The organism is Shewanella sp. NKUCC05_KAH, assembly GCF_019345585.1.
Taxonomy (GTDB): domain Bacteria; phylum Pseudomonadota; class Gammaproteobacteria; order Enterobacterales; family Shewanellaceae; genus Shewanella; species Shewanella oncorhynchi.
In genome coordinates this window covers 1-115343 of the sequence record NZ_JAHKQZ010000012.1, presented here as the reverse complement: position 1 = coordinate 115343, position 115343 = coordinate 1, and the positions used below count along the sequence as shown (strand labels likewise).

Genomic DNA, 115343 nt, shown 5'->3' with positions numbered 1-115343 from the left:
GGTTTTTAAACGTTTTTCGGTTGAGACAGAATAATCGCGGTCCACAATAGCTGGCACATCTTAAATTTTCTACGTGACAAGTTAGATGCCTATTAACGTATGACTCGGCGTGGGAATGAAAAGACGACTAGGGTGAAGCCTTGTCATAGGCTGTTCGTTAGATCTTTATAGGCAGATATAGCATGAAACTCTTAGATCTCGAAGGCGTTAGCTTCAACTATGGCAGCCAGTTACCGACGGTATTGCAGGAAGTTAACTTGGCTATTGGCACTGGCCAATGTCATTGCGTGAGCGGTCCTACGGGCTCAGGAAAATCGAGTCTGCTAAACCTACTGGCGGGCGTGTTAAATCGCCCGCATGAAGGTGACATCTGGCGTTATCCTCAATTGGTTACGGGTCTGGTAATGCAAGACCCACAAACTCAGCTACTAAGGCAAACTGTTGGTGCCGAGGTGGCTTTCGCCTTAGAAAACCTCGGTATTCCCGCCGAGCAAATACTACCTAAAGTACAATTAGCACTGCGGCGCGTGGGCTTGTATCTGCGCCTCGATACCCAAGTCAGCACGCTTTCCCTCGGTCAAAAATATCGCTTAATGATCGCCGCCCAACTAGTATCAGAGCCGCATTTACTGCTGCTCGATGAACCTTGGGCACAACTCGATGATCACGGTGTGAGTGAGCTGCTGGTCGTGCTTCGCAATCTTATCCAAGATGGTATGGCGCTAGTATTGGTTGAGCATAACGCTTCGGCATTCGCCGAGATTATTCAGCATTATTGGCAGTTAGAGGCTGGCAAGTTGTCCGAAGGCATCTATACCGTGAGCGATGCGCCGCAAATTGAAGCGCCTGCGTGGCGAAATCAGGCTAAGTTTGAGCATTTAGGTAAAGTCTTAGTCAGTGCCGAAGCCTTTGATTTTGGGTTCGATGCTTGTCCCACGTTATTTGCGTGTCCACAAGGATTCCAATTGCAGGCGGGGGAGATAGTGACCTTAGTGGGCGACAACGGCTCTGGTAAAACGAGTCTATTGAAAACCATAGCGGGTGTGCACAGTTTAAGGCAGCGTCTTCCCCTTAAAGTGCTAGGGCGAAGGCCTAAATTGGGGATTTATGGCGCGGAATTGGGACTGTTGATGCAAAGGCCGAGTCGACAATTATTCGAGTCTAACGTGCTAGCCGAAATGCAGTTTAGCCTTAGGCGCTTTGAACTCCCCAAAGAGCGAGCGGTGCAAATGTTGGACGAGTTGGATTTATTTAGCTTAGCCCATCTGTCGCCCCACAAATTATCTTACGGCCAACAGCACTTGATTGGCTTAGCGTCACTTGCCTGTCTACGCCCTAAGGTGCTGCTTTTGGACGATCCATTGGCAGGGATGGATAAGCATTACTACGGCAAAGTGTGGTACTTGCTAAAGCGGTTAAGCTCCCAAGGTTGCGCTATTTTGCTCAGCACTCACAGAAGCATTGAACACAGTGCTGTGTCACGGCAACTGAGTTTACGTAATGGTTTATTGGTGGAAGAGTCAACTGAAATGGCTGAGCGTTATGTGGGGTAGTTGTGAGCTTTTCGCGCGTGAGGGTCGCAGGTTTTGAATGCCTAGCCCTTAGGCATTTGTTGAAATAATGAGAGATTGAAATGGGTCTAATCGACACCTTAAGCTCTGATTTCATCGTATCTTGTTTAAGCCCCTTTATTTACCAAGAAAGTCTATGGTGATTTTCTAATCCTCGTCTTAGAATGCCCCTCACGTCTGTTCTATAATAATCAAAAATAACAACAGAACATTTGAGCGTAAGTCGCTTTAATGTCGTATGGTTAAGTTGATATTTTATTCAGGCACATCATCCTTGGGGTTGTAGATATGAGTGAGTCGGCAGAATCAGTTGAACTTATCAAATTACCAGTGTCACAGCTGACATTGGGTATGTTTGTCAGTGCCATAGACAAAAATGATAAAGGTCAACTTGCTATTGCAAATGCAGGACAAATTAAACACAAGGATGCGATTTTAAAGTTAGCTAAAAGTGGTATTAAATTTGTTTGGGTAGACGCTGATCGTTCGGCTGAACATTGTGGGTTAAAGAAAAAAATCACTAACGATAATCAAACTGACAATAAAAAAGCGCTCATTAGCCGCGATAAGCAACAAGCTCAAGCTAAAGTCATGCTTACCGAAGCGAAAGACCTCATTCGTAAAGTCTTATCTGAGACCTTCGAAGGTAAAGCCATCGAAGTTGCCCCCTTCGAAGCGTTGGCCGATACCATGATAGAGTCAGTGATGTTGGATGCTGATGCGCTTAAATGTATGTCTGCACTCCGTTCAAAAGATGCCTATCTACTTGAACATTCAGTGAATGTCGCCTTTCTACTGGTTACCTTTGGTAAATACTTAAAGCTAGATCGCGTCATGTTACGGGAAATGGCGGTCGGCGGGATTTTGCACGATATTGGCAAGATTAAAGTCGACAATAAAGTGCTGCATAAGCCGGGCAAACTGACGCCGGAAGAGTTCGAACATATGAAGCTGCATCAAGTGTATGCGCTTGAAATTATGAACGAAACTACTGGTCTGTCGCAGATCAGTAAAGATATCTGCTTAATGCACCACGAAAAATTAGATGGCAGAGGTTATCCAAGGGGTTTGAAGGGTGATGAAATCCCCCGCCATGGCCGTATGAGTTGTATCGTTGATATCTTCGATGCTTTGACAGCGACGCGATGTTATAAAGAGGCGATGAGCCCTGCCGCGGCCTTTAAAATTTTACTCAGTCTAACGCCATTCCATTTGGATCAAGAATTGGTCTATGAGTTTATTCGTTGTATTGGTGTTTACCCTGTGGGTTCCTTAGTTGAATTGTCGGATGGTCGTGTTGGTATTGTTTGGGCCTCGAAAGATAGGGATGCGCTACATCCAATCGTAAAGTGTTTTTATTCTTTAAAAGTAAAACGTTACACTGATGTCGCTATGGTGGATTTATTAAAATCTGAACTTTATATTGAACGCGGTGTGTCACCGAGTACATTAGATATCGATCCGACGCCTTTCTATTAATCTTCAAATCCTACCTTAAATGCCGGTCATCTGAGTCGATGGCTGGTGTGAATGATTGCAGAGCCTGCGCTAAAAACCGTAAACTGAAAGTATTTATCTGGTCGAGCAATGCTATGAACAGTGCTATGAAATCTCTATTTCCTATTTTTATCATTATCTTATCCTTGGCTTTGTTAATCCCTGGGGTGACTCAACCTATTTTGAGTATCAGCGGCAGTATCGATAAGGCCAAGCTGGCGGAACAAGGCATAGAGCAAGTTGCCCAAAGATTTGATGAGGACTCTGGGCGTGACAGTGCCCGCGGCATGTTAAGCATGGTCAGTGGGTTGCTTGGGTTTAATAGCCTTAAGGGCGAAGTCGAAGTGTTGCAGAAAACCCGCAGTATTTGGGGAACGGTAACCGAACTTTATCACTCTGGGAATGAGCTCGTCGCGGGATTAGTCATGTTATTCAGCGTGGTGGTGCCTGCCTTAAAGTTGAGTTTAATGCTGGCACAGCAATGTGTTAGCTCGATTGGCCTGAAGCTGAGGATTAATGCCGTCGTCAATGCACTCGCCAAGTGGTCGATGGCCGATGTGTTTGTGGTAGCGCTGATCATCACCTTTATGGCGGGGAACGCCTCAGGTGGCATGGGGGAAATGTTAAAAACACAGGCGCAATTTGAAAACGGTTTTTACTTCTTTACTGCTTACTGCATTTTATCGATTCTGAGTGGTTTTTTAGTGCGGCGTCCAACGCCAATTTTGTAGCTATTTTATAAGGCATCCCGACCTTAGCGATAAGGTCGGGATGCCGAGATTTAACCGCTCAGCGAGTTAGGACAGAGTACCATTTTGATAAATGGGCATAATCCAATAGCGACAGGGATTATGTTTGCAGACCAAAGCCAGCGCCGCGAGTAGCGCCGCTTGTTGTGCAGCGGGGTGCATGATTTCGAATTTGCAAAACTCCCGATAACCTTCCACTTGTTCCTTGATATTAAAATGGCTGTGTTCACGGCTAAAACCACAAATATTCCCTAGGCTAAAACCCGATAGAAACTCCAACTCTATCAAGGTATCGACTATGTCGTCCTTAATATCATTTTGGGCGATCAGTACTAACAGTTGTTCTGTGCTCATTTACGTTTCTCCAGCCAAAAATACAGAATTGGCAGTAAATACAGTGTGGTAATGGTTGAAGTGAGCAGGCCGCCAATCACCACAATCGCTAAAGGTTTTTGAATTTCAGCCCCAGGACCTGAGGCAAACACTAGCGGCATAAGACCAAACATGGCCGTTGTCGCCGTCATCAAAATGGGGCGTAAACGCCGCGCCGCACCTTGTTCTACCCGTTCGCGCAGATTACTGAACATGTGCTTGGTTTGTTCGTAATAGCTGACCATCACCACGCCATTGAGCACAGCAACCCCAAGTAGGGCGATAAAGCCAACCGAGGCGGGCACGGACAAATATTCCCCCGATAAATACAGGCTAACTATGCCGCCCATCATAGCGAAGGGAACGTTGGCGAGGATTAAGCCCGCTTTGGCAAGCGAGCCAAATGTCGTAAATAAAATCAGGGTGATCAGTGCGATAGCAATGGGGATCACTAGTAGTAAATTGCTGGTGGCCCGCTGTTGGTTTTCAAATTCGCCACCAAAACTCACGCTATAACCGCTCGGGAGTTTGATTTCCTGCGCAATTTTAGCGTTGAGCTCTTCTACAAAACTCACGATATCGCGACCTTGCACGTTGGTGGTTATCACTGAAAAGCGATTCCCTTGCTCACGCTCGATAAGGATGGGGCCTTGCTTATAGCTTAAGGTGGCGACATCACTTAGGCGTTTTAAGGAGTGATCTGGCATCACCAGTAACTGATTTTTAAGCTCATTGATGCTGCTTAAGTGGCTCTGATTGTTAGCAATCAGCACGGGGGTGCGCTTTTTACCTTGTAGCACTTCGGTCACGATTACGCCTTCGAGCTGGCTTTTCAGGTAGCGGGCAAACTCCATGGTGCTCATGCCAAAGCCACGGGCGAGCTCGTTATCTAAGGTGAGGTTGATAAAAGGGCTGCCTTCGATCATCGCCATTTTCACATCGACGCTGCCGCTGGTGGCATTAACCAGCTGTTGGATTTGGCTCGTGAGCTGACCTAAGGTGTCGATATCATTACCAAAGACCTTAATCGCCACGTCGCCAATGCTACCGGTGAGCATTTCGGACACGCGCATTTGTATCGGTTGAGTGAAGTTAAAATTAACGCCGGGATAGTCCAATAACACAGTGCGGATCGCATCGATAAGCGCTTCTTTATTTGCAAAGCGCCATTCGCTGCGGGGCAGAAGTTCTAAGAATACATCGGTTTCATTGAGCCCCATGGGATCTAAGCCGATTTCATCCGCGCCAGTACGCGCCACCATTTGTTTGATTTCAGGAACTTTAGCCAGCAAGGTTTGCTGAATTTGCTTGTCGATGGCAATCGAAGCTTCGAGTGAAATCGATGGGGATTTCTCCAGCTGCAGGATAATGTCGCCTTCATCTAAGGTTGGCATAAAGGTTTTTCCCACTAACCCGAACAGCCCTAGGCTGACGATAAGCAAGCTAAAGGCGATCACTATAAAGCGTTTTTGATGGCTAAACGTGCCCTTGAGACTGGCCAGATAAAGCTGTTTAAGCTTTTCAATCGCCTTAGGTTCCTTGGCGGCTTTTTCGTTGACGAGATAAGAAGCGATAACCGGAATGACAGTTAACGACAACACTAGCGCCGACAGCATGGCAAACACGATAGTGACCGCAACTGGGGTAAAGAGTTTGCCTTCGAGCCCGCTCAAGGTCAGCAAGGGCGAGAACACTATCATGACGATCACTGTGCCCGACACCACGGGAATGGCAACGTCTTTAGTCGCGCGAAAAATCAAATGCAGCCGCGGCAATCTCTGCTTAGTAGCGATGAGATTCACCATGTTTTCGACTACGACCACAGATGAATCCACTAACATGCCGATGGCGATAACTAGCCCGCCTAGGCTCATTAAGTTTGCAGAAAGATTAAAGTAATCCATCATCAAAAACGTCATCAACGCGGCAAGAGGCAGCGAGAGTGACACGACCAATGCGGCGCGCACGTTGCCTAAAAATAGCGCCAGCAAGATGATCACGAATACTACGGCTTCGAACAAGGCATTGGAGATGGTCTCAATCGCGGTATTGATCAGATTCGCGCGGTCGTAAAAGGTGTTGATCTGGCTGCCTTCTGGCAAGGTTAGGCTGATTTGATCGAGTTTCTCTTTAATGTTTTTGACTACTTGTGCGGTATTGGCGTCTTTCAGGGCGATGATCAAGGCTTCGGCAGTTTCGTTGCCATCTTTAGTGACTGCGCCATAGCGGGCTAAGTGGCCAATTTGAATATCGGCTAAATCCTGCAGTCGATACACTCTGGCATCATCGGCCTTGATCACCAATTGTTTGAGCTCGTCGATATCATCGATGCGACCTTCGGCGCGTACTATGATGGTATCTGTACCAATCGTGAGCTTGCCCGCACCTTCGTTGTGATTATTCTCCACTATCGCCTGTTGCAGCGCCGCAAAACTTACGCCTGCGGCCGCCATAGCCGCAGGTTTGGGGGTCACACTAAAGCTTTTGGCATAGCCACCGAGGATATTCACATCGGCGACACCTGCAACGGTGCGTAGTAGCGGACGGATTTCCCATTCGAGTAATTGACGCCTTTCCATCAGTGATAGATTGGGATTTTCGAGTGAAAACATAAAGATTTCGCTGAGTGGCGTACTCATAGGCGCTACGCCGCCCGTCACACCTTCAGGGAAACTGTCCCACACGGCGGCGATGCGTTCACTCACCTGCTGGCGCGCCCAATAGATATCTGTGCCTTCGTCAAAATCTAGGGTGATATCGCTGATGGCGTATTTAGTGGTTGAGCGCAGAATCGATTGATGGGGAATACCTAACAGTTCGGTTTCAATCGGCACGGTAATTTGCGCTTCGATTTCCTCCGGCGTCATGCCGGGCGCCTTGAGGATAATCTTCACTTGGGTGGGCGAAATATCGGGAAAGGCATCCAAGGGAATGGAAAACCAGGCTCGCGCTCCCGCTAACATGATGATCAGCGCCACAATCAGCACAAATAAGCGCTGCGTAAGCGAAAAGCGGATGACTGAGGTCAACATCTTATTCGCCTCCTAAGCCAAGCATTATGCCTTTGACTGCAGCAACTGACTGGGATAACACTTGGATTTGGCTGAGTTCTTGATCGCTTTCAACGATATATTGCTCTGGGGTTGAGCCAAGAATATTGATTGTAATCGAGGTGAGCGTGTCGGCGGTTTTAGTGAAGACTTGGCTGTCTTGCTCCCAACTAAAAACACTATTTTTAGGCAATAAATACACCGCCTTTTGATACTCGGGTATCACAGTGATCTGTTGTCCTAACAGTAAGTTACACTCCTGCGGTACGGGTGATGACCAAGCGGTCACAAACGCACCTTCGGCGATGGCCGACACGGACTCAATGGCGATATGACACTGATTGATATTCACCGCCGAGAGCGAATGTGACTGACTCATTGGCACACTGACCTTGACGCGAATGCTGTCGCTGGGCACCAGTGAGAATAGCTGTGAACCCGCCATATAAGGTCCATTCACTTGGTTGAGTTTAACGATCCCCGCCACTGGCGTGCCTACCACTAGGGAGTCTGTGGTGGCATCTGTGCTTTTGACTATCTCCATAAAATGCTGCATGTGCTCGTATTCGAGGTGAGTGCTGAAGTAGTCTTGGCTGATCTCTTGCCATTTTTCTGCGCTGATACTGCCATTGTTTAATAAGGGTTTATTGCGCTCATAACGGCTTTTGGCCAGTTGATATAAGCTGCTGGCGGCTTCGACTTGGGCGAGGTAGTGGAACACTTCTGACCCTGTCAGTTTGACAATCGCTTGGCCTTTAGTGACGAGCTGGCCTTGGCCGACGAGGAAGCTGATCTGCTGGATATTCTCCGGCGTGCTGATCCAATAATCGTTACCGGGGAGGATTTCAACCTGCGCGGGCAATGGGCTGCCCTCATAACTGGCGACTTTCTGTGGTTGTACGTAGCTCAGGTCTAAATTACCGAGGGAGCTTATCGTTAAGGATTCAGCCTGCACTAAAGTGGCAACACTGGCGGATAAACAGAAAAGGCATGCGCCGTACTTGGCCATCATAATGAAATTCCTAAGGCTTGCAGTTGTTGGGAGTGCAGTTGTTGCTGCGCGACTTGGTTCAGTGCTAAGCGGGATTCGGTATCGAGGGCATCCATATAGCGGCGTAGCCAGACTTCGTAGCTAACTTGATTTTGGTCTTTGACCTTGGCCAGCTCTTCAGTGATGGTGCGGCTAAGGTGTAAGGCTTGAGTTAGCAATGTCTGTTGGTCGAGTAAGTTTTGTTGCTGTTGTTCTAGCTTTTTAAGCTGAGTTTTCAGTTCGATATAGGTACGGTCGAGGTTGAGCGTGTGCTCGGTATTGGCTTGTTGCCATTGGGATAATTCGGTTTGTGATAGGGCAGAACCTAAGGTCAGTGGTACAGAAACGGCGATGCCAAGCTGTTGATCATCGACTTGATTATCGGCGGTATTTTTGGCCGTGAGTGAGACTGCCCAAGGATCGTTATTCCCCGCTTGCTGACTCTGGATGATCAACAGCTGTTGCTGTTTCTGCAGGCTCAATAATTGCCATAATGGATGTTGCGCGAGCATGTCATTGGATTGGTTGTTGGCAGAAAGTGGCCGCGCGGTTTCGGCTATGTTCTGCGGTATTTGCTCTTGTCCGGTGAGTTGTTGATAGAGGGCAAGCGCCTCAGCCTGTTGCTGGTTAAGGTCGACCCGCTCCAGTGCAATATCCACCAGTTCGCGCTCTAACAAGAGAATGTGGGCAATCGGCAGTTCGCCCGTATCTGTGAGTTGCTTTTGCTGACTATGAAGCTTGTCGAGTAATTGGCTCTTGCGATCTAATTGGGCCAGTTTCACTGCAGCAAGACGATGTTCCCACAGGCTTTGTCGCAATAATCCCGATAAATACAGGCCTTGCAGCGCGGCTTGTTGCACCTGAATGCCTTGGGTGAGTTGTTTAATTTGCTTATCGCTGCTGTGCAAAGCAGGGGATTTTATTGGCAAATTGAGTGAGAGTTCCTGCTCGTAGCTGTTACCATTATCTAGGCTACCTAAGTGACTCAAGCTAATGCTCGGCAGGCCATTGAGCCAAGATGAACTGCTTAAGCTTATTTGTGATTGCGGTAACTGGCCGCCCGATTGAGATAGAGAATGTAATCTTGCTTGGCTGGTGGTGAGTGCTTGAGATAGCTCGGAATGCGCGGCGTGGCACAGGAAACTGCTGCTGACTAAGGTCGCCAACAGACATAACTTGATACAAGACGTACTGACAGACATAGGACGATTCTATGGTAATAAAGTGTGCTGTCAGTGTAGGGATTGGTGGGCGAAAGTCGTGGGGGACATGTATCATAAAACCGTCTATGGTACATATGTCCCATAAATTAATGGGTTGATTTTGCTTTTATTTAGGAGTTTTTCGATGAAGGATCTTGTCATTATTGGTCTGTTGGCCTTGATCATATGCTTTAAGCTTTTTGACATCACTTCCGACATTCAATTGGGCATTCCCCAATGGCATATTGTGCAGGAAGCCATGTTATTAGTGCTCACTGTGATTGGTGCCATGTACTTAAGTTATGACCTTATTCGTCGCTCCCGCGAAGTGAAAGCGTTGGCTAAACGGTTGGAGCATGCGGATAAAAAAATCGACAATATGTCGACGCAAATGCGCTCTGCCAGACAAGAATATAGCCAAGCGGTGTCGCAGCAATTCGAGACTTGGGGCTTTACTAAGAGTGAGCAGCAAGTGGCATTTTTATTACTTAAGGGCTTAAGCTTTAAAGAAATTGCCGAAGTGCGCCAGACTAAAGAAAAAACCGTCAGACAACAGGCATCGACCATTTACAGTAAAGCGGCAGTCGATGGACGCCATACTTTTTGCGCTTGGTTTATGGAAGATTTTATTCAAGAACATAATCAAGATCTTGCTGCGAATGAAGCAGCATCAAGCCCTAAGGCGGCTTAATCAACGCAGGATTGGCTTAGCTGTTATAGCTATTTGTTATTGAAAATCGATATTTGCTGAGTTTTTAGTTCTAAACAATAATGAGCATCCCCTAAGTTTGCAGGAAGATGCAATTGAAAAACTGGTTGATTATCGTGTTTTGCCTGATTGCCTTGGTCGCTTCGACGCAAACCACAGGACTCGTGCGCTCACTTATCGAATTCTCCGCCTTTGTTGGTGTTCTCTACTGGGCTTGGCGAATGAAGCTGACGGCAGAGTAGATTGGTTTTGAGTTAAATCTTAGCTATTGAAAATAAAGAATATACACTAAAGACGTGATACCAATCGCTGCCCACAGCATCACCCCAAGCAACAAAGGTTTGGGGCCACTCGCCCGCATTTTCTGCACTGTAATTCCTGCACCAATCAAAAACAAACACAGGACTAATGCCCGTTTCGACACCATAAATAAGGTGTCATAAACAGCGTGGAATTGTGGCAACCAATGGGCCACGGCAATGGCTAAACAATAAAAACCGATAAAATACGGCAGGTTAAGCTTGCGCTTATCGCCACCAAACAACATAGCGCTGACCAATGCGATCGGGATAATCCACAGGGCGCGGGCGAGTTTTATAGTGGTTGCGGTTTTTAAGGCTTCATCGCCGTAGGCCGAAGCCGCGCCGACAACCGACGAAGTATCGTGGATGGCGATGGCACTCCACACGCCAAAATCGTATTGGCTCATATTGAGCAAGTGGCCGAGTGCAGGGAATAAAAATAGCGCGACTGAATTGAGCACAAATACGCAGGCTAACGCAGTGGCGGTTTGATCGTTACGCGCATTGATGGCCGGAGCGACTGCGGCAATGGCGCTGCCACCGCAAATAGCGGTACCAGAGGCGATTAAGTGGCCCGTGACATGATCAAATTTCAGGGCGCGGGTGAGCACAAACCCTAAGCTGAGGGTGAAAAAGATTGAGCCAACAATCAGGCCGAAGTTGTGGGTGCTCGCCTCGATCGCCGCGTTTAAGTTAATCCCAAACCCTAAGCCAATGATCGAATAAGACAGGAGTTTTTTGGTAAGTGCAGCGATATTCCATTGCACTGGCACCCAACCAAGGCTGGCTAAGGTAAAACCGAGCACTAGCGCCATAGGCGATGAGATAAAAGGCGCGAGGCATAACAAACCCGCACAGATGAAAACGATGCGATGAGTCTTATTATCTTGCTGTGATGTCGATGAAGAATTCATAACGCCTTAGGCTCGAGCGATTCGGTTTATCGTTCCAACCACAGATCTTCACATTAAGCGACGGATACAAAATGGCGGTCAATTGGATTGATCATGGAGACAGATGCAAGAGGGCATTATAACTGTGTGTATGAGCCTCAATAAAATCAATTAAACTTATCTAGTCAGTCAGTTTTATTGACTATCAGAGGATTGTGCAAAGCAGGAGGGTAAATTGAAGAAGATGAACTGAGCTCAGTTCATCTCCTTGGCGAAATTGTAAATGGCTAGATTATAAAGAGTGAAATTATAAATTTACGATACTTTTCAAGTTGTAATCGCTGCCATCCTTTGCGGTAAACAACTTATCTTGGGTGTCGTTGGCGCTGGACATTCCCGCATGTAATAGGCTGAGCCAATGGCGCGATGCGGCAGAACGTGACTCTGGTGTTCCGACTACCATGTTTAATGACGTTCCGATTTGGATATCTTCCAGATTGGCAACGTCTCTCGCACCTATCATGCCACTGCGGTCGAAACTGAGTTCAACGTGGCAACCTAGGTCCTGTAACACTATGGCGCAAGGCGCATCTTTAGTGCCGTTAAAGGCCACAAACTGTTTTGGCTGACGTAAACCACTGTGGCTGCCGTCGGCAAAAAAGGCCAACAGGTGTTGATAGTAAACCACATAGCTGCTCACATCTTGGTGTGAACCAGAGTTAAGTGGAAAGAGGCGGTCGAGGAATTGTTTCGCATTAGCGATCTTCTCGTGCTCGGCGACATTCACTTGGGCCACGGCTAGCACTTCTTCTGCGATGAGGCTGTTTAGATTCGGTTGGATCTGGTTGCTCTTGATAATTGACATATTCATCGCTTGTTCCTCTCACTCTTTCAATTTAAAAAAATTCAGGGTTTTGATTTAACTTTTGGCTTATCAAAGTTTGTCTTCAATTTGGTTTGTCCGCTTTGAGTGCTTAGCCACTTTTAGTGGGAGTGGTTAAGCATTTCTTGTACTGGAATGGCTTAGCTTGTTCGCATTAGCCTTTCCTTGATTGCTTGATTTGTAGTCTAGTCTTTTTTTGACTACAATTTCACAATAAAAATTTTACACTGTGAATTTTACAAAATGCGCAATGACCAGAGCTTGATGAGAAAATCACATTTCCTAGGCACAAAAATACGTAACCTACGGAAACGTAATAATTTAACGATGGAAGATTTGTCGGCACGATGCATTCGAGTCGACGCGGGAAGTGCGCCCTCTGTGTCATATTTGTCGATGATCGAACGTGGCAAGCGTGTGCCGAGTGCAGGAATGCTGGCAGTGATCGCCGCGGTTTTTCAAAAAGACGCCGAATGGTTCTTAGACGATGTGCCTGAAGAAAACGCCATTACGCCAGACAAGGGCCGACGTGGCGGCATAAGCGGTATGGCGCTCGAACCCAGCTTTTTGTTTTCCAATGATATTTTACAAATAGCGATACCTGAGATGCTGTCGCAAACAGGGATCTCAGGTCGGCAGTTTGCCCATTTATTGATCCGCGCCCATCAAGAACATCATCAAAATCATTTCCCTGATCTTGAACGTGCCGCCGAAGAAGTCGGCCTCAAACGTATGCCCTTATCTCTGGACGATATGCTGGATATCGCTAAGGGAATGGGATTAAAAATCAAGTGGATAGACAGTACGCCGCAGGAAGTTATCGATGAAATGGGCGTGAGTTCGCGTCAGTTGGTCACCTCATTTATTGAGCCGCCGAGCACGATTTATGTAAATAAAATCCTCAAAAATCGCCCCAACAGACTCAAATATGATTTAGCCGTGCACATAGGTCATTGCGTGTTGCACAACAAGGACGGCCTCAAGAGTGTGATGATCTCAGGCCGCAAATTAGAAGTGGATGAAGAGGCGGGTATGCAGTCCAATACCTTGAACGCGCAGGATATCTTGCATGCGTGGCGCGATTTTGAATCGAGCTTCTTCGCCGGTGCGCTGCTGTGCCCTAAAGTGCCTTATCGCCAATTACTCGACCGCCACGGTTATGAGATTGAAGTACACAAGCAACTGCAAGTGTCAGCCTCAGTCGCCATGCGGCGCATGACAGTGGTCTCTCCTTATCCCCATTGGCATTATTTCGACGCTTACGCGCCGGGCAAACTCAAAGCCGTTTACCGTGGTAACGGTATTCCACTGCCTTGGGGCAATATGCGACTAGTGGAAGACCCTTGTCAGCATTGGGCCGTCTTTAGGATGATCAGCGAGCCGACGGTCGGCACTTCGGCACAGATTTCGATTTTAAACGTCGGCAACGAACCCCGCATTTACTGCTGTGAGTCAATTAAAGTCGAAGACTCGGCTGGCAACCCGCATGTGCTCTGCGCTGGTATCGATTTGAATCCAGCGATTGAAGCCCAAGGTAAAGATGCCCTGTCTATCGCCCACGATTTGAAGAATGCCTGTGTCGCCAGCGGCGGTTCAGTCACTATTCCCAAACACATTAAAAGCGATCTGGTGAGCGTCGCAAAAATCCTCAATATCAACTGGATAGAGCGCGGGATCAAAAATGACGCCCGCCTTATTTGCTCTCGCGGCGCCGTATGCCCACGTCAACCCAGTTGCTATCAAGCAGGTAAGTCACAGTGCGATGGTACTGAATAAAGTATCGCAGATGGGATTGATGTTAAGCACTCTCACTTCAGTGACTCGCCATAAACTCGTCCCTGAGGGCTCGATGGCGGCATCCATGCCGCCAACGGTCACTGCCATGAGAGTGCTTAATTTAGTTGATCGCTTAACACTGTTGATGTTTCTTAAGGTTAAGTTTTAGCTTTGAAATTTCCATTTATTGTCTTTTGTTAACTATGGAGTTATTAATATATTCTATTTTTCTAGTTAAATAATTAATGAAATTATTCTGATTTTTATTAATAAATCAAGAGTATATAATGTAAGTTACTATTTTTAGAACCTATGCACATGGAGGTATAAAATGCTAAATTTTCCAGTGTACCAAGGTAAAGCTGTTGCTTACCTTGACCAGAATATCCTCGATGTGTTTGTAAAGTACGGCATGATAGATTTCGCATATATGCTAAAAGAAAACTATCAGATTGTTTATTCGGATGAGACACTAAATGAGATAAAACGGTCTGGAGATTATGCAAATAAATTTCTGGATGTGTTAAACGAATTAAATGTATGCCACCTCAAACAAATGGTGATAAATTCATTTGAACTAACTGATAAAGTTACTATTTCTATAAAAGATTCATATTTAGCTTACAAGGAATATTGTGATCAATTACCTTTGTACCAGGAATTGCTTGGTTCAATGATGCAAACAGTTTTCAAAATATATGGTGGTCGAAAAGGTGATAACTTTGAAGAGATTAATAGTGAGTTGCTAGGAGCTTTTACTAATCTCATGGTTCATCTTCATGAGCAAGTTGATACTCTCAAGGATATTGGCCCTAATTTAGCCTATATAATTAAAGATACTGCAAAAGTATCCATGGAACATATGGAGATTGTTCTTAAAAAATCAGCATCTTTGATGTCATCAAATGTGAACGATGAGGAGAACTGGTCCGGAGTAAGAGACTTCAGAAACGCCATGAATATTGGTCCAGTGGAGTTAAATAATATATCGCCTCCAAATGTTCTTGAAAAAATATGGGATTTATACAAGGACAAAGAAGAGTATAAAAATTTAAATTGGACTGTAGATGATTTCTTTTTCATCAAAGCAAACCTTATTTACCCTGAAAAATCATATTTTGATTTTCAGAAGGTTACCTGCATATACAATCATCTCAATGTTATTGGTTATCATCCAGATTCTAAAACTTATAAAGAGCGCCGCTTTACCGCTGCACTTAGTGATCAAGGGCATGCATCCATAGCTTCATTCACAGACATAATTTTCTCAAGAGATGAAAGCTTTGTTAAAAAAACAAGAGCTGCATATGAGTACCTTGGAATTAAAACAGAGGTAATATTGGTTACTTTAGATTTAAGAAATGAACCGTAAACTATTTAAGAGTAATTTTTAATGCGTGACACTTTGTCTTAATTGATCTAGTTGCTTAAGATCATTGTGCAAGTTTATAAATGTTGTTACTCATAAAGGGCTTTTGAGCGATGACCATTATAACTTCATTGAGAATCACCCGTCACTATGTATAGGGTTGAGTTAGAAATCGTTAGTAACAGGAATACACTGAAATTAACGAGATTAAGCACTCGCGTGTAAGTGACCGTTGGCGGCATGGATGCCGCCGTCGAGCCTATAGGGATATATTCACGGCGAGTCACTGGAATGAGAGTGCTTAATCATTTCAGCGTCGCTTATTAATATGTTAGGTCTAGAATTTAACGGTGCGATTGGCTTCAATCAGAACCATTATCTAGCTAATGGTTAGCGGATAGCAGCATCAATTCCAGTAGTAAAAATTCCCTAAATCTTGTCTGTATTGAGCCTGATTGACGTCATTTGGTTTTTAAAATCATGGATTAATACAACAATCCGAGCAAACACACTACGGTGCTGGCGGGTAATATGGGCTGTAACCAGCGGGGCTTGTAGCTGAGTAAAATCACTAGGATTATTGAACTTAAACACACCCAGCCGAGCAGTAATACGCTGGCGTACGCTGGGCCGTAATGACGACAGGCAAGCCAATAGCACAGGACGAGCGTTGCAGTACCGGCGGTGCGAAATCCGCGTGCCTGTGCATCGGTTAACGGGCGGTTACGCACGGCGCGGTGGTGGCTAAAATAAGACAAGGCCAACAGCCCCATGGCGATAAAACAGGTTAATAATTCGACTGTGGCTGTCATGATTCAACTCCTAATTCTGCCGTCGCTTTGGTTACCCGTGTAGCCAGCACTTTTTTAGGGCTACGCAAGCGTTTGGCTGCCATGTAAAACAGCGCTGCAAGTGCGAGCATCATGAGATCAAATCCTGCGAGAACATAGGCTTGGCGCTGTAGATTGCTTATCAGCTGATACTGCGAAGTCATGGCATTGAGCAGGGGTAGCAGGCCATAAAGCAAGGCTGTGAGTAAAAAAAGTCGTTGCCATGTTTGTTTATCTCGTTTGAAACAAGCGAGCAGTGCGACTAACGCCCAACTGATAAAGAAACAATGGATTTCCCAGTTCTCTCTATCTGCAAAGGTGACGGGTAAGAGTCGATTGGCATAAAAATAACAGGCTAGCGCAATGGGCAGGCCAGCAAAGGTGGCGAGATTCAACATGTTCACTAGCGTGAGCCCGCTATGATTCTTATCTTTTTTAAGCTGCTTTTGTGCCAGTTTATCGGCCCACATAATCGCGCCGCTGGCGATCATCACGCAGCCCGTTAATCCCGCCAGTAAATACAGTAAACGTAGGCCTTGGCCAGCAAAGCGACCACTGTGCAGGGCTATCATGGCACTTTGGGTTTGATTCGCTCCCGAAGTCACAGCCGACTGCGCCAACACAGCACCTGTCACAGTAGACAAGTGATACCAAGGCGCTTGCTGATTTAAGCTGTGCTCAGGGGCGATTTTGACTGTTACGCTGGCATTGCTGTCGTTGAGATTATCAAACTGTAAGCCTTCAAGTGGCGACTCACCGACGACACTGTGAATCGCACTGAGTAAACTCTGACTATCGAGCATAGTGGCTGGCGTGCCAGTGGCGGCGGGAGTTTGGTAAATGGGTTTCCATTGCGAATAAAAGGCTTGAGTTTCATCACCATATTGCGTGCTAAGTCCCCATGGCATATACATAAACATCAGGGTCACTAGGCCGGTATAAGTGATCATAAGATGAAAGGGCAATGCGAGAACAGAGCTGGCGACATGGGCATCTAACCAAGAGCGCGGGCCTTTTCCGGGGCGAAAACTAAAAAAATCCTTAAAAATACGTTTGTGGATCACTATCCCGCTGATGATGGCGACCAACATGAACATAGTGCAAAAACCGACGATCCAACGCGCCGTGAGTACACTCATGTAGTACAAGTCGAAATGCAGTCGATAGAGAAAGTCGCCCCCTCGGCTTTCCCGTGCTTTAGGTAAGGCTTCACCTGTCGCAGGGTTAATAAAGCCTTGATGATAATCACCAAATCGCTGGCCTTCAGCCGCGGGATCGCTCCATGCATAGGTCAGTAATGGCACCCGTTGTGTGGGTAAGTAAATCCACCATGACTCAGCATCAGGCGCTTGTTGTGCCAAGGACGTGAGGCCCTTGAGTATCAATTGTTGATTATCCGCATTGGCATCATATTGGCTGCCGTGGTTTTCGGGTTGCATCCACAGGTTGATTTCAGCACGGTAATAGGCCGCTGTTCCGGCGAAAAAAACCAGAAACAACACCCAGCAGGTGAGCAATCCAACCCAAGTGTGTAGCCAAGTCATTGAACGAAAAAAGGAGTCTTTCATAATCCACTCCCTTGAACACTTGTAACATCAAACGCTTTAGCGGCGAGGTAAGCTAAATACAGCAGACCGCTGAGCGCGAATAAATCCAGCCAGTATCGCCATGTTGATTTAACGCTGAACACCCAAATCACGGCGCAGGTGTACACAGTAAATGACAGCATCATGGCGGTTAACACCCGATCAACCTGAGATAACGGCAGGATTTGTGCGAGCAAAATAGTCGCTACCGCACTTAACAAATAGCCACCAAAGGTTGCTGCGAGGCAGCGATTGCCTATGTGCAGGCTATCGTTCCAGATGGCTGACGTTTTCCAGCGCATCAGTCTTTGTGTTAACGGCGGAGTCATGTTGGTTTTTTCAGTCATTATGGTGTGCCACTTCTGCTGAATTTGTCTTGTGGGTGCGGGATAGCACAGAGATTAACAGGGCGGGTAAAAAGGTTAAGCTGAGTAGCGTTGCCACGATAAGACCTGCCAATACCACTATGCCAACGCCGCGGTAGAGTTCGCTGCCAGCACCGGGGAATAACACCAACGGCAATAAGCCAAACAAGGTCGTCGCGGTAGACATTAGAATCGGTCGTAATCGACTGGTGACGGCAGATTTGACGGCATCAACGACACCAAACTGACCCGATTGCAGGTTTTTACGGCTCTGTTCCACGATCAAAATCGGGTTGTTAACGACAGTGCCGAGTAGGATTAAAAATCCAAGCATAGTAATCATATCAAAGGGTTGGTGCCAACCTTGGCCGCCAAGATACGCAAATAAGCTGCCAGTATAATTAAGCGCTTGTAAGCCGACTAAACCGCCAGCAAGTCCGAGCGGGATAGTGATCAGCACAAATAACGGATAACCCCAGTGATTAAAAATCGCGACTAATAACAAGTAGATGATCAACACGGCGACCAGAAAATTGCTGGAGAGTGCCGCTTTCGTCGCTTCGAGCTGATCGGCTGCGCCTGAAATATCCAAACTGACATCTTTGCCGACAGCACCCTGTTGATAGAGGATGGGGACTAATTCTTCCCGCACCTTAGCCACAGCGGTTTCTAACGCAATGGAACGCGGCGGAATAATGTAAAGAGTCACGGTTCTGCGGCCATCGACGCGGCGTAAACTGTCGCTATCCATCTGCTCGCTAATGTCGGCCAAGGCTTGCAGTGGCAGTACATTGCCCTTAGGCGTGACTATCGGAGCGAGTGCCAATTGCGACAGACTCTGTTGATTGCCTGCCAGACTAAATAGAAAGATATCCACCTTGTTATCATTGAGGAAAAACTCGTCGACATAGGCGCCATCGCTCAGTGCCGAAACCGCATAGCCAAACTCGCTACCGCTAAAATCTTGTTCTACAAGACGTTGCCAGCGAGGGGAGATCTGCCACAGCGGTTGGTCTAGCGACAAGGTCGATGGGTCAGAATACAGCTGCGGCTCGGCAAATACTTTTTCCGCCGCTTGATACGCCGCTTCGGCAGCGCGATAGAGACTGGCTTGATTCGGGCCAGAAATATCCAAGGCGACAGCGCGGGTGCCACCATCGTTGCTGGAAATAATGGAACCCCGCGATGAATAGGCGCGCATGCCCGGATATTGCTCAAACAAGGCGGTGAGTGAACTCATCATGGCATCCATATCTTGGCTGCGAACGGGTTCGCTCATCACCCAAATACTGCCGACACCCACGCTGAGGGTATAGTATTTTAGCGGCGGGATTTTTTGCTCACCACGTTCAAAGGATGCCGCCTCGGCATTGACTCTCGCGGATAGCTGAGTCGTTAATTCTTCAGCAATTTTAGCCATTTCCGATAGGTTGTAACCCGGCGGTGCGACCATAGAAGTAAAGGCTTTTGGTTCTTCGCCTTCGGGTAAATATTCGGCCGGAGGCATAAGCCAAGCCGCAAGCCCGATCGTCGAGACGAGTGACAGCACAATCACAAAGGCGCGGCGTCTTGCCGACAGTACAAGTTGGCTGACTAAGCTCAATATGCGTGATGTTTTGGGCGGCTCACTTTGGTTTGTCTGCGCCGAGTGCATCTTACCGAAACCAAAACGGGCAATAGCGGCGGGTACGATGAACACCGCGACCAGCATAGAAGCGATAATGGATGAAGCGATGGCAATCGCGATATCCGAGTACAGTTGCCCCGCTTCTTGTTTGATAAATAGAATGGGTACAAACACTAGCACTGTGGTGAGCGTCGAGGCTAATACTGCGGGCCAGACATCGTAGATACCACTTATGGCTGCTTCGAGATGCTCTAATCCGCGTCTGCGCGCTTGTTCAATGCTTTCGAGCACCACAATGCTGTTATCGACCGTCATGCCTATGGCAAAGGCAACACCCGCCAATGAAATGACATTAATGGTGCGATCAAATACCAGCAGCCCGACGAAGGCGGCTAAGGTACACAGCGGAATACCGATAACACCAATCAGGGTGGCTCGATTCGAGCGCAAGAAGAGATACATCACTAAGGTTGCCAGTAAGGCACCTAGACCTAAATTGACCCAGACATTTGCAACCGAATCTTGCACATAGCGCACATCATCACTGAATAACTCTAACTGCATGGCGTGCTGGGCGAGTTGATTTTGATTGATCTGCGCAATCACGGGCATCATGGCATCTTTGATGGCGATAACGTTAGAACCGACATCCCGTTTGACCGCTAAGCTGAGGGTGCGTTCTTGTTCGGCAAAGGACAGTTCTCGGATCTCAGCGTGGTCGAGTTTTATCTCGGCAACGTCTTGCAGTAGAATATTCGTATTACCTTGGCGTTTTAAAATCAGTTGCTTAAGTTGATTTAAATCCTCAAAACGGCCAATTACCCGCAGTAAATAACGTTTTTTACCACTGTCGATATCGCCCGCAGAAGTGTCCTTGTTGCGATCTCGAATGGCTTGGCGCACGTCCATAATGCTGATGCCACGTTGGGCGAGTTTGGCGGGATCGAGCCGTATTTGAATTTGCCGTTCAGCGCCGCCTTGAATAGTGACAGAGGAAACGCCTTTGACGCGCTCCATTTGTGGGCGAATAAAGTCGTTAGCGAAATCGCGCATCATGTCTATGTCTAGATTCAGCGGGTTCCCCGCGACAGGCACGAGACGAAAATACATGAAAGCGTTGTCTGAATATGAACTGCTGTAAAGCCTTGGTTGATCGACGTTTTCAGGGTAGGACGATACTTGGCTGAGCGCATTGCTAACACGAATAAGCGCATCGCTTATCTCTGTGCTTTGGGGGAATTCGAGTTCGATCCATGCCGAGCCCGTATCGGCCCAAGAGGTCATGCGTTGTAAGTTGGGCAGGGTGCGCAGGTAGCGTTCTTGCTCAAGTAGAATTTCTTTTTCGACGTCTTGCGGTGTTGCCCCCGGCCAACCTGTAGCCACGCTGATGGTGCGCACATCTAAGTCGGGGATCATTTGGATTGGGATACGCAGTGCGGCAGCCGTGCCCAATACGCAAAATATCAAGACGATGACAGACAGTAAGGTGCCATGTTTAATTCCAAACTTCAGCATCCCACTAACCTCCTACTGCAGAGTTGAGTACAGAGACTGGCTGTTGGTCTTGTAGGCTTTCGTTACCGCGGATCACTACGGGCGCGTCTTTAGGTAATGGGCTAAGGATTTCAATCCCGATGGCGCTCGTGTGGCCCACTTGAACGGTATGCCGTTGGGCTATGTTGTTTTGCACGGTAAAGACACTGAACTGGCCGTCCGGGTGACGGACTAGCGCATCTTGCGGCACGACAACACTGTGTTGCGCCCGCTGTAAGTGGAAGGTGGCGGTGGCCGATGTGCCGGGCATCAAAAGTCCACTCGCATCAGGAATGGTTAAGCGCACCAAGAAGCTGCGAGCATTGTGGTCGCTCACGGGGACGAGTGCATTCACATGGCCGATAAACTGCTGTTCAGGCAGCATATCTGCGGCAATATCGACTTGAGTTGCAGTGGCTATGTTTTGGAACATTTCCTGTGGGACTTGAATATCGAGCCAGAGCTGTTCTTGGGATACTAAGGTGAAGATTTCAGTGCCGACATTGACCCATTCACCAGTTTCAGTTTGTTTGCTTGAAATCACTCCCGCAAACGGCGCGATAAGTTGGTGGCGGACGACCACCTCTTTTTGGTGTGCTAATGCCGCCGTTAAACTCTGCAGATTAGCTTCGGCTTCGGTTAACGCCGCTTGGCGAATCGCGCGCTCAGTTTCGGGGAATAATTGCTGAGAACTGAGTGTTTGCGCTTCGGTGAGGAGTCGCTGCTTTTCTGCCAGCATGGTCTTAGCGGCCATTACATCGGCCTGACGCTGTGCTAATTGGTGTATGGCTAAGGTGTCATCGAGTGCGAGTAGAGGCTGGCCAGCGCGGACTTGCGAGCCCGCATCGACCAGTACTTTGGCAACTAAGCCATCGGTACGTGCAGATAAGCGGGCTACCCGTGCGGATTTAATGGAGCCACTGAGTGGCAAAAGTTCATTGGTACTGCCTGTTTGGGGTAAGGCGACTGTTACAGGTGCTGTGCTTGCGTGGACTGCAGAACACAGCATGTATAAACCTATCATTAAATAACGCACGTTAACTCCATCTCACTATAAGATTATTACTGAGTGATAAAACTCGTGGTGGTGATGTGTAAAACGCTATCAACCTCGTTGCCTGCGAGTGTTTGTTTACCTTCTGTGGTGTGATTACTGACGAGTAAGTAGCGGCCCGCATCTGGGGTATCGAGGGCGAATTTACCTTGGGCATCGGTGGTAAAAGACTTGCTCCAAAAACCGGGGCGATACACTTGCACTGGATGATTAACCAGTGGTGCGCCTTTATAGCTAAGCACAAACTCGGGAACGCCTGACTTTACTGGCGTAAATTCAAAATCTTGCAGCGCTTTTGTGTGATCTTGTCCCGTGCGGGCATAGAGTATTGCGGCCTGCAATCCGGTCTCGGTTTTCCATGGTTGCCACGCGGTATCGGCATAGAAACTGATGTCACTCTTGCTATCTTGGGTTTTGACCAGTAGATGATCGGCTTGTGCTGTGGCGGTTAACGGCGTCTTGGCATTGGCGGCGAAAATACGCGCCGCGCTTAACGATGCTAACTCTTCTGCCGAAGCTTGCTCTGAACCCGGTTCGCCAAATTGCACTTTAACCGAACCATCGGTATTACGCTCAAGCCATACTTCATGTGCTTGAGCCGAAAAAGCGATACCGCCGAGTAAAGTGAGTATTACAAGTGCTTGTTTCATTTGATCATCCTTAATGTTATTTCGGGTTAGGGCTATGTTTTAGAGCGTCCAACGTAGTGACAGTGTGGCATTACGTGGCTCGCCAAAGTCGGCGTAACCCCAGAGTGAACGGTTGTAGTTCTTGTCGAAAATATTGTTAATGTTCAATTGCATAGAAATAGAAGGTGTGATTTGGTAGCCAAACATTAAGTCAACGAGTGAGTAGGCGGATTGTGTTTGGCGGTAAGCCACATTCGGCGCGCCATCGACACCCCAAATAGTGCCTTGATAGAAGGTGCTGCTCTGCCAGCGCCAGCTCGCACCTGCAGTAATGCCCGGAAGAATGTCTTCAAAGTTATATTTAGTGGTGAGTTTGAAGATATCTTCGGGCAGATAAGTTTGACGACGTAGGCCATCTTTATCTTCTGCATTGTTGTGGGTATAACCGCCGCTGATATCCCATAAGTCGGTAAGACGTCCGGCAATTTCTAACTCATAGCCTTTGGTGGTAATCCCATCCACACTTTCGTAGATAGAGTCACCGGAAGGTAGCTGACCTTTACCTGCATACTCGGGTTCGTTGTCTTTATTGGTTTCGTAGATGGCGGCTGACATGTTTAGCGTGTCATCGAACAGCGCGACCTTGACGCCGCCTTCGACGTTTGTGCCTTCTGCAGGTTCGAGCAGTTGGCCATCTTCACCAAAATAGGTGCCAGGTTTGAAGATTTCAGTACGGCTAGCGTAGACAGCGATCTGCTCGGTCACATCGTAGACTAGGCCGTAGTAGGGGATGAAAATACCGGTTTTTTCCATGGTCGCATCTGTGCTGTTACCCACGAGATCATGCTTTTCATAGGACCAGTTACTTACGCGTCCACCGACCATTAATTTCAGTGAATCCAACAGATTGACACGGACTGTGCCGTAAACACCCGATTGGCTTTGCTCATTGGTTTGGCCATTGGTGGGTGAATTAGGAATATTAGGCTTGGGGTAATTGCCCTGATCCGCGACGTTATAGCGACGTTGGCGTCCAGATTCAGTGTTGATGTTATCGAACTCGTTGTCACCGTAGTTAAAACCGATCACAGCGCTATGTTCACGGCCGAGTAAGTCGAAGTTACCCGTTGCATACAGGTTGAAACTGTTGGTATCTGATTCGCGATCATGTTGGGCGGCATAAGTATCGCCCCAAGGGCCAACAAATTCGCCGGTTGATTTGACGATATAATCGCCTGGGTAAAAGGCCAATGCGTCTATGGTGGCGTTAGCAATACGATAGGCACTGACGAGTGACCAGTCGTTATCGAATCTATGTTTAAATTCGGCCATGAGACTTTTTTGGGTCACGTTCCAATGGGTCCAGTCCTGTGAGCTAGAGTAGTTGCGGCCAAAATCGACAGCTGTGCCATCGGTATAAAATGCGGGATTAGAGTTCCAGTTATACACACCGTCGGTTTGTGATTTTTGATAGTCCGCAAACAGCGACAAGCTAGTATCTGTGCCGAGACTCGTTTCAACTACGCCATAGAGCACAGTGGTATCGCGTTGATAGCGATCGATAAAAGAATCGCCTTTCTTCACCGCACTCACGAATCGACCTTTCACATTGCCCGAATCCGTTAGCCAGCCAGAAACATCGGCCTCAAGTCTATAGGTATTCCATGAGCCATAACTTGCACTTGCCGTGGCACGGGTGTCATCCGTTGGACGTTTACGAATAAAATTAACCGTGGCAGAAGGTTCACCTAAACCGCTTAAAATCCCTGCCGCCCCTTTTAATACTTCAACCCGTTCGGCAATCACAGGGTCTAAACCTTGATCAATTGAGCCGCTGTAAACATGGGATGAAGAGGTTGTGATTAAGCCGTCAATTTGGACACCGCTGTCGAGTGCATAGCCGCGCACGAATATCTGACTATTTTCAGAGGCATCGCCCACCATAGTGACGCCAGGAGTGTGATTTAACACTGACTCCATAGTGACCAAACCTTTGTCACTGATCATTTCTTCGGTAATCAAAGTGACGCTTTGTGGGGTTTCTTTGAGTGACATAGACAAACCCGTGGCGCTATTCATTGCCGCGCGGGTGTATGTTCCTACCACGTTCAATCTTTCTATCTGTTCTGTATCTTTTTTCTCATCTTGCTTAGGGTCAGTATTGGCTTGAACCGTCAGAGTAAGTGTGCTGAGAAGTACAGGGATCAATGGCGAGCGCCAAGACGTTAAAACAGATAGGGGAGGCATGGTATTTCAATCCTTTCAGGCGATTTCAGATTAAATAATGATTGGTGATCCTGAGTGCAAATAAAGCATTTAGGTGCAAATGAGAATCGATCGCATGATAGGTTTGTTGAAAATAAATGCAATATGCTCAATGTGTAAATTGTTTAAGCTGGGTTGTAACTTATTGGCGAATAGCTTGTCAGCGAGCTGTGACAAGCCGTCGCAGTAGGATCTGCACTTTTAGCGCATGCCTTACTATAACTCGGTTTCAGGGCATTGACTGGGAACTCAGGCTGTTGTGGTTCGAGTCAATTTAGCCAACAAAAAGGCCACAGTCGTTACTGACTGTGGCCTTTAATCTTTACAATTGAATCGAAATCCAACGGACTTGTTAAGCCTAAAAGTGTGATTTACAGCTTAGGTTTACGCCCGCACTTGGCCTGTGCCTGAGACTAAATACTTCTCAGCGGTCAAGGATTCGAGTCCCATTGGGCCATAGGCATGTAGCTTAGAGGTCGCGATGCCGATTTCTGCTCCAAGGCCGAGTTCGCTGCCGTCGGAGAAGCGCGAAGAGGCATTGACCATTACCACAGAAGCATCGACCGCACGTTGGAAGTGTGCGGCTGTAACTTCGTTTTCGGTGCAAATTACTTCGGTGTGCTGGCTACCAAAACGGGCAATATGTTGGATAGCATGGTCAAAGTGATCGACTTGGCGAATGGCAATTTCGAGATCTAAATACTCTTGGCCGAAATCGTCTTCTTCCATGTAAGTACAGTTTTCAAAATAACCACCGGCTTGAGTACAAGCGTTGATTTTAACCTTATGCTCGGCCAGCGCTTTGGCTACTTTAGGCAGGAATTGCGAGGCAATTTCTTGGTGTACTAATAGGGCTTCGAGGGCATTACATACGCCAGTGCGCTGGGTTTTACCGTTGAGCAGTAAGTCCATAGCAATATCCAGATCGGCATCTTTATCGACGTATAAATGACACACGCCTTTAAAATGCTGGATCACTGGGATTTTACTGTTGTCAGTCACAAAGTTAATCAAGCCTTCACCGCCGCGGGGAATTATCACATCGATATAATCTCGTTGCTGCAGCAGTTCTAGTATGAGGGCGCGATCTGGGTCGGGCACCACAGTGATTAACGCCTCGGGCAAGCCGTATTGTTTCAATACGCTTTGCAAAATAGTGGCGATAATTTTACTGCTGTGTAGCGCCTCTTTACCACCGCGCAAAATCACGGCATTGCCGGATTTAAAGCACAGGGCACCCGCATCGGCGGTGACATTGGGGCGCGCTTCATAAATCATACAAACCACGCCCAATGGAACGCGCATCTTACTGATGGATAAACCATTAGGTCGTTGACCAATATAGCGTTCGTTGCCAATCGGATCGGGCAAGGCGGCAATGGTTTCAATGCCTACCGCCATAGCTTCGATACGCTCTGGCGTTAGCGTTAATCGGTCGAGCATGGCTGGGCCGACGTTATCGGCGGTCGCTCTGTGTAAGTCGATTAAATTTGCGCTTTGGATTTCATAGGACTTTTCGCGTAATGAGCGTGCCATATCGAGGAGTACAGTATTTTTAAGCTGTTCGTCAACTTGGGCGAGGATCAGAGCCGCTTTGGCAGCTTCTTGAGATAAATTTTTGATTAAAGTCATATTTACTCCGCTTAGATGTTTACTCGCTTAGTTTTATTCGGCTGATGCTTATTCGAGAATGGCGATGTTTTTCTCGGAAATAATCGGTCCAGTCTTTTGCTGAAATTCACTGGCAAACTCGCGATCGTCTTGGTCCGTAATAAAGCTAAGCAAACAACTGCTGTAATTGGATTTGGCCTTGGCCAATTTAGTGCCATCGTCTTTGCGTACTAAAATGGTGTCACCGACAGAAAAGTCCCCATTGATGGCAACGACATCGTCACTGGTCAATTGCTCGCTATGGATATCAAGGGCGATATTAAAGTCATTTTCAACAATGACTTCGCCTTGAGCCTGCGAGGTATGTGTCATCCAGTGCAAGTGATCCTGCATTGGCTTCTCATCGGGGGTAAATAAGGTTCCTGGGTTTTGGCCCTTCAACAATTGGTTGAATGAGTCGGCATCAAAACCATTAATAATAAAGGTTTCGATCCCGTGGGAAATCGCCTTCTTGGCGGCTTGTATCTTAGTCCGCATTCCCCCCGTACCGACGGCACTGCTGGCGCCGCCTGCCATGGCGTAGATCTCGGCATTAATCTCGGTCACCTGCTTGATAAGCTGTGCATCGGGATATTCATGGGGGTTTTGCGTGTAAAGCCCATTCACATCAGAACAGATAATCAGCGTATCGGCATCGGCCGCCGCGGCGACCATGGCCGAGAGATTATCGTTATCGCCAACTTTGAGCTTGTCGGCGGTGACGGCATCGTTCTCGTTGATGATAGGCAATAGCCCATGTTCGAGTAGGCTGAAAATCGTGTCTTTAATACTGATGTAACGATCTCGATTGCGTAAATCACCGTGGGTTAACAGTAGCTGTGCGGTTGGGAAATCAAATAACTTGTTCCATGTGGCCATCATATCGGCCTGACCCGCTGCTGCCATGGCTTTCTTCACTGTGACGCTCGGTTTATCAACCTCGCCAAAGTGATGCCATCCTGCAGCGACTGAGCCCGAAGAGACCAAGACAACTTGGATCCCTTGGGCACGACAATAAGTAATAAATTGGGCAATGCCGAGTAAGTAGTGACTGCTGCAACCTTGTTTGTGTGGAGCAATCAGGGCACTACCTACCTTAACGACAATGCGTTTCCAGGGTAAGTCAGTCATACCTGCGCGCCTCATCTGTCTTCGGCTAAAACACGGCCAGCCTTATGGAATAATTTAGTGGTTTTGGCACAGGGATCAGTATCGAGTAACGAGACTATCCAAATCACCACACTGCTCACGGCAAAGCCGGGGATCATCTCATACGCCACTGTGGTTAAAGCTTTACCGTCAGCAAGTACTGGTGCATAAATCCAAAACAGCACTGTGGCTGCGCCTGACACTATGCCGGCAATCGCGGCTTTGTGGGTTAGGTTAGCTTTATACAAGCTAAACAAGACTAACGGACCGAAGGCGGCACCGAATCCTGCCCATGCATTACTCACCAATGACAGCACACTGCTAGAGCGGTCAAGCGCTAGTAGACTTGCGACAATTGCCACGCCAGCTACGCCAAAGCGTCCCATTTTCACCATGTCTTTTTCGCTAGATTCTTTTTTCGACATCACGCGATAGATATCTTCCGTTAGCGAGCTTGATGACACTAATAGTTGCGATGAAATGGTGCTCATGATCGCGGCCAGAATTGCGGCTAATAAGAAGCCACTAATGATCGGATGGAACAATAACTCAGAAAACACGATAAAGATGGTTTCAGGATCGGTCAGCTTCATGCCAAATTTATTGGCGTAAGCGATACCGACAAGACCTGTTGCCAGTGCACCCACAATGGTCACTGTCATCCAGCCCATACCTATGTGTCTGGCGGTTTTAATGTCAGCGACTGAACGAATTGCCATAAAGCGCACAATAATATGCGGTTGGCCAAAGTAACCGAGTCCCCAAGATAAGCTTGAGATAAGCCCTAACATAGTGACGTTTTGCATGGCATCGGTGAAGTGTGGAATCGATTGATACGCAAAGTTCAGCATAGTGTCAGCGCTGGTAAACTCTTGATATGCCACCACGGGCACTAAGATTAAAGCGACAAACATGATACAGCCTTGGACAAAGTCAGTGAGGCTCACTGCTAAGAATCCGCCCAACAAGGTATAAGAAACCACTACGCCGAGGGTGACGACTAAACCTATGTTGTAGTTCAGGCCAAATGCTGACTCAAATAACTTACCGCCAGCCACTAAACCCGCTGAGGTATACAAGGTAAAGAAGATCACAATGATCACGGCCGAGATAATACGGATACTCCCGTTAGCATTGCCGAAGCGTTTAGCAAAAAACTCCGGGATAGTAAGGGCGTTATCCGCGACTTCGGTATAGACCCTTAATTTGGGTGCAACGACCAAGTAATTAATTAGAGCACCAATCAATAGTCCAAGTGCGATGTAAATGGTTTCGAAACCAACCAAAAACATTGCGCCGGGAAGACCCATTAGCATCCAGCCACTCATGTCAGATGCACCCGCTGAGAGTGCGGTGACCTGTGGGCTCACCTTGCGGCCGCCCAAAATATAGCCGGATACATCGCTGGTGGATTTTTTATAGGCGAATAAGCCAATAGCAAGCATGGCGATAAAGTAAATCGCTAAGGAAACGTAAGCCAGGTAATTCATGGATTATTTGTCTCCTAACGCTTTGTTATTTTGAATAATACTCGGTTTCAAAATGACAAAGAGATAGGTGCTTAATATTGCGCATAAACACATAAACTGCATTGTTTCCTTGGCGTGTAATCGGGTAAAGCTTGCTACTTGCGAGATAAGATTTTCCTCTGGTGGGTTCTCCGTAGACATAATTGCTCCTTGGTTGATAATTGAATTTATATCACCAATATAGTTAGTGATCTAATTATATTAAGGCATTTTATCGGCCAAATATCAAGCTTCTATTGGATTTAAATGGTTTTGGCGGCAGTACGAGAGTGGTTTTTTTTGCGGAAAATAGTTTGAGAACTGACTATTTTTCAGCGGTGTTTTTCTGCTCGGCGATACTGTGGGCGGTGCGTTCGAAGGTTAAGGTGATGCGTTCAAACATCCCAGTAATCAGAGTGAATTGTTCGTGGGGTAACGGGCATTGCGCCAGCGCTTGTAATAAGGCTTCGCTGCTGGTGTTAAACTCTTCTGCGACTTGGCCGTGGGCGCAGGCGATAAATGCCTGACCTAAATTGTGTTGCCAGAGGTTGAGTGCATTTTCTAAGTCTGAGTGCGTATCTGAAATCCCCTGCAACATGCGCCGCATTCGAATCGACACATGGCCTAGATTAAGTGCAGTGAACACCAGATCGGTAAATACCCTCGAACTCTTGCCCGAGCCTTTTTCGTAACTGGCTATCCGCAGCAGTCGATCGCCCATGCGGGCGTTAAACCAAGGCTCAGGATCATCATGCTGCGCGATATGCACTAGATCTTTTTGAATGGATTGCAGCAGACGATATTGCATCAAACGCTGGCTAGGTTCGGTAATCAATTTAAATAACCAATACAGCACAGTAACGCCAACAAAAATTGCTAAGGCATTGCTGACGGTGTTTTCTATCGCAAATGAAATGGTATTGCTGGGTTGTACTAATACCGCAAACGGCACGCAAATCCCGAGACCATAGGGCAAGGTCGGTCGATTCGCTAAGGCGAGTAGCCCAATGAAAAAGGGGCCTGCGAGCACTAAAATGAGGATTTCGAAATCGCCGCTACTCTCTGCCAGCAAAGGTAAAGCGTAAAACACTGTGAGGGGCACAGCGATAGTGATACCAACAAGAATACGGCGCAAAATCGTGGTTAGTATCGGCAGTGGCTGGCGCGCCATCATGATGGAAAAGACTACAGGCATCAGGATCATCATGAGTACCGCACTCGATCCTGTGCCGATCCACAGCGAAGCCCCAATGACAAATACCGCCATGCTGCGTAGACCGGTCGTAAACCCTATCAGTGGATCTCGGTGAAATTCCATTGGCGGCGCGTTGAGTTGTACCGCAGAATTGCTTGTCAGCACGTTATAACTTTTGAGCACCATGATCAGATCGGCGCTTAATTCCATCGCAACTTTGAGTAAGCGAGTCTCTAATGGGCTTCGGTCGCGGTATTGCATCAGGTTTTGCTGGAGTTGATACCTCAAGGTGCGCGCCATTTTGTAGCATTCTTGGTCATCACTGGATTGCGCCATCAAGGTAAAACTACTGCGCATATTGGCTAAGGATTTCGCGAGTGGTTCGCTAACAAGATGGGAATGATTACGTTGCAGCCGGCCAAATATTTGGATTGCCGCCAATAGCGAAAGGGTTTTATTGCAGAGAAAGTTCGCCGCATGGCTCTGCCCGCGTCCTTCGGGGCCTTCATAAATCACTGCGCTGGAGTCGTCACTCAGCGCCGATACTGATTCCATAATAGTGTCGATATGTTCATGGCGACTCGCATGTTCCCCCTGTAAATCGAGTTCTAATGCAAGATAGTTAAGCGTATGATTAATGGTGTTTTTAGCATGCAATTGCAGACTATGTTTTACCTTGGTCGGCCAAAGTAGCGAGCTGACCAAGACGGCGCATATCGCCCCGACGACAATCTCGCTGATCCTCGACTGTGCCACATCGAATATTTTTGCACTATCGGCCGTGCTTGGGCTCGCCATCACAATGAGCACTATCAAGCAGGCTGTCATGCCCGCCATAGCAAAGGCATAGACAAAGTTTTGCTGGCGCACCATGGCCGATAACCCAGAATTTAACCCTATCCAGCAGGCGAGTAATCCTAAGGCGAGTTCGGGATAGGGCGTAAACCCGTTGAGTATGGCAATCCCTGCAAGTGCGCCGACTAAGGTGCCGCCAATTTGGCATAAGCCCTTTTCTATCACGAGGCCACTTTCGGGGCGAATTTGCAAAAATACCGCTGACACCAGCGCCCAATATGGCCGTTCTAAATTTAAAAACATGGCCACATATAAGGCGAGCGCCATCGAGATCACGCCTTTAATCGCGAAGATGAGGGTTCGTCGGTCAGGAAAAAATAAACTCTTAAGTAACAGCGTCATAATGACTATTTGTCAGTCTGTAGCTGGATGGAAACTGTCATGCCGACGCTCAGTTCTATGTCCTTAGGAATGCTATCTAGCTGGATATCGACCGGAATACGCTGCGACAACCTCACCCAATTAAAGGTTTGGCCAATTTGCGGTAATAACTGCCCATTAGCGGTGACATTGGTATTGGCAATCGCCTTACCTATGCTGACCACTTTGCCGTGCAAGACATGGCCACCACTCATTAGGCTGACATCGGCGTTTTGACCTATGTGAACCAAGGGGATTTTGGTTTCTTCAAAATAGCCTGTGATATAGAGAGAATCTTGTTTGACCAGCGAAAATACTGAGTTGCCTTTGCTGACATAGTTGCCATTACGCAGGCTTAAATTGATCAGGGTGCCATTTTCGGGAGCGTGAATTTGCGTCCGCGCTAAGTCAATTTTGGCGGTATTCAATTGTGCCTGTGCGAGTTCATAACTGGTTCTTGCCAGTTCGGTATTGATAAAGGCTTCGTCGAAGGTTTCTTTGCTGACCAAGTTGTCATTGGTCAAACCGATACGGCGTTTGTACTTATGCTTTGCCAGTTCCCATGCCAATTTTTGGCTTTCCGCTTTGGCATTCAATTCGGCAATCGTGGCCTTGTAGCGGGTATCGTCCACAGTGAACAACACATCACCCTTATTAACGACTTGATTGTCTTTTACATTCAGTTGGTTCACCCAACCGGACACATCTGGCGCTATGGTAATTATTTCGGCGCGAACTCGGCCGTCGCGGGTCCAAGGAGAATAAAGGTAGTGCGACCATATCCAATGTCCGGCGATACCTGCAATCGTGACCACAATAAGGGTGAGGCTGATACGAAAGATTTTTCCCATGAACAATCAACTCCCAAGCAAGTAAATGACCAAAGCCAGATAGCAGATAAACAGCCCAACTTCGAACCAAGCTGCGCGCCACAGCTTGTGATAGAGCCCAGTTTGATAGAGTACCCCGCGAGTGATGCAGGAAAGCAGAAAAGCTAAGGGGATAAAGATAATTAATGGACTAAATAACAAACCATCGAACGCGAGTTCTTTAAGCATTACGCTATTCATCCCGATGACAGTGGCGCAGCGATAACCGCGCTAAGTGTTTAAAATGCAAAGTACTCAGTCGAGATTATAGGAAAGTCGCGTGAGAGTTAATGGTTTTATACTATCTGTGATCAATTAGGGCCAGCATAAGCTGGCCCTAAATATGATGAAATCAAAGCGAAAATCGCTTCTACCTCATGGTAACAAACTCTTCGGCGCCCGTTGGGTGGATAGCAACGACCGCATCGAAATCGGCCTTAGTTGCACCCATTTTCATGGCGACGCCGAAACCTTGAAGGATTTCGTCCATACCAAAACCAATACCATGAATACCAACGACTTTTTCGTCCTTGCCAGCGCAGACTAACTTCATCTTACAGGCTTGGCGATGGGCCGTAACGGCTGTGTACATGGAGGTAAATGTCGACGTATACACTTTGACGTTATCGTCGCCGTATTGAGTACGGGCTTCTGGTTCGGTCAAGCCCATAGTGCCGATAGGTGGATGGCTGAATACAACGGTTGGGATCAGGCTGTAATCCATTTTGGCATCTGTCATACCGTTAAATAAACGCTCGGACAACAAACGGCCCGCTTTAACCGCAACAGGGGTGAGCTCTACGCCGCCCGCCATAATGTCGCCGACACAGTAAATCCCTTTGTGAGTTGTATTTTGCTGCTCATCAGTGATGACATAGCCTTTGCTATCTAATTGCACTTCGGTATTTTCTAGGCCGATATTGCCTGTTGCAGGTGAGCGGCCAATTGCCCAAATCAAGCAATCGACTGTAATGCTTTCACCGTTTTCTAAGTTTAATGTCAGGCTGTCATCGGCATTTTTAACCACGGCTTTTGGCACGCTATGGGTGTGCAATGTTGGGCCTTCGGTTGCCATCGCATCGACGAGAGCATCGACTAATATAGGGTCAAAGTTACGCAGCGGCGCATGTTTACGCACTAATAAGTGAGTTTCACTGCCCAGAGCGTGTAACACGCCAGCGACTTCAACAGCGATATAACCCGCGCCAACAACGGCAACGCGCTTAGGTTGCTCGCGTAGGGCGAAGAAACCATCGGAATCGATACCGTATTGCGCGCCAGGAATGTTCGGAATAGTCGGTGCGCCGCCAGTGGCGATGAGGATGTGATCGGCGGTGTAATGTTCGCCGTCCACTTCGATGGTGTTGCCATCCACAAAACGGCCGTAGCCATTTAACAGCGTCACTTTATTGTTGGCAAAACCACGGCCATAGGCATCGTGAATGCGACCAATGTAGGCTTCGCGGTTTTCGACCAAGGTATTCCAATCGAATTTATTAACAGTGACGTCGAAACCATAATCTTTGGCGTAAAGGTTCATCGCTTCGGCAACATGGGCGCCATACCACATGACTTTTTTGGGCACACAACCTACGTTTACACAGGTGCCACCCACGTGTTTGGCTTCGATGAGTAGAACCTTAGCACCACGCATTGCCGCTCGGTTTGCTGAGGCGATACCGCCGCTGCCTGCGCCTAGGCAGATATAGTCAAAATGTTGAGCCATGAGTTTCTCCGTCTTACTTCAAGGATGAGATGCTTTACAGCAGAAGGTCATTGTAGGGGGCTTTGCGGTAACAGACCAGCCTATTGCATCACTAACGTATAAGGCATTGCTTTTAATAAAAATACTCCTAAAGTTGCATTCAGTTGTTATCGCGTGGCTGTTTCGCGGCGATATTGGCACTTAGAGTGATCGTTTTGAGCTGGGCCTTCTGCACCACATTTCAAACATTGCCACTCCTTTTGGCGGGCGCTGAGTTCATCGGCTTGATGCTTAGCAGCGTTATCTTGTTTGTCGCCGAGTAGGGACTCTAGCTGATCCATACGTTTATCGAGCCAACGGCAGTTAGGATCATTGGCGACATGTGCACGACTGGCGAGCTGTTGCTTGCGACTGAGTTTTTTACTCTTAGCGGCTTTGTTCGATTGAGTGGCTTTAGTTGATTTAGTGGTTTTGGATGGCTCTGCGGGTGTAACAGTGGGGGGCGAATACTCGAACGCACTTTGCACTTGGTTAGGCACATTAATCGGCTTGCCCTCATTGTCGAGTAAAGTGCCTAGGGGCAAAGGCGCGGTTTGTGTCGGTTGCGCTAAGGATTCTAGACTCGGCTCAGGCTCAGATACCTGCTGCGCATTAGTTGAGCTTGTCACTTGGATAAAAAGCAGGGGCAAGGTAATGACAGCGGTTCGGATAAGATAGAAATGATGCGTTAACATTCCCTGTTCCTCGGCAAAATCGATATGAATAGTGAGTCGCTCCGTCGACATTTTGAGTTTAGTTAGTGAGCTTTGTTTTTGCCAAATGTCGCGGGATAAATTGACAGAGGAAGGTTGCAATACAGCGCTAGAAACACAGAGCTAAAACGACGTTAAAACGTTATTGCAAAGTGGATGCCTGCATAGGTTTGATCCTGTGAACTCATATCGCCATTGGCTGAGGCTTCTTGCTCAATATCACTCTGGGCAATGCTGTGGCTAATGTGCCCGCTAATATTCATGCTTGGGGTCAGTTGATAATTCGCTTCGAGGCCAAACTGCAGGTTATTACTGCCATCGTGTTCTTCTGTGCGGTATTTAAAATCAAACCCTTGAGTGATATAGGGCGTGAGGCTGAACTGGTCTGTGATATTCCAATAACTGTGCAAACTCACTTCAACAAAGTAGCCTGCCGCTTCTGTGGAATAGACATAACTCACCGATGGTACCAACCAAGCTGTGGCGCTGTAGGCGAGTTCTGCAAATAGCTCGTTATCTTGGCAGCGGCTATTGCTATAGCCTTCAATGCGCTGATATCCCAAATTGGCCTCTAGGTTTTCGGCTAAGTTGAACCCATATTCAAGGCCGATATTCCACTCTGTATAGGCTTGGCTATCACCGCGTCCGACTAAGGCATAAGTGGTTAAGTTGCCGTGTTGAACAGCAGCATTGAGCCAATAAATACCCCCATTTTGCAAGTTATTGCGACCCTGTGAGACATATTTGCTGTCCCAACCTAAATCCAGCGTCACCGCCAAAGGTTCTGTTATCTGGCGGGGTAATATGGTGTTTGAAATACTATCGACTTGTTCTAGGCCCTCATTAGCAACTGCGTTGTGACTAAGGCAGTTGATCCCTAATGTGCAGAGGACGCTGACGATAAGTTTCACTGAGTGTGTTGCCATATTTTTGCTGATTTTGGTCGAGGTACGTTAGTTATGCAGATAATACCTTGCCCACATACAAACATTAATGCGAATTGATTCGATTTGCGATCAAGATTGCAACAATGTGTAGGTAAATAAAACGTAAATCCTAAATGCGAACTAGTTCACTTTTTTTCAGGGGAAATAGGGTTAAGTAAGGCGTTCGAAGGGGACAATCGGTTTTCTCGCCTTGATAAATAGGCCATTAGCCCTTATTTATAACAGATACAGATTGTTGAGGAGTCAATATGAGCAACCCTTTGCTTAGCGGCGCAAAATTACCGCTTTTTTCACAGATTAAACCGGAACATATTCAAGTCGCCGTTGAGCATGCCATTGCTCAGTGCCGCACTAAGATTGATGAAGTGCTGCAGAACCAAGGTCCTTTTACGTGGGACAACTTGGTCGCGCCATTAGAACAGGTTGACGATGAGCTAAGCCAAATTTGGTCGCCCGTTTCTCATATGAATTCAGTGATTAGCACAGATGAGTGGCGTGCCGCCCATGATGCTTGTTTACCTCTTTTATCGGAATACGGCACTTACGTTGGCCAACACCAAGGTTTGTATCAAGCCTATAAAGCGCTGCGAGCATCCAATGAATTTGCACAATTGAGCCAAGCGCAGCAGATGGTGATAGAGCACAGCCTGCGCGACTTTGAACTATCGGGTATTGGCTTAGATGACGCGCAAAAAGTGCGTTATGGCGAGATTGTAAAACGTCTTTCTGAACTCACCAGTGGTTTTTCGAATCAATTACTGGATGCGACGCAAGCTTGGACTAAGTTGATCACAGATGAAGCTGAGCTTGCTGGTTTGCCTGAGTCTGCCAAAGCCGCCGCTAAAGCGATGGCGCAGTCGCGTGAGCTAGAAGGCTGGTTATTTACCTTAGATTTTCCATCTTATCTACCCGTCATGACCTACAGCGAAAACCGCAGTCTTAGGGAAGAATGCTACCGTGCGTTTGTCACTCGCGCTTCAGATCAAGGCCCCAATGCCGGAGAGTTTGATAACAGCCCGCTGATGGACGAAATTCTTGCTTTGCGCCACGAACTCGCATTGTTACTCGGTTTTGACAGTTTTGCCGACAAATCCCTAGCGACGAAAATGGCTGAAACACCGGCGCAGGTGATGGCATTTTTAAATGAGTTAGCGCTGCGCTCAAAGGATCAGGCTAAGGCAGAACTGGCTGAGCTGAGAGCGTTTGCCGAGGCCGAATATGGCGTGACTGAAATGGCCTCTTGGGACTTAAGTTTCTATGCTGAGAAGTTGCAGCAGCATAAGTATGAGATTTCACAGGAAATCCTGCGTCCGTATTTCCCCGAAGATAAAGTGCTCTCGGGTTTGTTCTACACAGTATCGCGTTTGTTCGGCCTTAAAATCCTTGAGCAAAAGGATTTTGACCGATGGCATAAGGACGTGCGTTTCTTCGATATTTTCGACGAAACTGACGAACACAGAGGCAGTTTCTACCTCGATTTATATGCCCGCACAGGTAAACGTGGTGGTGCTTGGATGGATGACTGCCGTGTGCGCCGTCAAACCGCCAATGGATTACAAAAGCCAGTGGCTTATTTGACCTGTAACTTTAATGGTCCGGTCGATGGCAAACCTGCGCTGTTTACCCATGATGAAGTGACAACCCTGTTCCACGAATTTGGCCATGGTATCCACCACATGCTGACCAAAATCGATGTTGCAGGCGTGTCGGGTATCAATGGTGTGCCTTGGGATGCGGTCGAGTTACCAAGTCAATTTATGGAAAACTGGTGTTGGCAGGAAGAAGCCTTAGCCGAAATTTCTGGCCACTTTGAAACCGGCGAACCATTACCTAAAGCCTTGTTAGATAAAATGCTGGCAGCGAAAAACTTCCAGTCTGGCATGATGATGCTGCGCCAACTCGAGTTCTCGTTGTTCGATTTTAGAATGCACCACGAATACGACACAGCTAAAGGCGCGCGCATTCAAGAAACCTTAGACGAAGTGCGTCGTCAGGTGGCCGTATTAACGCCGCCGGATTTTAACCGTTTCCAACATGGGTTTGCCCATATTTTTGCGGGCGGTTATGCCGCAGGTTATTACAGCTATAAATGGGCTGAAGTGCTGTCGGCGGATGCGTTTTCCCGCTTCGAAGAGGAAGGTATTTTTAACCCTGAAACGGGTCGTAACTTCCTGCACAATATCCTCGAAATGGGTGGTTCAGCCGAGCCGATGGACTTGTTCAAACAGTTTATGGGGCGCGAACCGAATATCGATGCCCTGTTAAGACATTCAGGCATTGCTGCATAAGCAATTGTGAGTTTTGATAAATCAGCCCCTTTTAATGGGCTGATTATCTGAGGGTATTTAGCTTAATCGAACGATAAAAAGACGCCTTAGGGCGTCTTTTTTGTGAGCTATATCTCGCTTGCCCTGTGGTATGACCTCTGTTAGCCTGTGGCTCTTATTTCAAGGGCGGCGCGTTATGAATCTGTATTTTCGTTTGTTTTGGTTGTTATTCTGGCGCACGCGCCATTGTCGTAAGATCGATTTTCTAGGGACAAGCCGTATCACTTATCGTGCTTTACCGAGCGATTGCGATATCAATTTCCATCTAACTAATTCTCGCTATCCCGCGTTTATGGATCTGGCGCGGACTTATATGTTGGCTGAGATGGGTCTGCTGAAACGTTTCTTAAAGTTGAAGTGGATGCCGATAGTCAACGCCGCCGAATTTACTTATATTCGCGATATTAAGCCGCTGAAAACCTTTGAGATTGAAACCAAAGTCGTCGGTTGGGATGAAAAATATTTCTATATTGAACAACGCTTTGTGAGCGAACGTGGCCTACATTGTATCGTCCATGTGCGCGGTGTGTTTGTGTGCAAAGGTAAGCAAGTGCCGTTAGATGTACTAGTGAAAGAAGCGGGTTATACCGATCCTGCACCTGAGTTGCCGCCAGAAGTCGTGAAGTGGAAAGCGTTTTTGCAGTTGAAGAAAGAACGCAATATGTGATTGTGTTGAGGCATGGCTTACTCGCTAAGGTATGCCTCTTATTCCTGCCGTTTCCTCCATCTCAGCCAGTAACACCTCTTCTTGTACTAACATCCAAGCGCCACGCAGTTGTGCCTGTTGCCAATAGCGCACGATTTCATCTAAATCCAACAGGTTTAGATGTTGGAAGCTATAGCTTAAACAAGGGATGAGTGCACAGTCGGCTAAGGTAAAACTGTCGCCACAGACCCAATGATGTTGTGTGAGTTGCGCGTCTAAGCGTTGAAACTGTGTCAGTAGTTGCTTCTCTAATTGTTTGATTTCGAATTCATTGCTGTCTTCTATGTGCTTTAACTTTTCTAATTGAAATAATGGGTTGTTAATATCATTGTCTATGATGCGATCGAACAAACGTACCTGTAAGTTGCGTTGTGGTTCTTGTGGCAGCAGCTGGGTACTGTTTTCAAAATGCCTATCTAAGTACTCGATAATAATGCTGGATTCGGGTATCAGCTGTTCATTTTGGGCTTTAAGCAGGGGTATTCGCGTTTGCGGATAACGTTGGTGAAATTCCTTGCGAGACAAAGGGTCGCGTAGATCTATGATTCTGGGGTAGAAGTTGGCCTGCTTTTCATAAAGTGCGATGAGCACTTTCTGTGAATAGCGTGATAAAGGGTGATAAAAAAGCTCCATAGGCACTCACTCCAAACCCAGTCTTTTACGGACTTTACGTTTTAACTTTAGTCGTAATTGAAGCGCTTGCTGTAAGAGTTTTCTTAAAAAATGCTGGAATAAACACAATTTTTCTTGGCAAAGCCAAGTGATCCATCAGGGATAAAAATCGGTATTATGAGCCCATATAGGAAGTGTCGGGATTTAATCATTTTAAAGGTAATAATATGAGCCAGTTAGAGCGTTTTTCATCTATTTATGCCAGAGCCAGTGAGCGCAAAGGCGGACCTGCTGGACTCGAAGCCTTATTGTCTGGTTGCCTGTCTGATGATGAAATTCGCCAATATCGGGATGCTGAATTATTGTCGGCGATGAGCCGTCAGGTGTTTCAAAGTGGTTTTGTATGGCGGGTGGTTGTTAACAAATGGCCCGAGTATGAGAAGTCATTCTTTGGGTTCGAACCGCATAAAGTATTAATGTTATCGCCTGAGCAAATTCAAGCGCGGGCAAGTGATGCGACCTTGATTCGCCATCTTAAAAAGACTCAAGCCATTTATGATAATGCTCTGATGATCCACGATGTTGCTCGCGAACATGGCAGTTTGGCGCAACTGATCGCCGCTTGGCCGACACAGGATATTATTGGTTTGTGGGCGTTGTTGAAGAAACGCGGTACTCGATTGGGCGGCAATACGGGTCCTTATTTTCTGCGCGGCATTGGCAAAGATACCTTTTTGTTAACCGATGATGTACAAGGCTATTTTAAAGCACATAAGTTAGTCGATGCGGGCTTTTCATCACAAACGGCGCTTAAGCAAGTGCAAGCCGTATTTAATCAGTGGCAACAGGAGTCGGGTCGTTGTTTGGCTGATATCAGCCGTATTTTGGCTTGCAGCGTGGGCGATAATCGAATTTAGTCCTGTTAAGTTGTGATTGAAGATGAACAAATTAGTTTTAATAGACAAATATTGCTTTGCTAGCAATATTTGTCATTACAGAAGCATTATTTGTGGGAGTCTGAGTTTCATTTAATGGGGTATTAATCTGAATTTCGGGTTTGCTCCGTTTTGGGGTAACCACTAAAATAGCCCGCTAGCTATTATTTGTGACTGTTTAATTGTGTGGCGTTGACTCATAACGCTGGCGCTGCCTTTTAGCCGTGCACAAATAGTAGATGTAATAAACTGCACAGCAATCCGCTATCGGATGTATTCATGTTTTACGCACAAGCAGTCTGAAGCCAGCTCTTTGCTTACTCTCTTTCGGTATTGTCAGTCTTGATAGGGTCGTTTTTAACGACTTGATACTGAGAGTGGCCTGAGTAAAAACAAGCGCGCTGCGTTTTCGTCTCTATGTACAAATTATTGCAACAAGTGACGGTTAAGCTAACGTCATTGAGCTGTGGGCCTTGGCCTGCCGCAAGTCTAGAATATGAACAGATTTGCAACATATTCAATATGGAGTAGGCTTATTGGGTGTTTTACGGCATATCCCCCTAACAATGCCACTCAAAGTTAACCGATTTTTTAAATCGAATAACAATTCGATGAATATAGTAATGCTGAATGAGTGAAAATTTTCATTAGTTTACAATTTAGTTTCGTTATCTTCCTTGTTGATTCATATAGGCTATGAGATAAATAACGGATTTGATTTTAGTTATAATTACGGCTCGTGTCAGCGCAATAAGTGTACTGGTATGTGGGCAGTTAATATTTGAAGGAGTTCTCATGCGGCAGACAATTAAACTTGCCTCAGTTATAAGCGTGGCGTTATGGATGGCAGCTTGCAGCCCTCAAGAAGAGAGCGCTCAGGCGGGTGCTGGTCCACGTAGTATGGAAGTGGGAATCCTTAATGTTGTTGCCCAGCCACAAGTGATTCAGGTGGAATTACCAGGACGCAGTAAAGCTTTCCTCGAGGCTGAAGTTCGTCCACAGGTTAACGGTATTATCACTAAGCGTAGTTTTGTTGAAGGTGGCAATGTGAAACAGGGTGAATCCTTGTATCAGATTGACTCTTCAACTTATAAAGCTGCTTTAGTGAGTGCCAATGCTGATTTAGCCAGAGCGAATGCGGGCTTAGCCTCAGCAAAAGCTAAGGCGGCACGTTATCAGCAATTGGTAAAAACCAACGCCATCAGTAAGCAAGAGTTCGATGAAGCTGAAGCGGCTTATAAAGAAGCATTGGCAAATGTTACCGTGGCTGAAGCTGCGATTAACACCGCTAAAATCAACCTGCAATATACTGAAGTATTAGCGCCTATCTCTGGTCGTATCGGTAAATCGAGTGTGACTGCTGGGGCGTTAGTGACTGCCAACCAAAGCCAAACGCTGGCGACGATTCAACAACTTGATCCTATCAATGTGGATATCGCGCAATCGAGTGCTCAGTTGTTACGTCTTAAAGCTAAGTTGCAGCAAGGTAAGCTACAAGCTTCAGAAAATGCAGACGTGAAATTATTGCTTGAAGATGGTACTCAATATAGTCATCCGGGTAAGTTGCAGTTCGCTGAAGTGAGCGTGGATCCAAACACTGGCTCCGTTATTCTGCGCGCAGAATTCCCTAACCCTGAAGGTATCTTGTTACCTGGCATGTATGTTCGCGCTATGTTAAATGCGGGCACTGATCCACAGGCTATCTTGGTTCCACAAAAAGCGATTACGCGTAACTCTAAGGGTGAAGCTGTGGCTATGGTGGTGAATGACCAAGGTTTAGTCGAAGCGAAAACTGTGACGACCGCAGAAGTGATTAACAACCAATGGCGAGTCACTTCTGGTTTAACTGTGGGCGACAAGTTGATTGTGGAAGGATTACAGAAAGTTCGTCCCGGCGCTCCAGTAACCACCAAAGTTATTTCTGAAACGCAAGCACAATAGGGCATAGCTATGGCACGTTTTTTTATTGATCGCCCCATCTTTGCGTGGGTGATCTCCTTGATTATTATGCTGGCGGGGATCCTTTCGATCCGCTCGCTGCCAGTGTCCCAATATCCTAACATTGCACCACCGACCGTGGTGATCAGTGCTAACTATCCTGGCGCTTCCGCTAAGATTGTTGAAGATTCTGTGACTCAGGTGATTGAGCAACGTATGACGGGTATCGATCACCTCCGTTATATCGCCTCAGCCAGTGACAGTTTTGGTAATGCTGAGATCACTTTAACCTTTAACGCTGAAGCCGATCCGGATATTGCACAGGTTCAAGTACAGAACAAGTTACAGGGTGCTATGACCCTGTTACCGCAAGAGGTGCAGGCGCAAGGGGTTAACGTTAACAAGTCGAGTTCAGGCTTCTTAATGGTATTAGGCTTCGTATCGACCGATGGTTCGTTAGATAAAGGCGATATCGCCGACTATGTTGGTGCGAACATTCAAGATCCTATGAGTCGCGTACCGGGCGTAGGTGAAATTCAGCTGTTTGGTGCCCAATATGCGATGCGTATATGGCTAGATCCGTTGAAATTGACTCAATACAACTTGACCAGTTTAGACGTTATCGCTGCAATTCGCTCTCAAAACGCTCAAGTTTCAGCTGGACAGTTAGGTGGCGCGCCCTCTGTGGCAGGCCAAGAGTTGAACGCAACGGTATCGGCTCAAAGCCGCTTACAAACGGCAGAAGAGTTCCGCAAAATTATCCTTAAATCGGATATTTCAGGCGCAAACGTCTTCCTAAGTGATGTGGCACGGGTTGAATTAGGTTCTGAAAGTTATGCTGTGGTGTCACTGTATAATGGTCAACCTGCGACAGGGTTAGCGATTAAGCTGGCAACGGGTGCTAACGCGCTTGATACTGCTGAAGCCGTTCGTGAAAAAATTGCTGAGATGAAACCTTTCTTCCCGCAAGGGCTAGAAGTTGTTTATCCATACGATACAACGCCTTTCGTTGAAAAATCGATAGAAGGTGTAGTACATACCTTGCTTGAAGCTATTGTACTAGTGTTCATCATCATGTACCTCTTCTTGCAAAATTTCCGCGCAACTTTGATCCCGACTATTGCGGTACCTGTGGTATTGCTGGGAACCTTTGCGATTCTGTCGTTAGCGGGTTTCTCGATTAACACTTTAACCATGTTTGCTATGGTGCTCGCCATTGGTTTGTTGGTGGACGATGCGATTGTGGTGGTGGAAAACGTCGAGCGGGTAATGGCCGAGGAGGGCTTAAGTCCACTGGAAGCGACGCGTAAGTCGATGGATCAAATTACCGGTGCTTTAGTCGGTATCGGTCTAACCCTCTCCGCAGTGTTTGTCCCTATGGCATTTATGTCAGGTTCAACGGGGGTTATTTATCGTCAGTTCTCTATCACTATCGTATCTGCGATGGCGTTGTCTGTTCTAGTTGCTTTGATTTTAACTCCTGCACTTTGTGCGACTATGCTCAAACCGATTAAGAAGGGCCATGCTCATATCGAAACTGGCTTCTTTGGTTGGTTTAACCGTAGTTTCGATAAACTGACTAATCGTTATGAATCGAGCGTTGCTGGGATCATCAAGCGCGGCTTTAGAGTGATGGCGATTTACGTTGTGCTGGTTATTGCAGTCGGTTGGATCTTTATCCGTATGCCTACGGCGTTCTTACCAGATGAAGACCAAGGTATTTTGTTCACGCAAGCCATTTTGCCGACTAACTCAACTCAAGAAAGCACCTTAAAAGTATTGGAGAAAGTGTCTGATCACTTTATGGCTGAGGAGGGCGTGAGATCGGTGTTTAGCGTGGCGGGCTTCAGTTTTGCGGGTCAAGGGCAAAACATGGGTATCGCCTTCGTTGGTTTGAAGGATTGGTCTGAACGTGAAGCGCCTGGTATGGATGTGAAGTCTATTGCTGGTCGCGCTATGGGTGTGTTCGGTCAGATGAAAGATGCCTTAGTATTCGCCTTCGTACCGCCTGCGGTAATCGAGTTGGGGACGGCGAACGGTTTCGACATGTACCTGCAGGATAAGAACGGCCAAGGCCACGAGAAGTTAGTGGCGGCACGTAATCAACTGCTTGGTATGGCGGCACAGAATCCAAATCTGGTGGGTGTGCGTCCAAATGGTCAAGAAGATGCGCCAATTTATCAATTACATGTAGATCACGCTAAGTTGAGTGCGTTAGGCATTGAAATCACTAATGTGAACAATGTGCTTGCAACGGCTTGGGGTGGTTCTTATGTGAATGACTTTATTGACCGTGGCCGCGTGAAGAAAGTATATGTGCAAGGTGATGCCCAGTATCGTATGCAACCGGGAGATTTAGATTCTTGGTACGTGCGCAATAACAAGGGTGACATGGTGCCATTCTCTGCGTTTGCCACTGGTGCATGGGAATACGGTTCTCCACGTTTAGAACGCTTTAACGGCTTACCATCGATGAACATTCAAGGTGCCACGGCTCCTGGATTCAGTACCGGTGCAGCTATGACAATTATGGAAGACTTAGCCAAGCAGCTTCCTCCTGGTTTTGGTGTCGCGTGGAACGGTCTATCGTATGAAGAACGTCTATCGGGTAACCAAGCACCAGCGCTGTATGCTCTGTCAATCTTAGTGGTCTTCTTAGTATTGGCAGCACTCTATGAAAGCTGGTCGGTACCCTTTGCAGTTGTGCTCGTGGTTCCGCTTGGGATCATCGGTGCCTTAATTGCAATGAATGGTCGCGGCTTGCCAAACGACGTGTTCTTCCAAGTGGGGCTGTTAACCACAGTAGGGTTAGCGACTAAGAACGCCATCTTGATTGTGGAATTCGCCAAAGAGTTCTATGAGAAAGGTTCAGGCTTAGTCGAGGCGACCTTGCATGCGGTGCGTGTGCGTCTTCGCCCCATCTTAATGACGTCTCTAGCCTTTGGTCTAGGGGTTGTGCCGTTAGCTATCAGTACCGGTGTAGGCTCTGGTAGTCAAAACGCCATTGGTACAGGTGTACTCGGCGGTATGATGAGCTCGACTTTCCTAGGGATCTTCTTCGTACCATTATTCTTCGTGATAGTGGAGCGTCTCTTCAGTAAGCGCGAGAAGAAAGGTAAAGAACAGAAGCCAAACTCAGCTGAATAAGCTCGATCGTTTCTAAACTTCTAAACTAAAGCCCTGCAATTGCAGGGCTTTTTGTTATTTTAATGCTGTTAGTTATAAAGATGGATAGGCACTGTGCGCGAGTTCTGGCATATTGCGCTTAGGCAGTTAAGAGGACGAAACATGGATGATGCTGCGTTGGAATTGCAAAAACTAGATGCACTCATTGCTAAGGGTAAGTGGTACTTTATTTTGGTCTTTGGCGTACTTTACTGGGGTATGCTGACGTCCCTCGTGGTCGCCTTAATACATTATTTTATCTCGGGCGATCCATTCTGGGCGGAACTGCAAAGAGCGCTCTATATTTATCCCATTGGCGGTATTTTGTTTGGTTGGTTTGTGTGGGTGCAGATTAATCGTAAGCGAGATAAACTGCGCGCCCAATAGTATCAATAGTTCTGGTTAAGCTGAGTGTAGGGGTGACATGGTGTTTTCGTGGGGTAATCTTGCCACTAAGCAACTTATCGTGGGAATGGTATGTCATGGCATAGCGCTGGCATTTTTGGCCTATGGCGTTTATGCATTTTACTTGCAGGAGCTTGTACTACCAGAGTTAACTCGCTGTGTCGGTGCTGCAGTGTTATTTGTGGGCATGGGGCTAGCCCCTCAATTATTTTTTATGTCAGTGAGCCAGATAGTATCGCAAGCTGAGGACTCGACATTAAAATCTACCCTACAGACCTATGTGTTTAATCTAGGTATTTTTTTGATGATCTGCAGTCTGTTAATGGAATGGCTATACGACTAAAGCTATCGAATAAAGAAAGGGCGTCGACTTCACTATCGACGCCTTTTTTATTGCGGTTAAGGCGTGTAGTAAGTCGCGGCTCCCGGCCCAACGGGCAGACCAAAGCCAAATACCCACAGGAAGAAGAACGCTGTCCAACCCACGAAAAACACGAGCGAGTACGGCAGCATAGTGGCGATCAGCGTACCTATCCCTAGGTTTTTCTGGTAACGACAGGCAACCGCTAAGATTAAACCAAAGTAGCTCATCATAGGTGTGATTAAGTTAGTCACCGAATCCCCAATACGGTACGCCGCTTGAATCGTTTCGGGCGCATAACCAACCAGCATCAGCATAGGCACAAAAATCGGGGCGGTAATTGCCCACTGGGCCGAGGCGCTGCCAAGCATCAAGTTGATAATGCCGCAGAGCATAATAAAGAACAAAAATACGATCGGGCCCGTCAAGCCTATGGATTGCAGTGCATCGGCACCTAATACCGCCAATACTGCGCCTAAATTACTCCAGTTGAAGAAGGCGACAAACTGCGCGGCGAAAAAGACGAGGACGATATACATGCCCATAGTGCTCATGCTGTGGGACATGGCATTGATGACATCTTTATCATTTTTGATGCTGCCCACGACTTTGCCGTAAATAAAGCCAGGTATGGCAAAACAGATAAAGATAAAGGCGACTATGCCCTTGAGGAATGGCGAACCTGAGATGAGACCGGTTTCAGGATGGCGCAGCGGTGCGCCTTCTGGTACGACTGAAATCGCTAAAATAACCGCGAGCACTAACATAGATAACCCAGCCCATTTTAAGCCGCGTTTCTCAATAGCACTGATGCTCTCCATCGATTGCAGTACGGTTTTGTCTGCATCATCATCTTGGTATTGACCTAACTTAGGTTCGACGATTTTTTCGGTGACAAAGGCGCCAAGGAAAGTGATCACAAAGGTGGAGACAAACATGAAGTACCAGTTTACTTCTGGGCCGACGTTGTATTGAGGATCTATCATGCGCGCCGCAGCTTCGGTAATGCCCGATAGCAAGGGATCGACAGTACCAAGCAACAAGTTAGCGCTATAACCTCCTGAAACCCCGGCAAAAGCGGCAGCTAAACCTGCAAGTGGATGGCGGCCAAGGGAGTGGAAAATCATCGCCGCCATAGGGATAAGTACCACATAGCCAAGCTCGGCAGCGGTGTTGGACATAATGCCGGCAAATACTATGGTTACAGTGACTAATCGTTTAGAGGCACCCATGACTAAGGCGCGCATAGCCGCAGATAATAAGCCAGAGCGTTCGGCAATCCCGACACCGAGTAGCGCCACGAGCACAGTGCCGAGTGGTGTAAAGCCAGTAAAGTTGGTCACCAGATGCGAGACTATCATCCGCAAACCTTCGGCGTTCATCAGGCTCACCACATGGATTAAACCGTCGGCACTGCGGCCGTGTGAGCCAATAGGTCTAGGATCGACCACGGTTAACCCAAAGTAGCCCGCAATACCTGAAATAATGATCACTGCAACACAGAACAGTGCGAATAAGGTGATTGGATGGGGCAGCAGATTGCCTAAGCGTTCAACAATATTGAGAAAACGTACAAACCAACCACTAGAGCTAATATCGCCCTGTTGTGGATTGGGTTCAGAAGCTTTTTTGGGGGGAATATCGCCGGAATTAAAACTCATCGTCCTTCCTTTATGTCGACCTTTACGCAGCGCAATATTTGGACCCTATAACAGACTCGAGACATTGCCGACGGCCGATTGTGGATGACGTGGCTGAGGGGATAACTCTAGGTGCAAGACTCGGAGTGAAAGCTAAGGTAAAAGTTAAAAAATTAGCGGCAAAGTATGATTGTTAAGTTTTAATTGAAACTTAAATGTTGCTATTGACTGCGTTGAGGCGAGGAGGGCTAAAATTAGGATAAAAAAATGGACTCTCGAGGAGTCCAGTATTCACGAGCAAAATTGGATGCTCTAATGTTGTGCCATATCACTATAGACGTTGTTTGCTGTATCGGAGCTGAATATCGATAAATTTATAGGTTAAATGCTGTTTTTTATGCAGATGATCACTTTTCATCGCTGAATATGGCCAGTTTCGTTGATGATTGCTCGTTAGATAATATCGCCAGCTCTGACCAGCGAGTAATTTCATTGTCTTAATCAGCCCGCAGGTGAAATTTTCACTCATTTATGGTTAGCTGTATCCTATTAACAAGAATAAGAAACCTAAGGATGGAAGATGGAAAAATTGTTATTGGGATTAACGCTGATTTTTATCGTGACCTATCTTTGGTACGTCAGCCTAGTCAAAAAGCGCAATACCGCGCTCGAAGCCTTGTCGGGTATCGATGTACAGCTGACCAAGCGTGCCGACCTTGTGCCTAATATTCTAAAAATTGCTAAACGATTTATGGAGCATGAAAAGTCACTGCTCACTGAAATCACCGAATTACGCACTCTGCTCAGCCATAATTACAACAAGGCCGATCCGAGTGCCGTTAAAGAGCATTTAGTTCAGGCTGAGCGGTTGAACGACAAAATGAGCACCTTGATGGTGAATGTGGAGAACTATCCCGAGCTCAAATCTGACAACACTATGTTGCAGGCGATGCAGACCTATAACGAGGTCGAAGCGCATATCTCAGCTGCGAGGCGTTTTTACAACTCGGCAGTTTCCGAGCTTAATACTGCGGTAGAAATCTTCCCCGGCTCGATTATCGCTTCTATGGCGAGTATTAAAGTGATGCCATTCTATGAGGTAAGCGAAGCGGCAAAAGCGCCCGTAGATGCGGCCGAATACTTGTAAGCTTAGCTGTGCAGGGTGAGTTATCACCCTGCAATACTATGACATCAATATGAATATCATCACTTTTATTTTAGGTAGCCCGATTCGGACTTATCGGGGGCCTGTTGGTTTGTCTGCGGATTTTGACGAACTACCTCAACTCGAAGCGTATTACGAAGAACATATCGCGCCCATCAGTCGCAAATATGAAACTAAGCGTGTGGCTTGCCTTAAGGCGGCGCGTAAACGTTTGTATTTGAGTTTGATGATAGTGCTTGGGCTGAGCTTGCTCACCGTTATTGGCTACTACAGCGGCGGCGCTTATTTCCCGCCTTTGCCATTGCTTGCCTTAGTCGGATTAAGCTGGTGGAGCTTTGCTCCGACTCGTGAGTTTAAGCATTTGGTTCAAAATGATATTTATCCGCTGATGTTTAAATATTTCGGCGATGATTTTATTTATAGCCGCGAAATGCGCCTCGACATGAATCGACTCGTTGCGGCTAAAGTATTACCGCGATACGACAAAGTCAGCTTCGGTGACTATATACAAGGCTGCTATAAGGGCGTTGAGTTGACGGTCAATGAGCTTACCTTGACCAAGAATGTGCAAGTCGAAGAGCTGGATGTCGGTACGAATAGCCGCAGAAGTGTGACCCGCACGGAAACCCAGTTTCGTGGCTTAGTGGTTGAGCTGAGTAGCCATAAAGCGTTTATGGGTCATACTGTGGTGCTGAGGGATCGCGGTGGTGTAGCAAATTACCTGTCCGACAGCCATGCGGGACTGGTACGAGTCAAACTTGAAGATCCGCAATTTGAAAAAGAGTTCGACGTGTTTTCAACGGATCAAATCGAGTCACGTTATTTGCTCAATACGGCATTTATGGAGCGCTTACAGGAGCTTGCCAAACATTTCGATGGCAATATTCAATGTGCATTTTTCCGCAATAAACTAACTTTGTTCCTGCCGAATCGCAGAACGCATTTTCAAATGCAGTCCATTTTTCATGGCGCAACCTTTTCAGTAGAATTTAGTCAGATAAACCGAGAAATGAAGCAACTCTTTGCTATTATTGAAGTACTTAAACTTAATCAGTACACGGGACTTTGATGTTGCTTACTCGCTTAGCGCTTGCTCGTACACTGACTTTCGCAGCCTTTTCATTGCCCTGCAGATTTGAGGTGTTAGGCCTGTGCTTATTATTGATTTCGAGTTTGATGATAAATGCAAATGCTGAGGAGGCGCGCGAAAAAGCTAAGCCGCGTATTGTGGCGCGGTACTCACAGAGCGGCATAGTGAGTAGTGAAGGTCTAGAAAAACTCAAGGTTTATCAATACCAACAAGCTAATGGTGTCACCGTCTTTACCGACAAAGCCCCCGCAAATAACCAGTATCAAATTTTGTTATATGACTGTTTTGCCTGTCGTCCCGATTCGACCATAGATTGGAATGGTATTCGGCTATTTACCGCTAATTATGATGCCCTGATCTCCCATGCAGCCCATAAGCATCAACTTGATCCCGCCTTAATCCGCGCTGTGATCCACGCGGAATCAGCCTTTAATGCGCGTGCACTTTCGCGAACTGGTGCCATGGGATTAATGCAATTGATGCCAGAAACAGCAAAAGAGATGGGTGTGGCAAATGCATTTTTGCCCGAAGAGAATATCTTAGGTGGCAGTAAGTATTTGGCACAAATGCTAAAACAGTTCAATGGTGATGTCGCATTGGCCTGCGCGGCTTACAATGCGGGGCCGACTACCGTGGTTCAGTACAATGGCATTCCGCCTTATCCTGAAACCCAAGCCTATGTTGAGCGTGTGAAAATTTTATTGAAGCGTTACCGCGAGCAGAAGGACGTTTAGTTACCGCATTGATAAGCTGAAATGAAGTGGCGAAAATCCGGAGATCATCGCCGCCATTTGAGTCGAAGGTTACTCGCCGACTTCCCATTTTACAGTAATGTTACCGTCCACTTGTCCAAGTGTTTTACCCAAGTAATCCATTAATTCAGTTGCGATTTCGTCTAACTGCCAAGGTGGATTGATGATCCATAATCCTGCCGCAGTCATGCCAAATTCATCTGAATCGGGCTTAATGGCTTGTTCAATTCTCAGCTGACGTTTAATGCCACTGTTGGCGAGGCGCGATAACATACCTTCGGTCTGAGCGCGATTTACGACTGGATACCACAGGATAAACACACCCGTAGCAAAACGTTTGTGTGCTTTTATCAGGGTTTCGGCCACATCTTGGTAGTCGGTTTTCATCTCGTAGCTAGGATCGACTAGCACCAGAGCACGACGCTCTAATGGTGGTACTGCGGCGATAAGGCCTTTTAGGCCATCACCTTTGATCACTTTAACTTGTCTGTCTTCGCAGAAATAATCATCCAATAACACGTAATCAGTGCTGTGCAGCTCGTGCAAGACCATGCGATCTTTAGGCCCTAGCTCCATGTCGATAATGGCGGGTGAACCTGGGTAGAAGTTGAGTTCGTCTGGATTTTCTTCATTAAAATGGCGCACGGCGGCGACATAGTCCTGCAGCGATTGTGGTAGGTCAGTTTTATCCCAAAGCTTAGCTACACCTTCGAGGTATTCACCTGTTTTCTGTGCAAATTCATCGCTTAAAGCATAACCACCCGCACCTGCGTGGGTATCGATATACACGAGTGGTTTGTCTTTCTTGTGCATCAGCTGCAAGGTTTGTAGCAAGATGGCGTGTTTCAACACATCGGCATAATTGCCAGCGTGATAACCATGGCGGTAACTTAACATGGGGTAATCCTAGTAATTTGCAAACATAGCAAAGAGAGGCAAATGCCAGTCGCCAATTATACCTGCGATGGTTCTAGGCGTAAATTTAATGCCTCAGTTGGCGCTCTTTTTATTGGCGAACCAGTGTGTGGGGGTTTGCATTTGAAAGGTTTTCAGCCAGAGATTCGCTGGTGCGGGTTTACCGAATAGATAACCTTGAAATTGTTCGCATCCTAGCGCAGTGAGTTGCAATAACTGGGCTTCGGTTTCGATACCTTCGGCAATGACGTTGAGTTTTAAGCTCTTGGCTAACAGGATGGCGGCGTTAACAATTTGGGTATGGCGTTCACTAATGCCCATTTGACTGACAAAGTAACGGTCGATTTTAATTGTGTCGGCACTGATATCAATGAGCTGGCTTAATGACGCATGGCCAGTGCCAAAATCGTCAATAGCGATAGAAACCCCCATGCGAGCTAAGGTGTTTAGGCGTCGGCCTGTTTCTTTATGGGTTGAAAATACAGAGGTTTCAGTAATTTCAATTTCCAACAATGGGATGAGTTCAGGATGATTCATATAGGTTTGGATTAACACCTTAAAGAAGCGATCCGACAGAATATCTTGCCCTGATAAATTAAAGGCTATCCTAACCAGAGGCACATTCTTAGGCCAAGAACGGATCAGTTGTAGTAATTGCCTGAAGACTTTTATCGCAAAAATCGCCTGCAATTGAGATGACTCTATGATGGGGATAAAAGTGTTCGGCATGATCATAGTGCCGTCTTCGTCAAACATTCTGGCTAGCGCTTCAAAGCTAGTAATGTGGCCATTGGCCATCACTTTAGGTTGCAGCCACATTTCAAGGCGGTTGTGTTTCAGCGCGTCACGGATTCTGGCTTTTTGCGATGAAGCTTCGAGCAGATTGTTAATCAAACCAATGTAATACACCATCACTGGGCTAGCTTGGGTGGTTTGTTTTATGGCAATTAAACATTGCTCCGCGGCTTGCTGCGGTGAGGCTTTATTACCTGAGCTGCAACCGACTCTGCACTCGAGATGATATTCAGTCTGTTGTTCTTGCTTAAGTTGTAGGTTTGTTGGAATACGCTCGCGTAATTGTAGCGCTAGGTTTTCAGGGGAGATAAGCGGCAGGCTAGTAAACTCGAGTGCAAACGATGCTCCTCTAAATCGGTATATTTTTGCGATATGACCAAAGCGATTTTTGAGTTCAATAGCAAAGGCTTTTAGGATGGCATCTCCGACGCTGATACCGAAAGCAGCATTAATTTGGCTAAGATTATCAATTTTGATTAAGGCTACGGTCATTTCCTGATGGATCAAGCTTGGCGCTGGGTTATACCAGTGATTTTCGTTGGGTAATCCCGTCACTAAATCATAGAAATGCGTGCTGATGTGGTGTTTTTTAAGTCGACTCAGCTCAATCGCATGGTTCGCCTGTTCTGTGACATCGTGGCAGTGAAATAACAAAGTATCATGATGCTGTAATGAGGCTTTTTGCAGCAGATATTTAGTGCTGTTATTGTTCTTTAAATGGGTCGGAAACGAGGCCGCCAGTAAATTCGTGCTGGTATCTTCGGTAAGTTCAAAAATGTCACATAGGCGAGTGCGGTTTAGTGTGACTTCTCCAGCGATTTCCCTCGCGGCATTATTCAGGTTGAGAATGACTCCATCCTCATTGCAGAAGAAAGAGGCTGTACCATTATTTTCAAAGATTTCAGCATATTGGTCTAATGTATGTTGCAGTGCATTTTGATGCTGGATCATTTGCTGCGCATGGATTTTTTGGGTTTTTAGCAGGCGCATTGCCGACAACGGGATACAGATATTAAAAAACATAAACAGCAAACCGTTTAGATAAGCGTGGGTCGCAGGTAGGCTGATATCAATATCGATAATGGGTGGCAGGTTTTGGTTACGCAGTAGCAGTAAAAAAGGCAATACGTTGAAACACATCATAATAAAAGCGACTTTTCTGCCAAACAGGAAAAGCGCCATCAAGGGCAAGGTATATAAGAAAGTAATACCTACCTGCGATAAGTTAAAGTCAGGGATAAACAGCAGCATAGATAAACAGGCTGCAATAACCATCGCCAGCAGGCTGATAGAGCTGACGAGTAAATATTTGCGCGTAAACCATAAAGACAGGAATAGTACGGTTAAAAAACTGACCGTAATGCTGATAATGAAAGTGAGGTTTAACTCATACGCAATTAAAGAGCTATGCAGCACTATGCTAGTGGTCAAGATGGCGCCACTGAGCAGAATAATCCGCAATAAGCTGGTTTTTAATATCGTTTTGTCAGGATTTAAAAAATCTTGCTCCCTGATAAACAAAAAACCTTTTAGCCATTGAAGCAAAAAAAGTCCTTATCCCGTACGGAAGTCACGCAGGTTGGCTGGGGACGTAACATATAACATAAATCACTAAACTGTTATACAAATAGATTGCTGCCTTTATAAATCAGTATATTACAGTGTGATGCTTGTTTGAATTATTAAGGGCGTACTGAGACAAATTGGCTAAGACAGTGATGAGCTTAGCGATGTGTTTTGCTTACTAGCATATTCATAAACGAGATTTTTAGGCATAATGGCCATCATTTTCGTTGGTTAGAAGACAACCTGTGACCCCGATTTTTTTCAATCAGCAATACCCAACACTTGTGGATATTTGTGCACGTTGGCAACTCGTCTACGATGCGAATGCGACCTTCGAATTGCGTTTTGAATCAGATACTTTATCACTGCATAAACGCGATGAGCCTAAGCTCGATGGTATAGTGGTGGATTTTGTGACTGGCGCCGTCGCCCATAGACGTAAGTTCGGTGGCGGTCGCGGCCAATCTATCGCTAAAGCGGTGGGATTAAAGCAAGGGGTAACACCGAGTGTGGTTGATGGCACAGCGGGTTTAGGGCGTGATGCGTTTGTGCTCGCAAGCCTTGGTTGCACTGTAACTATGGTTGAACGTCATCCTGTGGTTGCCGCATTACTTGAAGACGGCTTGCGCCGCGCCTATCAAGATGCTGAAATCGGTGATTGGATGCGTGAGCGGATGCGCCTGTTTCATGGTTCTAGCCTAGAAGCACTATCGAAATTAGCACAAGAGGTGGATGTGGTTTACCTCGATCCTATGTACCCCCACCGTGATAAATCGGCCCTTGTTAAAAAAGAAATGCGTGTATTCCAATCCTTAGTCGGTGCCGATTTAGATGCCGATGGCTTACTCACCCCAGCTTTAGCTTTAGCAACTAAACGTGTCGTCGTTAAGCGCCCAGACTATGCCGAAGATTTGGATGGGGTTAAGCCTAATACGGTTATTGAAACCAAGAAAAACCGTTTCGATGTCTATGTAAAAGCCGCGATGAAATAGCGAAGATTTTTCTCATCGCGAACATTGTATGCTTTCAGTGACAACGGCTTAGCTCATGTCGATATTTCAGTTTTATGGGCTATTTTCTTTTTTATACCCACTTGTGATTTTTTATATGAAACTCATTCCTCTGCTAAAACAGCCGCGTATTCACTGACTATTCTAATGTAAAACTTCTCATAACATTATGTTTCGTATTAACAATTTTGTTTATAAAGAGGATTTGCAATGCAGAAAAAGCATTGGTCAAAAGTTCAGTTATTGCATGAGGTAGTCACCAATCCCAATATCATAGTCAAAGGTCAACATAGCTATTACAGTGATTGTTGGGATGCTGGCTTTGAGGGATCTGTAGTGAGATATCTTCATGGCGATGAAGTGAGCCGTGAGTGGGAGCCTAAGTGGCCTATCGATAAACTTTATATCGGTAACTATGTGTGTATCGCCGCCGAAGTTGTGATCTTAATGGGCGGAAATCATACGCATAGAGCAGATTGGTTTTGTTTATACCCCTTTGTGGATTTTATTGAGGATGCCTACGTAGGCAAAGGCGATACTCATATTGGTGATGGGGCTTGGTTAGGTATGAGATGTATGCTGATGCCTGGGGTGACGATAGGTGAAGGTGCGGTTGTTGCCGCAAATAGTGTTGTCACCCAAAATATCGAACCCTACAGTATTGTGGCGGGATCACCCGCGAAATTAATCAAGTATCGGTTCGATAAAGACGTTATTACTGAGTTACTGGCGTTAAAAATCTACGATTGGCCTGCCGAAAAGTTTGATAGCTTAAAGCAGCATTTGTGTTCGGCGGATTTTGACGCGCTCAGGAAAGCGATCACTCTCTATGACCAATCTGTACATCAAAATAAATAGCCGTTAGTCCCAAAGTGAAAGGTCGCGATTAGTCGAGGCCTTTTACTTATCCTGCCTTAAATCTGCTTTTGGGCGCTTTCGCTAAGTCGATCAGTTCTTCGATGATCACCCGTAGCTTAGGTTGGAGGTAAGGGGTTTTAAGCCAAATCAAGTGGATGGGTGTGTCGTCACTGGCGAGTTCGTCCAGTACCGAGATAAGTTCACCAGTTTTAAGATAGTCCTCAACCAACCATATCGGCACTTGCGCTAAACCCACTCCCGCCAGTGTGGCCGCTAAAATGGCTTCGCAATCAGCGATTTCGTGGCGTACTGGAATGTCATAAGCCTCGATGATCCCATCCTCATGTTTAAGTAACCAGCGATGTTGCTGCCCAAGCGGCCAGCCGACAATGCATTGGTGCTGGCTGAGATCTTCTTTGCCTTGTGGAGTGCCAAGTCGAGCGAAATAGGCGGGAGATGCGCAGATCACTCGGCGTTGTTCTCCTAATCTACGGGCGACTAAATCCACAGTGTCGCCGAGTTGTCCGACACGCACCGCCAAATCAATGCCGTCACTAAACAAATCGGTCGCTCTATCGTTAAAGGTAATGGATAACTCGAGCTTGGGATATTTTTGCGACAGTGCTAATAGGGTTGGCAGTATATATCGCCGCCCAAACGTCACGGGTAAATCCACTCGCACTCGACCTGAGGGAATTTGCTGTTCGCTGCCGAGTCGGCTCTGTGCATTGTCTAGGATTGCCATGGCATTTTGGCAATCTGTGAGATACGAATTGCCATCATTGGTTAAGCTCACACGCCTTGTGGTGCGGTGCAGCAGCTTAGTGCCTAAGCGGGTTTCTAATCGCACTATGCTTTTACTGAGCGCCGAACCTGTCATGCCTAACGCCTGCGCCGCTAAGGTAAAACTGCCGAGCTGGGCAACAGTGACGAAATGGCGTATCTCAACAAATTGATTATTTATCACGGCAATTAATTCCTTGAAGGACTCAGTGATGGTCATTTTAGTGACTTAATCATGGGAAGTGAATCGCGTAAGCTACTACCACAGTATGAAAAAGAGCGTTAACTAACGGGCGATCGCCATTTTGCGATTGATTAACAACGCTTTTCTTTACCATAAATTTTATATTCCTATTGAGTGAGCTAACTATGAAATCGTCAAATAATCTGCAAGGTAAAGTGGCTTTTGTACAAGGCGGTAGCCGTGGTATCGGCGCTGCCATCGTTAAAAGATTGGCTAGTGACGGCGCCGCGGTTGCCTTTACCTATGTGTCATCTGAGGCGCAGTCACAATTACTAGTAGATGAAGTGCTAGCTCAGGGGGGGCAAGTCATTGCCTTTAAGGCCGACAGCACAGAGCCGGAGGCGATCCGTCGTGCCATCCGCGAGACCAAAGCGCATTTCGGTGGCTTAGATATTGTGGTTAATAATGCGGGCACGCTGATTTGGGATAGCATCGAAAATCTGACGCTAGAAGACTGGGAACGAACAATTAACACTAACGTGCGCAGTGTGTTTGTGGCGAGCCAAGAAGCGGCGCTGCACATGAATGACGGCGGCCGCATCATCAATATCGGTAGCACCAACGCTGAACGTATTCCGTTTGTAGGTGGTGCGATTTACGGCATGAGTAAATCGGCATTAGTCGGTTTAGCCAAAGGACTCGCGCGGGATTTAGGCCCACGTGCAATTACGGTGAACAACATTCAGCCAGGCCCTGTGGATACCGATATGAACCCTGATAACGGCGATTCATCTGAGCCCGTTAAAGCGATGGGCGCCCTAGGGCGTTTTGGTAAAGCCGAAGAGATCGCAAGCTTTGTCGCCTTTATCGCGGGTCCAGAAGCGGGCTATATCACTGGTGCGAGTTTGATGATTGATGGTGGGTTTTCTGCATAAGCTTTGTCTGTATTTATCTTTTAGGCAAAAAGTTTGATTCCAGTCATTAATAAGCCTGCACAAGAGTCACTCTGGCGGGCTTTGCTTAAGTTGTGGCTAGTTATGCAGAATCAATATGTTAGAGCATAAAAACTCGTTGAGTATGATGGCAAGACCTTAGGTCGTTGTTACTCAAATTATCCGTCAGCAAAGCGTGGTTTTATTGAAATGGTGGACTATGGCTTGAGTCAGGCAAGGCAAATTAATTTGCTTGTTGATGAACTATTGTTACAATCCGCCGGTCTTATCTTCAGCTATCTGTTGAAAGACACTCATTTTTTATCTTTATTATCAAAGAATAAGACGAAGGGAAATTCAAATTTCTAAGTTATCGACTAAGCAAACAGGCAACTTATGGGGCGTGATGGTGTTTACCATTCTGACCTTGTTCTGTTTGACTCAAAATAGTGGAATACTTAACTTGTTGCTCAAGGAGTCGAGCGCGCAGGCGATGTCGGCTACGTCTTTTTCTGGTGCTAGTTTTAGCGCCAACTCAGTTTTAAACTCAAGTTCAGCTTTAAACAGCAGCTCAACTTCAAACAATATGGCTAGCCACGCCGATGCTCAAGCGGCGGGTACTGAGCTGGTCAAAAGTGAACCTAAAAAATGTGAATTGTCTGAGAAATCGATCCGAACCTGTATCGACACTCCGAGTACCATCCCATTTCTTATCCTGCTGTTCCTACTGCCGTTACTTCCCCGCGCCTCCCGCGTGATAACACTGTTACCCATACAAGGTTATCAAGCTAAACCTAGGCGAATACATCTCACACATTGTCGCTTTCAAGAATAAAAACTTATTTATCAATTTGATAGGTGGGTTTGTTTAGGCATGTTTTCTCTCAGTCAATATTTGACTTTTCTCGCCAGTTTGCCGGTAGAAAAGAAAGTTAAGCGGCTGCAGAACATCCAATTTAACACATCACACCTCCCTATCTGACTGCTTGAACTTAAGCCTTCTATCACGCTGATGTTTCTTAAGCCATAACGATATTGGTAACCAGAACATAGCGTTAGCCAATATTTATATGGCCTAGAAGCAAGGTAAGCATGCACGCAGCATCACAGAGTCTTGTTTAACTTAGCTTGGTCTAACAGCGCTTAAGTATTGCAATGGCAAATGCTGACGATATATCGAAGAGATTAATATGCAATTTAATAACAAACAGTTAATGCATATTTTGGGGACAAAATGAGTACATTAAAATCCATGTTAACCAGATTCTGGATACTCGCCTTGATAGTGACGAGCCCGTCGCTAATGGCCGCATCGACGGGGTGGTTGGTTAATGATAATCACCCTCCAGCCAAAGTACGTTTTATGCTAACGGGGGAGGTTGATCCTGCAACGAATACTTTGCCTGCTGTGCTTGAAGTGCAACTTGAGGGCGATTGGAAAACCTATTGGCGCAGTCCTGGGGAAGGCGGTATCGCGCCGACGATAAAATGGGATGGCTCACACAATTTACAGCAAGTGGATTGGAGATGGCCTGCGCCAGAGGAATTCTCATTATTGGGGTTACAAACCTTTGGTTATAAAGGCAATACGATATTTCCCTTAACCCTAAAAGTCGATGATATCGCTGCGCCAACTCAGCTGCGTGGCAAAGTGATCTTGTCGACTTGTACCACCATCTGTGTACTGACGGATTATCAGATTAGTCTCGACTTCACGCCCAATGCGCTGCAAGCGGATACCGATGCCATGTTGGCTTACAACAAGGCCGTGTCGCTTGTGCCACAAAAAGTGTTGACGAAAGAAGGCCAAAATCCTGCGATGACCATGGGTTGGGATGCCGCCAAAGGTCAACTTGAAATCAGACTCAATGATGCCAACTGGCAGAGTCCAACCGTGATTATCGATGGTGAGCCAGATACCACATTTAAGCTAGTGAGCTTAAAACCGAGTGAAAGCGATGTTAACGGCAAGCAATTGGTCGGTATTTTTAGCGGTAAAAGTTGGCTGGGCGAGCCTGAAGTTTTGGGCAAATCGCTGAACATGACTGTCGCCGATAGCGAGCGGGCGTTGGAATACAGCGCCGAAGTTAAGCCTGTGGTGATTACCCAAGAAAGTACCTCGATATTTGGCATGATTTTGTTAGCGCTTATCGGTGGTTTGATCTTAAACGTCATGCCCTGCGTGTTACCAGTGCTTGGCATGAAGCTCAGTTCAGTGGTTGCAGCACCTGATCTTAAACGTAATCAAATCCGCCAACAGTTCATCGCATCAGCGCTGGGGATATTGGCCTCATTCTGGTTACTCGCTGGCTTTATCTTAATGCTTAAGCTCACGGGGCAGGCGATTGGTTGGGGCGTGCAGTTCCAAAACCCTTGGTTTATCGGCTTTATGGCGCTGGTGACCACAGTGTTTGCCTTCAATATGTTAGGTGTATTTGAGATTAACTTACCCTCTAACGTGCAAACCAAGTTGGCGACGACGGGCGGCAATAATAACAGCGGCCATTTTTTACAGGGCATGTTTGCGACGCTACTGGCGACACCGTGCAGTGCGCCATTTTTGGGTACTGCGGTCGCTTTCGCCTTGGGCGCCGATGTACTGAGCTTGTTTGCCATCTTCACTGCGTTGGCCGTGGGTATGGCGTTCCCTTGGTTGATTGTGGCGGCATTTCCGCAGGTGGCGGGTTATTTCCCTAAACCCGGTCGCTGGATGAACACAGTCAAAGTGTTTTTCTCCGGCATGTTGCTCATCACCAGTTTGTGGCTCATTAGCCTGTTGTCCAGCTTCATTGATACAATCTACCTGTGGCTATTAGCTGGCATTATTACACTGATATTTATGGTGTTTATGGCTAAGAAATATGGCGCGATTGCCATTGTGAGCTGCTTAGGTATCGGTATTTTACTGTCGGCGGTTATTGCATTTATGACGGTGAACCAGTGGGCTAAACCTTTACCTACGGATCTTGCTTGGACGCCATTGGATCAAGCATTGATTAATCAGCAGGTCGCCCAGGGCAAGACAGTATTTGTCGATGTGACTGCCGATTGGTGCATCACCTGTAAGGCCAATAAAGTTGGCGTGATCTTGCAAGATCCAGTCTATAGCCTGTTGCAACAGCCGCATATTTTGCCGATGAAGGGCGATTGGACTACGCCTTCTGAGCCCATTACTCATTACCTGCAAAGCCATAATCGTTTCGGGGTGCCATTCAACGTGGTTTACGGCCCGGGTGCACCGCAGGGGATTGAGTTACCGGAAATTCTATCGACTGAGCTTGTGCTTGCTGTGATTGAGCAGGCCTCAGCGTCCCCAGAAAAGTCATCCGTAGCGGCAGGGAAATAACGCTAACGAACAGCCATTCACTCGGATATGTCACTCGGCAATATCACTGGCGAGTCTCATTTAATAGCGAGTCGAGTGGCACTCTACAAATACTCAGGTCAGGGATAACCCTGACCTAAGACAATGGAAATCGATTATGAAACAGAAGATTGAAGTACAAAACAACACTGAATCAATGCAGAAAACTCAAGCCATTGGAGGCACCCAAATGTCGAAATTTAGCTCTTTACGGAAACATCGCAAGTTACAGATGTTTGCTGTCTCAGGTGTCGCCATGGCCATGCTGGTGGTTTCCTTGCCTTCGGTGAGCACCATGGCCTATGCCAAAGACAGCAGTTTATCGGCGGCCCAGCAGCAAGAGGTGCGAGCGATTCTTAAAGATGCCTTGATCAATGATCCTGACCTAATGAGAGAAGCAATTATTGCGTGGCAAGCAAGGGAGCAAGAGGGGGCCAATACAGCCATGCAAACGAGCCTAGTGACCCATCATAAAGCCATGTATGAGACCAAAAGCGATCCGTGGAAGGGCGCTGCGACACCTGAGATTGAGATGGTGTACTTCACCGATTTTAACTGCCCATACTGCAAGAAAATCGAGCCTTCGCTGAACCAGCTGATTGAAGAATTTCCGCAGTTAAAAATCATAGTTAAAATGGTGCCGCTGCAGGGCGAAGGCTCCAAAATGGCAGTCGATTTTGCCCAAACGGTTTGGTTAAACGAGCCTGAAAAGTATCTCAAGGTGAAGGATATGTTGATGTCGAGTCCGCGTGGACTCGATGCCGCCGCCATCGCTAAGGTCGCTAAACTGACGGCAACTGAGCGTTGGGTCGGCAACACAGATGAGCGCGTGGCTAAAATGGTCGATGACAATGTTAATTTAATGAATGAGTTAGGCATAGGTGGCACTCCAAGTATGATAGTGGCCGATACGCTTATTCCCGGATTAGTGCCTTACGAAGTGTTAAAAGAGCAGCTTGAAGCCGCGATTGCCGCTAAAGATAAGACGCAGAAGAGCAGTTAAGATGCCGCCAAAGGAAACTGAAAATATGAGCGCCGAACAGGTTTCGACATCTTTACCTAAACGCATATTGGGCTGGATTAAGCAGTTGGCACTTTGGCTGCTCATTGCTCTTATCGTGACCAGCGTGATGGACATCTGGCGCGGCAAAGATATCCCGCGGGATAATTTGCCGCAGCTCCAAGGGACGACGTTGGCTGGGGAAGCGCTTGATATTGCCAAGTTAAGCCAAGATCAGGCGGTATTGGTATACTTTTGGGGCACTTGGTGCCCTGTGTGTAATTTTGTCAGTCCGGCGGTCAATCAAATGTCGGCCTATTACCCCGTGGTGACGGTTGCCATGAATTCGGGGGAGGATGAGAAACTGAGAAAATATCTTCAGCATCAAGGCTATGGCTTTGACACTATTAACGATAGTGACAGCAAGATTGCCCGTGATTGGTCATTGCAGGCGACGCCAACCATTATGATCTTTAAAGAGGGTGAGCTAAAACACTATACGACAGGCTTTACTAGCCTACCCGGTATGTGGTGGCGAATGATGTTCACTTAGAAGTGATGCTTCAGGGGCTGTTTTAGGAGAGAAAAAAAGCGCTAATCTTGGTTAGCGCTTTTGTATTATCAACTTATTTCAGGACTAGACAACTAGCTGAAAGCTTAGGGTTTACTTCACTAAAGTGAGTAGTGGTGCCTGACTCACAACTTGGAAGTCGAGCGCCATAGTCACACTGAGCGCCGTAATAGTGATGATTGAAAAACCAAACACTTGGCGAGCCCAGCGGTGCATGTCGATGCCGTGGCGATAACCTTTTAATGCCATGGCAAGCCACCACAGGCTAGTGGCACAGGTGACTGCCATAAAGGCGATACCTGTGTAACCTGCGAGTGGCAGCAGCGCACTGACTAAGGCGAACACAGCAATATAAAGCACGATATGCAGTTTTGCCTTGGTCATGCCTTCTGCAACCGGCAGTACTGGAATATTGGCTGCCGCATAGTCATTAAAACGGAAAATCGCGATGGCATAGGAATGCGGCATCTGCCATAGACTGAACATCAACAGCAAAATAGCCGCGCCCATGTCCATTTGCCCTGTCACACTGCAATAGCCAACCACGGGCGGTACTGCGCCCGAGAAGCTGCCAACTAAAGTGCCATACACTGAGTTACGTTTCATGTAGAGGCTATAAACCCCCACATAAACGATGTAACCAATAACGGCAAATAGCAGGGCTAATGCATTGGTAAACAAGGCTAAGATGCTAAAGCCTAACACACCTAAGGCGAGTCCAAACGCGAGTACGTTACCCACGGCAATTTCGCCCGTGACGGTCACGCGTTTGCAGGTTCGCTGCATCTTGGCGTCGATATCACGGTCAATACAGTTATTGATTGCGCAACCCGAGGCTACGACCAAGGACAATCCCACTAAGCTCGCCAGCATCAAGACCAAATTTACGTCGCCTTTGGCGGCTAATAAAAAACCGCCAGCAACGGAAATCAGATTCCCGAAAATGATGCCAGGCTTAGTAACCTGCACATACCCTTTGAAGCGTGCTTTCCATTGCGGTGACATAAATCTGTCTTGTGTTTGCATAGACTGTTTCTCGTTACATCATTAAAGCGTTGGCTTCGAGTATGATCCACACCGACAGGCCGACGACCATGACAATAATCAGGGCGGTAAATAGGAAGGAGAAGGTATTTACTTTGCCTTCTTTCGAGAAATCTAAGTGCAAGAAGTACTTAAGATGTACCACTATCTGCACTATCGCCATCACTAGCACTAAGTTAAGGGTGGTCGCTTTCTCGAAGTGATGGGTCATTACCGCCCAAAATGGAATGGCGGTTAATACCACTGACAGCACAAAGCCCATTAGATATGACTTAATGCTCGCGGCCAGATCGTCAGTGCCATGGCTAGGCTTATCAGTATGACTATGTGCGCTCATTACAGTGCTCCCAATAAATACACGACCGTGAATACACAAATCCACACTATGTCGAGGAAATGCCAGAACAGGCTTAAGCAGCTCAGGCGGGTGATGCTGCGATGACCTAAACCGTTTTTCGCCACTTCAATCATCATGATCGCCATCCAAATCAGACCTGCGGTCACGTGCAAACCGTGCATACCGACCAAGGTGAAGAAGGACGACAGGAAAGCGCTGCGCTGTGGGCCATTGCCATGTTCAATCAGGTGATGGAATTCATAGACTTCCATCCCGATAAACACACAACCGAGGGCGAAGGTGACGAGTAACCAAGCCAAGGTTGCGGTTTTGTTGTGGCGCTTAGCAAAAATTAGCGCCATGCCATAGGTAATACTACTAACGAGCAGGGCGGCAGTTTCGATCAGCACAAAGTCCAATTCGAAAATGTCTTTACCCGAAACGCCACCGTCCGTGTTCATGTAGAGCACGGCATAGGTTGCGAAAACCGAGGCAAACAAAATGCAGTCGGTCATCAGGTAAATCCAAAAACCAAACAGAGTATTGCCACTCGTGTCATGGTGTTCGTGGTGATCTTCTGCGTGAGCTACTTCTAAATCTGCTGGGATTGCAATACTCATATCAGCCCCTTACTACATTGTTTAAGTGGGCATTTTCAATGCTAGCCACTTCATCGGGTTGTACGTAATAGTCGACGTCATTGTTATAGGCTCGGAATAAGAACACGATAAACGCGCCCACTAAGCCCACAATGGCTAACCACAGAATGTGCCAAATAGCGGCAAAACCCGCGGCAGTGATCCCCAGCGCCATTAAGATACCGCTTGAGGTATTTTTCGGCATATGGATTGGCTGATAGTGTTTGAGGCCTTGATAAGCCAAGCCTTTTTCTTTCGCGTCGGTAAAGGCATCGATATCAGCAACCTGTGGCAGCTTAGCGAAGTTATAGAACTGGGGTGGTGAAGCGGTTGACCACTCTAACGTATGGCCATTCCATGGGTCGCCCGTAGTATCGCGGTTTTGGTCGCGGTCACGGATACTCACGTACAGTTGGATAAACTGCAGAATGATACCGACCATGATGATGCAAGCACCCACAGCGGCTAAGTAGATCCATAGATTCCATGCCGGGTTATCCGTATGGCTAATTCGGCGCGTCATACCCATAAAGCCTAATACGTACAGCGGCATAAAGGCCACGTAGAAACCGATTTGCCAGCACCAGAATGACGCTTTACCTAAACGCTCATTCAAGTGGAAACCTGTCGCTTTCGGGAACCAGTAAGCAAAGCCTGCTAAGTAACCAAATACCGCACCACCAATAATAGTGTTATGGAAATGCGCGATTAAAAACAAACTGTTATGTAGAACGTAATCGGCTCCTGGTAAGGCTAATAGCACACCTGTCATACCGCCTATGGTGAAAGTCACCATAAAGCCTAGCGTCCACAACACAGGTACAGTTAACCTTAGGCGGCCACGGTAGATAGTGAACAACCAGTTAAACAGTTTCACCCCGGTTGGAACCGCAATCACCATAGTCATCACCCCGAAGAAGGCGTTGACGTTGGCACTTGAGCCCATAGTGAAGAAGTGGTGTAACCAAACGATGAAACCTAAAATTGAAATCGCACCGCTCGCCCACACCATAGAGGTGTAACCGAACAAACGCTTAGCCGTAAAGGTTGAGATCACCTCGGAGAAAATACCAAAAGCAGGCAAAATCAGGATGTAAACTTCAGGATGCCCCCACGCCCAAAATAGGTTGATATACATCATGGCGTTACCGCCACCGTCATTGGTGAAGAAGTGGAAATCCATGTAACGGTCGAGCGTTAACATGGCTAACACGGCGGTTAAGATAGGGAATGACGCGACGATCAAAATGTTCGCCCAAGTACAAGTCCAAGTGAAGATTGGCATTTGCATCAGCTTCATGCCTGGGGCGCGCATCTTCAGTACGGTGGCGATAAAGTTCACCCCGGTTAAGGTTGTCCCTATGCCTGAAATTTGCAGTGCCCAGATATAGTAATCGACTCCAACCCCCGGACTGTAAGCCAGCTCTGAGAGGGGGGGATACGCCACCCAACCTGTCTTAGCAAATTCACCTAAACCCAATGAAATATTGATCAACACAGCGCCAGAGGCGGTCAACCAGAAACTGAGGTTGTTCAAGAATGGGAAGGCAACGTCGCGGGCACCAATTTGCAGCGGCAACACTAAGTTCATCAGACCTATCATAAATGGCATCGCCATAAAGATAATCATGATCACGCCATGGGCGGTGAAGATTTGGTCGTAATGTTCAGGCGGCAGATAACCTGCGGCGCCGTTGGTGGCAAGTGCTTGCTGGGTACGCATCATAATGGCATCGGAGAAGCCACGAATAAGCATCACCAAAGCCAACACTATGTACATGATACCGAGGCGTTTATGGTCAACAGAGGTTAACCAGTCGTGCCAGAGTACGCTCCATTTTTTGTGTTTAGTGATCAAGGCTGCGATATACAAACCTACCACAGCGACGACCGCTAGGGTCACCATGATGATGGGCTCGTGATAGGGAATCGCATCTAAGCTTAATTTACCGAGAAATGACATGATTACTCCGCCTCCACTTTGTGAGTGGATGAGTGCTCTAAGGATGAAGGTTCTGTGGATGAATCCTGTGTTGATGACGGTACAGAAGGTGTTGAGCTATCCATGTCGGCCATGTTCTGTGTATTTTCCATCGCGTGCTCGCCTGCCATATGTGCCATGTCGTGCATACCTTTCATGTCTGCCATGTCAGATGTGTGCTCAGTGCCCATGTGTTCCATGCCTGCGTGAATGTCCATTCCTTCGTGACCTTTCATGCTCTCATGTGAGTCCATGTGCATGTATTGCATCACGATTTGGTCAAACATCCCTTTGCTCACTGAGCCAAAGTATTCAACTGGATTGTATTCACTCGGTTTAGCCAGTGTGGCGTAGGCCGCTGAGTCCAATGTCTTGCCCTGTTGTTTTAACTTGGCAACCCATGCATCGAAGTCGGCAGGTGTTTGAGTGGCAATTGCTTTAAACTTCATGCCCGCAAATCCGGCGCCGCTGTAGTTAGCCGAAATACCGTCGAAGGTGCCGGGCTCGTTAGCGATCAAATGCAACTTAGTGGTCATGCCCGCCATAGAATAAATCTGGCTGCCTAACTGCGGGATGAAGAAGGAGTTCATCGCAGTATCAGAGGTGATCTTAAAGTTCACTGGCACATTGGCTGGGAACGCCAACTCATTGACCGATGCCACGCCTTGTTCTGGATAAATGAATAACCATTTCCAGTCCAGCGACACCACTTCAACCGTGACGGGTTTCGCTTCGTGCTCTAAAGGTTTATATGGATCAAGATCATGGGTCGAACCCCAAGTGATCACACCTAGCACTATCACGATCACAATCGGCACTATCCACACTACGGTTTCAATCGCTGTTGAGTGTGCCCATTTAGGCGCATAGATTTCCTGATCACGGCCATCGCGGTATTTCCACGCGAAGTACAATGTCATGGCAATCACAGGGATAACGACAATGAGCATGAGTAGGGTGGCGACGATAATCAGGTGTTTTTCATCGATACCGATTTGGCCCTTAGGGTCCAATACTCCGCCATCACAACCCGCGAGCATGAGTGCTACTGCCGCGATTGCTGCTTTACTTAATTTTCGAATTAACAAAGGAAGATTCCTCTAACCCTAAGGTTTACAACTCTGCCAAGCGTTAACCGGCAGTCGCACTAAGCGGCGTTATCTGAGCGCAAATCCTGAGACCCAAGAGGTATGACACAATAATGTGCCGCCATTCCGAGGCAAATCGAAGATCAGCTTTCAGCGCTTAATGCTTAATTTGAATTTAAAAACAGAGGGTTAAAATGGCGGAGCGCGACAACCGTGGGCGGTATGTTCGAGGGATTTTAGCCTTGGGGGGGCTAAAAAAAGTGAAGCGTTAGTTAAATCGAGATGATTGAAAAATTTGAAGCAGCAGTCGATTAAATACCATAACTGCAGAATAACGAGGGGGTTGAGCAATAATAGACTGAGCAGACTGGCGCCGATAAACTCGACTAAAAAGCCATTGCTGAGGCTGATTAGTTCGCTAATATCGACACAACCGCCGATCAACACGGATAAAACGTCAGCAATAGGCAGCACAAACAATAACCCGAAAAACAGGGCTAGATTTGTCATGCTAAAGGTTGAAAGCCGAATAGTTAGGTTCAATCTTTCAACAATGAATTGGCTAAGAGCTAATTTCAATTAATGAGTCCGGCTGAACGGGAAAAGGAGTCAGTTGGCAGAACAAAAAATATTCAGCATGTAACTTTTTTATGCGGCAGGAGGATACCAAGAAGCGGCTATTGAATGAAAGCGGATCCCCGTAGTAAAAGGGCTTAAGCATTAAAAAAACCTTAATTAAAACTAAATTTGATCGTTAGCTTTACAAAATTAACAGTATTTAAACTGATTTTGTTCTCATAAAATAAAAAATTGTGAAGCCTCTCATTTATTCATTTTGACTAAAGTTGATTTGCTCGTGGCGTCATTGAGTTGATTACAGCCCCTATAAACATGTTAGCTTTACCCGCAAAAAGACTAAGCTTAACTTCTATGGCGGGGTTAATGTTGCCGGTAGTTGTCTTGATGGGTTAGCTTGTTTGTCGCAAGATTGGGCTCGCCAAGTTTGGCTGTGTGATTAAGTGCATTTGAGATCGGCATCCCAAATAAAAACATCACGTTAAATGAGTGATTGTGTCAGTCATTTACGCTATTTACATTAGATAAACCGATTATTAAACTGTGAACTTATCTCGCCCCTGATATGTGCTTGAGATTGAGCCTGTGAGTAGGGCATGATGCTTCTCAATTCTTGAAGTGCGTCAGCATGAAGGACTACACATAAAGTCATTTATCCCATACCTTAAGGTAAACATTTTCATCGCCTTAGCTTACGTTATTGTAGGTAAAATTGGTTTGATGATTGCTTTGCCGCCTGGATATTCTGCTGCAATTTGGCCTGCCGCAGGTATTGCCATTGCCGCTTGTGTTTTATGGAAAGAATATGCGCCTTGGATTGGTGTGTTCATTGGTTCTTTGTTGATTAATCTCAACATCAGCGGACATATCCATTGGGGGTGGTTGCCCTTTGCGATTTCAATTGGCTCATCTATACAGGCAGTGCTTTCTGCCTATGTTCTTGGGCGAGTCGATCATTTATTCACCCTAGATAATCCTAACGCCGTCATTAAATCCTGCTTGAGTTTAGCTTTAACTTGTACTGTAGCGACTGTTTTTGGCAATTTCTCCTTAGTGATTAACGGTACGATTCCACAGTCCGATTTACTGGGTAGTTTAATAAATTGGTGGACTGGGGATTTGCTCGGTGCCGTGATTTTTATCCCTCTGACTATGTTGCTATTTGATAAGCGAGTTATTTGGCGTTCTCGCCGCATTCAGACGGGTGTGCCTCTGCTGGTGGGCTTTTTATTTTGCGTGGGGATTTATTACTACTCAGATATGAATCAGCGCCAACAGTTACAGGATAAGTTTCTGGTTCAATCTAATGCGATTATTAGCAATATTGAAAGTTTTCAAGATGCGAACCTCCAACAAATTGTTGCCTTAGCAAGCTTGTTCGATAATAGCGAGCAGGTTTCTGAGGATGAGTTTGTACAGTTTGGCAAACGCAATATGTTGATGAAGGATGGCTTTAGAGCTTGGTCTTGGTCACCGCTTGTGGCGGCAGCCGATCAGCAAAGTTTTGAGGCATCCATTCGTTCTGTGGTTGGTGGTTCCTACAAAGTGACTCGTCCCGAAGGCTGGCAGGCGAATACTGATGGTTGGCTAGTCCCTGTGATGTATATTCAGCCGCAGATAGGTAACGAAGCGGCCTTGGGATTGGATCTCAATAGTGAGCCGACGCGAGCCGCAGCCATAGCAAAAGTGCGTGCGACGTTAGCACCCGTGATGACAGCCAAGATTCAATTAGCACAAGATCCCAATGGTCCTGGTGGCACTTTACTCATTGCTCCTGCTTTTGACAGATTGGGTAAGATCTCAGGGTTTTGTTCAGCCGTAATTGATTTGCAAGGCATTATTGATGATGTTGATAGTGTAAAAGGGTTGCAGTGGCAACTGACAGATATGAGTGCGGGCGGTACCTTACTTTATAGCAATACTCAAAAATCGTTTCCTGAATTTAGCAGCAAGCTCTTCAGCGATAAAACTGGGCAGTATTTTCAGGCAAACCTGATGTTAGCGGATCGTCATTGGCATATAGTGATTTATCAATCCTATGCGGTGCTGATGGGCGATACTTTTAGCTTATCGCTACTAATGCTGCTGCTCGCCTTTATCACTTGTGCGGTCGTGGGCGGCATGACACTGGTTTCCTCCGGCGAGCGCCAACGTATTGCCGAAAAAGTGACAGAAAAAACCATGGCATTGTCGAAGGAAATTGCCCGCCGTCAGGCTTTTCAAGCTACCTTGGTCGAAAGTGAGCAAAAATATCGAAACCTATTTGATAAGGCCCCTGTGGGGCATGTGCTTAAACGTTTAGATGATGGTCAATTTGTGGCGATTAACCCCGCCTTTCAAGCGATTACGGGTTATTCACTCGATGAGCTTAATCAACTTGATCCTTGGGATCTTACCCCAAAGCGTTATCAATTAAGTGAAACTGAGCAATTAGAGCGCTTAAAGCAGACGCGCCGTTACGGCCCCTATCAGAAGCATTATTTACATAAAAATGGCCAATTAGTGGCGGTGCGCCTCAACGGGGCTTTAGTTACTGGTGCTAATGGTGAACAGCTAATTTTGTTTATCGTCGAAGATATTACCGAGCAGGAGCGTACCGTTGCGCGGGTAAATCTCTTGGCGCAAGTATTTCAGCAGAGTGGTGAAGGCATCACGATTATGGATGCCAACGATATCATTGTGGATGTGAATAGCGCATTTTCTCAGATCACGGGTTATTCCCGAGAGGACATTATTGGTAAAAACTGCCGTTTTATAGAGGCTGAACGAACGGATAAAAGTATTGATTCTCAAGTCCGTGCTGCCCTCGAGCAAACGGGTTTCTGGCAAGGTGAAGTCTGGGATAGGCATAAACAAGGCTACGATTTCCCGAAATGGTTGATGATGTCTGTGGTGCGGGATGATTCTGGTGCCGTGAGTCACTATATTGGCAGCTTTACCGATATCAGTGAGCGTAAAGTCAGTGAGGAACGCATTCATTTCCTTGCCCATCATGACTCTTTGACCTTATTGCCTAATCGACTGAGCTTGCAGTCGCGCCTCGAAGTGGTGTTTAAGGATGCTCTGGTATCCCACAGCCAAATAGCGGTAATGTTCATCGACATGGACCACTTTAAAAATATCAACGATACCTTGGGCCATCATGTGGGCGATCAACTGCTGCTAGAGGTGGCCCGACGTTTGAAATACATCGTTGGTGATAATGATACTGTGGCGCGTTTGGGGGGCGATGAGTTTGTGGTTGCCTTGTCCGATACGAACCATGATGAAGTGGCCAGTTTAGCCGAGGCGCTGCGCAGTGGTTTGAGTCAAACCTATGTGATTAATAATCAAGCATTACATTCATCGCCAAGTATAGGGATCAGTTTATTCCCCAATGATGGTGACAGTGTTGAAGCCTTGATGAAAAATGCCGATATGGCCATGTACCGCGCAAAAGCGGCTGGACGCAATAACTATCAATTCTTTACTGCGGCAATGAACACTTTGATCACTGAGCGCCAGCATATTGAAACTGGCCTAAGGCAAGTGTTAGCAAACGACGAATTACGACTTCATTATCAGCCACAAATTGATATTAGAAGCGGGCAAGTGGTCAGTGTCGAAGCGCTTGTGCGCTGGCAGCATCCCGAATTTGGCATGATAGCGCCTGACCGTTTTATTCCCATTGCCGAAGAGATCGACATGATCATCCCAATTGGCCAATGGGTGTTAGAAACGGCGATGGCGCAACTTGCTGTCTGGCGCGCAGCGGGTGCCACTGAGTTGCGAATGGCAGTGAATCTGTCAGCGCATCAACTCCGTAAGGATACGATAGTCGCCGATATTACCAATGTGCTGGTGAAGCATAAGTTGGGCAAAGGCGCACTGGAGCTGGAGATTACCGAGAGTGTGGCGATGCAATATCCTGAGCAGAATGCGCGCCTATTAGCGGAATTGCGCCAACATGGTATCGAGCTCGCCATCGATGATTTTGGTACAGGATATTCCTCTTTATCCTATTTGAAACTCTTGCCCTTAGACAGGTTAAAGCTCGACCGATCCTTTGTGAAGGATATTGAGACCGACTCGAACGATGCAGCCATTAGCGCTGCAACTATTTCTATGTCCCATGAATTGGGGTTAACTGTGGTCGCTGAAGGGGTTGAAAACGAGGCGCAATTGGTATTATTGTCGAGTATGGGGTGCGACTTAGTGCAAGGGTTTTACTTTAGTAAACCCTTAGCGGCAGAAGAGTGTTTCCGCTTTATCCAGCGTAATTTATAACGGCAGAGTGTTGTTGTTTTTCTAATGCTGGCGCAGAGTTGGACTATACTTGAGTTCGCATTATGCATGCGTTAATCAAAATACTAAGGATGGTTTTATGCAAGTCATCTTCACTAAAGGTACTCAGCGTTATGGCCAGTTGCGTTGTGTGCGCATGGACGGTAGTGCGACCCAAACCCAAATGCCAGAACAAGGTATAGCACCTCACGATATGATCCACTATGTGGTTGAAAAACGCCTGCATATTCAAGGCGCTTTCTTCTCGCAGATCAGAGCTGGCGCCGATATCAGCTTTACCTTAGAGCATAATGAAACCTCCCGCGCCATCGCTGATAAAACGGAGGTGTGGCAAGCCGAATCCATAGTTGAGACCTTGCAGTCGCTACTGTGGTCGGGTGAAACGCCAACCTATGACGGCTTTATTTATCTGTTAGAGCAAGCCTGTAGCAGTCGAGACTTAGTCGTTCCTACTGTTAACCAAACAGATTTTGATCATATTCTCAATGAGATTATGGATTTGAGTGTCGAGTGGCAGGGAATGGGAGAAGGTCAGTCCTTGACCTTGAAGTTCTAAGCGATTTAAAAATAAGTGACTTAAAAAACAAAGAGCGCAGATAACTGCGCTCTTTGTTTTACTGCGGCCATAGCGGGATTATTCCCGATGACGACGTTCTTGGCTTTGAGTTGATCGACCTTGGTTATGTTCTACCGAGCGAGCGGTTTGCGCATTTTGGCGTGGCTCACTTTGTCTCACTCTCACTTCTTCGCGTTGTCTAGGCGCCGCTTGTCTTGGTTGTTCAATCCGTTGTGGCTCTGTACGTCTTGTTTCAGGTCGTGGCGTTTCAACTCTTGGGGTCATAGTTCTTGGTTTTTCTTGCCTTTGTGACTGTGACCTTTGTTGTTCGATATTACGCGGCTGTGACTCCCGAGTTTGATATTGCCTTTGCTGAGGCTCCTTCGATGGCATTGGTTTTGACTGCACGGGTCTTGATTGCGCGTCATTACGCTCCTTGTGAGTCGGCGTTTGTACCATAGTCGCGGATCGACGTTCCTTTAACTCGGCTTGCGTTTTCTGATAACTCGGTGTGCGGTTATCACGTTCACGGCTGACGTTGTGATAGTCTTTATTATCACGACTTTTATTGCCCTGATTACTCATATTACCCAGATTACTATGGGTATCTTGGCGTTCTTTAGACTTCGAATATTGGCTATTGAAGTGCTGTTTACTGCCGCTTGAGTGTGAATCTCTGCCGCGATATTTATCATCACGGTAATAGCGTTGTTTCACCACTGGATTGTGATAACTCACGCCGCGTCTATGTTCGGGTTTATGTTTCCAAGGTTGTGCGCCATGGCTAACACTGTATCTTTCCCGTGGGCGATATCGGTGTGAATGGCGATAGTCGATCACCACCACTTTATGGTTGTGCCAGTGGAACGAACTGAAGAAGTAGTTAAAGGAAATATGGATGCCCGGTGACCAGTAGAAATGGTTATGACTCGGACGATAGGGATAGCCAGCATAGCCGCCAAATTCCCAATATACAGGAGGATAAGCCACACCCCAACGCCATGTGCCGTAAACCACGCGTGGATCGTAATAGGGGACGTAGACGATTTCTCGCTTAGCGGGTTCTATGATGATCTGATTGTTGGCGCGGGTAATTGCCATGTTATCCATGTCCGCTAAGCTATTCGCTTTATCAGCCTGTTGTCTTAGGGACTGAATGCTGTTCATCACTTGGCCTTCATCTTCTAAGAAGGCTTCACCGAGTCTTTGAGTCCATTCGAGATCTTCACTCATTTTTTGCAGCAGCGTCGGGAAGGCCAGCAAGGCTTTGACGCTCGGGTCCCAGTCCTGATCTTCGGCTTGCGACATAATTTGGTCGATCGATGATTTGGGGCGCTGGGTTAACCAACGCTGTGCCTGCACTATTTCGAGTGGATAAGTTGAAGCGATAAGTATGTGGGTCAGTAAGCTATCGGGATACAGGGCAATAGGCGCCAGCATTTGTTCGAGTTCGGCTTGGCTTGCCGCTGTGCTCGATCCTTGGCTCGCAGATATGCCCGCAGCCTGTGCTGTGGTAGTGAAAGGCAAGGCCACTAATGCCGCCGTTAACACTAGCCAATTCCATCGATGTAGTCTGTTCATGGTTTGCTCCAATAATCCTGTTCGAGGATGTTATGGGCATATTAGGCGTGTGAATATGAACATAAGCTGAAAGTGTTTTGCGGTTAAATATTTATTTATAGCCAAGTTTTAAGAGAAGAAATAAATCTATCACATTGAAAATAAAGACTTAAACTGAGTGTGCAAAGCTGATGCTAAATTTGGCACCACCTAAGGTTTCTGAACGAGAGACAGAAATTCTGCCGTTATAGCTGTCGACTAAATCGCGCACGATAGCAAGCCCAATACCATTACCTTGAAGGTAGGAGTCTGCGCGAATACCACGTTCAAAGATTTGATTTTGCAGGGCTTCACTGATCCCTGGGCCATCATCTTCGATACAGATTAGCAGTTGATAGGCATCGCCTGTGACCGTTAATGTCACCGTAGACTTCGCGGCTTTACAGGCGTTGTCGAGTAAATTGCCTAGAATTTCAGTCAGATCTGCTTCATCCCCCTTGAATACTGCGTGTTCTACCATCTCGCCGCTGAGATTGATTTGTGGCTCTCGATAAATTTTAGCTAACGTGCGTAATAACTTAGCGGCGACTTCATCGACACGAATACCTAAATGCCACGAGGCCGCCGCTGCAGTTTGGGCGCGTTTTAGCTGGTGGCCAATGATTCGGCTGATCACTGATACTTGCTCACTGGAGGATTCGCTTAAGTCGGCCTGACTCTTGATCACCGCCAGTGGTGTTTTGAGGCTATGGGCTAGGTCGGCCAAGGCATTACGATAGCGTTTTCGTTGGGTTTGTTCGGTATTGAGCAAAATATTAAGCTGCCGAGCAACTGCTTGTAATTCAGTGGGGTACTGGCTACTTAGCTGCATCGACTTACCTTGCTCGACGGAATGTAACTCTTGGGTAAAGCGTGCTAAAGGTCGCAACGTCCACAGTAACCAACTCAATTGAAACACTAACATGACTAACATTAAGATCAGCAGCCAAGTCCAAAGCTGTTGATTAAACTGATCAATTTGCTGCTGAAATTCTCGCTCGTCTTTAATGATGTGGATTGTCACAGGCACGTTTTGATTTTGGCTGGCAAAACTGACACTAAAGCTATAAATCAAATGGAGTTGATCGGCGAGCTCGATTTGCTCAAATGCGCTTTGACCCGTGGCTGGGATGGTAAAATGTGGCGGTGGCGTAATCCCCATAAAAGATTGCGAATGCCACACTATATCTTGTTTGCCGCTGGCGTCTTCAGTGGTTGCAATGGCATACAGCCCTGATTGAATGAGGTTAAAACGATTCTCTAACACTAACTCTGGGATGGAGATTTGTTTGTTTTCGACTTCAGTCACCGCGAGAATCGAATAGACATAGGCACTGAGTTCATTCTTGGTTGCGCTTTTAACTTGTTCAGTAAAGGCATCGTTTAAGGCAACGCCGATCAAGGGTAATAACACTAAGATAAATAATAGCGCGCTGGCAACTAAGCGTGCTTTTAGGGAGTTCAACACTTGCCACGCCATGGCGCGTTTACTCATCGGTTGCTTGCCCAGACGTTAACGCTTTTAGGCGATAACCTTGGCCGCGCAGAGTTTCAATTAAGTTGTATTGATTATCTGGGTCGAGTTTTTTGCGTAACCGGCGGATAAAGACTTCGATAACGTTAGAATCTAAATCAAAATCCTGATCGTAAATATGCTCTGTGAGTACAGTTTTTGATTTGACTTCGCCCTGATGCAACATAAAAAATTCGAATAGCTTGTATTCAGAACCACTGAGATTAACCAGTTCTTCGCCTTTACGTACTTCTAGACTGCTGGTGTTAAGGCTAAAGGGGCCGTTGTAGATCAGGGGGCTGGCCTTACCGGCGGAGCGACGGATCAGGGCTTTTAGTCGTGCGATGAGTTCTTGGGGATGGAAAGGTTTCGTCAGATAGTCGTCGGCACCGGCATCGAGTCCTTCAACCTTATCTTGCCAACTGTCCCTTGCGGTTAAAATCAGGATAGGAAAGTCGCGTTTTTGTTCACGCACGCTACGGATCAAGGCGATACCATCGAGTTTAGGTAAACCTACATCGATAATTGCTGCATCATAGTTGTATTCGAGCGCTTGAAATAAGCCTTCTTCACCATCACTCGCCACATCGATACTGTAATGGGCATCGAGGAGATGTTGCTTTAAGTTAGTCTGTAGTTCTGTATCATCTTCAACTAGTAACAATCGCATCGTTAGTTCCTCGAGACTCGGCCCGTTGCGGCATCTACTGAAACAGAAAATACTTGGCCATCATTATTGAGGATTTTAATACGATATCCCGATCCGCTGGATTGTACGCTCAATACTTTGCCTTGAAATTGTCGTTGCGCCATTGCCACCGCTTGATCAGGGCTATTGACCGCTAGACGGCGCTGCTCATTCTTCGCACCTTGGTTACGAGGCTGATTGCGATCATCATGTCTATCATTACCTGCTATGCAACCAAAGGAGGCTGATAAGCAAGTGATTAGGGCCAAGGTCAAACCAAGTTTCATATCGGGTACCCGCAATGTTCAGCGATCTTAAGTTAATGAGTGAGATGGATAACTTATCGAGTCGACTAAGAATACCTCATCACCTTAACAAACACATAGAGATCAGCCAATTGGTTGGCACAATTCCTTCAAAATTAACTCTGGCAGTTATTTTGTTATTCGTGACAGAACTGAAGTTCTGTTGGCGAGTCTATCCCTATGCTCGCGCTTGTATCGTTTAAGTTTTGTGAGTGTTACCCATTCCAGATGAACTCGGGCTGAACGTATCTTTTGGCTGAGAACAGTGGGCATTGATGTTCAGCTTATGTTCACCTTCATTGCACTTTAATAGCTCCAATTTGAACGGGTTATCCATAGGATATTCAAGATGAACACACTCAATAAGCAAGATATGGCAGCCACAGTTAATATTAAGCTGTTTATGGCAACGGCTATTGCTGCGCTGTTTTTAGCGTCCCCTGCCGCTAGCGCTCAGCCCCGCGAACTGGAGTCATCGCAAAGCTTAACGCCATTTACTGCAGCCAGCGTTGGTATTGCCAAAAAAGCAGAAAATAGCGAGCAAGCTGCTGAGCAGGAACAACAAGCTTTAGCTTTGTTACAACAAGTCGCGCCCGCAAAAAATGTCACTGACGTCGCCGCTGCGGCTGTGAAATCCTTGGCGCCAGTCTTATCATCCAAAGCGCCGACGACAAACCGAGTGCAACTTATGGGCGCCTCGCCTATGACGCGTGAGCAAGTAACTGCGAAACATGCGAGCCAAGGGATTCCGAGTTCGAGCGCGACCAGTGAAGATCCCTACCGCGCACCTGTGTATCACAGCTTTTCGATTTTTGATGCCAGCAGTCGTTTGTTTGAAGACTTTGACTACGATGGGTTTTATCAAACGTTTAGCGTGACCTTCGACGTTGATGTCAATGGTGCATATCTTAATGAAAGAGCTGATTTATTTGCCGAGCTTTATCTCAGTCGTGATGGTGGCCCTTGGGTGCATTACTACACCACAGACGTATTTACCATTTACGGCGATTCGACACAGGACGATTACGAAGTGTTGACCACGCTCTACACGGGTTATGCGACGGATCACTATGATGTGTTGATTGATGTGTATGAAGTGGGTTACAGCGATATTGTTGCGACCATTAGCGCCGATGAAACCGATAGTTTGTATGCGCTGCCATTGGAGAGTAGCGATCGAGACAGAGAGCCCGACATTATCGTTGTTGAGGAAAGTGGCGGCGCCTTCTCAGTATTAGGTTTGTTATGTCTTAGTTTGTGTGCGGGGCTGCGGTTGAATCGAACTCGAGCCTAATCGCCCTTATTTCTCTCGGTGTTTATCTGCGGTAAATAGGGCTAGTATGGATGAGTTATTTTAACTAAATGGAGAAAGACATGATTGCTCAAGGTCAAACATTACCTGCTGCCACATTAGGTCAACTGACTAAAGATGGCATGGTGAATCACCAAGTTACCGAATTGTTCGCGGGTAAAAAAGTCGTATTGTTTGCAGTGCCAGGTGCTTTTACTCCAACGTGTTCTGAAGCGCATTTACCTGGCTATGTGGTATTAGCCGATCAATTTAAAGCGAAAGGCGTGGATTTGATTGCCTGTGTTGCTGTGAACGATGCCTTTGTGATGAAAGCGTGGGGCGAAGCACAAAATGCCTCTGAATTAATGATGTTAGCCGATGGCGATGCCAGCTTTACTAAAGCCTTAGGTTTGGAGATGGATACTGCCGGTTTTGGTGGAGTGCGTTCACAACGTTATGCCATGATCATCGATAACGGTGTAGTGACTCTACTGAATGTAGAAGAGCCAAAGGCTTTTGAAGCCAGTAAAGCTGAAGTTGTTTTGGCTGCTATCTAAGCGTATTTAAGACATGAAGTTTGGATGTGACCAAAGCCAGCCATTCATTGGCTGGCTTTAACTAAATCCATTTATTGTACGATTTGAATGTTGTCTGCATCTATGGTCACTTCAGACCAATCTTTATCCACTTCACCACGAATAATGACCTGAGTCTCAGGTGTTACTGTGTTGCCGCGCCATAAATCATCATCAATTTCGACCTTAATATCACCCGTAGCGTCACGGAAAATATAATCATCGTGTCCAATGGAAGAAATGATATGGCCCGTTAACTCAATTTGGGCGTCATCACTGGCATTGAGCGCGCTCACCACATCATGAATCACTTGTCTTGCGCTCGGCCCTTGGAAGCCACCCTGTATTTGAGGTTCACCCGTTGTAGGTTGAAAGCCTGCTTGGCTGGCCATAGTCGTGAATGAAAGTGCCATTGCGAAAACGGTAAGAGTCATTTTATTCATCTGTTTGTCCTTTCTATGGTTTTATGTAACTCAGCCTCAATGGCTATTACAGTGTTGCGAGCATAGTGCCAAGACAAGCGTGAAGCGGTTGTGAAGATTGGGTTTGCAACTCAGAATTTGCTAAAACGAGGTCATTTATCCAAGCTAACTTCAGTTAATGGGCATTATCTATAAACTGAACATAAGCCTGATAGCTAGCACCATCGTTTTGGGTTGAAAATGCCCAACCCATTCGCTCGCAAATACGTTCAATAATAATTAATCCGCAGCCATAGCCTGATGTATCAGTACTTTGAGTGCTTAGTGGATTCAGTATCCATAATTGGTTGCTTTGCATCGTAATTTCAATGTTTCCGGCACTGTAATTGAAAGCATTTTTAAGTAAATTACCTATCACTATGTCAATAAAGCTCAGTGGCGCCTTGATGCTCAAGCAATCTTTAAGCGTTAAGCTGTAGGTGATTTCTTGCTTGGCAAAGTGTTGTGCCATCTCAGCTAAAATGTGTTCAAGGCGTGGTGCTAAATCAATTTGGCTGTAGTGCTGGGATTCAATGTCTTCTTTTCCGAGAAGTAAAAAGGCCTCGGTGAGCGTTTTCATTTGATGCCCTGCGTAATCAATACGTGTAATGGCTTTTTTGACCATTAATTGTTGAGCCTCGGTTGTCGCATTGGGGATTTTTTTGAGCAATTCGACCGAACCTTGGATCACCATAATGGGCGTGCGTAGTTCATGGGAGGCAAAACGGCTAAATTCTTGTTCCCGAGTGAAGTAGGCGGCAATTTTAGCTTTGTTGCTTAATAGGGTTTGCTCAATCTGGCGGGTTTCACGGTATGAAGTACTCGGTGTTGATGTCGGTCTTTTTGGTGATAGTTGATTGATTTTATTTTCAATCTCAGCGAGTGGACTGGATAGCAGACGTACAAAATACAATCCATACGCCATGATAAACAGGAGCAAACCTATCCCCATAATAGAGATCAAAATGTGCATTCTATCTTCATAGCTATCAAGGAAATCGTCCGCGTCATCCTTATAAACCACATACAACAGCCCTTGCCCAGAAGGATGAGCGGATATCAAAAAGTGTTTATCTTCGTCACCCAGTTGATGTTCGTAAAATCCGGTATTTTGATAAGGTTGCAGCCAAGCTGGTACAAACTCTTTGCTCCAATATGTTTTCAATTCATTGATATCGGGGAGCTGTGCTTTATCACCAAACCTTTGATAATTCTTTAGATATTCGCGAGTCTCTGTGGCCAGCGTTTGCTCGAGGCTAATCTTCTCAATTTGTTCTTCGGCGATATAAATGAGGCTCCAAAAAATGGCAAACATCAAGCTAGTTAATACTAAAAAAGTGAGGCGTATTTTTTTATATAAACTCGGAAAATGCTCAGGGGATAAGTCGGTAACCTTGGCCATGGATAGTCTCTAATTTTGAGTCTGAAAAACCTTTATCGAGTGCACTGCGTAAGCTGTATATGTGGCTGCGAAGTGAATCACTCGAAGGAGCATCATCTCCCCATACTGTATCTACCAATTGCTCTTTACTCACGATAGCGGGCGCATGTTTTAGTAACAGTGAAAGAATGGTGCGCTGAATTTTACTGAGCTTAATTTCTTTACCAGCACGGGTAACTTGATGGGTTTGCAAATTTAAACTGATATCACTGAAGCGCAAAATACCCACATCTAAACGTGGGCCACGATTATGCAGTGAATGTAGTCGTAAGCATAATTCTTCCATCGCGAAAGGTTTATTTAAAAAATCATCCCCACCTGATGTAAAAGAATCAATTTTATCCTGCAAACTATCTTTGGCGGTTAAAAATATAATCGGTGTATTACAATAAATTTCTTCACGCAGTTTTTTGACCGTATTAATACCGTCTAATTTGGGCATCATAATATCCATTATGATGACATCGTAATGGTTTTGTTGAATTAAATTGATTGCACTTTCCCCGTGATATGCACAGTCGGCAATAATACCCTCTAGGGTTAAATAATCCATGATTGTCTCAATAACATCATGATTATCATCAACAATTAATACTTTCATCGGTTAATTCATTTCTTCACATTTGCTTGACGATCTTCATACTAAGATGCCCAGCACTGATTTAACAAGACATAATAGGGAAGAAAATGAATAAACTCTTAGTCTGTATTACGGCCATTTTGCTAGCAGGTTGCGGTGGTAATGATTCATCAACAGATACCTCTAAACCCGATCCTATCGTTCCACAACCTACGTTACCCGCAAAAATTAACGGTACAGTAACAAATGTTGCTTCTGACAATAATTCGATTACGGTCAACGGATATAACGTAAATATCGCTAATGCTAAGATTCACTATGGACAACAGCCGTTAGAGGTTAATGCCATTCAAATGGGGATGAGGGTCAAAATTGATAATGAAGGCCAACAGGCTAAAAATGTCATATTAGATCCAAGCCTAGTGGGTGAAATCAGTTCCGTTAATCAAAATACTATTGCCGTTAATGGGATTAATTTAGTCGTTAAACCAGCGGACGCGACCCAGTATAAAGTAGGCGATTGGGTGGCGGTAAATGGTTATCCAACGGTAATGGGAGAATGGCAGGTTAATTCTATAAACCTTATCCCCAATTTTGCGTTTGCTGAAATAGAGGGACGTGTCTCTGGATTAAACAAGACCACGCAACAATTCAATATCGGTTCGGCAGTGATTAATTATGCTAACGCACGTTTAGAAGGTGGCTTACAGGAAGGCGCATGGGTTGAAGTGGAAGGCCAGCAAAGTGGTTCTTCATTTTTGGCCTCTGAAGTCGAGGTGGAAGATACGGCGTCTTTTAACGATATGGAGCTAGAAGGGACTATTACTTGGGTCAACCAAGATAAAACGCAGTTTGAGCTTAATGCCCGTACTCGACTCTATGTCACTACAAATACTCAATTTGAAGATGGCAAGCAAGCTAACTTGGTTGAAGGCAAGCTAGTCGATGTAGATATTCAATCTATGCCGCAGGGTTTATGGGCCAGAGAAGTTGAATTTGAAACATCACATGATAATGGTGGAATACCTCCAACCTTAGGTAAAAAGTTCGAGCTAGAAGGTCTGGCGACACTGACCACCAATAATCAGCTACAAATTAATGGATTTACATTTGATATTGATGCCAGAACTCAATTCGATGACGGTTTAACCTTAGCGACACTTGACCAAAAATGGATTCAAATAGAAGGTGTTGAACTCGCAGACAACCAGTGGTTAGTGAAAGAAGTTGATCTTGAAGTGCGAAGCAATGAGCTTGATTTGTCGGGTTTTGTGATGCAAAAGACCTTGTGGGGCTATCAAACGACTGATACTTCATTAACGCCATTTGAAGGCAAATGGGTTGATGTCGAATGTCAGTTCGATGGTTCTAATATCTATAATTGTCGAATCGACGATTAAACACAAATAGAGAAATTAAGTGAATAAATGTGCGGTTTTAGGCCGCACGGTTTATTTGGCTTTGCCCAATCCCCAAGCTGGTTTCAATATCTTCTACACTCTGCTGTACTTCTTGGGCGATGACCTCACTCTGCTGTGAACTGGTTTGCGCTTGTTCTTTTAAACTATCCATAGTGCGAACAAATTCATCGAGATAATCGACTTGCTCTTTGGCATTTAGCGAGCCTTGTTTGGCGGTATTAGCCATTTCACTTGCTTGGTTTTGCACTGTTTGCGCCACTTGCCACAGGCTTTGAGCACGCAGTTTCTGGCTGCTGGTGGCCTGTGCTATGCCATCGACACTCTCACTGAGAGCATGATTTGATTGGGTAAGTTGTTGCAGAATTTTCACGATCTCATTCAAAGACACTTGGGTGCGTTGGCTTAAATTACGCACTTCATCGGCCACCACGGCAAAGCCGCGACCTTGCTCGCCAGCCCGCGCAGCTTCGATGGCAGCATTAAGGGCGAGTAAGTTAGTTTGCTCGGCAATATTGCCAATCACATCAATGATTTTCGATACATCCGTCACTGAGTTATTTAGGCTTTCAAGGGACGAATGGCACAGACCGACCGCGGTTTGTGTTTGCTCGGTTGCGCTCAATACCGCCTCGGCTTGTGCTTGACTCGACTGCATTTGGCGCATGGTTTCGGCGGCGCTGTCTTCCACAAGTGCCGAAGTGTGGCTCACCTCATTGGCGAGGCTGCGGATATGCTCGGTCTGTGTTTGCGTATCGGCCACAATCGTTTGGGTGTGCTCTGTGTGTTGTGATAGCTGAGTAATGCGCGCCACCAGTTGGCTTAATGATTGAGAAACCTTAGTGATTTGCTGGCGCTGCGCCTCGTCTTCCTGTTCAAACCTGTGCAGTAACTGGTTGAAATGACCTGCGATTTGGCCCGTCTCGCAGCGACGATTAATGTCTAAACGCTCGCGGCTGTTCGATTCGCTTAATTTCATAAAAGCTTGGTTGAGACGTTTTAGCGGTTTGACGACACGATTTTGCTGCAGGATTAAATAACCAATCGCAAACAAGGCCATGATGGAAACCATAGTGTAGAGGATTAGCTGTAACTCATATTTCAGCTGCTGGTTCTTTGCTGCCTGAGCCTCACCTAAGCCAATAAGCTGTTGTTCCACATTGCTAATCGCATGAATGAGTTGATCTTGCATCTCTTGGTTGGTTTGCAGTAATTGGTGGGTATTGGCGACTTCTTTGTTGTATCGATTGGCGAGACTGAGCAGTTCACTGCGGTCACTCTCGCCGATTTCAATTTGTTCCGGTTCGCTGGCACCGAGGGCAAATTCATCGGCTTCTTGCTGTTCATATACGCCGATTAACGGCAATGCGCTGAGGGAGTCGTGCCACGTATTTAGCTCTTTGCTGGTGCTGTCTAAAATACCCTTGAGCTGCTGATTTTTACCGATCAGATAGCCATCGGTCAGCTGGGAAAGTTGGTAGACGATAGAAGGTAAATCGCGGCTCAATTGCAGATATTGTTCGGCGACCACAGCATTTGTGGCTAAGCCTTTATCGGCATAACTGCCCAGACGACGGTTATAGTCGAGCATTTCAGATTCGGCGTGGGCGAGCAGTTGCCTAGGGTTGCCAGCGAGTTTACCTGCGGCGCGGTACTTGGTATCTAAATCTTGAATGAAGTTGCTTAGGCTGGCTTGCAAGTCATTGTCGGTAGCGCCCATGGCTGCGAGGTTAAGCTGCGTGAGCTGGTTTTTAATGGCGCTGAGTTTGGTTTTCGCTTGTTCAAGTTGGCTAGCGTTGCCACTGGCTAAATAGCCATCGAGATCGCGGCGTACACCGACGAGAAAATCCTGCTGAATAGCTTGTAATGTCAGTGTTTGCTGCTCAATTTGTTGCCGCTGATCACTGCTCCACAGCACTACGGCTGCTAGCAATCCCGCGAGCAATAACAACAGGGCAGAAGCAGAAAGCGACAGCGTTGAAATTTTCATTTTGCAATCTTCATAATGGTCAGAGCCAGTAACTGTGCTGAGTTTATGAATTTAAGGTGACATTAATATGACAAGTGCTCACTTGGATGTCAGCGTTGTCATTTGATTTGCAAATATGTGATCTCGCGTTATTCCAGCGGCAGCCACACTTGGGCTTTTAAACCGCCTTCGGCGCGGTTGGAGAGGGTAATTTGCCCTTGGTGTCTGTCGATAATCCGTTTGATAATGGCGAGGCCTAGGCCCGAACCAACACTACCACGGGCGATATCACCTTGTGTAAAAGGTTGAAATAGTTTGGTAATTTGCGACTCGTCGATCCCTGGACCATTATCTTCAACACTAAAACCGATACGCTTGCCATCGAACTGCGAGCTAATGCGGATCCAGCCTGAACCATAGCGAAAGGCATTTTCGACTAAATTACTCAGTACCCGTTTAATGGCAATCGCTTGGAATTGGGCTTCTGGGCAGTCAGTTAACACCACTTCAATTTCACCAGCGCGATTGGCTTCTGCTTGAGCGATATCTTGAATGAGTTTATTGATTTGGCCTAGCTCACGGCTGGTTTCCTGATCTTGGCGAATGTAAGCAATAAATTGGCTGATAATGGCGTCCATATCTTCGATATCATTGACTATGCCGTCTTTAAGATATTGATCTTCCTCTACCATCATCTCAGAGGCGAGGCGAATACGGGTGAGCGGCGTGCGCAAGTCGTGGGAGATCCCCGCCATCAATAGCGCTCTGTCCTGCTCCAGTTGCTTCATGCTGTGTGCCATCTGGTTGAAAGCATTGGTAACTTCGACAATTTCACTCGAACCTTTTAGCGGCAAGGGATCGGGAAATTCACCGCGGGAGACTGAAATTGCAGCTTTTTGTAGTCGCCTAAGTGGGCGGTTTTGCTGGCGAGCAAACCACCATCCCCCAGCGACACTAAGTGCGCCAATCACCATTAAATAAAGAGTGAGCGGCGAAAGATCTGAAACATTTTGGCCGATAAGTGGCACTTTTATCCAAATCGAGGGCGCCTGTGGTGGACGGATCCAAATCTGTAATACGCTGCCATGGGTGACGCGGACTTCGGCATCGCCACCAAGATATTCCGACATCTGCGATGACCAGAAACCATAGTAAGTGGCTTGCTCAATACCCGCTTCATGGGCTTGCTGTTGATTGTAGATTTTCATGCCATCGTCGTGGACTTTGGCATTAAGGGCATCGACTATGGTTAAGTGTTCGCGGCCAATATCTATACCGTCGACAAACAGTAATTTGACTTGGCGAGCGATTAACTGATTGATTTGTTGGTAACTTGGCTTAAGTACATAGACGGCGACCGTGACGTAAGACACCAGCTGATTGATCAGTAATAGGCAACCAATCAGCATCACGGTTTGACTAAATGCGCTGCGAGGAACAAACCGCCACCAAAACTTAGGTTTCATCGTGGGCTCAATAACCGCAGGAGACTAAGATGGCAGCGCGGCTCATCGACGCGCGGCACCATCGGGTACAAATACATAACCTAAACCCCAAACCGTTTGAATGTAGCGAGGATTCGCGGGATCTTTTTCGATTAAGCGGCGCAGACGTGACACTTGCACGTCGATCGAGCGTTCTAGCGCCGAATAATCGCGGCCACGGGCGAGGTTCATCAACTTATCCCGAGACAAGGGCTCGCGTGGATGGGTGACGAGCACTTTAAGTACGGCAAACTCACCGCTAGTGAGTGCGATGGATTCGTCGCCGTGGTACATCTCACGGGTCGCTAAATCCAGCGAGAACTCACCGAAGCTAATCTGTGCTTCCTGCTGGGCTGGCGCACCGGGCACATCTTGGGTTTGGCGACGCATCACGGCTTTGATCCGCGCAAGTAATTCCCGTGGATTGAAAGGTTTTGGTAGATAATCGTCAGCGCCCAACTCTAAACCAATAATGCGGTCGACTTCATCGCCCTTGGCCGTCAGCATCACGATAGGAATAGGGTTACCTTGCTGGCGCAGCCTGCGACAGATAGACAGGCCATCTTCACCGGGCAACATCAAGTCGAGCACGAGTAAATGGAAGTTTTCGCGTTCTAATAGGCGGTCCATCTGCTCGGCATTGGCCGCGCTGCGCACCTGATAACCTTGCTCCATCAGGTAACGCTCGAGTAACGCTCGCAGGCGCATATCATCATCGACGACGAGGATTTTCGAGGTTTCTTGTCCCATGGGATGTCCTTTAATTGCTCAGATTGGTGCTTATTCTACTGATGAGAAACAGTTAAGATTAACCAACTGGCTGAAATTGAAAACGAATCTGCCTAATATAGCCGCATTCAACCAAGGCGACTAGCTCACCTTAGTAACTTGAATGCGATAAATGCTGACATTGATTGCCCAATGTTAATACTAAGCAAATGAAATTGCATGGGAATACTCGCGTTTATTCACGCTATAGCTGAAATTGTAACTAAATTGGCATCAGCAAAAGAGGTGATTTAAAAGCCATTATGCACAGAGATGATTTAGTGGATAGAAATAGTACACATACTTTGATGAATGTACTATTTGCATGTTCAGCTCTTAAAACCATCACTGACTTAAGAACCGTTGTTAGCTCCATAACCATAAAAAGTGGTTATGGAGGCATGTCATGTATGGAAACAGAGCTCAATCGCTTATTTCCAATTAACCATATCGATCAAGGGCGTTGAATCGCTATTGGTTCCTGGACACTTAAGTAATGCTCCTGCTGTCGCTTGATACTCAGGCTTGATATGCTCTTGTATCCAGCCTTGAGCTCTTATTAGATCCTTACCCAGGAGCCCATAAAAACGTTGAGTATTTACAACTGGGGTATTTGGGAAAAAATCACCGCTAGTGGCTTCAATCATACTCAATAAAATGGCGTAGTTATCTTGGTTTTGGTCTGCTAGCGGATCCTCGTTTGATATCGCATTCATTAAAAGTACTGTGGTGTACTCTGGCGTGTAGACAATACCATTCTCGCCATGGTTATAATCCGGCGCGACCAGATTTTCCACATCAATATGATACACATGGCTGCCTTTATAGGTTAGATTTTCAGGTTTAATATCGTGCAGGAATATCTCCTTGCTATGTAAGGAACATAAATCTTCTAAGAGTGATTTAAAGTGAATTAAGGGAATCTTGTCCCCTTGTTCAATTAATTGTGCTACTTCAATGCCACCATTATGGGCAATCATGGTCGAATCGTTTACATAAATAGAAGGACAAATTGAAGGATGAGATCTAAGCTGATTCATTGCTAATTGGTTGTATTTATTTTTATCTATATCAAACGTGTCATTATGAATATGTAATTGCACAAATTGACTATCTTGGCGTACTAACTGTTTGTAGGTTCCTTTCCCAGCAGGATTAAATTTAGTTGGTGTTTTTGCGACTAATTCGGCTTGTGCATTATAGAAGTAGCTGCGTCCTGCCTTAGCATTTGTGAGTGATTTAATACCGACTGTATTGAGCTCTTTGTCAGCTTTTTTTTGTTGATAAGAGCGATAACTTTTTTGTATTAGCTGAGCCGCTTCGATTTTCACTCGATGGAGAGATTTTTTGACATTGTTGATCTCTGCGAATGAACTTATCGTTTTCACAGGCTTTAGCGTATCAGCTCTACGTTGGGAAAGTTTTACGATATTGAGTGTGTTAGGTATAGCTGCGAATTGATTGTAGCTTTTATAGCTGGAAAAATTAGAATAATTGCTTGTATGAATAGGCATTATCAAATCTCTGAATGGAATATTAATACTAAAATAAATGAAAATTTTATTAATGGTTAATGGCAAATGATGAATAAAAAATGATTAATTTACTTGAGTAATCCTAATTTTTACTTGTCTAAATAAACAGAGTGATTAAGTCATTCCAGTTTTACTCAGAATATTTCAGACAAAGTCTGTGTGTCCCTCTTCTACTTATTTATATAGTGATGGAGTAGATAGTTAATTGCTCACACATTTATAACATTAGTGAGCCTATGATCAGAGGAGTACCGGATGCCAATTTCCAATCACATCATCAATCCACCTTCATCAGATATCAAGAGTGAGGGCGTCAGTAACGCCGCAACTGATAAACTCGAGATTAAGCAGGTGAGTAATAGGCCTAGTATAAAAAAGCGTTTTTTATCGCTGTTTCAATCTATCCGTCTTAAATCTCGCTCGAAGAATGGCAAAGAAAAGTCAGTTGCGAATAAACCGCTTCAGTTAGCCAAACCAGTCCAAGCTGCCAAAATGGCAGTTACAGCACCGAAGCAAACTGCGGATTCTAGACAGCCATTAATGCAAGCGATTCGTGATGGTGTTAAGTTGAGACCGGTAACGACAGATCAGAAAGCACCACCTGTGACGCCCAATGCCGATACTTCATTTTTACAAGAAGTATTGAAAAAAATGCAAGACGCTCGGATGGTTTTATCCAGCCAAAGTACTGCACCATCCACAGTGCAAGGAAATATTCAGCCTCCTGTCGCATTAACTATGGCAAGTGGTACATTACCACCGCCACCGCCACCGCCACCGCCACCGGCTCCGATCCTGCCAGTAGGTGCGATGGCAAGTGACGTGGTTGCGCCATCAGGTGGAGGAAAGGACGCTTTGCTAAATGCAATTACAGGTTTCAATAAAAACAACCTTAAAAAAGCAGTTACTGGAATCAAAAATGACGATGTTCAGGCACCTGTAACAAAAAATGAGCCCATGGATGAACTCTACTCTGATGAATTACTTAAAACAGCGCCCAATATGAATCAAGCTAATAGAGAGTTGCTCTGCCAACAAATTAGCGATTATGTTGTCAATGCTATGGAGGTTAATTGGGAAGGCATTTTACTCGATCAATATGGGCAGTATGCGGATATTGATGCGTTAGAGGCGGCAATGAACGGGCAGTCTAAATCGATTTCAAGTTATTGGGCCGAAGTGAAACGCTTTCCTGATCTATGGAAGCGAGCCGATGTTGTGTCTGATCAGCCTTTCCAGACGCGGCGTAAAGGTGTTGCCACTGAAGCGATGGGTCGCCTCGATTCAGGAAAAACACGGCTTTTCCGCTCGGATAGTAGCCGTGGCGCCATTGAGATGAAAAAAGGGGAAGCCATTTTAGATGGGGCTCGTCGCACAGCCAATCAGCTGACGACAAATGAAGAAAAGTTGAATTTACTGGGTAAAAATTACCGTCAGTCAGCACTCAAAGTTCTTACAGAAATGCCTTTTATGGAAGGATTCGCGACTAAGAATGGTAAAGATGCGCAGGCAAAGTTGGAAAAGCAATTTATGGCAAACATCCATGGAGCCGACAGTCTTAAAGCAGATATATCAAGATTCCTATCGACTCATATGAAAACTGGATTTGAAGACTTTACATTTTTAGGACAGGAGGCTTTGGTCAAAAAACAGAGTGAGTTAATAAAAACATTACAATTAAAACTGGGTTATTCTAACAGTTAAGCTAAAAATAGTAAGTCGGGTCTAAGTAGATATTTTGGGCCTGGCTTATGACTTAATGTATATAGATTTGTAAACGTAAACATAAACATAAACATAAACATATGTGTACACATTAATAAATTAAGTTTCAACACTAAACTTTCCTAAAGGTAAATTTTTAATTTAAAATAATTAAGGTGATTATTTTAAAGTGTGTCATATTTTCAAGTATGAATATTTAGGTTTTTGTTAGTTATATTCTCTGTGGTCCCCGTAGTTCCTTATCATCATCTAAGTATATCAGCACAATGTACTGTAATCTTAATAATTAGTATTTACATTCGGCAGCTTGATACATTTGGTTTCGTTTGTTTTTCCATTGTATTCAAAGCTGCAAAAGGCCCGCACCTTGTTTTTTGAGTGTGTTTTTTTCGATTTTTTTCTGGTTAATTCATCTTTTTTTGGCGATTTTTTATTACTTTATTCTGAAAAAAAGACCACAATGTAACTCTGAGTTAATTTTGTGATGAACGAGTAATTCTTAGGAGGAATAGCAATGGCAAGAAACTATGCGTTAGGAAATCAGATGGTTTTTGATGTGCTTAAAAGACAGGTTAGCACTGAGGATAATGTAGTTAGCATAGGTGGACGTGAGGCTGTAATATTAAAACTACTATGTGATCATGTAAATGAAGTTGTAGGTAAGGAGTATATACAAGAAAAAGTTTGGGGTAAGGTTTTCGTGAGTGAAACATCATTGACCAAAGCCATTTCCAATTTAAGAAAATCTCTTGCGCAATTTGATAACTTAGCGTGCGAAATAAAAACCATTTCTAAAGAAGGTTATATACTGATTCTGGATGAAAGTGTTTCAGGCGTTTTAATTGAAGAGGAATATCCGATTTTTGAGATAAAGAATATTAAGCAGAGTCGTAAAGAATCCTTAAGTAATATCAATGTTTCTCCATATTCAATCGAACGAAATTTATCAATTCGTACTGACATACCAATGAGAAATATATATTTTTTATTGGTATGTTTTTTCTCTGCTCTTCTTGCATCCATGTTAACAGTAGGAGCAATAGTCGTTTTCAATAAGTTTTTTTAAAATTATATTTCACGTAAATTTAAACTTATGCGTGCCAAGATTAATATTGGTTGACTTTTATTATTTAAAATAAGAGTTGATTCAATCTAAAAGATTTTTTAGTGTAATTTTTCACGTTCAAATTCAACCTTGAAACGAAATGAAATCATACGCAAGATTGTCTCAAATATTCTACTAGTATTCTATAATTTATGGGCTTCTCTACAGAGATTTGAGCCAAGGATAAGGCTTTTTTTGCTCCTTAAAGTCACTTTTTCATCTTGGTATAAGCGCGACTGTTGGTTGTTATACATGTCGTTCGGTGATAGTTATCTTTTACGGATTTTTTCATAAGTAATCTGGTGATATTGATGTGCAGGATGATGGATAATTAAAGCTTAACCTCTAGGAGATATTATGCCTTCATTAAACAAATTAAACAAAATAGCTGAATGCGGACAGACTAAAACACCTGAAATCATGGATAAAAAAAATATTGATTTAGATGTCAAAAAAATTTACCACATTGAGAATAAAGATCCCAGCAATCCCATTGCTTTTTTAAGTAAATTGTTGAGTCCAAAACCTTACCAAAAAGTAAAAGTAGAACTAAAAAGCGGCAGTGAAATTTTTTCTTCTTTAATTAAAAATAAATTAATAAATGGTAAAAGTACTGCTTCTGAACGGGCTCTCGATGCAATGGCATCTAGTTTAACTAATATTCTTAATACGGCAACAGATGATGTAGATCTAAGTGGGAAGAAGGTATATGTGAAAAACTTTCTTCAATGCGATCAAAGTAAGCCTGTCAAAGTGACATCTGATCAATTTACACTTGTGCATAAAGCAGAGATCTTTTCACGGTTATCAGTATGTTTTGATGGATTTATGAATTCTAACCAAAGTGATTTATCTGAACGTTTGAACACAATCAGAGACAAATTATCAAAAAATGAAAAATTGAATGAAAGTGAAGAGAAACACTTATTTGAAAAATTAACTAAAGATGCATTGAAGGACACTCAAGGTAATAACCTTTATACAAACAAACTCTTGAAACCAGAAAATTTAGTATTAGAGTTTCCTGGTGATGCTGCGGTTGTTAAAAATGAAACTGAAGCAAGAAATAATAAGATATTAGTTGAGAATTTTGGCTTTCCTAGCAGCCTTTTAGATAGACCAAGCGCTAAGCTCCATGAAACCTATGCATTAAACGCATTTATGAGTGAAAAAGGTGAGCCAGTTACTTTAGGTCAGCTTTTTGGTGGTGCCTTGCAAGGTATTATGCGGGACCCTGTCGATTCCAGTAAAAGTAAAAGTGGCTTATTTAATGAGGGTATTTTAGCTTCTGGGGGGTTACATTTTGATTTTAAGCCTAACGAAAAAATATATCAAAATAATATCGATACGTTAGGCCAAGATATACTTGATTTAGCTGTAAACCTCAATATGGATAATTTCAGCCGTCCTGATATGGAGGGTTTCACTGCCGGTGTATCTGGAAATGCTCTGCATTATACCATTCAGACAGCTAAACTCTGTCGTGCCACTAATGCTACATTTAATTTCGAACAAGTGCTTGATGTATGCTTAGACCACTTAGTTGGTGATAGCGTAAAGCAGCCTGTGCATCATAGTTTGCCTGAAGTGATACAGGGGGCATATATAGCCAATATGCTAATAAATAAAGGTGTATTGGATAAAAATGATAAAATTATGAAGCATGATGAAATGTATAGTAGTTTAAAGAGTGCCATTTCTGATGCAGATAAAAAAATCACAGACTTGATGGCAACGACTTATCGTAGGTAATGAGTTAGTCTCTGGCATTAATTGATATCACAATGTCTCAGTGTTATTAAAAAACCACTTTTAAAAGTGGTTTTTTATTGCAGATCTTATTTAAGATGTGGTTAATGTTTTTATATGTATAAACTAAAGCTATTTGTAACATGAGAATAACATTAATGTATATGTTGCATAGTCATTGATTGTATTCTTCGTGGAAGATGGTGTGCTTTTCATCAACAAATTTAGAGGTGTATATGTCATTTATCATAATTCCTTCCCTGCGAGAAAAGCTTGGGTTAAATATATCATCGAGTGAATTAAAAAAGTTGGATGTAAAAAGTGTTCGTAATGTGGATATTTTACGCTTAAAGCAAACTTTGATAAGTAGCCTGAATATACAAAAAAGGGAAGTAATAGCCACATTTTTAGCTAAGCTAGCTACACCACAAAAACTACTACTACCAAGACCAAGGTTGAAGCCACAACTGCAGCATGAAGTTCTGCCATTGCATCTAGCACTGTCAAGTCATGTTGACTCAATAAACATCCGTCATCCAGAAACAATATCTCAATTAAAAGAGGAGGCTAAGGCGGGAAAATATGAAAAATTTGAGGGGACAAATCGAGAAGTATTTATCGATAAAAAAACAGGGAGAGGGTATAAGATCTTTAAACAAGATAGTTCGTGGGGAGCGTTAACTAATGCCGACTTAAGAGTAAATGATGTATATCGTAATCATAATTTCTATGATGGTAAGTATGCAATTTTTGCGAACAATGACCTTATTACTATGAGGGATGATAGAGTATGTGGCTCTTCACGAGTAAGAGTGTTTACTTTTCAAAAAATACCAGGTGCAAAGCATCTAGATAATCATGAAAAAATTCCATATTCAGTGCTGGTTATGATGGAACAAGCTGGTTTTAGACCTTTTGATGTAAAGCCTGATAATTTTATGAAAGTCAAAAATTCACATGGAAGATATGACTATCTGCCTATTGATGCAAAACAGATAGGATTAACGAGGAGCAATAGCGAACGCTCTAGGGAGGTTCGTGAGTTTAAGCAACAACATGGTCCTTATTATTATGGTCAACGTTATGTTGATTATAATAAATAAAACTCATTAATTTGAATAGTCATTGGGTATTGGTTAGTGTTAAACGGCTGGACAAAAATGGTCGGGAAGTGAATGGTTACTCAATATCCTCACTATAAAGCTGCGAGCAACCAATTGAAGTGAAAAAGGCTAGCTTAATATTTCTCCATTAAGAGTTGCAGATAGTGGAGGTCGCAATGACGACCTCCTTCTTTGAAAAGTGGATTTTACTGGGAAATCAGAGAAATGTTCGGAGCTATGCTAATTATTTTCTTCAACTGCAGTTAATATTAAGTCTTGATTCAGCTTTAAGTCTGTATATATTCTGGTCGATGAAGTCAGAATAAATGACTTCATTTTTTCTGACGTTGAAAAAGAAAACTCTCCAAGATTAGGATCAAAATATTTGTACTGTTTCGCTTGGTCGTCGATAAATGCTGCGACTTCATGTCCATAACCTTTATTTTTGGGAGAAAGACCCAATAAATGGAAACCTGCCTTTTTTATATTAAGGTTTGTTTCATTTTCCGAGACAGCTAACCCACTAGATTGCAAATATGATGCTACTTCTTTGTTTATTTTTAGGTTAACAACTTCTTCTAAACCCTCTTTTGTGTCCATATCATTAAAAAAGTGAACACCCTGATGTTTGTCAGCACACCATTTTATGGCGAGCGTTGAACATAGCCCATCTTTACCTACTTGAATATTCTTCAGTATGCTCGATTGATCCCAAGTGACATCAAGACATCCACCGAAATGATTGGCAAGCAGTTGTTGATTTTGTGGTAATGAAAAAAGTATCGAGAGAATTTTTTTAGTCGCGTTAGGTTTTAAAGCTTCATCAAGTTGACCACGATTTTCATATTTTTTGAAAATGCCATCAACCACACTATTATCTGAGAAGCTTGCTCTTATGAATTCAAATAATTCTCGATAATTGCTAGGGAGAGTGGTCAGCTTAACCCCTACGAGCTGGAAATCTCTAATGATAGCAGATTGGCCAATCGTTTTATCATTAGTCTTATGAATGATGCTTGCAAGCCGTTTATCTTTATTGAATGCTTTTAATACACTTTTCGTTAATCCTTTAGTACTAAGTGTTGATACTTCATTTTTTGTTTCTTCTCGCTTTACATCAAAAATTCGACCATATTTTGCATCACTAATTTTATCCTTCAATATTATAACTTTTTCCCGTTTAACAGGCTTTTTTGTTACTAATAATGTTTTGTCTAACCGAGAAATGTCGACTTTATTAATGCTTTTCACATCTATATTTTCAAGATTACTCAATTCGATCGATGAAACACTTAATCCAAGATTAGATCGTATTGAAATTGGAACAAGAGACATAGACACCTAAAACTTTAATTGCAATATTTATAGTGAATATTAGTATATTTAGTTAGATATAATTGTAAGATTGTTTATGAAATATTAAGGCAAAGGTTACCATGCAAGTCTTATGAGTTTAAGTTGTCGATTCAACATATAAATGACTATAAGTCATGCAGCTTGATTTAACTTAAATGTATGGGAAGAGATAATATCTATGCAGAATGTTCGGCGCGGCTTACAGCTTAAAGGTTCAGAAGATACAGGTCATTGTGATTTACGGTAATTTGATTTTTTAAAAAACTATATTAATCAGTGGTTTTTGGCCGTGTTCAACAGACGCGCAAAGCGCCAAGGATAAATTAATACATTAGCTGATTGTGCTTTTAATGAGCTTTTTCCGTGTTTTATCAGAAGTTTTCACTGGCTTGGCCTGGCGCAGATGGCTTATATTTTGCGCATTCTAGAGCTATCTAGAAGTTTGTGTATGTATGTAAAATATTAATATTAAGTAGGCATGTTAAGTATAAGTAGGCATGTTAAGCATTAGAAATAAACGTATGAATAACTAGGGATGTATTAAATGGCTCAACAATTATCAACTGGGTATATAAGTGGTGTTTTTGGCGGTTTAGTTAATAATGCCGACGATAAGGTCAGTACATTCATTACCGATCATACTGGAAGTGTTGATAAAGATGGAAAATTTACACCAGATAAAGATGGTACGCTTATTTTGAGTGCATCTGATTCTTTATCGCTACAACAGTTAATGGCAGATCAAAGCATTACCGCTCAAACCTCAACAACTACATTAAAATCAATTAAAGACTCTATTTCTGCAGCGGCAAGAAATATTTAACTTTAATTTTATAATGCATTATGGGCAATAGAGAGTGCTATAGATGTTGCAATTATTGAATCCAGATAATGCATTTTCAGGAGCAAATTTAATTTTGCTCCTGACTCTGATCTTGTTGTCTACCGTATTCTTTATCTGTTTCTCTGGATATGTTAAATATAATATTGTACTTAACATCATTAAAAATGCGGTGGGTACACAACAAATTCCACCTACAATAGTAGTGAATTTACTTGCGGCATTAATGGCGCTTAATAGTATTTGGCCTGATATAAAACCCGGATTAGAGAGGGTTAAGCCATATTTTATTGAGCAGATTAATGGCGGAATAGACCCTGACGTCTTGCAATCATCCTCCCTATTTGAGGATAAAAAGCCAGAACAAGTGACTATGTATTATCTGGTCAGCAATGTATTTGAGTTTTTCCCTGAACTGTTGGCGAGGGCGCAGCGTAAAACTAATGAACTAACTGGAATTATTGACATTCCGCTTAATTTTGACTCAGGGAGTGATACGCTAAAATATTTTCTTGGTAATCTGATTTTAGATTTGTATCAAGGTTTCGAGTTTGGCCTAAAGCTATACATGATATTTGTGAGTATTGATTTTTTAATTGCTGTGATTCTCAGTGGTGTAGGTATGACTATGTTATCACCGACTGTAATATCGACACCTGTAAAACTCGCAGTATTTTATTTTTCTGATAGTTGGACTATTTTATTTAGAGCGCTCCAGTGATATGGATATGCTTTTATTTCCTAACTGGCTGTTATTTGCAGGATTATTTTTATTTTTAAAAATTTATAATCCAACACGTCTTTATCTTGATAATTCTACGGCACTTGCTATTGCTGTTGGACTTGCAATTGTTATAGATTCTAGTGATTTAGGAAATATTCCAACTCCTTTTTGGGTATTAAGCGTTATTATTTTTGCTATGTTTTCATCTGTACCTTATTGGCTCAGTGGTATGGTTGGCAGTGTTATACAACAGTTATTATTGCTTAACGAACAGTCTGTACAAGATAAACGTTTTACTGATGAGTCTGAAGCGCTATCTAAGATTAGTTCTTTGATGTTTTTGATGTATGCCTTGGAATCTGGTGTGGTTTTTAGACCTTTGCTGGCGGTGATCTCAGAGAATATTGAACAAGGTGCTAATGTTGGTTTTGATACTTTGTATTTTTACATCACTGATAGCTTAACTATGATGGCTATGGTGACTGGTAAATACATGGTTCTGTTGTTGTGTATTACTATTTGTTGTGGCTATGTTGACCTTTTTTTCAAAAAAGCTTCTTTATCTATTAGTACAACAGCAGATATTAAAGCTATCACCATAATTATTATTCTTAACCTATGGCTGTTACAAGATCAGTTTTATGTTTTTAAACAAATAATGAAAAAGGCAGGGTATGAGTAACATTAATTTATTGAATGTCACATTGAATAGTCAGCAAATTAAAACCACTTCAGAAAAGGATGCCCTTCAGTTTGAGTCAGAACTCAAAGCTGCTGGTGAAGTACATTTAAGTGAACAATTTTCTGATAGCCAAGTAAAAGTACACGCTAGTAAGCAAAATGATTATGTTACTGAAGAAGAGTTTACGATGAAAATAGTAGAGCAAGCCATTATTAATCAAAGTATCAGACAAATGAAAGTTAGTCAGGAACGTATGAAGGAGATACTTGATGAAGTCTAGAATCTTACTTATTTTCCTTTTGTTTACGGCATTTACTTGTCAGGCAAAGGTATTTATCAAGCAGTCTGATATCGATTTGAAAGGCGCCTTGGCGGCAATAGCTAAGGATATGCAGCTAAAGTTAGTTGATGATATTGAAGAAAAAAAGGCTAAACAGCCTATTACTCAAACACTCTCTGGTGACGGTCTCGATTTGTTGGACCAGCTTTCTGATGTTTATGATTTTGATTGGTATGTATATGGCGGGACACTAACGGTTCACTCTGGTCAGGCTTATATAAATCATGCATTTAAACCCAGAAATATTACACCAGCTAGCCTGCTTAAAGAATTAAAGAGTACGTTCAGAGCCAATAATACGACGAAAATTGAACTCGTGGGCAGTGGCAACTCTATCTTTATTTCAGGAACACGCAAGTTTGTTAATGACGTTGTTGTCTACTCTAATATGATTGATAAAAATCAGTTTTTAGAGAATGGTAATAATTTGGAATTGGCACGGATCGAGTTTGATTATATATCTGTTATGGATCGCCAAATTGATTCATATGACGGTAATGTTATTTTTCCTGGTGCGCAGTCTTTAATCTCATCGGCAATTGAGAAAATTGGTCAGTTTGAGAATATTAGCGATGGAGAAATGGTTAAGCGCGCTTATAAACTAAAACTTAACCAAAATGATAAACAACAGCTTGAAGAGGATGAGTTTACCTCTAAAGTCCAGGTATTACCTGGAAGTAATGCATTGCTAGTTCGTGGTACCCCTGAGGAGATCCAGTTAGCTAAGCGTATTGCCACTCTTATTGATGTTAAACGGCAGCAGTTGCTATTTTTCCTTCGGGTTTATGATGTTTCGGTAGAACGAACTGAAGCACTAGGTGTTAATAGTTCATGGTTGAATGGCAGTCGAGGTCTGTACGATATTATCGTTCCACCCTTTACGGATACAGTAGATTTTTTCAAAAATTTTCAAGCTTTGTATACTAATAATATGGCTAGAGGAGTATATGAAACTAATCTCTTAGTCTTAGAGAACCAGCAAGGGCATTTTGGTAAAAAAGAAACGGCTACAGTTGTACTTATATCTGATAAGCAAGTATCAACTCAAAAAATTGAGGCCGAAAATAGTTTGTATGTCACTGGCCGTTTATTGCCATCAGGAAAAGTGCAGGCGAAATTTAGCTATATAGAAGAGTCACTGAGTGATGATAAGACAGAAGGCGGAGCGACTCAGGCGCCTAGAGTTAACTCTCAATCTTTGACATCAGAAGTCTATATTGAACCAGGGCAGACCGTTATTCTTGGAGGATTTGACAATACAGTGACTGATAGTGTCGAGAGTGGTGTCCCTATCCTTTCAAGTATTCCTTGGTTAGGTGAATTATTTAAGAGTAAGAAGGAAACTAAACGTAAATATAAACGTTACGTATCAGTGTCATTTAAGGTTATCTAGTCATGATCAAACATTTTTTTAAGGTTAAAGAATCTTATCAAGATACAGTGATTTGTCATGTCAGTATAAATACTTTTGTGGGGCAGGAGTGCTTCATTATCACAGTCGCTAATGAGCGTATTCGTGGTGAGATAATGAAAATTACTGGTAAAAGAGTAGAAATTAAGTTGCTCCAGCCTGGGGCTATTCAACGGGGAAGTAAAGTTGAAATTACCCCACGGCGCTTCTGTTTCCCGCTGAATGAAACCGCTCTTATTGGTAAGGTCATTAATTGCTATGGCGAGTCATTGTATGGTGAACAATATTTGGGCGGTGAGGGTGATTACTATGATCTACCCATTATCGATAAGCCTATACCGCTTAATATTCGCGCACCAATCGACACTGTCTTTCCAACAAAAATTAAAATTATTGATGGCTTATTCACCATTGGAGTAGGGCAGCGTTTGGGCCTATTTGCCCCCGCAGGTGCTGGCAAAACTACTACGGTTTCGATCATGGCAAATAACATGGATGCCGATGTGGTGATTTTCGCCATGATTGGTGAGCGTGCAAGGGAGGTGGTTGAGTTTTTGGAGGGGGAGATTGGTCCTGCTGTGATTCAAAAATCGATCACTATAGTGTCTACATCCGAAGCAAATCCGTTGGAGAAAGTGAGATCGGGTTTAGTCGCTGTATCTATTGCTCGGCATTACATGGCTCAGGGCAAGAAAGTGGTGCTCTATTTCGATTCATTGACACGTTTTGCACGTGCACAAGCCATGTTAGATGGTACTCCCATCGAGGGCGGAATTCCGATCGGAGTCTCTTTGGCACTGTCACGACTGGTAGAGAATTGTGGTAACTCTATTCATGGCTCAGTGACTGGAATTTTTACGGTATTGATTGAAAAAGAAATTGATGAAGATCCTATTGCACATGAAGTTAAGTCACTGATTGATGGACATTTGGTCTACTCAACGACAATTGCTTCTACTGGCCGTTATCCTGCTATTGATGTACTAAAGAGCAAGAGCCGTCTACAAAATAAAGTTCAGGATCCTCAATATGTAAGTCTTTCTGAAAAGTTCAAAGATATGGTGTATCGCTATTTTAATGTTGAATTGTTAATCCGAGTCGGCGAGTACGAGAAAGGTAACGATTTGGCGACCGACGAAGCGATAGAGCGCTTCCCATATATCATGGAGTTTTTGAAGCAAGGTTACGACGGGGTCGAATATGAAGAAACCCTCCAAGCAATGGATCGAATTTGGTCAACTTATTGATGTAGTTGACATCAGAATTGGCAAGCAACAACGTAAATTAGCCAAACTAAATTTGAAGCATCAAGAGCTATTGGATTCGATAGAGGCCTCATGGGCATTAATCGCCAATGAGCAACAAAAGTTAAAAAGTCTAGTCGTTAAAGACGAATTAAATGGGCTTTCTCGTTTGTTTCAGCGAAGAGAAAGCGTTAAGTCTCATATCGAGTCTTTATTCTTCGATGCGTCTGTGACCCAGCAAAATGCTAATGAATTAGCTGCCGAGATTGCCCTTGTTATCGCTGAAAAGCGAAGGCAAGAAAAACGAAAGGACGCTTTAGCTGAGATCCAAGAACAGTTAAGAGATGAGTGACAAAATGACAAAGATGGATAGACTTGCCCCAGTTGCCCAAATAGCCTGTTTGAGCCCAGTAGAGAGCGAATTTGAACAGCTTTTGAATCTATCAAAACGGCAGGCTTCTTCTCATGATGCATCAACATTTGATGGTGAAAAGGAGGCCATTGAAAGCCATGAGGCTGAGCATGAAGAGGGTTTTATTTGGGGGCATGTTGTACCTGTCACGGCTTATGTACCACTTCGGCAGCATATATTTTCGGCGAGTAAAGCTATCAGAATCCATTCGTCTGATGCAGTTAGTGGCAGTCGGCTTAAACTAGAGACCAGTGAACCATTGGCAAATGTGGCTAATTTGCAGCGGCCTAGACGTGCAATACCAGTAGCGAATCATGTTCAATCTCAGTTAAAAGTGAGCAACACTGATGAGGTTGCGATGAATACCCAGGTGTCATCTTCAACGGTGCCAGTCAGCAAGTCTTTGAACACAGCTCAGTCAACAGTAGGTGCGGATAAGATTACGCTCCCTCTGAGGGCAAAGTCTGAACTTTCTCAGCCATTACTCAAGTCGTCACTAATAAAGCAACCTACTACGGCAATGGGGTTTGAGTCAGTAGTGAATGCTCAAGTGTTAGAGGCGCCTGTCGGCAAATCCTTGATAGTAGAGCGCCCAGTTGTGAATTCAGAACAGGCTACGCGCTCACTGACGCGATTACCTCAATCTATTGCGGCAGTGCCTCAACCGACTCAGTCGTCACCAATTAAGTCGCCACTAATAAGTCAGCCGCCCGCTGTTATCGGACGAGAGTCTGGCGCGAATGCTCAAGTGTCAACGACGCTGGTTGGCAAATCCTTGATAGTAGGGCAACCAGTTGTGAATTCAGAACAGGCTACGCGCTCACTGACGACACCACCCCAGTCTATGGCGGCAGTGCTTCAACCGACTCAGTCGTCACCAATTAAGTCGCCACTAATAAGTCAGCCATCCGCTGTTATCGGACGAGAGTCTGGAGCGAATGCTCAAGTGTCAACGACGCTGGTTGGTAACTCCTTGATAGTAGTGCAACCAGTTGTGAATTCAGAACAGGCTACGCGCTCACTGACGACACCACCCCAGTCTATGGCGGCAGCGACTCTGTCGTCACCAATTAAATCACCACCAATAAGTCAGCTGGCTGCTATGGAGGGGGAGTCTGGAGTGAATCTTCAAAAGCAATCAGAATTAACAGTTGCTCACTCTAATGTACCTGTTTTGGCTCGAGTACAGCGAGAATCGAATGCTAATAAAGGCTTATCCGCCGGAGAGAAGAAAGAAGACCCGGTTATTAAAGCTTTTGTACCAGTTCATTCAAATTTAGAAGTAAAGGAGGGAGGTCAGCACATAAATAAGGTTTTTATTGAGGAAAAATCTTCAGTTTTAGTCACTCAGATGGAATTACCAAGTCTAGGTTCTAAACTTGTGGCGATTGGAGCTGTGAGTGCAGGCATGACTGTCCAACCTGTATTGTCTTCGTTGATGCTGCATTACCAAATCGCACCCGAGTATTTTACCCAATATGCGCAATTGAACACCTATCGAGTATTTTTTCGCAATAAGTACTACGTATTCCAGTTTGAGGATAACAAAGTGACTAACTTTCTTGAGGATTATTATGACCGTCATTGATGTCACAGCGGCATGCTTAGACATTCTCAAGAGTGCGATTATTATTTTTTCGCTTAGTTTTGTCGTCACGGGAGTTATTGTCGGTCTGTTGCAAACTGTGTTTAGTGTGCAAGATCCAGGCTTACCTATGGCGGCTAAATTAGTTGTATTTATCGTTTTACTTACACAAGTTGGCGGTGGGATTTATGATCAATTCCATCTGCTTTTTGGGCAACTCTAACATTGAATAGTTAAATATTAACTTTTAAACGGAAGGTATTATGAAAAAACTCAGAGAAATTGTTTATAAAACACTCGTAGATGATTTTAATGTGTCACCAAGCTTATTATCTCGCATCGAGGGTGATGATCCTATCGCAATCGAATTGAATGGCGGAGAGGAGATATTTGTTTATATAAATGATAGAACATTGCAAACTTTTATTGAAATCCCCTTGCGTGATCAACGCATGCTTAAAAATAAAGCACCTAAAATAATAGAGAGTCTCATGTCTGATGAAGACGTTTTCTTCAATATAAAGAAAGAGAAATTAACAGTAGTGACAGAGTTTTCCGCAGATATCGCTAATGTAGAACGAGTGTTGGCCGGTAAGCTGAAACTGTTCAATAACATGGTTGCATATATCAAAGTCTAGCCAGTAATTTACATCATTATTCAGGAATGAAATTTCTGCAGTTGATGATTCAAGAGGAATGATTTAGTTAATTTTAATGTTCTTTCATTATTATCTGTTCATCAACTGTCTCCAGTATATCCGACTAAGCTGGCTCCATAATGCACTGAAAAAGTGGCTATTGATTCTAAATCCAATGCAACGCGTGTTCGTCATATGACTAATGGTGTCACCTATAGCCCTTTTAGCAATGAATTGTTAGCCCAAAAGCTTACCCGATAAAGTATTAAGAATATTTATATTGTAGGCCATAGCGAAGCTGTTCGACTACAAATGACTTACTTAGAGAAGGAAAGGTGTTGAAGTTTGGGTAAAGCGTAAAACTGAAGCCGATAAATACTTTCCTAAAGCGCATATATTTGGATATGACGGGTTAGGAGTTTAACTAATAACTCGGGGTCTATTGATTAACTCATTGTATTAAAAAGTTATTTTTAAACTCGTGTTTTTTCACTTTGATTCCAGTTTGTTCATTTGCTTGCTAACGATAGCAGCGGTTAAATATCAAACATTGTGAAGCGTATTGATTTAAAGAGTTGTTTAGAAATGGTAGATCTTAATGTACAAGCGATACAACCTTCTGTATTTGAAGATACCTTTAATAATATTGGTGAAGGTTTTCAAGAGATTATGAATAATTTACAGAAGATAAATGATGGCAAAACGATTACCTTGCAGGATACGTTGGCCTTACAACAATCGGTATTTCATTACAGCATGTATCAGGAAACAGTAACTAAAATTGCTTCGAAGTCTGCCACTGCAATAAATGATGTCATGAAGGCCCAGTGATGAAAAAACTGTACTGGATAGTTTTTCTTGTACTCTTTGGATGTAATGATCAGGGCCGAGTAGAAGTTGCCAATTTTGATTCCGCTGATGCAGCTAATAAAGTGGTTGTTCTGCTGGCCCGATATCAGGTTTCCGCTTCTTTATCTATTAGTAAGGATCGTCATCTTGTCTATGTTGATAAAGATCACTTAGCTCAGGCGAGAGAAGTGTTAACAAAATTCAATTTCTATTTTGAACGAGAAGATCTCAATGATCTGCTTGAGTCAAAATTTGCTAGCTTGAGTAAGTTAGAGATAGTGAAGGGAAACTTGCTTGAGAGCCGCGAAATATATAACAAAATTAGTGTTATTCCCAATGTGCTACGGAGCAGTGTTATCGTCACTGGGGAAAAAAATAAGCGAGTCTCGGTTATTATTTTTAGCTTTGATGAAATCGAACGTGAAAATAAGTTGAATATTGAGCGTTTTTTGAAAGGCTTAGTTTCAGAGTTGGATACATTAACTGTCAGTTATTTTTTTCAGAATACGGGTAATGAAAAAGTATAAAAAACTTCATCAAACATACTTACATTATTTACTGGTCAATCGGCGACTTTCCCCGGATCAATATAGTGTGCTTACATCACTAACCGAGAGTGAGGTACAGGTATGGTTTACACCTAGACGTTCAAAAATTACTGCTTTAGTGAAAGCATTGGGTAGCGTAGTCATATATCAAGCTCGCAAAGGTGACGCGAGTGATCGCTCTTGGCTGCTGAGCAAGCAATATCTCAATCAAAGTCAATATCTCTGGTCAAGTACGCTAGGAATTAAACTCGATTCTAATGTGTCAAAAAATATGTGCACCCAAAAACTTGGAGTAGCATTATTGGCTATTCACAATCCACGTCATGCCATCATTTGGGCTTTAAGACTAGGTATATCACTGCCAGAATCCATATTAGCAGTAAAATCTTCTACTAGACTTGATGCCTTTATCTTACAAGTCGCCAAGGATACAGATATCGAACTCAGCGGCGGGTAAAATAACCGTTAAAATTGGATTGAATTTATATGAAAAAAAATACAATACGCCCAGGTGAAACCTGTGATGACTTTTTTGAGCTATTGAGTGGCACAGTCATTGAAAAAGATATTGCAGCTATGCGTAAGTCGCAGAAAATCACAATAACTCAACTAAAATCAATTTATGAATTAGGGGTTAAGTTTTATACTGACTTCCAATTTAAGGAAGCTGAGATTGTTTTTTCTGCCTATGTTGGTTTAAATCCGTATGATCATCGAGGCCCAGGATGTCTAGCTGCCATTTTTTTGGAAAAAGGGCAATTTAAAAAAGCTTTGGAAGTGCTAAACATATTAAAGACTTTCCCGACAAATGATCTAGATGAAACTATTCTCAACATTTCTTTGTGTCATTATAAGTTAAATGAATATACCGAGGCTAGTGTTACCTGGCTTATTGTAAAAGAAGATAATTTAAATGATTTCTATCTGCAACGATATCATTATCTTAAGTCGCAGCTGAGCCCGTATTTACCTTAATTATAGATAGTATTGCAGAGTCAATATGAAACAACCATTTGAATCTAAGTTTTTTCTTGAGATATAAGCCAATTTCATGACTCACACATTTAGCTGTTCTGTGTGAGTGCATTCCCAACCTGTACCATCAAGAGGATACAGGATTCTTAAATTGTAGAGACTCTATAAATGATAGTGAATAATGCACGAGTGTTATCAGATGCGCTAAATTTTGAACAAAAAAGTTCATCTTTGACTGATGCCGATAAAAAAAATCTAAATGATATAGAAAAGTTAGTTAAGTCTGCCTCCCAGCAAGAAGAAAAAACAAATAAAGCTCTGCCATTTACTAAGAGTGAGCCATCTCCATTTCAGACGCTTGCTACTTTTGCTGCCCATCAGAAAGAAGTTGTACGCTCAATGGTTGGCTTGAGCTCTGAAAGCGCGATCGCCTCTGCTTTGGCGGGAAGCATTGAAGCTTATGGTAAACAATTAGCACATATACAAGGTTGGACAACTGGCGGTCTGCCGATGTTCGAAAGTGCAATGAGAGAAATGTTCGAAGGTTTTCTGAAAGATGGTATCACAGGTAATGAAATTGAAGATTTATTTCAGCTAGCCATTATGGATTACATTTCACACTCAGCTGACTTTCCAGATCTCACGCCACAGATGATGGAGGACATGATGCATTTTTTAGAGAGCACGGGTTCTGGTTCACATGGATATCATGAGGGCTGGAATGGACAGAAATTCGCAGATAAAAGTACAGCTATCTTTGACTTTATGTTGAAAAATGCTCCGAAAGACAGCCTGTGTAATGAAGTACTGACATTTTTAAAAGATAAACAAGGCGCACCATCTGCATTAGTCGACCACTTTAAAAATAATTTTGAAAATAAATATTCGTTTATTGGTGATGCTGGATATCCAAGTGATGCAGGTGTCTCGCCTATGTTACGTATGGCACTAATGGCTGCCTATTTAAATAAGTATCCTGACGTAACGCAAGATACGATAAATTTATTTCTCACTGGGTCAGTGGGTGAGTTGAATGACTTTATTAAAAATAATACACCGGGCGGAAGTTATACATCTGCTATGGATTTTCTCTTTAAAAATGATGGTCACGGGGAAGATAGCGGTTGGCGTGAAGTCACTCAAAATGGGCATAAGGTGATTGATTGGGAGGGGGTTGGATTGGATTCCGGTTATTTTAAAGATATGTATACCGACTTTCCACCACGCGAGTTAACCGATGAAGATATTAAAGAAATTAACCGTATCGGCGATCAAGTGAAAATGATCCAGCAGACCCTTAAGTACTGGATTCAGATCTGCCGGGATGAACTCATGGCATTTGCTAGAAATATCTAACAATCAACAGGGAGTTTGCTATGAGTATTAATGGTGTTTCTGGTCTTCAGCCCCAGTGGACAGTGCCGTCTACAACCGAAAATGCACCACTTAAAGCTATGGTGCCTGTCGCGAATGAATCTAAGTTGGCGATTGCTGACCGTGCGCTCGCCTCACTCGATGTCGAAACGGGGGATGTAACAACGCTATTAATGGTTGCGGCGCAGCAGAAACAAGTGGTGATGGCTATGGCGGGCCAACATTCCGAGGCCGTTATTGCTTCGGCTCTTGCGACGAGTATTGAGGGCTATGGAAGTCAATTAGACATCGTTAATAAGTGGACCAGCGGTGGAAAACCTGCATTCGAGGCCGCCATTATGCAGATGTTTACTGCTATGAAAGAGGGCGGGATTAACGGAATTGAGTACGAGAACATGTTCCAGCTGGTGCTGCTCGATGTGTTGAGTAATAGTAAAGAGTACGGTTTAGAAGACGCTAACTTCTTGAAAGAATTGGGGACTCTACTGGAAAAAACTGGTAGTGGCAGTCATACCAATTGGGATTTTACCCCTGAGCAATTGGGGGCGAAGGTCAATAATGTTTGGAGTACTCTGAATAGTGCGATTCAGGGGGGGAAAATTCCAACGGATAGCATTGCTTACCAAGCTATGTCAGCTATGAGTGGCGGCAATATCTCATCGACGACGCCCACAGAGTTATCGAGTCGCTTTACCTCGTCTGTGTATAACGATCCCAATGCCGGTGGCTGGATCACCAGCGGCCTTAACGATATTAGCCCTATGGCAAGAATTGTGTTGCTGAGCGCGTTAAACGGTGATCAAACAGTATCGGCAGCCGAGGTCGAGACCATTCTCACTGGCAGTAAAGCAGAGGTTGATGGACTACTCACTAAATTAGCCAATATGGATGCGATGGCGTACTTATTCAGTGCTAAGTGTCCTGGTTGGCAGAATTCGTCGGACACAAATAAGCCTTTACCACCTGGAGTGACTCAGGCCTTCGATTATGACGGAACGATTCAGGCTCAATATTTAACAGATCTTTATAAAAACTTCTCGCCTAGACAGCTTACTGATGAAGATATTAAAGAAATTAACCGTATCGGCGATCAAGTCAAGATGCTGCAGCAGACCCTTAAGTATTGGATTCAGGTCTGCCGTGATGAGCAAATGGCATTCGCAAGGAACATCTAAAGAGTCGTGTTTGTATTAAGTACAAAATAGAAGGGCATGGTAGCACTGGGAACATGCCGCTCGCATCGCGAGAATTTAGATGTGCAAGCTCACTTCAGTAACTCTGATAGTGAGTGCGCATCTATTCCCAGTATCGTCACATGAAAGGAAATAACTATGAGTACATTCATGATTACCGTCGCTGCGCCAAGCATTATTGGTACAGTCGATGAACAGAGCCAGAGTGTTCAGCGCCAAAACACTGCTGCGACAGAATCGGCTAAGCCGAATCAACCCTTACCAGGCAATACGATTGGAGTGTCCGATAGTCAGCTCTGGCGCATGGTGCAAGAGAGTATGAAACTGGCCGCTGAAGCGTTTTCTGGTACCGGTAAAGAAAACTCTGAAGCGAAAAAAACACTGATAGATATTCAAAAAAATACTCAGATCGATGCGCTTAAAGAGCGTATGGCGCAGATTGAAGAACAGAAGCAAGCCCAAAAGAGCCAAGGCATTTGGGGCAAGATTGCTATGGGATTAGGTTTTCTTGCGGCAATTATAATGGCGCCATTCAATCCTGTTATGGCTGCAGTGATGATTGGTTTCATGATTGCTTCGATCGTATTGCCTAAAATTGTCGATAAGATTATGGAAGCCGCAGGTGTCTCTGAAGAGATCAGGGGCTATGTATCAATGGGATTAGAGATTGCTATTGGCATTATCAGTATGGTGGTCAGTTTCAATCCTGGGAACATGATGGCGACTGCGGGTAAGGCTGTTGCGAGTGGGGCTGCGAAAGTCGCAACTATGGTTGATAAGGCTGTCGACGCAGTTAAAACGTTGAAGTCATTCAGCACTATATCGACAAAAATTCAGGGTATGGTCAACAAAGTTATGAAGTTGATTGAGCCTTTGCTCGATAAGATTAAGTCATTTGCAAGTGGTGGCGAAAAGCTGACCTCAAAGATTGCTCAAGCAAGTTCGGTTACTTCAAATGCAACTTCAGTCGTGAGTAGCGGTTACGCGATTAAGTCTGCCGACATTACAAAAGATCTTGAGATTGCTAAAGCAAACCAAGAGGAGTTGGAAACACGTATCCAGCAAATCTTGACCATGCTTAATCAGGCGTTGCGTGCGGTAAGCCATGCTTTTGAATCACTTTTTAAAGTTAATAGTGATCAGCGCGAATACAACGACAAGATTATTTCAATCAATATGTAAGAGGAAGCTAATTTATGAATTTAGTACAAATGAGTGCACTGTCACTACCATCGACAAAATCTGAAGAGACTTCTTCTGTTAATAATCTCAAGCCGATAGATCAAAAAGCATGGGGCAGTTATGAAAACTCATTGAAAGAGGCCAACAAAGGCTCGGTATCAATGGCTGATTTACTGGCACTTTTAGCACAAATTATCGAGTCGTCTCAACAGGTTCGCGCTCAAGTGATGAAGAATCGCATTGGTGAAGCTGTTGCTACGTCAGAGTTGGCGACTATGCTCGCGCAAGATAAATCTCAAGATGCCAAATTACGCTTCGGTATTACCTTAGCGTCATCTGTGGTTAACATGGGAATGACAACTGCAGCAACTGTTCGAATTGGCCAAACTAAAACGCTGAAGGATAAACACTTATCCAAAATGGGCGACCGAGGGGCTGCGGATACAGGAGGAGTCAAGTTATTAAAAACGACGGATCTTGAGTCTGGTAAAGTCACTAATGTTGATAAGTCTCCTAAAGTCTCAGATCTAACAGCAAAAGAGCTTAATCAATACAGTGCTAATCTTCAGCAGCAGCGTACTGCCAAGTACAACTCTGTCACTCAAATGGGTGGAATGGCTGATGGTATGGTTGGCAATGCAAATGAAATTCAAAATGCTGAACAGGTGAAAGTACAAGAAGAGACTCAAGCGAGCAAAGACTTGAAAGAGAAGTTTGATGCTCAGCTTGATCAATATATTCAAGATCTGACTGCTGAAGCGGTGAAGTTAAATGAGATCCTTGAAGCTGTAGCGAAAGCGAGTTTAGTGACTAACCGATAATACGGAGCAGAGCGAGTCTAAGCTCGCTCTGATTAACTATGCTTCGACCCGTTTCTTTTGCCGTGACACAACGCACCGAAAAAATTTCGGATATTAACCGAACTCAAAAGGCTGGTGACCACCGCCAGCCTCGCCGAGTAAAAGATATAAAGCAAGTCGACAAGCGAACTAAAAAATATCCTCGTCTGTTCCGGGTTAAACGTAAAAATTTAACATTGGATCAGCAAAGGCAATTTGCTCGACAGCTTAATAGCTATCAGCTCAAGGCGTTACGCGATTGGCAAGGTTTCTCTGATAATTTACTCGATGTTAAATCATTAAATGATGCTCAACTTTGGATATTACATGCGGCAGAGCACTGTGAGCACTTATATCCATTAACGTTAAGAAAGCAACTTAAAAAATATATTGCAGATGTTAAGTCCTCCGCAGGGAATATGGATGCGAATAGCAGCACGGTGCAGCAACTTGTCGCTTATGAACATAATTTAGATGGTTTACTGTCATTATTGGCTTTATGCCGCCGTTACTATATTCAAGAGTAAAGTATAAATGCCTAAAAATAATCGCCATATTCGTATCTCGCATTGTCATTTACAGGGTAAAACACTTGATCCTTATCAGTTATTAAAGGCTAAGTCAGAACGGCTTAGTTGGAATAGATTATCTGATGTGGAGATATATACCGATAAACAAGCGGTAATCGAATGGTTTGCTATGTTGCGCGATTATTCTGAAACAACAGTTAAAGCGATTGTGGTAGAAGGGATACTAGATAGTCAATTTCATAAAATTACCTTTATTTTAACATTAGTACAAAGTGTTGATTTTGAAGAGGTGACTTCGAAAGATGCTTATCAACAGCTTTATGACTTTGTTTGCAAAACACCTGCTGGAATACGTGATTGGATCGATGATATAGATTTTAAAATGAGTATGGATGTATTAGCACTGTTATCCAGGAATCGGTGAAATATATGAAACAAGAGCGCGTCACTCTCATGCCAAAATATGAGATGAAACCAGCAATGTACCGAGCAGTTAATCAGATTGCTGGGACAACTTTTAATAATCAAGAGATTAGAGTTGATGTGGGGGCTGTATGTCATCGATTTCAGCAGCAGGATTTCATATTACTCAGCTTAAAGCATGTTGGTATCGAGGCTGAACTATATGTTTCTTTATGCGAAGCAGGCAGGTTGCTCGGTTTGGATGTGAACCATCTCGAACAGGATTACTTATCCTATGTAATCACTCAAGTCTTAAGCCAGTATGGATTAGCGTTTAAATCATATCCTGAGATGGATATAGATGAGTTGCCTCTGTTAATGAGTTGCAAACTTATTATAGGAGATTTCAACATATCTGCATTGTTAAAAGTGGATACACTCATTATTGATGTTAACTATTTGAAAACTAGTTTATCTTCATTACCGAAAACGTTAGCTCTGATGGCATCTTGTACTATGTTTAAAACTAGTCTTAGTGTTGAAGAAATATTGTCGTTAACTAATAATGACCTTGTATTGGTTTGTCCAAAGTAAATGAAAACTAGAACGTGTGACTACATTCAACAATTTTTACAGCGCCTCGAAAAAAATGAGGGTGTTATTTTTAGAGATTACCCAGACAATCTATTGCTGCCAGTTTTTCCTTTTTTCCAGTTAATACATCTCGTTAACTTGGAGGCCGTTATTGATCTTATTTTTCAATTTGAAATGGCCTCAAAAGGTGTATTTATTCGTGTTGATGGATTTCTTACTCTCACAATAGCTGAGCAAGATTATTCCGAAGATAATGTGAGACGGTTAAGCATTAATTTATTTGAAAAGATGAGATTTTAATATGGCACTTAATCCAGCGTTGACTCGTAGTACTTCTATGCCAGAGTTATTACGTTTAGACCGTGAGGCTCTACCTAGGAATATAGCACGATCTACCTCTTTATTGGACGTTAGAGCTCCAACACTTAGATCTGCGGAACCTCAAACTCCAGAGAGTGTCTCTACTGCCCCTAGTATTTTGGAGACGGAAGAGCCTCATTCTAAAGCTAAGCCTAAAAAGATTAAAGAAAGCACTAAAAAATCAAATAGAGTGAGCACAGAGAAAAAGGCTAAGTTTCATTTGGCTGCTATCGCCGGTGCCGTAACAATCGGTACTGTGTTAGCTCCCTTCACCTTAGGATTTAGTTTATTACCGACGGTATTTGTAGTGATGTATGGTAATGCATCTGCGATAGCTATGTATGGTGGCTCCCAATTTGTCGCTGGCGATAAAGAGAAGAAAAAAGCCCCGCTTGAGCCGCCTAAAGTTGATGCCCCCAAAGATTTACCAACTAAGCGCCCTTTTCATTTACCTCCCCTGGCCGAGCTACCGGAACCTAAGCATACAGAAGATGTGACGGACAAAGACACCGAACGCGGAGATGTTTTTAATAACTGTTTTAACAACGTTAATAACTTTCATAACAGTTGGTATGTCTTTATTAACTCTTCCAAGGATCCAGACATTAATCTGGTTTCAGAAGATCAAGTTAAGACCCCTAACGAGTCGCATGTTAATAATATCGGCACGCAAACAACTGATGCAACATCGATCGGGCGGGTCACGTTACCCTTTGCTGATGCTGCTGAAGTCACTGTTGTCGAGACGCCAGTTAAGGAGCGTCAAGCGCGATTAAAGACGTTAATATCTGAGTGCCAAGAGCAAGCAGATCCGCAGCTGGTAACCTTATTCAATTTACTTCTAAGCGGGGATGATGCATGTGCTCAAATGGTCGAAATAAAAGGGAAAGATGGTGCTACAGCGTATGCTGTTATTCCTAATAGTGAATCATTGGTTATTGATGAACACGATCGTGCGACGGGATCCGATTTACCTAGGCCTTTAGCAGGTACAACAACGAAAACCACAACGCCAGTTGCGACGCAAACGGACGATACCCCTGCGACAGTGACGGGCAACGGTTCGCCATCGATAACTGATGATGGCACGCAAACCGATGTTCCGACAGCCGTCGCAGAAACACCGACGAATGGGGGGACACCTGCTCGTCCACCTGTTGCGGCGAACACCATAAACACACCTTCAATGTCACAGACGGATGGCGTGCCTACGGAAGACATCCCTGCGACAGAAGTGCCTGAGGCGAATGCTGCGCAAGGATACACTGGCCGTAAATGGGAGGTGAGTAGTTCTACACCAGTAAATCTGAGTCAGGGTGCGCAAACGGGCAGCAATTACACCCCAGGACCTAGACGTAATCTTGGTACGACACTTGGTGCAGAGCCTGATTCTGCGGCAGGTAATAGCAATGGTACAACCCCACCAGTGACGGGCAACGGTTCGCCATCGATGACAGATGATGGCACGCAAACCGATGTACCTATAAATACAGGTACGCCGGCTCGTTCGCCTGTCGCGGCGAAGACCACAAACACGCCTTCAATGTCACAGACGGATGGCGTGCCTACGGACGATACCCCTGCGACAGTGGTGCCTGAGGCAAATGCTGCGCAAGGATACACCGGCCGTAAATGGGAGGTGAGTAGTCCCACCCCAGTGAGTCTGAGTCAGGGTGCGCAAACGGGCAGTAATTACACCCCAGGACCTAGACGTAATTTGGGGACAACCCCAGATGCAGCACCGAGTGCAGCGACTGGTCATCCCGGTGGTCCCGCGGTTGGCAATGACAGAGGTACAACCCCAGCGGTAACGGGCAACGGTTCGCCATCGGTGGCGAATGTGACAGATGATGGCACGCAAACCGATGTTCCGACAGCCGTCGCAGAAACACCGACGAATGCGGGGACACCAGCTCGTCCGCCTGTCGCGGCGAAGACCACAAACACGCCTTCAATGTCACAGACGGATGGCGTGCCTACGGAAGACACCCCTGCAACAGAAGTGCCTGAGGCGAATGCTGCAAAAGGATACACTGGCCGTAAATGGGAGGTGAGTAGTTCAACACCAGTGAATCTGAGTCAGGGTGCGCAAACG

General features: G+C 44.8%; 101 protein-coding genes and 1 pseudogene. 55 read left to right on the top strand and 47 right to left on the bottom strand.

The genetic code is table 11. The features are described from left to right. Positions 1 to 182: 182 nt before the first annotated feature. The 3 genes from KO533_RS12450 to KO533_RS12440 all read left to right on the top strand — a co-directional run bounded on the left by KO533_RS12450 (position 183) and on the right by KO533_RS12440 (position 3799). The gene (locus tag KO533_RS12450) at positions 183 to 1553 is read left to right on the top strand and encodes an ABC transporter ATP-binding protein (protein ID WP_219254422.1); all 1371 of its coding nucleotides are present in this window, start codon (positions 183 to 185) and stop codon (positions 1551 to 1553) included. Between the two features lie 306 nt (positions 1554 to 1859). Next, positions 1860 to 3050, top strand: a complete 1191-nt coding sequence (locus KO533_RS12445; RefSeq protein WP_105250731.1) for an HD-GYP domain-containing protein — start codon at positions 1860 to 1862, stop codon at positions 3048 to 3050. Between the two features lie 113 nt (positions 3051 to 3163). Continuing rightward, positions 3164 to 3799: a paraquat-inducible protein A gene (locus KO533_RS12440; RefSeq protein ID WP_219254466.1), complete on the top strand. Its 636-nt coding sequence runs from the start codon at positions 3164 to 3166 to the stop codon at positions 3797 to 3799. 66 nt (positions 3800 to 3865) lie between these two features. Here KO533_RS12440 and KO533_RS12435 read toward each other — a convergent pair whose 3' ends face one another. Genes KO533_RS12435 through KO533_RS12420 form a run of 4 tightly spaced genes read right to left on the bottom strand, consistent with a single transcriptional unit; the run spans position 3866 to position 9471 of the window. After that, a complete protein-coding gene (locus KO533_RS12435; RefSeq protein WP_006079422.1) occupies positions 3866 to 4171 on the bottom strand; it encodes a DUF3240 family protein in 306 nt (101 codons plus the stop codon). Beyond that, a complete protein-coding gene (locus KO533_RS12430) occupies positions 4168 to 7221 on the bottom strand; it encodes a CusA/CzcA family heavy metal efflux RND transporter (RefSeq protein WP_219254420.1) in 3054 nt (1017 codons plus the stop codon). Before KO533_RS12430 ends, KO533_RS12435 begins: the two co-directional genes overlap by 4 nt. 1 nt (position 7222) lies before the next feature. Further along, positions 7223 to 8251, bottom strand: a complete 1029-nt coding sequence (locus tag KO533_RS12425; RefSeq protein WP_219254417.1) for a membrane fusion-like protein — start codon at positions 8249 to 8251, stop codon at positions 7223 to 7225. Beyond that, positions 8248 to 9471: a metal transporter gene (locus KO533_RS12420; protein WP_219254415.1), complete on the bottom strand. Its 1224-nt coding sequence runs from the start codon at positions 9469 to 9471 to the stop codon at positions 8248 to 8250. The genes KO533_RS12425 and KO533_RS12420 overlap by 4 nt, the downstream gene beginning before the upstream one ends. 145 nt (positions 9472 to 9616) lie before the next feature. Between KO533_RS12420 and KO533_RS12415 the strand changes: the two genes are divergently transcribed. Both KO533_RS12415 and KO533_RS12410 read left to right on the top strand, forming a co-directional pair. Further along, positions 9617 to 10162, top strand: a complete 546-nt coding sequence (locus tag KO533_RS12415) for a LuxR C-terminal-related transcriptional regulator (RefSeq protein ID WP_173497818.1) — start codon at positions 9617 to 9619, stop codon at positions 10160 to 10162. 113 nt (positions 10163 to 10275) lie between these two features. Then, complete coding sequence (locus KO533_RS12410; RefSeq protein WP_173496095.1) at positions 10276 to 10422, top strand: hypothetical protein; 147 nt, start codon at positions 10276 to 10278, stop codon at positions 10420 to 10422. Between the two features lie 23 nt (positions 10423 to 10445). Here KO533_RS12410 and KO533_RS12405 read toward each other — a convergent pair whose 3' ends face one another. Next, complete coding sequence (locus tag KO533_RS12405) at positions 10446 to 11396, bottom strand: putative sulfate exporter family transporter (protein ID WP_106648891.1); 951 nt, start codon at positions 11394 to 11396, stop codon at positions 10446 to 10448. A 286-nt stretch (positions 11397 to 11682) separates the two neighbouring features. Beyond that, complete coding sequence (locus KO533_RS12400; protein WP_011845404.1) at positions 11683 to 12246, bottom strand: malate synthase; 564 nt, start codon at positions 12244 to 12246, stop codon at positions 11683 to 11685. Positions 12247 to 12501: 255 nt separating this feature from the next. Between KO533_RS12400 and KO533_RS12395 the strand changes: the two genes are divergently transcribed. Beyond that, a complete protein-coding gene (locus tag KO533_RS12395) occupies positions 12502 to 14034 on the top strand; it encodes a DUF3612 domain-containing protein (RefSeq protein WP_173497819.1) in 1533 nt (510 codons plus the stop codon). Here the strand turns inward: KO533_RS12395 and KO533_RS22765 are convergent. Then, positions 14011 to 14142, bottom strand: coding sequence for a hypothetical protein (locus KO533_RS22765; protein ID WP_263200782.1), 132 nt, complete (start codon positions 14140 to 14142; stop codon positions 14011 to 14013). The two genes, KO533_RS12395 and KO533_RS22765, sit on opposite strands and share 24 nt — an antisense overlap. Before the next feature lie 223 nt (positions 14143 to 14365). Between KO533_RS22765 and KO533_RS12390 the strand changes: the two genes are divergently transcribed. After that, the gene (locus tag KO533_RS12390) at positions 14366 to 15406 is read left to right on the top strand and encodes a hypothetical protein (protein WP_219254413.1); all 1041 of its coding nucleotides are present in this window, start codon (positions 14366 to 14368) and stop codon (positions 15404 to 15406) included. A 482-nt stretch (positions 15407 to 15888) separates the two neighbouring features. Here KO533_RS12390 and KO533_RS12385 read toward each other — a convergent pair whose 3' ends face one another. The 17 genes from KO533_RS12385 to KO533_RS12305 all read right to left on the bottom strand — a co-directional run bounded on the left by KO533_RS12385 (position 15889) and on the right by KO533_RS12305 (position 36261). Continuing rightward, complete coding sequence (locus KO533_RS12385) at positions 15889 to 16215, bottom strand: DUF3325 domain-containing protein (protein ID WP_219254411.1); 327 nt, start codon at positions 16213 to 16215, stop codon at positions 15889 to 15891. Beyond that, positions 16212 to 17801, bottom strand: coding sequence for a PepSY-associated TM helix domain-containing protein (locus KO533_RS12380; protein WP_219254409.1), 1590 nt, complete (start codon positions 17799 to 17801; stop codon positions 16212 to 16214). Before KO533_RS12380 ends, KO533_RS12385 begins: the two co-directional genes overlap by 4 nt. Then, positions 17798 to 18166 (bottom strand): hypothetical protein, encoded by a 369-nt coding sequence (locus tag KO533_RS12375; RefSeq protein WP_173248398.1) that lies wholly within the window; start codon positions 18164 to 18166, stop codon positions 17798 to 17800. Before KO533_RS12375 ends, KO533_RS12380 begins: the two co-directional genes overlap by 4 nt. Next, entirely contained in the window at positions 18159 to 21326 is a 3168-nt protein-coding gene (locus tag KO533_RS12370; protein WP_219254407.1) for an efflux RND transporter permease subunit, read from the bottom strand. Before KO533_RS12370 ends, KO533_RS12375 begins: the two co-directional genes overlap by 8 nt. 4 nt (positions 21327 to 21330) lie before the next feature. Beyond that, entirely contained in the window at positions 21331 to 22380 is a 1050-nt protein-coding gene (locus KO533_RS12365; protein WP_219254406.1) for an efflux RND transporter periplasmic adaptor subunit, read from the bottom strand. Positions 22381 to 22406: 26 nt separating this feature from the next. Next, positions 22407 to 23048 (bottom strand): DUF4198 domain-containing protein, encoded by a 642-nt coding sequence (locus KO533_RS12360; RefSeq protein ID WP_219251437.1) that lies wholly within the window; start codon positions 23046 to 23048, stop codon positions 22407 to 22409. Positions 23049 to 23087: 39 nt separating this feature from the next. Beyond that, complete coding sequence (locus KO533_RS12355; RefSeq protein WP_219254404.1) at positions 23088 to 25274, bottom strand: TonB-dependent siderophore receptor; 2187 nt, start codon at positions 25272 to 25274, stop codon at positions 23088 to 23090. A gap of 402 nt (positions 25275 to 25676) precedes the next feature. Continuing rightward, on the bottom strand, positions 25677 to 26924 hold the full coding sequence (locus KO533_RS12350) for a glutamate-5-semialdehyde dehydrogenase (protein ID WP_219254401.1): 1248 nt from the start codon (positions 26922 to 26924) through the stop codon (positions 25677 to 25679). A gap of 48 nt (positions 26925 to 26972) precedes the next feature. Then, the gene (gene proB / locus KO533_RS12345) at positions 26973 to 28073 is read right to left on the bottom strand and encodes a glutamate 5-kinase (protein ID WP_105250714.1); all 1101 of its coding nucleotides are present in this window, start codon (positions 28071 to 28073) and stop codon (positions 26973 to 26975) included. A gap of 11 nt (positions 28074 to 28084) precedes the next feature. Then, entirely contained in the window at positions 28085 to 29581 is a 1497-nt protein-coding gene (gene putP / locus KO533_RS12340) for a sodium/proline symporter PutP (protein ID WP_219254399.1), read from the bottom strand. Positions 29582 to 29584: 3 nt separating this feature from the next. Continuing rightward, a complete protein-coding gene (locus KO533_RS12335; protein WP_168826181.1) occupies positions 29585 to 29761 on the bottom strand; it encodes a hypothetical protein in 177 nt (58 codons plus the stop codon). A gap of 163 nt (positions 29762 to 29924) precedes the next feature. Beyond that, the gene (locus KO533_RS12330) at positions 29925 to 31991 is read right to left on the bottom strand and encodes an FUSC family protein (protein ID WP_219254397.1); all 2067 of its coding nucleotides are present in this window, start codon (positions 31989 to 31991) and stop codon (positions 29925 to 29927) included. A gap of 5 nt (positions 31992 to 31996) precedes the next feature. Further along, positions 31997 to 32860 carry an HlyD family secretion protein gene (locus KO533_RS12325; RefSeq protein WP_219254395.1) on the bottom strand — a complete coding sequence of 288 codons (864 nt, stop codon included), beginning with the start codon at positions 32858 to 32860 and terminating at the stop codon, positions 31997 to 31999. Between the two features lie 6 nt (positions 32861 to 32866). Then, positions 32867 to 33067 (bottom strand): DUF1656 domain-containing protein, encoded by a 201-nt coding sequence (locus KO533_RS12320; RefSeq protein ID WP_131524438.1) that lies wholly within the window; start codon positions 33065 to 33067, stop codon positions 32867 to 32869. A 181-nt stretch (positions 33068 to 33248) separates the two neighbouring features. Beyond that, positions 33249 to 34604 carry a glutathione-disulfide reductase gene (gorA, locus tag KO533_RS12315; protein ID WP_219254393.1) on the bottom strand — a complete coding sequence of 452 codons (1356 nt, stop codon included), beginning with the start codon at positions 34602 to 34604 and terminating at the stop codon, positions 33249 to 33251. 146 nt (positions 34605 to 34750) lie between these two features. After that, complete coding sequence (locus KO533_RS12310) at positions 34751 to 35317, bottom strand: hypothetical protein (protein ID WP_219254464.1); 567 nt, start codon at positions 35315 to 35317, stop codon at positions 34751 to 34753. 152 nt (positions 35318 to 35469) lie between these two features. Continuing rightward, positions 35470 to 36261, bottom strand: coding sequence for a hypothetical protein (locus tag KO533_RS12305; protein ID WP_219254391.1), 792 nt, complete (start codon positions 36259 to 36261; stop codon positions 35470 to 35472). Positions 36262 to 36530: 269 nt separating this feature from the next. Between KO533_RS12305 and prlC the strand changes: the two genes are divergently transcribed. Together prlC and KO533_RS12295 are read left to right on the top strand one after the other, a co-directional pair. Continuing rightward, positions 36531 to 38570 (top strand): oligopeptidase A, encoded by a 2040-nt coding sequence (gene prlC / locus KO533_RS12300; protein WP_219254389.1) that lies wholly within the window; start codon positions 36531 to 36533, stop codon positions 38568 to 38570. 175 nt (positions 38571 to 38745) lie between these two features. Further along, entirely contained in the window at positions 38746 to 39276 is a 531-nt protein-coding gene (locus KO533_RS12295) for a thioesterase family protein (protein WP_011791203.1), read from the top strand. Between the two features lie 24 nt (positions 39277 to 39300). On the opposite strand, the gene KO533_RS12290 is transcribed toward KO533_RS12295, so the two are convergent. After that, positions 39301 to 39948, bottom strand: a complete 648-nt coding sequence (locus KO533_RS12290; RefSeq protein WP_219254387.1) for a glutathione S-transferase family protein — start codon at positions 39946 to 39948, stop codon at positions 39301 to 39303. 206 nt (positions 39949 to 40154) lie between these two features. Between KO533_RS12290 and KO533_RS12285 the strand changes: the two genes are divergently transcribed. From KO533_RS12285 to KO533_RS12265, 5 genes are all read left to right on the top strand, one after another. Then, a complete protein-coding gene (locus KO533_RS12285; protein ID WP_219235075.1) occupies positions 40155 to 40844 on the top strand; it encodes a DNA-3-methyladenine glycosylase I in 690 nt (229 codons plus the stop codon). Positions 40845 to 41657: 813 nt separating this feature from the next. Beyond that, positions 41658 to 42803, top strand: coding sequence for an efflux RND transporter periplasmic adaptor subunit (locus tag KO533_RS12280; protein ID WP_105250703.1), 1146 nt, complete (start codon positions 41658 to 41660; stop codon positions 42801 to 42803). Between the two features lie 9 nt (positions 42804 to 42812). Continuing rightward, positions 42813 to 45947 (top strand): efflux RND transporter permease subunit, encoded by a 3135-nt coding sequence (locus tag KO533_RS12275; protein WP_105250702.1) that lies wholly within the window; start codon positions 42813 to 42815, stop codon positions 45945 to 45947. Positions 45948 to 46088: 141 nt separating this feature from the next. After that, positions 46089 to 46352: a hypothetical protein gene (locus tag KO533_RS12270; protein WP_219254386.1), complete on the top strand. Its 264-nt coding sequence runs from the start codon at positions 46089 to 46091 to the stop codon at positions 46350 to 46352. A 37-nt stretch (positions 46353 to 46389) separates the two neighbouring features. Next, on the top strand, positions 46390 to 46713 hold the full coding sequence (locus tag KO533_RS12265; RefSeq protein ID WP_131524445.1) for a hypothetical protein: 324 nt from the start codon (positions 46390 to 46392) through the stop codon (positions 46711 to 46713). A gap of 56 nt (positions 46714 to 46769) precedes the next feature. On the opposite strand, the gene KO533_RS12260 is transcribed toward KO533_RS12265, so the two are convergent. After that, positions 46770 to 48392 (bottom strand): AbgT family transporter, encoded by a 1623-nt coding sequence (locus KO533_RS12260; protein WP_251073430.1) that lies wholly within the window; start codon positions 48390 to 48392, stop codon positions 46770 to 46772. Positions 48393 to 48951: 559 nt separating this feature from the next. On the opposite strand from KO533_RS12260, the gene KO533_RS12255 reads away from it, so the two are divergent. From KO533_RS12255 to KO533_RS12245, 3 genes are read left to right on the top strand one after another with little or no spacing between them, the layout of a single operon-like run. Beyond that, on the top strand, positions 48952 to 49518 hold the full coding sequence (locus KO533_RS12255; protein WP_105250697.1) for a LemA family protein: 567 nt from the start codon (positions 48952 to 48954) through the stop codon (positions 49516 to 49518). 49 nt (positions 49519 to 49567) lie between these two features. Then, positions 49568 to 50605 carry a DUF3137 domain-containing protein gene (locus KO533_RS12250; RefSeq protein ID WP_219254384.1) on the top strand — a complete coding sequence of 346 codons (1038 nt, stop codon included), beginning with the start codon at positions 49568 to 49570 and terminating at the stop codon, positions 50603 to 50605. Beyond that, positions 50605 to 51360, top strand: a complete 756-nt coding sequence (locus tag KO533_RS12245; protein WP_219254382.1) for a lytic transglycosylase domain-containing protein — start codon at positions 50605 to 50607, stop codon at positions 51358 to 51360. Before KO533_RS12250 ends, KO533_RS12245 begins: the two co-directional genes overlap by 1 nt. A 69-nt stretch (positions 51361 to 51429) precedes the next feature. Here KO533_RS12245 and rlmJ read toward each other — a convergent pair whose 3' ends face one another. Beyond that, positions 51430 to 52275, bottom strand: coding sequence for a 23S rRNA (adenine(2030)-N(6))-methyltransferase RlmJ (gene rlmJ / locus KO533_RS12240; RefSeq protein ID WP_173497834.1), 846 nt, complete (start codon positions 52273 to 52275; stop codon positions 51430 to 51432). A 93-nt stretch (positions 52276 to 52368) separates the two neighbouring features. After that, positions 52369 to 54633: a bifunctional diguanylate cyclase/phosphodiesterase gene (locus KO533_RS12235; protein ID WP_173497835.1), complete on the bottom strand. Its 2265-nt coding sequence runs from the start codon at positions 54631 to 54633 to the stop codon at positions 52369 to 52371. Between the two features lie 266 nt (positions 54634 to 54899). Here KO533_RS12235 and KO533_RS12230 point away from each other — a divergent pair, with 266 nt between their 5' ends. Together KO533_RS12230 and KO533_RS12225 are read left to right on the top strand one after the other, a co-directional pair. Continuing rightward, a complete protein-coding gene (locus tag KO533_RS12230; protein WP_063882138.1) occupies positions 54900 to 55646 on the top strand; it encodes a class I SAM-dependent methyltransferase in 747 nt (248 codons plus the stop codon). Between the two features lie 228 nt (positions 55647 to 55874). Continuing rightward, positions 55875 to 56522 (top strand): CatB-related O-acetyltransferase, encoded by a 648-nt coding sequence (locus KO533_RS12225; RefSeq protein WP_219254380.1) that lies wholly within the window; start codon positions 55875 to 55877, stop codon positions 56520 to 56522. 46 nt (positions 56523 to 56568) lie between these two features. On the opposite strand, the gene KO533_RS12220 is transcribed toward KO533_RS12225, so the two are convergent. Further along, on the bottom strand, positions 56569 to 57489 hold the full coding sequence (locus tag KO533_RS12220) for a LysR family transcriptional regulator (RefSeq protein WP_219254378.1): 921 nt from the start codon (positions 57487 to 57489) through the stop codon (positions 56569 to 56571). Positions 57490 to 57674: 185 nt separating this feature from the next. On the opposite strand from KO533_RS12220, the gene KO533_RS12215 reads away from it, so the two are divergent. The 5 genes from KO533_RS12215 to KO533_RS12195 all read left to right on the top strand — a co-directional run bounded on the left by KO533_RS12215 (position 57675) and on the right by KO533_RS12195 (position 63338). Continuing rightward, positions 57675 to 58424: a 3-oxoacyl-ACP reductase family protein gene (locus KO533_RS12215; protein WP_219254376.1), complete on the top strand. Its 750-nt coding sequence runs from the start codon at positions 57675 to 57677 to the stop codon at positions 58422 to 58424. Positions 58425 to 58827: 403 nt separating this feature from the next. After that, positions 58828 to 59256 (top strand): hypothetical protein, encoded by a 429-nt coding sequence (locus KO533_RS12210; RefSeq protein WP_219254374.1) that lies wholly within the window; start codon positions 58828 to 58830, stop codon positions 59254 to 59256. A 399-nt stretch (positions 59257 to 59655) separates the two neighbouring features. Next, positions 59656 to 61767, top strand: a complete 2112-nt coding sequence (locus KO533_RS12205; RefSeq protein WP_219254372.1) for a protein-disulfide reductase DsbD domain-containing protein — start codon at positions 59656 to 59658, stop codon at positions 61765 to 61767. A gap of 136 nt (positions 61768 to 61903) precedes the next feature. Beyond that, positions 61904 to 62788, top strand: a complete 885-nt coding sequence (locus KO533_RS12200; protein ID WP_219254370.1) for a thioredoxin domain-containing protein — start codon at positions 61904 to 61906, stop codon at positions 62786 to 62788. A gap of 25 nt (positions 62789 to 62813) precedes the next feature. Beyond that, positions 62814 to 63338 (top strand): protein disulfide oxidoreductase, encoded by a 525-nt coding sequence (locus KO533_RS12195; RefSeq protein ID WP_219254368.1) that lies wholly within the window; start codon positions 62814 to 62816, stop codon positions 63336 to 63338. Between the two features lie 111 nt (positions 63339 to 63449). On the opposite strand, the gene cyoE is transcribed toward KO533_RS12195, so the two are convergent. The 6 genes from cyoE to KO533_RS12165 all read right to left on the bottom strand — a co-directional run bounded on the left by cyoE (position 63450) and on the right by KO533_RS12165 (position 69023). After that, entirely contained in the window at positions 63450 to 64382 is a 933-nt protein-coding gene (gene cyoE, locus KO533_RS12190) for a heme o synthase (RefSeq protein ID WP_219254366.1), read from the bottom strand. A gap of 13 nt (positions 64383 to 64395) precedes the next feature. Then, a complete protein-coding gene (cyoD, locus tag KO533_RS12185) occupies positions 64396 to 64737 on the bottom strand; it encodes a cytochrome o ubiquinol oxidase subunit IV (RefSeq protein WP_219254364.1) in 342 nt (113 codons plus the stop codon). Next, positions 64737 to 65357 carry a cytochrome o ubiquinol oxidase subunit III gene (gene cyoC / locus KO533_RS12180; protein ID WP_219254362.1) on the bottom strand — a complete coding sequence of 207 codons (621 nt, stop codon included), beginning with the start codon at positions 65355 to 65357 and terminating at the stop codon, positions 64737 to 64739. The genes cyoD and cyoC overlap by 1 nt, the downstream gene beginning before the upstream one ends. A 1-nt stretch (position 65358) precedes the next feature. Further along, complete coding sequence (cyoB, locus tag KO533_RS12175) at positions 65359 to 67338, bottom strand: cytochrome o ubiquinol oxidase subunit I (protein ID WP_219254360.1); 1980 nt, start codon at positions 67336 to 67338, stop codon at positions 65359 to 65361. 2 nt (positions 67339 to 67340) lie between these two features. After that, positions 67341 to 68444, bottom strand: coding sequence for a ubiquinol oxidase subunit II (gene cyoA / locus KO533_RS12170; RefSeq protein ID WP_219254358.1), 1104 nt, complete (start codon positions 68442 to 68444; stop codon positions 67341 to 67343). Between the two features lie 189 nt (positions 68445 to 68633). Then, positions 68634 to 69023: a hypothetical protein gene (locus tag KO533_RS12165; RefSeq protein WP_219254356.1), complete on the bottom strand. Its 390-nt coding sequence runs from the start codon at positions 69021 to 69023 to the stop codon at positions 68634 to 68636. A gap of 615 nt (positions 69024 to 69638) precedes the next feature. Here KO533_RS12165 and KO533_RS12160 point away from each other — a divergent pair. Then, the gene (locus tag KO533_RS12160) at positions 69639 to 73286 is read left to right on the top strand and encodes an EAL domain-containing protein (RefSeq protein ID WP_105250681.1); all 3648 of its coding nucleotides are present in this window, start codon (positions 69639 to 69641) and stop codon (positions 73284 to 73286) included. A gap of 97 nt (positions 73287 to 73383) precedes the next feature. Beyond that, entirely contained in the window at positions 73384 to 73860 is a 477-nt protein-coding gene (locus KO533_RS12155; RefSeq protein WP_219254354.1) for a cytoplasmic protein, read from the top strand. A 78-nt stretch (positions 73861 to 73938) separates the two neighbouring features. Here KO533_RS12155 and KO533_RS12150 read toward each other — a convergent pair whose 3' ends face one another. The 4 genes from KO533_RS12150 to KO533_RS12135 all read right to left on the bottom strand — a co-directional run bounded on the left by KO533_RS12150 (position 73939) and on the right by KO533_RS12135 (position 77947). Beyond that, entirely contained in the window at positions 73939 to 75441 is a 1503-nt protein-coding gene (locus tag KO533_RS12150; RefSeq protein WP_219254352.1) for a DUF3300 domain-containing protein, read from the bottom strand. A 148-nt stretch (positions 75442 to 75589) separates the two neighbouring features. Then, complete coding sequence (locus KO533_RS12145) at positions 75590 to 76954, bottom strand: ATP-binding protein (protein WP_105250673.1); 1365 nt, start codon at positions 76952 to 76954, stop codon at positions 75590 to 75592. Continuing rightward, positions 76947 to 77642 (bottom strand): response regulator transcription factor, encoded by a 696-nt coding sequence (locus tag KO533_RS12140; protein WP_219254350.1) that lies wholly within the window; start codon positions 77640 to 77642, stop codon positions 76947 to 76949. The genes KO533_RS12145 and KO533_RS12140 overlap by 8 nt, the downstream gene beginning before the upstream one ends. A gap of 2 nt (positions 77643 to 77644) precedes the next feature. Beyond that, positions 77645 to 77947, bottom strand: a complete 303-nt coding sequence (locus KO533_RS12135) for a PepSY domain-containing protein (protein WP_105250671.1) — start codon at positions 77945 to 77947, stop codon at positions 77645 to 77647. A 367-nt stretch (positions 77948 to 78314) separates the two neighbouring features. Between KO533_RS12135 and KO533_RS12130 the strand changes: the two genes are divergently transcribed. Together KO533_RS12130 and KO533_RS12125 are read left to right on the top strand one after the other, a co-directional pair. Continuing rightward, positions 78315 to 79259, top strand: coding sequence for a choice-of-anchor H family protein (locus KO533_RS12130; RefSeq protein ID WP_219254348.1), 945 nt, complete (start codon positions 78315 to 78317; stop codon positions 79257 to 79259). A gap of 80 nt (positions 79260 to 79339) precedes the next feature. Further along, positions 79340 to 79813: a peroxiredoxin gene (locus tag KO533_RS12125; RefSeq protein ID WP_113940228.1), complete on the top strand. Its 474-nt coding sequence runs from the start codon at positions 79340 to 79342 to the stop codon at positions 79811 to 79813. Positions 79814 to 79884: 71 nt separating this feature from the next. Here the strand turns inward: KO533_RS12125 and KO533_RS12120 are convergent, their stop codons facing one another. The 3 genes from KO533_RS12120 to KO533_RS12110 all read right to left on the bottom strand — a co-directional run bounded on the left by KO533_RS12120 (position 79885) and on the right by KO533_RS12110 (position 82334). Continuing rightward, positions 79885 to 80274: a NirD/YgiW/YdeI family stress tolerance protein gene (locus tag KO533_RS12120; RefSeq protein ID WP_113940229.1), complete on the bottom strand. Its 390-nt coding sequence runs from the start codon at positions 80272 to 80274 to the stop codon at positions 79885 to 79887. A gap of 154 nt (positions 80275 to 80428) precedes the next feature. Further along, the gene (locus KO533_RS12115) at positions 80429 to 81694 is read right to left on the bottom strand and encodes a HAMP domain-containing sensor histidine kinase (RefSeq protein ID WP_219254346.1); all 1266 of its coding nucleotides are present in this window, start codon (positions 81692 to 81694) and stop codon (positions 80429 to 80431) included. Continuing rightward, entirely contained in the window at positions 81666 to 82334 is a 669-nt protein-coding gene (locus KO533_RS12110) for a response regulator transcription factor (RefSeq protein ID WP_131525518.1), read from the bottom strand. The genes KO533_RS12115 and KO533_RS12110 overlap by 29 nt, the downstream gene beginning before the upstream one ends. 86 nt (positions 82335 to 82420) lie before the next feature. On the opposite strand from KO533_RS12110, the gene KO533_RS12105 reads away from it, so the two are divergent. Beyond that, positions 82421 to 83713 carry a DUF5666 domain-containing protein gene (locus KO533_RS12105; protein WP_219254344.1) on the top strand — a complete coding sequence of 431 codons (1293 nt, stop codon included), beginning with the start codon at positions 82421 to 82423 and terminating at the stop codon, positions 83711 to 83713. A gap of 37 nt (positions 83714 to 83750) precedes the next feature. Here the strand turns inward: KO533_RS12105 and KO533_RS12100 are convergent, their stop codons facing one another. The 4 genes from KO533_RS12100 to KO533_RS12085 all read right to left on the bottom strand — a co-directional run bounded on the left by KO533_RS12100 (position 83751) and on the right by KO533_RS12085 (position 89466). After that, a complete protein-coding gene (locus KO533_RS12100; protein WP_219254342.1) occupies positions 83751 to 85721 on the bottom strand; it encodes a methyl-accepting chemotaxis protein in 1971 nt (656 codons plus the stop codon). A 128-nt stretch (positions 85722 to 85849) separates the two neighbouring features. Then, positions 85850 to 87166: a two-component system sensor histidine kinase EnvZ gene (envZ, locus tag KO533_RS12095; RefSeq protein ID WP_219254340.1), complete on the bottom strand. Its 1317-nt coding sequence runs from the start codon at positions 87164 to 87166 to the stop codon at positions 85850 to 85852. 42 nt (positions 87167 to 87208) lie between these two features. Next, the gene (ompR, locus tag KO533_RS12090) at positions 87209 to 87934 is read right to left on the bottom strand and encodes a two-component system response regulator OmpR (RefSeq protein WP_006079507.1); all 726 of its coding nucleotides are present in this window, start codon (positions 87932 to 87934) and stop codon (positions 87209 to 87211) included. Positions 87935 to 88383: 449 nt separating this feature from the next. Then, positions 88384 to 89466 (bottom strand): hypothetical protein, encoded by a 1083-nt coding sequence (locus KO533_RS12085; RefSeq protein ID WP_219254338.1) that lies wholly within the window; start codon positions 89464 to 89466, stop codon positions 88384 to 88386. A gap of 276 nt (positions 89467 to 89742) precedes the next feature. On the opposite strand from KO533_RS12085, the gene KO533_RS12080 reads away from it, so the two are divergent. The 4 genes from KO533_RS12080 (at position 89743) to KO533_RS12065 (ending at position 95169) form a co-directional block, all read left to right on the top strand. Then, positions 89743 to 91191 (top strand): WH2 domain-containing protein, encoded by a 1449-nt coding sequence (locus KO533_RS12080; RefSeq protein ID WP_219254336.1) that lies wholly within the window; start codon positions 89743 to 89745, stop codon positions 91189 to 91191. A gap of 535 nt (positions 91192 to 91726) precedes the next feature. Beyond that, positions 91727 to 92278 (top strand): winged helix-turn-helix domain-containing protein, encoded by a 552-nt coding sequence (locus tag KO533_RS12075; protein ID WP_173497857.1) that lies wholly within the window; start codon positions 91727 to 91729, stop codon positions 92276 to 92278. A gap of 396 nt (positions 92279 to 92674) precedes the next feature. Continuing rightward, complete coding sequence (locus KO533_RS12070; RefSeq protein ID WP_219254334.1) at positions 92675 to 94069, top strand: hypothetical protein; 1395 nt, start codon at positions 92675 to 92677, stop codon at positions 94067 to 94069. Between the two features lie 233 nt (positions 94070 to 94302). Next, positions 94303 to 95169 carry a hypothetical protein gene (locus tag KO533_RS12065; protein WP_219254332.1) on the top strand — a complete coding sequence of 289 codons (867 nt, stop codon included), beginning with the start codon at positions 94303 to 94305 and terminating at the stop codon, positions 95167 to 95169. Positions 95170 to 95409: 240 nt separating this feature from the next. On the opposite strand, the gene KO533_RS12060 is transcribed toward KO533_RS12065, so the two are convergent. After that, positions 95410 to 96504, bottom strand: a complete 1095-nt coding sequence (locus tag KO533_RS12060) for a YopT-type cysteine protease domain-containing protein (RefSeq protein WP_219254330.1) — start codon at positions 96502 to 96504, stop codon at positions 95410 to 95412. Between the two features lie 565 nt (positions 96505 to 97069). On the opposite strand from KO533_RS12060, the gene KO533_RS12055 reads away from it, so the two are divergent. The 22 genes and pseudogenes from KO533_RS12055 to KO533_RS11950 all read left to right on the top strand — a co-directional run. After that, the gene (locus KO533_RS12055; protein ID WP_014620520.1) at positions 97070 to 97348 is read left to right on the top strand and encodes a hypothetical protein; all 279 of its coding nucleotides are present in this window, start codon (positions 97070 to 97072) and stop codon (positions 97346 to 97348) included. A gap of 43 nt (positions 97349 to 97391) precedes the next feature. Next, positions 97392 to 98087 carry an EscR/YscR/HrcR family type III secretion system export apparatus protein gene (locus KO533_RS12050; RefSeq protein WP_168826332.1) on the top strand — a complete coding sequence of 232 codons (696 nt, stop codon included), beginning with the start codon at positions 97392 to 97394 and terminating at the stop codon, positions 98085 to 98087. A 1-nt stretch (position 98088) separates the two neighbouring features. Continuing rightward, entirely contained in the window at positions 98089 to 98772 is a 684-nt protein-coding gene (locus KO533_RS12045) for a type III secretion system apparatus protein VscT2 (protein WP_219254328.1), read from the top strand. Continuing rightward, positions 98765 to 99052, top strand: a complete 288-nt coding sequence (locus tag KO533_RS12040) for a hypothetical protein (protein ID WP_173248293.1) — start codon at positions 98765 to 98767, stop codon at positions 99050 to 99052. Before KO533_RS12045 ends, KO533_RS12040 begins: the two co-directional genes overlap by 8 nt. Continuing rightward, positions 99042 to 100505, top strand: coding sequence for a secretin N-terminal domain-containing protein (locus tag KO533_RS12035; protein ID WP_168826338.1), 1464 nt, complete (start codon positions 99042 to 99044; stop codon positions 100503 to 100505). Before KO533_RS12040 ends, KO533_RS12035 begins: the two co-directional genes overlap by 11 nt. 2 nt (positions 100506 to 100507) lie before the next feature. Then, a complete protein-coding gene (gene vscN2 / locus KO533_RS12030) occupies positions 100508 to 101770 on the top strand; it encodes a type III secretion system ATPase VscN2 (protein ID WP_168826340.1) in 1263 nt (420 codons plus the stop codon). Beyond that, on the top strand, positions 101724 to 102119 hold the full coding sequence (locus tag KO533_RS12025) for a hypothetical protein (RefSeq protein ID WP_173497860.1): 396 nt from the start codon (positions 101724 to 101726) through the stop codon (positions 102117 to 102119). Before vscN2 ends, KO533_RS12025 begins: the two co-directional genes overlap by 47 nt. Before the next feature lie 4 nt (positions 102120 to 102123). Further along, entirely contained in the window at positions 102124 to 103767 is a 1644-nt protein-coding gene (locus KO533_RS12020) for a hypothetical protein (protein ID WP_198572422.1), read from the top strand. Further along, positions 103754 to 103987 (top strand): flagellar biosynthetic protein FliQ, encoded by a 234-nt coding sequence (locus tag KO533_RS12015; protein WP_173248286.1) that lies wholly within the window; start codon positions 103754 to 103756, stop codon positions 103985 to 103987. Before KO533_RS12020 ends, KO533_RS12015 begins: the two co-directional genes overlap by 14 nt. A gap of 40 nt (positions 103988 to 104027) precedes the next feature. Further along, positions 104028 to 104402, top strand: coding sequence for a hypothetical protein (locus KO533_RS12010; protein ID WP_173248284.1), 375 nt, complete (start codon positions 104028 to 104030; stop codon positions 104400 to 104402). Positions 104403 to 104954: 552 nt separating this feature from the next. Beyond that, a complete protein-coding gene (sctI, locus tag KO533_RS12005; RefSeq protein WP_263162474.1) occupies positions 104955 to 105233 on the top strand; it encodes a type III secretion system inner rod subunit SctI in 279 nt (92 codons plus the stop codon). After that, positions 105233 to 105778: a type III secretion protein gene (locus tag KO533_RS12000; protein ID WP_173248282.1), complete on the top strand. Its 546-nt coding sequence runs from the start codon at positions 105233 to 105235 to the stop codon at positions 105776 to 105778. The genes sctI and KO533_RS12000 overlap by 1 nt, the downstream gene beginning before the upstream one ends. After that, the gene (locus KO533_RS11995; RefSeq protein WP_219254325.1) at positions 105765 to 106256 is read left to right on the top strand and encodes a regulator; all 492 of its coding nucleotides are present in this window, start codon (positions 105765 to 105767) and stop codon (positions 106254 to 106256) included. Before KO533_RS12000 ends, KO533_RS11995 begins: the two co-directional genes overlap by 14 nt. A 29-nt stretch (positions 106257 to 106285) precedes the next feature. Further along, a complete protein-coding gene (locus tag KO533_RS11990; protein ID WP_173248278.1) occupies positions 106286 to 106774 on the top strand; it encodes a regulator in 489 nt (162 codons plus the stop codon). A 168-nt stretch (positions 106775 to 106942) separates the two neighbouring features. Further along, positions 106943 to 108130, top strand: coding sequence for a hypothetical protein (locus KO533_RS11985; protein ID WP_173248276.1), 1188 nt, complete (start codon positions 106943 to 106945; stop codon positions 108128 to 108130). Between the two features lie 20 nt (positions 108131 to 108150). Beyond that, positions 108151 to 109323, top strand: coding sequence for a hypothetical protein (locus KO533_RS11980; RefSeq protein WP_198572420.1), 1173 nt, complete (start codon positions 108151 to 108153; stop codon positions 109321 to 109323). A 156-nt stretch (positions 109324 to 109479) separates the two neighbouring features. Then, a complete protein-coding gene (locus KO533_RS11975) occupies positions 109480 to 110523 on the top strand; it encodes a VspD (RefSeq protein WP_173248272.1) in 1044 nt (347 codons plus the stop codon). Between the two features lie 14 nt (positions 110524 to 110537). Then, complete coding sequence (locus KO533_RS11970; protein WP_173248270.1) at positions 110538 to 111344, top strand: type III secretion system protein; 807 nt, start codon at positions 110538 to 110540, stop codon at positions 111342 to 111344. A gap of 38 nt (positions 111345 to 111382) precedes the next feature. Then, the gene (locus tag KO533_RS11965) at positions 111383 to 111889 is read left to right on the top strand and encodes a hypothetical protein (protein ID WP_168826357.1); all 507 of its coding nucleotides are present in this window, start codon (positions 111383 to 111385) and stop codon (positions 111887 to 111889) included. Between the two features lie 7 nt (positions 111890 to 111896). Beyond that, complete coding sequence (locus KO533_RS11960; RefSeq protein ID WP_219254323.1) at positions 111897 to 112316, top strand: hypothetical protein; 420 nt, start codon at positions 111897 to 111899, stop codon at positions 112314 to 112316. 5 nt (positions 112317 to 112321) lie between these two features. Next, complete coding sequence (locus tag KO533_RS11955) at positions 112322 to 112888, top strand: hypothetical protein (RefSeq protein WP_219254320.1); 567 nt, start codon at positions 112322 to 112324, stop codon at positions 112886 to 112888. A gap of 550 nt (positions 112889 to 113438) precedes the next feature. Next, positions 113439 to 115343: pseudogene (locus tag KO533_RS11950) on the top strand (hypothetical protein); the annotation flags it as partial.

Excerpts from the sequence above, each read along its gene's own strand:
- KO533_RS12115 (WP_219254346.1), bottom strand. The coding sequence starts at position 81,694 with ATGGCCAAGGTTACCGACTTATCCCCTGAGCATTTTCCGAGTTTATAT.
- KO533_RS12430 (WP_219254420.1), bottom strand. The coding sequence starts at position 7,221 with ATGTTGACCTCAGTCATCCGCTTTTCGCTTACGCAGCGCTTATTTGTG.
- KO533_RS12420 (WP_219254415.1), bottom strand. The coding sequence starts at position 9,471 with ATGTCTGTCAGTACGTCTTGTATCAAGTTATGTCTGTTGGCGACCTTA.
- KO533_RS12325 (WP_219254395.1), bottom strand. The coding sequence starts at position 32,860 with ATGGGAAAAATCTTTCGTATCAGCCTCACCCTTATTGTGGTCACGATT.
- KO533_RS12120 (WP_113940229.1), bottom strand. The coding sequence starts at position 80,274 with ATGAATAAAATGACTCTTACCGTTTTCGCAATGGCACTTTCATTCACG.
- KO533_RS12110 (WP_131525518.1), bottom strand. The coding sequence starts at position 82,334 with ATGAAAGTATTAATTGTTGATGATAATCATGATGTTATTGAGACAATC.
- KO533_RS12015 (WP_173248286.1), top strand. The coding sequence starts at position 103,754 with ATGACCGTCATTGATGTCACAGCGGCATGCTTAGACATTCTCAAGAGT.
- KO533_RS12140 (WP_219254350.1), bottom strand. The coding sequence starts at position 77,642 with ATGCGATTGTTACTAGTTGAAGATGATACAGAACTACAGACTAACTTA.
- cyoE (WP_219254366.1), bottom strand. The coding sequence starts at position 64,382 with ATGCAAACACAAGACAGATTTATGTCACCGCAATGGAAAGCACGCTTC.
- KO533_RS11955 (WP_219254320.1), top strand. The coding sequence starts at position 112,322 with ATGAAACAAGAGCGCGTCACTCTCATGCCAAAATATGAGATGAAACCA.
- KO533_RS12280 (WP_105250703.1), top strand. The coding sequence starts at position 41,658 with ATGCGGCAGACAATTAAACTTGCCTCAGTTATAAGCGTGGCGTTATGG.
- cyoD (WP_219254364.1), bottom strand. The coding sequence starts at position 64,737 with ATGAGCGCACATAGTCATACTGATAAGCCTAGCCATGGCACTGACGAT.
- KO533_RS12385 (WP_219254411.1), bottom strand. The coding sequence starts at position 16,215 with ATGACAGCCACAGTCGAATTATTAACCTGTTTTATCGCCATGGGGCTG.
- KO533_RS12155 (WP_219254354.1), top strand. The coding sequence starts at position 73,384 with ATGCAAGTCATCTTCACTAAAGGTACTCAGCGTTATGGCCAGTTGCGT.
- KO533_RS12205 (WP_219254372.1), top strand. The coding sequence starts at position 59,656 with ATGAGTACATTAAAATCCATGTTAACCAGATTCTGGATACTCGCCTTG.
- KO533_RS12225 (WP_219254380.1), top strand. The coding sequence starts at position 55,875 with ATGCAGAAAAAGCATTGGTCAAAAGTTCAGTTATTGCATGAGGTAGTC.
- KO533_RS12025 (WP_173497860.1), top strand. The coding sequence starts at position 101,724 with ATGAAGAAACCCTCCAAGCAATGGATCGAATTTGGTCAACTTATTGAT.
- KO533_RS12085 (WP_219254338.1), bottom strand. The coding sequence starts at position 89,466 with ATGCCTATTCATACAAGCAATTATTCTAATTTTTCCAGCTATAAAAGC.
- KO533_RS11985 (WP_173248276.1), top strand. The coding sequence starts at position 106,943 with ATGATAGTGAATAATGCACGAGTGTTATCAGATGCGCTAAATTTTGAA.
- KO533_RS12100 (WP_219254342.1), bottom strand. The coding sequence starts at position 85,721 with ATGAAAATTTCAACGCTGTCGCTTTCTGCTTCTGCCCTGTTGTTATTG.
- KO533_RS12200 (WP_219254370.1), top strand. The coding sequence starts at position 61,904 with ATGAAACAGAAGATTGAAGTACAAAACAACACTGAATCAATGCAGAAA.
- KO533_RS12400 (WP_011845404.1), bottom strand. The coding sequence starts at position 12,246 with ATGAATATGTCAATTATCAAGAGCAACCAGATCCAACCGAATCTAAAC.
- KO533_RS12335 (WP_168826181.1), bottom strand. The coding sequence starts at position 29,761 with ATGTCTACGGAGAACCCACCAGAGGAAAATCTTATCTCGCAAGTAGCA.
- KO533_RS12035 (WP_168826338.1), top strand. The coding sequence starts at position 99,042 with ATGAAGTCTAGAATCTTACTTATTTTCCTTTTGTTTACGGCATTTACT.
- rlmJ (WP_173497834.1), bottom strand. The coding sequence starts at position 52,275 with ATGTTAAGTTACCGCCATGGTTATCACGCTGGCAATTATGCCGATGTG.
- KO533_RS22765 (WP_263200782.1), bottom strand. The coding sequence starts at position 14,142 with ATGGCAGTGACCGTTGGCGGCATGGATGCCGCCATCGAGCCCTCAGGG.
- KO533_RS12360 (WP_219251437.1), bottom strand. The coding sequence starts at position 23,048 with ATGAAACAAGCACTTGTAATACTCACTTTACTCGGCGGTATCGCTTTT.
- KO533_RS12195 (WP_219254368.1), top strand. The coding sequence starts at position 62,814 with ATGAGCGCCGAACAGGTTTCGACATCTTTACCTAAACGCATATTGGGC.
- KO533_RS12290 (WP_219254387.1), bottom strand. The coding sequence starts at position 39,948 with ATGGAGCTTTTTTATCACCCTTTATCACGCTATTCACAGAAAGTGCTC.
- KO533_RS12375 (WP_173248398.1), bottom strand. The coding sequence starts at position 18,166 with ATGACTGAAAAAACCAACATGACTCCGCCGTTAACACAAAGACTGATG.
- KO533_RS12350 (WP_219254401.1), bottom strand. The coding sequence starts at position 26,924 with ATGACTTTAATCAAAAATTTATCTCAAGAAGCTGCCAAAGCGGCTCTG.
- KO533_RS12390 (WP_219254413.1), top strand. The coding sequence starts at position 14,366 with ATGCTAAATTTTCCAGTGTACCAAGGTAAAGCTGTTGCTTACCTTGAC.
- KO533_RS11995 (WP_219254325.1), top strand. The coding sequence starts at position 105,765 with ATGAAAAAGTATAAAAAACTTCATCAAACATACTTACATTATTTACTG.
- KO533_RS12010 (WP_173248284.1), top strand. The coding sequence starts at position 104,028 with ATGAAAAAACTCAGAGAAATTGTTTATAAAACACTCGTAGATGATTTT.
- KO533_RS12330 (WP_219254397.1), bottom strand. The coding sequence starts at position 31,991 with ATGACGCTGTTACTTAAGAGTTTATTTTTTCCTGACCGACGAACCCTC.
- KO533_RS11965 (WP_168826357.1), top strand. The coding sequence starts at position 111,383 with ATGCTTCGACCCGTTTCTTTTGCCGTGACACAACGCACCGAAAAAATT.
- KO533_RS11975 (WP_173248272.1), top strand. The coding sequence starts at position 109,480 with ATGAGTACATTCATGATTACCGTCGCTGCGCCAAGCATTATTGGTACA.
- KO533_RS11980 (WP_198572420.1), top strand. The coding sequence starts at position 108,151 with ATGAGTATTAATGGTGTTTCTGGTCTTCAGCCCCAGTGGACAGTGCCG.
- KO533_RS12070 (WP_219254334.1), top strand. The coding sequence starts at position 92,675 with ATGCCTTCATTAAACAAATTAAACAAAATAGCTGAATGCGGACAGACT.
- KO533_RS12150 (WP_219254352.1), bottom strand. The coding sequence starts at position 75,441 with ATGAACAGACTACATCGATGGAATTGGCTAGTGTTAACGGCGGCATTA.
- KO533_RS12370 (WP_219254407.1), bottom strand. The coding sequence starts at position 21,326 with ATGCTGAAGTTTGGAATTAAACATGGCACCTTACTGTCTGTCATCGTC.
- KO533_RS12305 (WP_219254391.1), bottom strand. The coding sequence starts at position 36,261 with ATGGCAACACACTCAGTGAAACTTATCGTCAGCGTCCTCTGCACATTA.
- KO533_RS12245 (WP_219254382.1), top strand. The coding sequence starts at position 50,605 with ATGTTGCTTACTCGCTTAGCGCTTGCTCGTACACTGACTTTCGCAGCC.
- cyoB (WP_219254360.1), bottom strand. The coding sequence starts at position 67,338 with ATGTCATTTCTCGGTAAATTAAGCTTAGATGCGATTCCCTATCACGAG.
- KO533_RS12135 (WP_105250671.1), bottom strand. The coding sequence starts at position 77,947 with ATGAAACTTGGTTTGACCTTGGCCCTAATCACTTGCTTATCAGCCTCC.
- KO533_RS12060 (WP_219254330.1), bottom strand. The coding sequence starts at position 96,504 with ATGTCTCTTGTTCCAATTTCAATACGATCTAATCTTGGATTAAGTGTT.
- KO533_RS12210 (WP_219254374.1), top strand. The coding sequence starts at position 58,828 with ATGGTGTTTACCATTCTGACCTTGTTCTGTTTGACTCAAAATAGTGGA.
- KO533_RS12320 (WP_131524438.1), bottom strand. The coding sequence starts at position 33,067 with ATGCTTAAAGAACTCGCGTTCGATGGTTTGTTATTTAGTCCATTAATT.
- KO533_RS12020 (WP_198572422.1), top strand. The coding sequence starts at position 102,124 with ATGACAAAGATGGATAGACTTGCCCCAGTTGCCCAAATAGCCTGTTTG.
- KO533_RS12395 (WP_173497819.1), top strand. The coding sequence starts at position 12,502 with ATGCGCAATGACCAGAGCTTGATGAGAAAATCACATTTCCTAGGCACA.
- KO533_RS12250 (WP_219254384.1), top strand. The coding sequence starts at position 49,568 with ATGAATATCATCACTTTTATTTTAGGTAGCCCGATTCGGACTTATCGG.
- KO533_RS12050 (WP_168826332.1), top strand. The coding sequence starts at position 97,392 with ATGTTGCAATTATTGAATCCAGATAATGCATTTTCAGGAGCAAATTTA.
- KO533_RS12055 (WP_014620520.1), top strand. The coding sequence starts at position 97,070 with ATGGCTCAACAATTATCAACTGGGTATATAAGTGGTGTTTTTGGCGGT.
- KO533_RS12445 (WP_105250731.1), top strand. The coding sequence starts at position 1,860 with ATGAGTGAGTCGGCAGAATCAGTTGAACTTATCAAATTACCAGTGTCA.
- putP (WP_219254399.1), bottom strand. The coding sequence starts at position 29,581 with ATGAATTACCTGGCTTACGTTTCCTTAGCGATTTACTTTATCGCCATG.
- KO533_RS12105 (WP_219254344.1), top strand. The coding sequence starts at position 82,421 with ATGAATAAACTCTTAGTCTGTATTACGGCCATTTTGCTAGCAGGTTGC.
- prlC (WP_219254389.1), top strand. The coding sequence starts at position 36,531 with ATGAGCAACCCTTTGCTTAGCGGCGCAAAATTACCGCTTTTTTCACAG.
- gorA (WP_219254393.1), bottom strand. The coding sequence starts at position 34,604 with ATGGCTCAACATTTTGACTATATCTGCCTAGGCGCAGGCAGCGGCGGT.
- KO533_RS11990 (WP_173248278.1), top strand. The coding sequence starts at position 106,286 with ATGAAAAAAAATACAATACGCCCAGGTGAAACCTGTGATGACTTTTTT.
- KO533_RS12125 (WP_113940228.1), top strand. The coding sequence starts at position 79,340 with ATGATTGCTCAAGGTCAAACATTACCTGCTGCCACATTAGGTCAACTG.
- KO533_RS12275 (WP_105250702.1), top strand. The coding sequence starts at position 42,813 with ATGGCACGTTTTTTTATTGATCGCCCCATCTTTGCGTGGGTGATCTCC.
- KO533_RS12380 (WP_219254409.1), bottom strand. The coding sequence starts at position 17,801 with ATGAAAGACTCCTTTTTTCGTTCAATGACTTGGCTACACACTTGGGTT.
- KO533_RS12000 (WP_173248282.1), top strand. The coding sequence starts at position 105,233 with ATGAAAAAACTGTACTGGATAGTTTTTCTTGTACTCTTTGGATGTAAT.
- proB (WP_105250714.1), bottom strand. The coding sequence starts at position 28,073 with ATGACTGACTTACCCTGGAAACGCATTGTCGTTAAGGTAGGTAGTGCC.
- KO533_RS12425 (WP_219254417.1), bottom strand. The coding sequence starts at position 8,251 with ATGATGGCCAAGTACGGCGCATGCCTTTTCTGTTTATCCGCCAGTGTT.
- KO533_RS12075 (WP_173497857.1), top strand. The coding sequence starts at position 91,727 with ATGGCAAGAAACTATGCGTTAGGAAATCAGATGGTTTTTGATGTGCTT.
- vscN2 (WP_168826340.1), top strand. The coding sequence starts at position 100,508 with ATGATCAAACATTTTTTTAAGGTTAAAGAATCTTATCAAGATACAGTG.
- KO533_RS12355 (WP_219254404.1), bottom strand. The coding sequence starts at position 25,274 with ATGCCTCCCCTATCTGTTTTAACGTCTTGGCGCTCGCCATTGATCCCT.
- KO533_RS12145 (WP_105250673.1), bottom strand. The coding sequence starts at position 76,954 with ATGAGTAAACGCGCCATGGCGTGGCAAGTGTTGAACTCCCTAAAAGCA.
- cyoC (WP_219254362.1), bottom strand. The coding sequence starts at position 65,357 with ATGAGTATTGCAATCCCAGCAGATTTAGAAGTAGCTCACGCAGAAGAT.
- KO533_RS12065 (WP_219254332.1), top strand. The coding sequence starts at position 94,303 with ATGTCATTTATCATAATTCCTTCCCTGCGAGAAAAGCTTGGGTTAAAT.
- KO533_RS12040 (WP_173248293.1), top strand. The coding sequence starts at position 98,765 with ATGAGTAACATTAATTTATTGAATGTCACATTGAATAGTCAGCAAATT.
- KO533_RS12435 (WP_006079422.1), bottom strand. The coding sequence starts at position 4,171 with ATGAGCACAGAACAACTGTTAGTACTGATCGCCCAAAATGATATTAAG.
- KO533_RS12260 (WP_251073430.1), bottom strand. The coding sequence starts at position 48,392 with ATGAGTTTTAATTCCGGCGATATTCCCCCCAAAAAAGCTTCTGAACCC.
- KO533_RS12405 (WP_106648891.1), bottom strand. The coding sequence starts at position 11,396 with ATGAATTCTTCATCGACATCACAGCAAGATAATAAGACTCATCGCATC.
- KO533_RS12265 (WP_131524445.1), top strand. The coding sequence starts at position 46,390 with ATGGTGTTTTCGTGGGGTAATCTTGCCACTAAGCAACTTATCGTGGGA.
- KO533_RS12270 (WP_219254386.1), top strand. The coding sequence starts at position 46,089 with ATGGATGATGCTGCGTTGGAATTGCAAAAACTAGATGCACTCATTGCT.
- KO533_RS12080 (WP_219254336.1), top strand. The coding sequence starts at position 89,743 with ATGCCAATTTCCAATCACATCATCAATCCACCTTCATCAGATATCAAG.
- KO533_RS11960 (WP_219254323.1), top strand. The coding sequence starts at position 111,897 with ATGCCTAAAAATAATCGCCATATTCGTATCTCGCATTGTCATTTACAG.
- ompR (WP_006079507.1), bottom strand. The coding sequence starts at position 87,934 with ATGGGACAAGAAACCTCGAAAATCCTCGTCGTCGATGATGATATGCGC.
- KO533_RS11970 (WP_173248270.1), top strand. The coding sequence starts at position 110,538 with ATGAATTTAGTACAAATGAGTGCACTGTCACTACCATCGACAAAATCT.
- KO533_RS12045 (WP_219254328.1), top strand. The coding sequence starts at position 98,089 with ATGGATATGCTTTTATTTCCTAACTGGCTGTTATTTGCAGGATTATTT.
- KO533_RS12415 (WP_173497818.1), top strand. The coding sequence starts at position 9,617 with ATGAAGGATCTTGTCATTATTGGTCTGTTGGCCTTGATCATATGCTTT.
- KO533_RS12310 (WP_219254464.1), bottom strand. The coding sequence starts at position 35,317 with ATGTTAACGCATCATTTCTATCTTATCCGAACCGCTGTCATTACCTTG.
- envZ (WP_219254340.1), bottom strand. The coding sequence starts at position 87,166 with ATGAAACCTAAGTTTTGGTGGCGGTTTGTTCCTCGCAGCGCATTTAGT.
- KO533_RS12285 (WP_219235075.1), top strand. The coding sequence starts at position 40,155 with ATGAGCCAGTTAGAGCGTTTTTCATCTATTTATGCCAGAGCCAGTGAG.
- KO533_RS12215 (WP_219254376.1), top strand. The coding sequence starts at position 57,675 with ATGAAATCGTCAAATAATCTGCAAGGTAAAGTGGCTTTTGTACAAGGC.
- KO533_RS12450 (WP_219254422.1), top strand. The coding sequence starts at position 183 with ATGAAACTCTTAGATCTCGAAGGCGTTAGCTTCAACTATGGCAGCCAG.
- KO533_RS12440 (WP_219254466.1), top strand. The coding sequence starts at position 3,164 with ATGAACAGTGCTATGAAATCTCTATTTCCTATTTTTATCATTATCTTA.
- KO533_RS12295 (WP_011791203.1), top strand. The coding sequence starts at position 38,746 with ATGAATCTGTATTTTCGTTTGTTTTGGTTGTTATTCTGGCGCACGCGC.
- KO533_RS12255 (WP_105250697.1), top strand. The coding sequence starts at position 48,952 with ATGGAAAAATTGTTATTGGGATTAACGCTGATTTTTATCGTGACCTAT.
- KO533_RS12130 (WP_219254348.1), top strand. The coding sequence starts at position 78,315 with ATGAACACACTCAATAAGCAAGATATGGCAGCCACAGTTAATATTAAG.